Source organism: Rhizobium etli CFN 42 (genome assembly GCF_000092045.1).
GTDB classification, from domain to species: Bacteria; Pseudomonadota; Alphaproteobacteria; order Rhizobiales; family Rhizobiaceae; genus Rhizobium; species Rhizobium etli.
Genome location: NC_007761.1, coordinates 746,216 through 861,558, shown reverse-complemented (window position 1 = coordinate 861,558; position 115,343 = coordinate 746,216). Strand labels below are relative to the sequence as shown.

The window sequence follows — 115,343 nt, the reverse complement described above, 5'->3', positions numbered from 1 at the left end:
CTCGGCGCGGATGCCGGCGGCTCGCAGATCCTGGGTCATCTTCTGATAGCGGCCCATCGCCTCGACGTCGCCATCCATGACGGTCACCAGCACCGGCTCGATCACTTCGCTCGCCCCGAGCTTGCCGAGGTTCTTGAGCGCCGTCATCAGTCTTGAGACGCCGATCGAAAAGCCGGTCGCCGGCACCGGCTGGCCCATGAAGCGCGAGACCAGGCCGTCATAACGGCCGCCGCCGCCGACCGAGCCGAAGACGACCTTCTCGCCCTTCTCGTTGGTGACGTCGAAAAGAAGCTCCGCCTCATAGACCGGGCCGGTATAATATTCGAGGCCGCGCACGACCGACGGATCGATCTTGATGCGGTCGGAACCATAACCGGCACTCGCAACCAGCGCACCAATGAAATTCAGCTCCTCGACGCCTTCGGCGCCTTTCGACGCGCCGGCGACGAGTTCGGCGAGGCGGCCGGCGCTTTCGGCGTAATCCTTGATGCCGACGAAGAACAGAACCTTGTCGATCTGTTCCTGGTTGAGGCCGGCGCCCTTGGTGAAGTCGCCGGATTCATCCTTGCGGCCGGGACCGAGCAGCAGGGCCACGCCTTCCGGGCCGAACTTGTCGAGCTTGTCGATGGCGCGTAGCACGTTGAGCCGCTGGCCCGCCTTGTCGTCGCCACCGAGGCCGATCGCCTCCAGCACGCCGTCCAGGACCTTGCGGTTGTTGACGCGGATGACATAGTCGCCGCGCTTGATGCCGAGGGCTTCAAGCGTATCGGCCATCATCATGCACATTTCGGCGTCGGCCTGAACGCCGGGCGCCCCGACCGTATCGGCATCGAACTGCATGAATTGACGGAAACGGCCGGGGCCCGGCTTCTCGTTGCGGAAGACGTAGCCGGCGCGGTAGGTGCGATAGGGGAGATGGATCTCGTTGAAATTCTCGGCGACATGGCGGGCGAGCGGCGCCGTCAGGTCGTAACGCAGCGACATCCATTGCTCGTCGTCGTCCTGCAGCGAGAAGACGCCCTCGTTCGGCCGGTCGCTGTCGGGCAGGAACTTGCCGAGCGCATCGGTATATTCGAACAGCGGCGTTTCCACGGGATCGAAACCATAATGCTCATAGACTTCCCGGATCTTCGCCGTCATCTCGTTGACGGCACGGATATCGCCGGCAGCCCGGTCGACGAAGCCGCGCGGCAGGCGGGCCTTGAGCTTTTGCGGTTTCTTCTGCTTGTCGTTCATTTCCGGGAATTCCGCTGACTGTGACAGTGGCGGTGTCCTAGCGGATTGGGCGGGGAGCGGCAAGGGTGAAGGGTCTTGATGTCGCTGCCAGAATCGATTGAACGAGGATATCCATCCGAAACCCGGGATATGCATCATGATGGCTGAAGCGCTTCTCTATGCCGCGACATGGCCGCTGACCGGCAAGCCGCATCGAAAGTTCATCCGCTATTCCGTCAATCTCTGGTCGCGGGCCGGGCGTTGCGCTCGCGACTGGGCCGACCATGAAGAGATGAGCCGCAAAGCGATCCGTGCTGCGACGGCCGATCTCAGGCAGAAGCGGACCGCCGTCGTGCTCGGTTCCGGCCTGCTGCGCGACGTGCCGATCGAAGAGCTGGCGCGCGATTTCGACACCGTCGTGCTCATCGACCTCGTTCATCTCGCCTCGGTGCGGCTATCGGCCAAGCGCTATCGGAATATCCGGCTGATCGAGCGCGATCTTTCCGGCTATGACGAGCTCGCGGCCGGCAGAGAGCCGGAACCGCTCGGCTTCCTGCGTACCGTGCCCTATCTCGATTTCGTGGTTTCGGCCAATCTCCTGTCGCAGATCGGCCGCGGCGTGAAACGGCGCTACGAAGCCGAGGCCGCCGGAATGCCTGCCGATACGGTGGAAAGGCTGATCGCGGCGCATCTGGCCGGGCTTTCGGGTCTTGCCTGCCGTCATTGCCTGGTGACCGATATCGCCTATGCCGTCATCGACCGCAACGGCAAGACGCATGAGGAGGCCGACCTGCTGCACGGCGTTTCGCCGCCACCGGCAAAAGCCACCTGGACATGGCCGGTCGCGCCGCTCGGCGAGGAGAGCCGGAATTACCGGATCGAGCATAAGGTCATGGCGGCCGGGTGAGACACCAGACCGCGACTGACAAGAATCGCCGCCGGCCTTCCCATATGAAACGACATGCGCACCTTCAGATGGCCGTCACGCATATGCCTGATGCGGCGGGCACGGCCGAGCGCTTGAAAGACCCCTGCTCTACCGGCAACGCCGCGCATATGCCGCTTTGCAGCGCCGCCGGCCATTGCGGTCGTCGACAGCGCAAAGCCTGTTCTCGCCGATTGCCGACATGAAAGCCTGGCTCAAGGCCCACGGCAAGTAGTCGATCTTACGTGAGAAGGGGAACGCCAGACCTGTCAGGCGTTCCCAGTCGGCTGATAAAGTCGGCAATTGACTAATAGTTTTTGACATTTAAAGTTGCACCCAAGGATAGTTCCCAGCCCGCATCCGCACCATTTTCTGCATATTTCATTCACCGCATATCTCGCCTGTTGCATTCTCGAATCCCAACGGAGGCTGCTCACAATGCGTGTCCATGCGTCTTCTCCTGACAATAAGCTGCAGGTTTTTGCCATCGCCGGAACGAAGGCAATCCTGTTGGCGATGAATATGGATGACAGCCTTCTGCAGGGCTTTCACGGCTTTGCCTTTCGCCGCCGCGTCGCGAATGGGCAGTGGGAATGGCTGACCGGCCTCAAGGTGTTCGTGGACGTGTTTCCGGAGGGCGGTCCCGTCATCAAGAAAGGCAAGGTCGGGCGCTTTCCCACCAACGAACATCCGATCCAGAGCTTTTTGTGGAGCGATTACCGCGCCTCACCAGGGACGAAATATGAATTCGAGATCTCGGCCATGTTCGGCCCGATCGCCAAGCTGGAGGCGTATTACGCGGCCACGCTTGCCATCACCACCGAGCAAGAGGACGACGGCAAGCACGGCATCTGGTTCAATCTCGGCGCCATCGCCAGCCAGGCCTTTGCCGAAAAATTCGGCAACAAGCCGCTGTCGGATGCGGATTACAACGATCCCGATAACGAGGAGGTCGCGTTTCTATCGCGCGGCCTGCTGGAAGCCTGCATCGAATTCATCAGGGAAACGCCTGCAGGCGATGCACTGCGCATCGTCGCCTACGAGTTCACCTTTAAGCGCATATTGCTGGAGCTGAAGGCGGCGTTGGAGCGCGGGGTCGACGTCAGGATCGTCTATCACGCCACCACGGCGAACGAGAAGGCGATTGCTGATGCGAAATTGCCGGAGAACTCGAAAGGCGTGCAGATCCTTTTCAAGCGGACCCGACCTCAGACGCCGCACAACAAGTTCATCGTCAGGCTCAAGAAGGGAAAGACGCCGGTCTCCGTCTGGACCGGTTCCACCAATTTCACGCCCTCGGGTTTTCTCGGGCAGACGAATGTCGGCCACAAGGTCACCGACGGCGACATTGCGAAAATCTATCTGCAGCTCTGGGAGGGGCTGAAGGCCGACCCTGATGATTTCGACGCGACGCAGGCGGCTATGGCATTGACGCCCAATCCGGCAAATGTCGTCGGTACCGGAACGACGCTGGTTTTTTCCCCGCGGCCAAGCCCTAAGATGCTCGACTGGTACGGTCATCGCGCCGCCGATGCGGTCAATGCGGTGATGTTCACGGCAGCCTTCAAGGTAGACGAACGAATCCTCAGCGCGCTCGCCGATACCGACACGTCGATGCGCTTCATTCTTCTCGAACAGCCGCCGAGCGCGGAAGTCCAGGCTGCCAGGAGGGCCAATCCGGCCGACCTCGAACTGTCCTACGGGGCGATCCTTGGAAAGACCAAGATGCTCACGGAGGAGCGAACCGGCCGTGATGCGACGGGCAAGAAGGTGACGAAGATCGTTCCGATCCCGAACTTCAAGATCGAGAAGTGGTTTCTGAAGGAAGAGCTAGAACGCCAGTCCGGCGACGGCTTCGTCTTTTACGTCCACACCAAATTCCTGCTGGTCGATCCCTTCTCCGACGATCCCCTGGTGTGCACCGGATCGGCCAATTTCTCCGGCGCGTCGCTAACCTCAAACGACGAGAATATGCTGCTGATTCGCGGCGACACGCGTGTTGCCGATATTTATCTCACCGAATACGACCGGGTCTTCCGCCACTTCTATTCCCGCGACGTCATCAACGACATCGCAAAGAAGGGCGGCCCGGTGAACGTCGGCAAACTCGATCCCACCGACAAGTGGTGGCAGCCCTATTACGACGCCAAGCTCGCCAAGTCGCACAAGCGCCGCATGTTCTTCGAAGATCCGAAAAAACATTGGATCGAGAGTGCCACCCAGGATGGGAATGTGTTTGCCAAGGAAAAGCCGCTGAAAAAGCCTCAGTAAACTGCGGCTGCCCCTTCATGCGTCTGCCGACACCTTGCAAGCAGCAGGGAGAGGGGCAGCCATTCGCGCGAACCGGGCAGCCGTGGTTACCGCTGGCGAGGTCAGTCCTTCGGCTCGAAATCCGCCGGGCGGCGACCGGCGCCCTGCCGCGCCAGCATCCAGCCCGGATATTCCGGAGCAAGGGCGCTCACCTCGTCGAGCCTCTGCATATCGTCTTCGTCGAGCTTCAGCCTGACGGCGGCGAGATTCTGGTCGAGCTGATCGACCCGCTTGGCGCCGATGATGACCGAGGTGACGAAAGGTTTGGCGAGGATATAGGCGAGCGCGACGGTGGCGACGCTGGCGCCGTGCTTTTCAGCGATCTCGCGCATGACGGCGACGCAGGCCCAGGCCCTGTCCGTGTCGACCGGCGGGAAATCGAAACTGGCGCGGCGGCCCTCGCCATTGCCGGGGGCGCCGGGACCATATTTGCCGGACAAGAGACCGCCGGCGAGCGGCGACCAGACCATCAGGCCGAGCTTTTCCTCCTGCATCATCGGCACGATGTCACGTTCGAGATCACGGCCGGCGATGGAATAATAGGCCTGCACCGTCTCGAACCGGGCAAAGCCGCGGCGCTCGGAGAGACCGAGCGCCTTGGAAATACGCCAGGCCTGCCAGTTGGAAACGCCGATATAACGCACGAGGCCGCGGGAAACGAGATCGTCGAAGGCGCGCAGCGTTTCCTCGATCGGCGTCACCGTATCGGTCGCGTGGATCTGATAGAGGTCGATATGATCGGTCTGCAGGCGCTTGAGACTCGCCTCGACCGAATCCATAATATGGCCGCGCGAGGCGCCGCGGTCGTTCGGCTTGTCGCTCATGACGCCATAGACCTTGGTGGCGATGACGACGTCCTTGCGCGGCACGTCGAGGTTCTTCAGCGCCTGGCCGAGCAGCCTTTCGGATTCGCCGGATGAATAGACGTCAGCCGTATCGATGAAATTGACGCCTGCTGCAAGCGAGCGCTCGACAATCCGGTCGGCGGCATTCTGGTCGACATCGGCGATGGCGCCCCAGATGCTGCCTCCTTTGGCTTCGCCGAAGGTCATCGTGCCCAGGCAGATTTCCGAGACGAAAAGTCCCGTATTTCCGAGTTGATTGTAACGCATGGTCGAAAAAATCCTTTGTGTCTGTCGCAAGAGGGACTTGCGAACGGAAGAACTTCATCTTTTGATTATTGGCCTGCGCGCGACAGGCACAGCCGTGGCTGGCTGCTGGGTGAGGCCAATTCGATGTAGCGCGGCGGCGACGCTTTTCAACGCCAGGCCTTGTCGCATCGGAGGCGGACGCCCTTGTCTCGACACAGGCGGCCGATAGATTGCGGCCATAGTTCAAGAGGTGCGCATGTGACGACGCGAGCACTGACGACGATCGGCTTCGATGCCGACGACACGCTTTGGCAGAACGAACAACATTACCGGCTGACCGAAGCCCATTTTACCGAGCTTCTTGCCGATTTCGCCGAAGGCCCGAAGATTTCCGAGCGGCTGCTGGAAGCGGAGAAACGCAACCTTCGCCATTACGGCTTCGGCATCAAGGGCTTCACGCTGTCGATGATCGAGACGGCGATCGAGATCACCGAGGGCAAGGTGCCGGCCAGTGTCATCGCCAAGATCCTCGATACCGGCCGCGACCTCCTCAGCCATCCGGTCGAGATCATGCCGCATGCGCGCGAGACGCTGGAGGCGCTTGCCGGCAAATATCTGCTTGTCGTGATCACCAAGGGCGATCTCTTCGACCAGGAGCGCAAACTTGCCCAATCCGGGCTCGGCGACTTCTTCGATGCGGTCGAGATCGTCTCCGACAAGACGGCCGTCACCTATCGCCGCATCTTCGCCAAGGTCGGGGACGGGCCGGAGCGAGCGATGATGGTCGGCAATTCGCTGAAATCGGATATCGTGCCGGCGATCGCCGCCGGCAGCTACGGCGTCTTCGTGCCGCACGAACTCACCTGGGTGCTGGAACATGTGGACGAGCCGACGGAGGCGCCGCGTTTCCGCAAGATCGGCCATCTCGGCGAATTGCGCGAGCTGATCGAAGGGCTCGCATAGCGGGCCGTGCCTCACTTCGCCTTGGGGGGCGCCTTCGGAAACAGTGAGGGAGAGTCCGGCTCAGCCGGCGGCTGCTGCGGGGCGGCCGCCAACGGCTCGATCAGGATGCTGAAAGGAGCGCCGAGACCCCGGCGCGGCGAGACTTTGGAGTAGTAGGGACGCAGCAGCCAGGTGGTGTTTTCCTTCACCGTCGTCTGAAAGCTCATGCCGTCCTCATCGGTGCCGAAAAAAGCCTCGTCATCGGGTTTCGACAGGTCGAAGATCGCCAGGAAGGCGAATTTGCTCCTGGTGGAAAAATCGATCTTCACATGCTGACCAGCGCGCACCGGCAGCGTGTAGACATGGCCGTTGCCGAATTTCGTCCATCCCTTGAGTTGCATGGTGACGGCCGGAAACTGCAGCTTCTCCAGCTTCTCGCCGGGATCGAGCTGCGGCGTCTGCGCCATGGCAAAAGCCGGAAAGAACAACAGGGCAAGGGCAGCGATCGATATTTTCACGGAGAGGTCTTTCATGGTCGAACCAGAACAGCGCGCATCGCCTCCACCTCGGGCCGGCAGAAGCAGCCCTCCAGATGATCGTTGACGAGGCCCATCGCCTGCATGAAGGCATAAACTGTGGTCGGGCCGACAAAGGTCCAGCCGCGTTTCTTCAGATCCTTCGAAATGACCACCGATGTCGGTGTCGTAGGATTGGCGACGACGTGGTCGCGATCGACCACGTCCGGCCGCTCGTTGTGGCCGGGTTCGTAACGCCAGAAATAATGCGCGAGCGAGCCGAATTCGTCCCGCAGCGCGATGGCGCGCCTGGCATTGTTGATGGTCGAGACGATCTTGCCGCGATGGCGGATAATGCCGGCATCGGCAAGGCAGCGATCGACATCCGCTTCGCCGAATAGCGCCACCTTCTCAAAATCGAAGCCGGCGAAGGCGGCGCGGAAATTCTCCCGCTTGCGCAGGATGGTCAGCCAGGAAAGGCCGGATTGGAACCCTTCGAGGCAGATCTTCTCGAAGAGGCGGGTGTCGTTGGTGACAGGGCGGCCCCATTCCTCGTCGTGATACTTGAGATAGTCCGGCAGGTTGGCGTGCCAGTGGCAGCGGCTCCTGCCGTCTGCGCCGATGATGATCCCTGTGTCGCTCATATTCCGCTTCGTTCTCCGGTCACGCTTGTCGCTTTACCATTTGCAAACCGTCTTTCCAAACCGGACGGTAACCCTGACGAAAAGTTTATTCGGTCGGTCGGCCTTTCATGAATCGATCTTTACCATTCGCTGGCGGATCAGGTGGCAGCGTCTTTCCCGGGCGGAACATCTCCGCCCAGGCGGACAGTCCCGCCATTGCATTTTCGGCCATTTGTAGAGAGTCCGTCCGATGATGAAACAGCTTGTTCTTGCCGCCGCGCTCTTCGGCGTATGCTCCACCGCCGCCATTGCCGAGGACCGCTACGCCACCCGACCACCCGTCGTCCTCAGCCCCGACCTCACCGCGCCATGGATCAACCAGCTCGGCGGCGGCACGGTCCGCCCCGTTGTCTACCAGCGGCCGGTCGTCCAGCCGCAGCAGCGTGGGCTTTTCCAGCGCCGCGTCATCCGTCATGCGCCGCAGCCGGCACCGCAGACCGTCTCAGCGATCAATCCCGGCATACCGGCGATCCGCCATCCGATCGAACCGCAATACCTGCCGCAGATGGTCGATTACGACACAATGGAAAAGCCCGGCACGATCGTCATCGACACCAACAACCGCTTTCTCTACCTGGTGATGGAAGGCGGCAAGGCGCGGCGCTATGGTGTTGGCGTCGGCAAGCCCGGCTTCGAATGGGCCGGCGCCCACAAGATCACCCGCAAGCAGGAATGGCCGGACTGGACGCCGCCCTCCGAGATGATCAGCCGGGAGGCCGCCAAGGGCCATTATCTGCCGGCGCGCATGGATGGCGGCCCGGAAAATCCGCTCGGCGCGCGCGCCATGTATCTCGGTTCGACGCTCTACCGCATCCATGGCACCAATGCGCCCTGGTCGATCGGCAGCGCCGTTTCTTCCGGCTGCATCCGGCTGCGGAACGAAGACGTCGTCGATCTCTACGACCGCGTCAGCGTCGGAACCCGCGTCATCGTCATGTAACGGCGCATGCAATAGCCAGAGCAATTCCAGCAAAACTGTGCAGCGATTTTGCGTTTGGACCTGTGTAAAAACAAAGAGGTAGGGCATTTCCGTGTTTGGGAGAAATACGGAAATGCTCTATGAAGCCGCAAGAACAGGCGGCTCCACCCGCTAAAATTGCTTTATCCGGCCATACCGATCTTGAATCGGGCAGAAGATCATGTAGCTTCGGGCGGATTTGCTTGAGGGGAACCAATCATGATCAAATTGACGCCGGGACTGGCCGCGGCCGGACTTGTCCTGTCCTTGATATCCACGTCAGCCTTTGCCGCGCCTGCGGGCTCGGCTTCCGACAATGCACGGCAGCCGGCGCAGATCGTGCGCGTGGCGCAGATGCCGAAATATGTGAAGCCGCAGTTCAAGCGCAAGAAAGTGCGCCTGGTGACGACGGAAGTGGCCGGCACCGTCATCATCGATACCAACAACAAGTATCTCTACCTTGTCGAAGGCAACAACCGCGCCACCCGCTACGGTATCGGCGTCGGCCGCGACGGCTTCGGCTGGTCTGGTATCGTCAAGATCGGCCGCAAGGCCGAATGGCCGGCATGGACGCCGCCGGCCGAAATGCGCCGCCGCGAAGCCGCCAAAGGCCACATCATCCCCGCCTACCAGGAAGGCGGCGAGGACAATCCGCTCGGCGCCCGCGCCATGTATCTCTATCAGGGCGGCCGCGACACCATCTTCCGCATCCATGGCACCAACCAGCCCTGGACGATCGGCCTTAACATGTCTTCCGGCTGCATCCGCATGATGAATGAGGACGTGATGCATCTTTATGATCGCGCCCCCGTCGGCACCAAGGTGATCGTCATCGGTCCCGGCAACAAGCAGGGCAAGGTGGCGTTCGAGGACAGGGGCATCGACGTGTTGCGCACGATGTTCGGCGGCTGAGCAACACTTGCGAAAAAACGAAAGGCGCAGTTCGAGGCGCCTTTTCTTTTCCTTAGACTTTACGGCGGAAAGCTGGCACTGGTGCCTAAGAGTCGACATATTTGCAATATCGGGGCTATTCAATGACATATGCGCTGCGTTCTTCCGCCTCCCTGCTTGCGGGCATCGCGCTTTTCACCATCTGTTCAGCAGCCTCCGCCTCGGCGGAAGACCTGGAATTCTCCATCTACGGCGGTTATCAGACCGCACCGCACAGCGGCGTCGACGTCTCGGACGGCACGCATTTCACAGCCGGCTGGGAAGGCAAATCCTTCGGCAGCCCGCCCTATTACGGGGGCCGCGTCACCTGGTGGCTTGAGAATTTCAACAAGCCGAACTGGGGTATCTCGCTCGATTATACCCATGACAAGGTCTATGCCGACGACGACACGCTCGCCAAGGCCGGCTGGTCGCATTTCGAATTCACCGACGGCCTGAACCTGCTCACCGTGAACGGTCTCTATCGCTTCCAGGATCCGACCCGCCGCTGGACGCCCTATCTCGGCGCTGGCATCGGTGTGAACATTCCGCATGTCGAAGTGATTCGCCCCGAGGGCAAGACATGGGCTTATGAATTCGGCGGCGTGACGCTGCAGGCCCAGGCCGGCGTCGACTTCAAGGTGACCGACCGCTGGTCGACCTTCGTCGAATACAAGGGCACTTATTCGCGCGTCGACGTTCCGATCGACAGCGGCGACCGACTGAAGACCAACATCTTCACCAACGCCGTCAATGTCGGCGTCTCGTTCCACTGGTAATGAATTGAATTTCGGCTGCAGCGTTAGAGCGGTCCTGCTTTTGATGAAAGCAGGACCGCTCTAACTTTTTGTCTGGGCGAAACTTTGGACGGAAAACCGCTCACACCTTTCCTGAAATTGCTCTATTTCGAGCCGCAACTGACCTTGCCCTCGGCAGCGTAAGGTTTGCTGCCGCCCTCGATCGTCAGGGAATAGGTGCCGCGGAAATTCGCTGCCGGCTTGCCGCGCACGCCGGCGACCACCACCAGATCCAGCGTTGCCCCTTCGGTATCGTCACCGCCGTCATCGAAGACTTCCAGCAGCAGCTCGCCATCGCGCGACCAGTGATTGCTCAGGTGCTGGGATTCGAACACACGTTTCGCAAAGGTCGGGGCTTGGGCGGGATCCTTGACAATAAGCGCGCCGCGGAAATGGTTGAGCCGGTGACCGGCGTCGCTTGCAAACCCGCTTTCGAGCGTGAAGCGCGCTTGCGCATCATCGGCGGAACAAAATAGACGGCTGTCGGCATGGGCTGCGCCTGCCCCAGCAAGCAGTCCCACAAATACAATCATTCCCAGCCGCATCGCCCAACCTCCCGGTAGCGGCCCGGATCGGCCCGCTGCATTCTCTTCAGCCTAATGGCAAACCTGTTAATTTTTCCGGCATAGCGCCGCCATAGGCCCAATCGAGCAGCTCGACCGTATGCAGGATCGGGATCGCGGTGCCGGTGGCGATCTGGGTGATGCAGCCGATGTTGCCGGTGGCGATGATATCGGCCTTGGTGGCCTCGATGTTTTTGACCTTGCGCGCCTTCAGCGCCGCCGAAATCTCTGGCTGCATGATGTTGTAAGTGCCGGCCGAGCCGCAACAGAGATGGCCTTCGGCCGGATCGCGCACCGTAAAACCCGCCGCATTCAGCAAGGATTTCGGCGCCAGGGTGATGCGCTGGCCGTGCTGCATCGAACAGGCAGAGTGATAGGCGACCGTGATGCCCCTCGGCATATGGGCCGGCAGGTCGAGGGTCGCCAGATATTCGGTGATGTCCTTTGCCAGCGCCGAGACCCTGGCGGCCTTTGCCGCATAGGCGGGGTCGAGCCGCAGCATGTGGCCGTAATCCTTGATCGTCGTGCCGCAGCCCGAAGCGGTGATGATGATCGCGTCGAGGCCCTGGCCTTCGATCTCGCGCGTCCAGACATCGACATTGGCCCGCGCGCTTTCGAGCGCCTGTTCGGCGCGGCCCATGTGATGGACGAGCGAACCGCAGCAGACCTCGCCCTTCGGCGCCACAACCTCGATACCGAGCCGCGTCAAGAGCCGGATCGCCGCCGCGTTGATGCCGGGATCAAGCACCGGCTGGGCGCAGCCGGCAAGGATCGCCACCCGGCCACGCCGATCCGCCTCCGCCCGGTAGGTGCCGGGTTTTGAAAGATCCGAGGCGGCCGGAAGGCGCCGTGGTGCAAGCGCCAGCATGGCGGCGAAGGGTTTGAGCGCCGCCCCGCGCATCAGGCCGGCGAAAGGGCGGCCGAGGCGGGCGAGATGGAGCGCCAGGCGGAACCGGCCGGGATAGGGCAGCACGGCCGCCAGGAGCGCGCGCGTCAGCCGGTTCACCAACGGACGCTTGTAGGTCTTTTCGATATGGGCGCGGGCGTGATCGACCAGATGCATATAGTCGACACCCGAGGGACAGGTGGTGACGCAGGCAAGGCAGGAGAGGCAGCGGTCGATATGAGTGACGACTTCGGCATCAGCGGGCCGACCGTTTTCCAGCATGTCCTTGATCAGATAGATGCGGCCGCGCGGACTGTCGAGCTCGTTGCCGAGCGTCACATAGGTGGGACAGGTGGCGGTGCAGAAGCCGCAGTGGACGCATTTGCGCAGAATTTTTTCCGATTCGGCGACATCAGGGTCGGCGAGCTGGGCGGGGGTGAAGTTGGTTTGCATCTAGCGGGGCCTCCGCTTTGGGAAGATCTCAAGCGCTTCGCCTGGGGCACCCCCCTCTGTCCTGCCGGACATCTCCCCCACAAGGGGGGAGATCGGATAGAATTGATGGCTTCCCCAACCAACGAACGTTCTGTGACTGCTACGCGCCAGGTAGGGAGCGATGGTCCAACCCTTTGGCGATCTCCCCCCTTGTGGGGGAGATGTCCGGCAGGACAGAGGGGGGTGAGCCGCGCGCAAAGCCATCTTACCTCTCACCCCATCTTCCCCGGATTGAATATCCCCGCCGGATCGAACTTCTCCTTCACCCGCCGCGACAGCATCGCCACCGCCTCGGACTCCGGGTGAAAGGCGGCGGTCGCTGCCCTTGCCGCAACGGAGGCGCGGATCAGCGTCGCATGACCACCGCCGAGCCCTTTGACGAAGCGGCGGATCAGTTCGGCCTCCGGCTCCGCCTCCATACGCATCCAGACAAGACCGCCCTGCCAGTCGTAGAAGGCGTCGACACCGGCCTCGAGACGCAGCGCCGCAACCAGCTGATGGCCGGTGCTGGGGGCGACCGAGACGCGCCAGACCGGCCGTCCCGTGCCGTCGGCATAAGGCAGCACATCGCGGATTTCCCGCCAGAGCCTGCGGCTTTCCCTCTCATCCAGCTGCGTGACCGTGGCGAAAGCGGACATTGCCGCCGCAAGCTTTTCGACGCGCACCTCGACAGAGCCAGCCGAGCCCTCGATGCGCAGAACTGTCGCCTCGCCCTCGGGCAATTTGCCGCTGAGGAATTTCCACGTCACCGTCAAAGGCAGATGGGCCGCACCCGAGACTTCGACCGGCAGCGCCATCGCCGTCGCCATGGCGCTGGCCGCTTCGGCATCGTTGAGGCCCGATAGGACCACCGTCCGTTCCGTCTTAGGGCGCGGCGGCACGCGGAAGGTGACTTCGGTCAGAAAACCCAGCGTGCCGTGCGAACCGGCGATCAGCTTGACGAGATCGAGGCCGGTGACATTCTTCATCACCCGACCGCCGGCCTTGATGATCTCGCCGCTGCCGTTGACGAAGCGCACGCCGAGCAAGCTGTCGCGGGCAGCGCCCGCAATCAGGCGGCGCGGGCCAGAGACATTGGCGGCAAAGACGCCGCCGATGGTCGGCTCGCCGGACCTGGCCATAATGGGGCGATGATCCATCGGCTCGAAGGCAAGCATCTGGCCATTTTCGGACAGCGCCGCCTCGACCTCGGCAAGCGGCGTACCCGAACGGGCTGTCATGACCATCTCGCCGGGATTGTAGGCGATGATGCCGGAAAGCCTGATCGATCGCAGCCGGTCTTCGGCGGCGACGGCATTGCCGAAACCCGAGCGCGTATCGCCGCCGCAGATCGCGAGTGGCCGGTTCATCTGCGCATGGGCGCGAACGATCGCCGCCGCCTGTTCCTCGCTCGTCGGCATCAGATCGATCATGCGGCGGGGCGCCCTTCCAGCGGAAAGACCTTCGACGGATTGAGCAGCCAGCCGGGATCAAAGGCGGCGCGCACCGCCATCTGCTGGGCGAGATCGGCCTCTGAATACTGGTGCCGCATCAGGTCACGCTTTTCGATGCCGACACCGTGCTCGCCGGTGAGGCAGCCGCCGGCGTCGACACACAGCTTCAGGATATCGTTGCCGGCGGCCTCGGCGCGGGCAGCATCCTGCGGATCATTGGCGTTGAAGAGGATCAGCGGATGCATGTTGCCGTCGCCGGCGTGGAAGACGTTGGCGACGCGTAGCCCGTAGTGATCGACGATCTCGGCGGTTCTCTTCAGCACGTGCGACAGCTGGCTGAGCGGCACCGTGCCGTCCATGCAGATGTAGTCGGCGATGCGGCCGGTGGCGCCGAAGGCGGATTTGCGGCCCTTCCAGATCAGCGCCGCTTCGGTCGCCGACTGGCATTCGCGCACGGTCTTGACGCCGTGGCGGCGGGCGATCTCGACGACGTCCTTCAGCGTGGCGTCCATCTCCGCTTCCGATCCTTCGACCTCGACGATCAGGAGTGCGCCGACATCGAGGGGGTAGCCGGCATGGGCAAAGGCCTCGCAGATCTCGATCGCCGGCTTGTCCATGAATTCGATCGCAACGGGGATGATGCCGGCGGCGATGACATCGGCGACGCAGGCGCCCGCCTCTTCCGAGCTTTCGAAGCCGAAGAGCACCGGGCGCGCACCTTCGGGCTTGGCGATCAGGCGCACGGTCGCCTCGGTGACGATGCCGAGCTGGCCTTCATGGCCGCAGACGAGACCGAGCAGATCGTAACCCGCCGCATCCAGCGCCTTGCCGCCGAGCTCGATCACCGTGCCGTCGACCAGCACCATTCGGACGCCGAGCAGATTGTTGGTGGTGACGCCATATTTCAGGCAGTGGGCGCCACCGGAATTCATGCCGATATTGCCGCCGATCGTGCAGGCGAGCTGCGAACTCGGATCAGGCGCGTAGAAGAAGCCGTCGGCGGAGACGGATTCCGAAATATTGAGATTGGTGACGCCCGCCTGAACAACGGCGACACGGTTCACCAGGTCGATTTCGAGGATGCTGTTCATCTTCGACAGGCCGAGCACGACCGCATCCTCCTGCGGAATGGCGCCGCCCGAAAGCGAGGTGCCGGCGCCGCGCGGTACGACGGGAATGCCGTAGCGGTGACAATAACGCATGACGGCCGAAACCTCGGCCGTGGTGCGCGGCAGGGCGACGGCGAGCGGCAGGCGGCGATAGGAAACGAAAGCGTCGGTTTCGAAGGGCACCAGCTCGCGCGCCTGATGGATCAGGCATTCCGGCGGCAGGAGATCGGTCAGATCGGCGACGATCGCGGCGCGGCGCGCCAGCACGTCGGCACGGGGGGCAAGAAACGGAATGGCGTCGGACATGGCCTTCTCCCTGGCTCCCGGAAGACGACGGCGGGAACAGGCCTCGAACCCCTTGCCGCCATGCGATCGGCTTAGCACTTTCCCAATAGTGGCGCAAATGCTAAGCACTTATGTCAAAAGGGGAAAAAGACACAAAGTTTATGACCAATCTGGGTGATCTCGAAATCTTTGCCAAGGTCGTCGCAACGGGAAGCATGTCGCTCGCTGGCCGGGCGCTCGGCTTTTCCCCCGCCGTCGTCTCCAAGCGGATCAAGCGGCTGGAGGACCGGCTCGGCACCCGGCTTCTGCAGCGCACGACGCGGCAGATCTCGCTGACAGAAGCCGGACAGGGTTTTTACGACCGCGTTCTCGGCATTCTCGCCGGGTTGGAGGAGGCCGAATTCTACATTTCCGGCCGCTCGGCGCAGATGCACGGCACCCTGAAGATCTCGGCGCCGACCTCGTTCGGCCGCATGCATATCGCGCCGCATCTGACGGCCTTCATGCAGGCCCATCCGGAGCTTGCGATCAACCTTGTGCTGACCGACGAATTCAGCGACATCATCGGCGGCGGCTTCGATCTGGCGATCCGGATCGCCGAACTGACCGATTCCAGCCTCGTCGCCCGGCGGCTGGCGCCGGTGCGCCGGCTGCTCTGTGCCTCGGCGGATTACCTAGCGGCACATGGCGAGCCCCGGGATATCGACGAGCTCAAACATCATCGCTGCCTGCCGGCGCACAATGGCGATACCTGGCGGCTGAACGGACCGGATGGCCCCCTAAGCCTGCGGCCGGACGGCATGCTGATCACCAATTCCAGCGAGGTGATCCGTGAGGCTGTCATATCAGGCCTCGGGATCGCGCTGCGCTCCACCTGGGATATCGGCAATGAGCTTAAGAGCGGCCGCTTGGTGCAGGTGCTTCCCGCCTATGAGGGCTCGCACAATGTCACGCTTTCGGCCGTCTATCCCAGCCGACAGTTCCTGCCGGCCAAGGTGCGGCTGTTCATCGATTATCTCACCGAGCTTTACGGGCCGGTTCCCTATTGGGAGCGCTGATAGCACCTCACGTCAACGCGAAGGACCGAGACGGGCGATTTGCACGTTGGGTCGATGTCGGCCATGCCACCGGCGCCAAGGGGAGGCACGGTTCTACAAATCTGAAATCCCGGTGGACCAAACGGCCCCGCCATTGATTTGAAGCCACGGCGGGATCATATTGTACACCTGTGCAACGCGACGCGTTCGAGACAGGAGGTGACGGTTTTTTCGAGCCTGCCCCAGCTCGATTTCCTTATGAAACACGCAAAAACAAATCGCGTTCGGATCGTGCGGCAAATTTTGGCTTGCGCAAGCTTTCCGTGATACAAGGTATATGAGCGATTCCTAACATCAACGACAAAGGTGAGCCGACAATTGACCCTTCTCGCCCGACTGGCATCCGATGTGCAACTGATGTTCCGGCGCCCACCGCGACAGCAATATGGTGCGCTCTGCTATCGGGTGGGGGACGGTGATAAGCTCGAGGTTCTCCTGATGACGAGCCGCGATACCGGCCGCTGGGTCATTCCCAAGGGCTGGCCGATGAACGGCAAATGTGCGCACGAAGTCGCCGCACAGGAGGCCATGGAAGAAGCCGGCGTCAAGGGTTCAGTCGAAATGGAAACGCTTGGCGCCTACACCTATCCCAAGGTGCTCCGGGATGGGGTGCGTGTATCTTGCAAGGTGCAAGTCTATCCGCTTGAAGTCACCGGCATCGCGAAAAATTTCAAGGAAAAGGGTGAACGCACCATCGAATGGGTTTCGTTCGACGAAGCAGCCGGACGCGTGCGCGAACCGGAGCTGCGCCACCTGTTCCTCGCCTTCAAGCGAAAGCTGACCGACAGGCTTTCGGTCAAAGCGTCGAAACAAATCCCGGCGGAATGAATCCTGCCATCTTGCACTGCTAGAAAGGCAGCGTAGAAGCAGATTCATCCTTGGGAAAAAGAATGCCACCACGCCCTGCCGTCCTCACGAAACGCACGCTCGACAAGGACCTCGACAAGATCACTCATGTCGAGGACGTGGCCAAGCATGTGTTGCGACGACTGGTGGCGCCCGGGCTTGGGCTGATCTTCGTCGGCCTGACCATGCTCTTTGCCGGTGTCTATGTGTTCGACCGCCCAGGAGCCATGCTCGTCGTGGCGGCGGCGGCCCTTGCCGGCTACATGGCGATGAATATCGGCGCCAATGACGTCACCAACAATGTCGGCGCCGCCGTCGGTGCGCGCGCCATGACGATGGGCCAGGCGCTCGTCATCGCCGCGATTTTCGAAGTCCTCGGCGCCACGATCGCCGGCGGCGAGGTCGTCAAGACGATTTCCTCCAACATCGTCGACGCCGTCCAGGTGCCGCAGGTTGCGCTCGGCTGGATCATGATGGCGGCGCTGATGGCGGCGGCCCTCTGGATCAATCTCGCCACCTGGATGAACGCGCCGGTTTCGACCACCCATGCGATCGTGGGTGCAGTGATCGGCGCCGGCATCTCGGCCGTCGGGACGGAGCCGGTGAACTGGCGGGTCATGCTGGAGATCACCTCGAGCTGGATCACTTCGCCGTTGATCGGTGGATTGATTGCCGCCGGCCTGCTTTATCTCGTCAAGACGCTCATCATCTATCGCGACGACAAGATCGCGGCGGCACGACTCTGGGTGCCGGTGCTGGTCGCGGCGATGGCCGGCGCCTTTATGGCCTATATGGTGCTGCAGCTCTCGCCTCCGGGCCGGTTCCCGCCCTTCACCGTCATTCTGATCGGTATCGGGATCGGGCTGGTCAGCTGGCTTGCGGCTCGGCCACTCGTTCTCGCCCAGGCGCAGGGTCTCGAAAACCGCAACAGCTCCCTGCGGGTGTTGTTCCGGCTGCCGCTCATCGGCTCTGCGGCGCTGCTGTCCTTCGCGCATGGCGCTAACGACGTCTCGAACGCGGTCGGGCCGCTTTCGGCGATCGTCCATTCGGCCGGCATCGGCAGCGACGGCGGCGTGGGCCATCCGCCCCTCTGGGTAATGCTGATCGGCGCCCTCGGCATCTCCGTCGGCCTGCTGCTCTTCGGGCCGCGCCTCATCCGTCTGGTCGGCGAGGAGATCACCAAGCTCAACCCGATGCGCGCCTACTGCGTCGCACTGTCGACCGCTTTCACCGTCATCGTCGCCTCCTGGCTCGGCCTGCCGGTCAGCACCACGCATATCGCCGTCGGCGCCGTCTTCGGCGTCGGCTTCTTCCGCGAATGGTACACCCGCCGTTCCAAGCGCCGCATCGCCTATATCAGGCGCAAGGCCGACAGCTGGGAACTGGATGAACCGGAGGAGCCGAACATTCATGAAAGGCGGCGGCGCTATCTCGTGCGTCGCTCGCATTTCATGACGATCATCGCGGCCTGGATCATCACTGTACCGGTTTCGGGAGCGCTTGCGGCGATGATTTATTGGGTTATGTTCGCGCTCTTTGTCTGACACCTCGGGTTTTTGAATGCGCGCCAATTTCCGCATGCAACGGCTTTTCGTCTATGCGCCGCTTTCTGCCGGCGCCGCCGTCGAGGCGAATGCCGATCAGTTCAACTATCTCGCCAACGTGCTCAGAATGGAGGATGGCGCGGAGATCCTGCTCTTCAACGGCCGTGACGGTGAGTGGAAAGCCACCCTCAGCTTCCCCACGCGCAAACGCATCCTGCTGACGGCAATCGAAGCGACACGGCCGCAGCCGGCGCCTTGCGACCTGCATTATCTCTTTGCCCCGCTCAAGGTCGGGCGCCTGGATTACCTCGTGCAGAAGGCGGTGGAGATGGGCGCCGGCCGGCTGCAGCCGGTCATGACCCAGCATGTGCAGGGCAAGATCACCAATCTCGACAAGCTTCGCGCCAATGTCGTCGAGGCGGCCGAGCAGTGTGGCGTTCTCGCCATTCCCGAGGTGGCCGAGCCGGTGAAACTCTCCGACCTGCTCGATCGTTGGCCGAGCGAGCGCCGCATCATCTACTGCGACGAGGGCGATGCCGGGCAAAACCCGCTGCCGGTGCTGGCAGCCATCCAGGAAAGGCATCTCGCTCTGCTCGTCGGACCGGAAGGCGGCTTTTCGGAAGAAGAGCGGGCGCGGCTTCGAAGCCTCGATTTCGTCACCGCCATTCCGCTCGGGCCGCGCATCCTCAGGGCAGATACGGCGGCCGTTGCGGCGCTGGCGGTGGTCCAGGCGGCGATCGGCGACTGGACGTGACTGCGAAAACGGGTTGACGCGGAAATCGCTGCTGTTTTTTTGATGCGTCGTTGAAAGAATTTCACTTGCAACATACGTGGCTTGGGTCCTAATCACCTTCCAATTGCCCGGCCCCCTGGGCGCCTTTCGAATACAGGTACCCCGCATGGCCCGCGACACCACCGACCAGACGCCGCTCTCTTCGGTCCAGGAATTGACCGATTACATCGCCGCGGGCAACAAGCCGCCGGAGCGCTTCCGGATCGGCACCGAACATGAGAAGTTCGCTTTCTTCCGCGCCGACAACAGCCCGGTTCCCTATTTCGGCGATGCCAGCATCTCCGCCCTGCTTACCGGCCTGCAGAAAAAGAGCGGCTGGGAGCCGATCCTGGACGGCGGCAACATCATCGGCCTTGCCGAACAGAACGGCATGGGCGCGATCTCGATCGAACCCGGCGGCCAGTTCGAATTATCAGGCGCGCCGCTGGAGACGATCCACCAGACCTGCCGGGAATCGAATCAGCACCTGGCGACGTTGCGCGAGATCGCCGAACCCATGGGCATCCGTTTCCTCGGGATCGGCGGCAGTCCGAAATGGACCTATGCTGAAACGCCGCAAATGCCGAAATCGCGCTACGAGATCATGACCCGCTATATGCCGAAGGTCGGCACCAAGGGCCTCGACATGATGTACCGCACCTGCACGATCCAGGTGAATCTCGATTTCTCCTCGGAAGCCGACATGCGCAAGAAGATGCGTGTCTCGATGAAGCTGCAATCGCTGGCGACCGCGCTCTTTGCATCCTCGCCCTTCACCGAGGGCAAGCCGAACGGTTTGCTCTCCTGGCGCGGCGATATCTGGCGTGACACTGACAATCGGCGCTCCGGCCTGCTCGACTTCACCTTCCGCGACGATTTCGGCTTCCGCGACTATGCCGAATGGGCGCTCGACGTGCCGATGTATTTCATCGTCCGTGACGGGCGCTATCACGACTGTACGCACGTCACCTTCCGCCAGTTCATGAACGGCGCCTTGAAGGGCGAGGTCGTCGATCCGGCGCCGACGATGGGCGACTGGACGAACCATCTTTCGACGCTCTTCCCCGACGTGCGGCTGAAGCGTTTCCTCGAAATGCGTGGTGCCGATGGCGGCCCCTGGCGGCGCATCTGCGCCTTGCCGGCCTTCTGGGTCGGCCTGCTCTATGAAGATGCAGCCCTCGAGGCAGCCGACGAGCTGACCAAGGATTGGAGCTTTGCCGAGGTCAGCGCCCTGCGCAACGCCGTTCCGGCCGAAGGGTTGCAGGCTGAGTTCCGCGGGCACTCGCTTCTCGAGATGGCCCGCGAGGTGGTCGGCATATCGAAGGCCGGCCTCAAATCGCGCGGCAAGCTCAATGGCGAAGGCCAGGACGAGAGCATCTTCCTTGCGCCGCTCGACGAGGTACTTGCCAAGAAGGCGACGCTCGCCGAGGATCTGCTTTCGCTCTATCACGGCCGCTGGCAGGGTTCCGTCGAACCGGTCTTCGAGGACTATCAGTACTGAGATCGTCCTAAGCGCCTCTGGCAAAAAGCCGTTTGCACATTACCATTTCCGGATATAGTGACGTCAAAACGCGTCACGACTCGGGGAAAGGGACCTCCATGCTGCCACTCTTCGACATGATGATGCAGGCGCAGAACGGTGCGGCGATGGAAGCGGTCGCGCGGCAGTTCAACCTAGCGCAGGAACAGGCGACGAAGGCCATGGCGGCGCTGATGCCGGCCTTTTCCGCCGGCCTGAAGCGCAGCACCGGCAATCCTTACGATTTTGTCGGGCTGATGCAGGCCGTCGCCTCCGGCAACTACGCTCGATATTTCGAGGATATGAGCCGAGCCTTCACGCCGGAGGGCATTTCCGACGGCAACAATATCCTGGCCCAGCTCTTCGGCTCCAAAGAGGTTTCGCGGGCGATTGCAGCCCAGGCCGCCCAGATGACCGGGATCGGACAGGATATCTACAAACAGATGCTGCCGGTGCTGGCCGACACGCTTATGGGCGGGCTCTTTAAGCAGACGACCGGCCAGATGGCCGCGCCGGTCAATCCTTTCGTCAACACCGCAATGGGCGAAACCATCCAGAAATGGTTGGAAAGCACGGGCTTCGCACCGAAGCAAAAGGCTCCGGAAGCCAGCATCTTCGACAATCCGTTCACACAGGCGATGCAGCTGATGTTTTCGGCAGCGAAGCCGGAACCGGCGCCTCAACCCAATCCCTTCCTCGACAATCCCTTCGCCAAGGCTTTCCAGGAGATGATGGCCGGCCTCGGCCAGCAGCCGGCCGCCCAAAAGCCCGCAGCAAAGACGCAGGCCGCGCCGGAGGAAGAGCCAAAGGTCAATGGCGACAGCTATGCCGAAATGCTGAACGCCATGTTCGACAGCGGACTTGAGGTGCAGAAGAGCTACCAGAGGAACCTGGAGGCGATTTTCGAAACCTACCGGCCGAAGCCCTCTCCTGACACCAAGACATAAAAAGACCCGGCGATGGCTGGGAAAGCCGATCACCGGGTCAAGCGGCAGGGCTATTGGCTATCACCCTGCGGGGAAACTCGCGCTCCTACTCGTCGCAGGAGCGGAAGAACTGCAGGCGCCAACGATTACGCGCCGAGCGCGTCAGATGTTCCGACGGGTCCTCGAAAAAAGTCGAGGCCAGGAACGCCGAGGTCAGATCGGCCCTGGTGAGGCCGATGTCCCTCAGCTGCGTGTCGTTCAGATCATGCAGCCCGTTGATCTCCATGCGATTGCGGAACACGCGAAAGAGGGAGGTCAACGGGGCGAGGCCTGCCGCCAGACGCTGGAAAAACGTCGGGGTCAGCTTACCGCAGTCGAGTTCTAGTGTCCGGTCTGTCGTGTGCATCGAACTCTCCTTTCTTTCGGGGCACGCAACAACCCACCCCTGCCGCGAGGTCGTGCGGAAGGGAGCAGGCTGAATTCGGCTCGGACAGGCAGGGGTGTCTGTCCTTCACTTTGCTTGATTTGCATCCCGAAGATGCCAAAGACCTATTGATCAGTCCAACGAATGTTTCTAATGATTATCATCAGCTATCTTTATAGGTGAAACCATGTCCGCGCCTCTTGATCTCGACCAGTTGCAGACTTTCATCGCCATCGTCGATTCCGGCAGCTTCACCAAGGCCGCCGACCGGGTCTACAAGACCCAATCCGCCGTTTCCATGCAGATGCGCCGTCTCGAAGAGCGCATCGGCAAGCAGCTGTTCATCAAGGACGGCCGCGGCAACCGGCTGACGGTCGAGGGTGAAAAACTGCTCAATTACGCCCGGCGCATCATCCGCCTCAACAATGAGGCGATCGCCGCCTTTGACGACAACAGGTTGGAGGGGACGCTGCGCATCGGCACGCCGGACGATTACGCCGATCGCTACATGCCTGAAATCATCGGCCGTTTTGCCAAGACGCATCCGAATGTCGAGCTCTACATCGTCTGCGAACCCTCGGTGGACCTTGCCGAGCGCATGCACAAGGGCGAGCTCGATATCGCCCTTGTCACCCACAATCCGCGCGAGCGCATGTCCGATGTGGTGAGAACCGAGCCGCTCTGCTGGGTCGGCTCGGCCAATCATCCGATCCGCGACGACGCGCCGGTACCGCTAGCCGTTGGCCGCCGCGACTGCCAGTGGCGCCAGCTTGCCTGCTCGGCGCTCGATGCCGTCGGCCGCGAGCACCAGATTCTGTTCACCAGCTGGTCCTGCACCGTCGTCGCTGCGGCCGTGCTTGCAGGCATGGCGGTCTCGGTGATGCCGGAATCGGCGCTGCGCACGGGCATGAAGGTGCTGAGCCAGGCCGACGGTTTCCCGGCGCTGCCGCCGGTGCAGATCGGCATCATGAAGCGGCCGGGCGTCTCGCTGTCGCTGATGAACGCAATCACGGCGCATATCACCGCCTGCCTCGATAACATCACGCCCGCTGTCGTCGACGACGGGCTGGACGCGGATGTCAAATCCGCCCAGGCGCGCCTTTATCCGCGGCTGAAGGCTGCGAATATGGTGCCGAGCTGGTAGGAAAGGCTCTACGCGGCGCTCGACCCGCTCGCGGCAAAAAGAGAGGCGCGGATGACGCGTTTCCACTCGCCGAGCATGCGCCGCGCTATAGTCTCTTCGCTGACGGCGGCAAGCCGGATGACGGCGCCGATCAGGTGGCTGAAAAGGTAAGTGCGCGCGAACATTTCTTCGTCGCAAAGGTCGGGAGCCAACCTGCGTACAGCGTCATCGAAGATATCGGCGACGCGACCGCTATGCTCGATATTCAGCCGAAGCAGATCCTGATCGGTCTCGGTTCCCATCCACACGCCGCGATAAACGGGATCGTCGCGATAGGATTCGTAGTACCAGTCGATGGTGGCGCAGACGAGATCGAGGGCCTGGTCGAGTGACTGCACATCGCGGAACATCGCTGCCGTCTTCGCCTGGATCGCCGAAGCGTGCTGGTCGAACAGGGCTTTGACGATCGCCGCCTTCTCCGGGAAATACTGGTAAACCGAGCCGATCGGCACCTTGGCGGCGACAGCGAGTTCCGTCATCCGCATGGCGCTGACGCCTTTTTGGGCGATTATTTTAGCGGCGGCAGCAAGGATAAGATCCAGCCTCTGGATGCTACGCTCCTGCTTCGGCTTCCTGCGCAAACCGATGCGATCCATGCTTTCCGCGCCCATGTCGTTCCCGTTCTTATTGTTCCGCGGCGGAGCTATCTGCCACCACCGCGTCGAGCGGATATGACATGCAGGCCTTCATCAGCGGTAAATGGAAAAGCTCACATTTTAACGACCGGCAAACGCGTCTGAAAATCGGGAGTTCAGCCATTCCCCCCGGTTGCGCCAGGCGAGAGAACCCTTGAAATAGTTGCGAAATTCTCTTCGAGGGGAAACCGCTGATGTTGCGACTCTTCGTTGCGAGGGAATGGCCGTCCAGAAGTTTTAGAACCTCACAGACAGCGTCGCCTTAACCCGATGCTGCTGTGCGTCTTCCGCGATTTGACCGGAATAGGCGATCCCGAGCCCAGCACCTTCATTCGGGGTGACGTCGAGGACGAAAGCGTTCGCCGCCAGCGGCACGCCCGCAGCCGCAAGGTCTTATCCCATTGCCATCCAGGCGGCGAGCCAGATCCACATGGCGGCGAGCGTGAGATAGCCGGCGGCGAAAAGCGGGCTGCGGTAGCTGAGGTCGTTGCTGGTGACATGGACGGCGGCGTGGGCGTAGCGCAGCGCGACGAAAAGCCAAGCAAGGCCGACGGCTGGAAGGTTGTCGGCCTCGGTCACGTAGAGCAGAACGCAGCAGGCGTAGAAAAGCACGGGCAGTTCGAACTGATTGGCGAGGCTGTTCTTGACGGCGAGGCTTTCGGCCGGCTCATCACGATTTTCGCGATAATCCGATTTCGCTATCTTGCCGGCGCGGACCATCTTTGCGCGCCGCATCCCGAGAAGGGCATAAAGGCCGTAGACCAGCGCTACATGGGCGAGGAGTGGCCAGAAGATTTCATAGCCGGTCATCTATCGCCGATTCCTTTCCGCTTCACATGTCGTTGGCAGCATTAGCGGAAAGGATAAGCGGATGCCAGCGGCTCGCCCTGGCATCCGCAAACCGCTATTGTGTTCACACCTGAGCGCTGCCGCCATCGACGAAGAGTTCGGCACCGGTAACGAAGCTGGAATCATCCGAGGCGAGGAAGAGTGCGGCTGCGGCAACTTCCTCGGCACGACCGACCCTGCCCATTGGCACCTGGGCCGCCAGCGCATTGAGCAAGCCCTGCTGTTGGACCGGGTCCTTACCGGCCAGTTCGACCAGTCCAGTCGTTTCCGTCGGACCAGGACTAAGCGTATTGATCCGAATGCCGCGATCCTTCAAGTCGAGGATCCAGTTGCGCGCAAAGCTGCGCAAGGCGGCTTTGGAGGCAGCGTAAACGCTGAAGGCGGGCGTGCCGGTCGAGCCTGCTGTCGATCCGGTCAAGACGACCGATGATCCCCGTGCAAGCAGTGGCAAGGCCTTCTGCACCGTAAAGAGAACGCCCTTCACATTTCGATCGAACGTGTCGTCATACTGCTCTTCCGTGACTTCGCCGAGCGGCAACATGGAGCCGCCACCTGCATTGACGAAGAGCACGTCGATTCTTCCAGCCTCAGCCTTCACCTTTTCATAGAGGCGATCGAGCTCGGCAAGATTGGCCGAATCCGCCTGAATTCCCACGGCTCCGCCGCCGATCTCAGCGATTGCTGCATCGAGAACATCCTTGCGACGGCCCGTGATAAAAACGCGCGCGCCCTCAGCCACGAAGCGCTTGGCGGCGGCAAGGCCGATGCCGGAAGTGGCGCCCGTGATAACCGCAATCTTCGCATTCAATCGTTGTGTCATTGTCGTCTCCTTTGGTTCGACTGAAGTTGAGATATGGACGGGGGCATCGTTTCGGAATAGAAAGAATTGAAAGCCATTGTTTCAGGAATGAAATGACGAAATTTCCAGATTTCGAGGGACTGGCGATGTTCGCGAAGGTCGCCGAGGAGCGGTCTTTCGTGCGGGCTGCGCAGACGCTCGGCGTGTCGGTGCCGACCGTTTCGCGAGCCGTAAGCCGTCTTGAGCAAAGGCTGGGCGCAAGGCTCTTCAACCGCACCTCTCGGCAGCTCGCTTTGACCGATTTCGGCCTGCGACTGGTCGACAGCGCCGCCCGGATCTATGCTGAGGCAGAGATGGCAGAGGACGCCGCCCGGGAGCTTGCGACCCGCCCGAAGGGGCTCATCAGGCTTGCCGCGCCGATGGACTTCGGTACACGCTGGCTGGCCCCGATCCTGCCTGACTTTTTCGAGCTCTTTCCGGAGATTTCCATCGACCTGCACATGAGCGACGCCGTCGTCGATATCGTGGGAGACGGCTTCGATGCGGCACTCAGAATCGCGGTCCTGCCGGATTCGTCATTGGTCGCGCGCAGGCTGACGCCGGTGGATCGCTTCATTCTCGCTGCACCCGCATACCTCGATCGCTACGGCGTGCCGGAACATCCCCGCGAGCTGGCGGCTCACCATTGCCTCGGATACGCCTACAGGGCGCGACAGGACGTCTGGCGCCTGCGCAACGGTGAAGGCAAGGAGGAGGTCATCGTGCCAAGCGGCTCTCTCAGGGCCACCAACTCGCAAGCGTTGGTGCCTATGGCGCTACGGGGCCTCGGGGTCATCGAACTGCCCGAATTTCTCGCACATGACCATCTCGTCGACGGCCAGCTGACGCCAATCCTTCCCGACTGGACGCTGCCGACCGGCGCACTGTATTTCGTCACACCTTCGGCTCGGAGCCGGCCAGCGAAGGTCGAGGTCCTTTCCGATTTCATGATGGCGAGACTGTCAAATCCGGTTTGGCGGAGGAGGAGCTGATAGCTGCTTCAATCTCGGCCCGGCGACAGCCAACGGGCGATGGCGAGCCTGACAAGGACGATGAACGAGATGGCGAGGCCTAAGAATTTCAGCCGCGTCATCCATGGCAGCAGCTGCGCGGCGAGGCCCGCGGAAGGACTGTCGCTGAAGGCGATCAGGCTCGCGATGTTCTCGCCATAGTCGGCGATACCGTAGACGAAGGGCAGCAGATAGACCGCGCGACCGACGAGCGGGTGCAGCGATCGTCCAAACCAGGCGTCGACAGGCCCGAGCCTGAGGAAGGCGAGGAACAGCAGCGCCGTCAGCAAGGCCGGAAAGATCAGCTCCGGCCCGAAATACATGGCGCTCAGCAGTCTCGCCGCCGTCTCGTTTCCATCAAGCAGCTTCTGCATGTGGAAGACGGCGGATTCGTCGTAGCCGGCAAAATAGGTGTCGAGCACCGCCTGGCCGGTTTCGTGCTTGAAGGGAACGACGAAGCCGAAGGTCGTCCAGGCGAGCACAGCAAGGCAAAGGGCGGCGAGCAGCGTGATGATCCAGAGCGGAATCCCGCTGCCCGCCTTCATGGTCAGAGACCGGCGCCCGGGTAGTTCGGGCTTTCCCGCGTGATCGTCACGTCGTGGGCGTGGCTTTCGCGAAGACCGGCCCCGGAGATGCGCACGAAAGTGGCGCGTTGCTGGAAATCCTTGATATCCTTGCCGCCGACATAACCCATGGCCGCCTTGAGACCGCCGGCGAGCTGGTGGACAACGGCCGAGACCGGCCCCTTATACGGCACCTGGCCTTCGATGCCCTCAGGTACGAGTTTCAGGGTGTCGCGCACTTCCGCCTGGAAATAGCGGTCGGCCGAGCCGCGGGCCATGGCGCCGACGGAGCCCATGCCGCGGTAGGCCTTGAAGGAGCGGCCCTGGTAGAGGTAGACCTCACCCGGGCTTTCGTCGGTGCCGGCCAACAGCGAGCCGATCATGACGGCGGAAGCGCCGGCGGCGATCGCCTTGGCAAGGTCGCCGGAGAATTTGATGCCGCCATCGGCGATGACGGGCACATCCTGATCCTGTGCGGCCTGAACCGCCGACATGATGGCGGCAAGCTGCGGAACGCCGACGCCGGCGACGATGCGCGTCGTGCAGATCGAACCCGGGCCGATACCGACTTTGACGGCGTCGGCGCCGGCATCGATCAATGCTCTGGTGCCGTCATAGGTGGCGACATTGCCGGCCATGATCCGCACCGAGTTGGAGAGCTTCTTGACCCGGGTGACGGCATCGAGGACGCGCTGCGAATGGCCATGGGCGGTATCGACGACCAGGAGGTCGACGCCGGCCTCGATCAACCGTTCGGCGCGCTCGAAGCCGTCATCACCGACGCTGATGGCGGCGGCGGCGCGAAGCCTGCCCTGCGCATCCTTGGAGGCGTTCGGGTTCAGCTGCGACTTCTCGATATCCTTGACGGTGATAAGGCCGACGCAGCGGCCTTCGGTATCGACGACCAGCAGCTTCTCGATGCGATGCGAGTGAAGCAGGCGCTTGGCCTCTTGCTGGTCAACGTTCTCCTTGACGGTGACCAGATTGTCCTTGGTCATCAGCTCGTGGATCTTCTGCTCCGGATCGGAGGCAAAGCGGACGTCGCGGTTGGTCAGGATGCCGACGAGGCGCCCCGACTTCTCGACGACCGGGATGCCGGAGATGCCGTGCGATTTCATCAGGCCGAGTGCTTCGGCAAGCTTTGCCTCCGGTCCGATGGTGACCGGATTGACGACCATGCCGCTTTCGAACTTCTTCACCTGGCGGACTTCTTCGGCCTGCTCGGTGGGGGTCAGGTTGCGGTGGATGACGCCGAGGCCGCCAGCCTGGGCCATGGCGATTGCCAGCCGGCTTTCGGTGACCGTATCCATGGCCGAAGAGAGGATCGGAATGTTGAGATCGAAGTCGCGGGCGATGCGGGTCGCGATATTCGTCTGGCCGGGCATGACCTCGGAATGGCCGGGCTGCAGCAGCACGTCGTCGAAGGTAAGCGCGTCCGCGCCGGTTGCCGTTTCAATGATGCGGGCCATGGCCAATTTCCTTCATATAGAAAATGCAACCTGCCCCGGAAACGAATCGTCCGCCCCGGCGGTGTGCATGAGTTGCTTGGAAGTTGGCGAGGGCTGGTAACACGTCTATGAGAGGAAGGAAATAGGAAAAAGCCCGGCCTGTGCGCCGGGCTCGTCATGGGTGCCATGCACGTAAAGCAATTCCGGGAAATCAGAGCCGCTTTCGATCAAATATCGAACTGATAGGTTTTCGGCACGAAGCGATAGCCGCCATCCTGTCGCTCGACGAAGCCAACCGCCGGGAACGGCATGTGGTAGCCGAGAAATGCGATCTTGTCGGCCGCGATCATATCAAAAACCTTGCGGCGGGTGGCGGCCGCCTGCGCCTTGTCCATGTCGAAACGCACCTCCCAGTCCGGACGCAAGAGCGACAGGATATAGTGGTTGGCCGTATCGCCGGTCACAACGAGGCGTTTGCCGTCGGATTCGACATGGAACACGATGTGACCTGGCGAGTGGCCGGCCGCCAGCATTGCGGTGACGCCGGGCGCGACGCCGGCGCCATCTTTGATGAAGGTGGCCTTTTCGGCAAGCGGCGCCACATTGGCGAGCACCGCCTTGTGCCCGGCCTCGGCCGGCGTGCCCTCGCGCGCAGCGTTCGACCAGAAATCATATTCGGCCGCACCGATGACATAGCGGGCGTTGCGGAAGGCGGGCGCGCCGTCTTCCATCAGCCCGCCGATGTGATCGCCGTGCAGATGGGTCAGAGCCACCAAAGTCACGTCCTCGGGCGAATATCCCGCCACCTTCAGGCCTTCGGCGAGCTTTCCGAGCCCGCGGGCGCGGCCGGCCGCGCCAAAACCGGTGTCGACGAGAATGAGATCGGAGCCGGTGTCGATGAGAACAGGCGCATAGCCGTTCAGGAACTTGTCGGCCGGCAGGAAGTTTGCGGTCAGCAACGCCTGGACGGCTTCGGGATCCTGATTGGTGCCGTAGGTCTCATAAGGTTTTTCGGAGATATTGATCCCGTCCCTGACGACGGTGAACCTATAGGAACCGAGCTTGAACTGATTGATTTCGGGTAAAGGCGTTATATCCATACGTCTGCTTGCTCCAGTGACGGCCGCTTCGGCCTTCTCTTTCAAAATTGCCGGCGCCGCCAGCAGGCCGAGGCTTGCGGCAAAAAGCGTGCGCCGTGTCATTCGCGTCGAAATTGCCATATATCCATCCCCCCCTGACGCGTGCTTTGTCGCTGCGCGGCCGATGACACCCCGCCGGATTTCTTGCCACGGCGGCGTAAACATATGTCAATCTTGATAGCGGAGCTTGTCGGACAAGCCGTCTCACGCAGACGTGAAGCAAACATCGCATCGAAGCGGATTAGAGCATTGGCAGCTCCCTAAACTGGGACTAAACAGCACGGGCCTTCCAGCTTCCATCCGCGCCCATCAAGGCTCCCGCCTATGAACCGCATCGTCCCGCTGATCCTCGCCGTCGCTCTCTTCATGGAACAGATGGATTCCACCGTGATCTCGACGGCGCTGCCGGCGATCGCCGCAGACCTCCATGTCGGGCCGATCACCCTGAAACTGGCGCTGACCTCCTATATGGTGGCGCTTGCGGTATTCATTCCCGTCAGCGGCTGGATGGCCGACAGGTTCGGCGCCAAGAAAATCTTTCGGCTCGCCATATCAGTCTTCGTCATCGGCTCGATCTTCTGCGCCATCTCCTCCAGCCTTGTCGAGTTCGTCTTTGCCCGATTCCTGCAGGGCATGGGCGGTGCGATGATGACGCCGGTCGGCCGTCTCGTGCTGGTGCGCACGACCAAGCGCAGCGATCTGGTCTCGGCCATGGCGCTGCTCACCATCCCGGCCCTGGTCGGCCCGCTCACCGGCCCGCCGCTCGGCGGCTTCATCACCACGTATTTCAGCTGGCACTGGATCTTCCTGATCAACGTGCCTGTCGGCATCATCGGCATCTGGCTGGCGACGATCTTCCTGCCGGAGGTGGAGGCGACAGCCCCGCCGAAGCTCGATTTCACCGGTTTCGTGCTCACCTCCCTTTCGGCCGCGGGGGTCGTCTTCGGCCTGTCGGTGGTCAGCCTGCCGGCCTTGCCGCCGATCATCGGCGTCGCCGCAACGTTGGTCGGACTTGCCTGCGGCGTCCTCTATGTCAGCCACGCGAAGCGCCACCCGGCGCCGATCCTCAACCTGAACCTGTTCAAGAACCCGACATTCCGCGCCTCGACCGTGGGCGGCACGCTGTTTCGCATCTGCGTCGGCGCCATGCCGTTCCTGACGCCGCTGATGCTGCAGCTCGGCTTCGGGCTGACGCCGTTCCAATCCGGCCTGATAACCTTTGCCGGCGCGATCGGCGCGATCACCACCAAATTCATGGCAAAGCGCGTCTTCGCCGCCATCGGCTTCCGCACGACGCTGCTCGGCGCCGCCATGGTGACGACTGCCGTCACCGTCATCACCGGCCTGTTCACGCCGGCAACGCCGCATCTCGTCATCATCGGCGTGCTGCTCATCGGCGGCTTCTCCCGCTCCTTCATGTTCACCGGGGTCAATGCGCTCGCCTTTGCCGATATCGACGATGCGCAGGCGAGCCAGGCGACCTCGATGAGTTCGGTGATGCAGCAGATCAGCCTGGCGCTCGGCGTCGCGGTCGCGGCCGCGATCCTGGAAAGCTCGATCTATATCAGGGGCGAGGCACTTGATGTGGCCGATTTCCACCTTGCCTTCTACATCATCTCAGGATTGACCGTGATTGCGACCATCCCCTTCATCAGGATGGATCGTAACGCCGGCGCGCTGGTTTCCGGCCACCGCTCAAGGCGCCTGGCGGGACCGATCGAGGCCGAGCAACAAGCCGCGAAGTAAGCTTTCTATTCGGGGCTCTCGCAGACGGCGGAGAGCTTGTTGCCGTCGAGATCGCGGACATAGGCGGCATAAAAATGGGCATGGTAGGAGCGCAGACCCGGCCCGCCTTCATCGGCGGCACCTGCCGCGATTGCCGCCGCATGGAAGGCATCGACGGCCGCCCGCGTATCGGCTGAGAACGCGACCATGGCGCCATTGCCCGCAGTCGCCCGGCGGCGATTGAACGGCGTCACCACCCAGAAACGGCAGCGCGTATCGCCCCCGGCCGAATAACCGATCTCCTCCTGCGAATAATGCTGGCGGCGATAGCCGAGCACGGGCAGAACGGCATCGTAAAAATGCCCTGCGCGATCAAGGTCGTTGGTTCCGAGCGTGACGTAAAGAAGCATGGGACCGTCATCATCGGCCGGGAACGGCCCAAGATCAAGCTTCCTCTGCTTGACCTTCCGCCTTGCTTCTTTTGATGCGCTTCAACGGGCGGTTACGCGCCGGTGGTCAGCTATGAACGACGGGCGCAAATCGTGTGCTACCTCGGTCCGCACAAATAAGGGCGACCATATAGGCGAAGATAGGATCCAATGCCTTTTGGTTGAACATGATGCCGAAGCTGCCGGTAATGACGTAGCTGCTGACGAGTAGGAGAGCGATCGCCATGGACAGGTCCTTGCCGGGGCCGGGTTCCTTTTTCCACGCGGCTATCAAGGGCGTCAGGAGCAGCAGCGAAAGCGCTGCGATGCCGACAACGCCGGCGTCGATCCCCGCCGTCAGAAAGCCGTTATGGACATGCGAATAGGGCAGTTGTGGCCTGATGTTTTCGGGTAGCTCCGCCAAGACCGAGGGCATCCTGTTCTGCGGGCCATAACCGGTCAATGGATCCTTGCTGATGGCTGCCAGCGCGCCTTTGTATAAGGCGACGCGTGCGCTGAGTGAGGTAATCTCGTCCTGACTGCGTTCAAGCGATGCCATATTTTCCTGCAGCGCGTGGATGCGATGGATGATTTGGCCGCTGCCCAGCGCGATAAGTCCGGCGAACAGCAAAGAGCCGGTAATGGCGAGACTGCGCAAACTGAGATGGAAGCTGTGTTTGCGGAAATACCAGAGAAGAATGACGAGATGGACGGGAATGGCCAGCCAGGCCGAACGCGTTCCGGAAAGCAGCACGCAGCCGAGGCCGGCGGCATATCCCAAGATCGCAATTCTTTGCTCCACGCTTTTGGGAGATTGAACGTTGAGAAGCGCAACGCCCCCGAAAAGCAGGCCTATGATTCCGAGTAGTGCAGCATTCGACGTCCCAGCCTCTGCTCTCTCCATCAGAAAGATGATCTGCAGCAGGCTCATGAGAAAGGTAACGATCATGCCGATCCCGGCACCGAGGATAAACAGCGGCACAAGGCGGCCATCGGGAGATTGGCGCATTCGTGGCAATATCAGCCAGATCGAAAAGAAGGGCAGGAGCCGGAATATCCAATCTCCCACTTCGGAGTAAGGCGGATTGATGAAGATGCTGGCGATCATCACCAGCGGGTAGATCGTCATGCAAATGGCAACTGCTCGGTCCGACTTCCACAGGTTCAGAGGAAAGCGGCCCGTGACCAGACAGTAGGCGGCCCAGACCACCGACACGTAGAGGATGAAGGAGTTAAAATTTGGGGAAAGACCCGGAAGGATTGCAAAGGCAAAGACCGCAATTCGGTTATTTCGGTCACGCGCACCTCCCGCTCCGGTCCCAGAATCCAGAATCGCTATCTTGAGTTGTGTTAAATAATTCAAATTTGCCGGCCCCTGACCGTGTCGATGCTGCCTAGCTAAGGGTCGTGATCACGGCTGTCAAGTCGGCGGAAATGTATGGCTTTATTCGAAGTGGCATTCCGGCAACGAGCTTTCCTAATCGATACAGTTCTGTTCAATAATGATCGGCGAAGCGATGCAACGATGGGCCCAATGGGCAGAAAAACACGCCTAGGGTGCGGGCTTGAGCCAAGGATCGAGCGATAGGCTCCGCAGCCGAATTGTTCTTCAGCAGTTGCTCCTTGGAACCTATGTCAGCCTATAAAGCAATACCCTGGGTAGGCAGGCCGATGTCCTATCAGACTATGGCTCTGCCTAAAATAGTCCGTAAGGAACGGCCCGAGATCAAGCTTCTTCAGCGTCGCCCTCAGCTTTGCGCCCCTTGAACCCCTTAGCCAGCAGGAACATCTCGACCGATTCGGCCCGCGATGAGTTCGGCTTGACATGGACGACCTGGCGGAAATTCTGCTTCAGCATGGCGAGCAGATCGCGCTCGGTGCCGCCCTGGAAAGTCTTGGTCAGGAAATGCCCGCCTTCCCCCAGCACTTCGATGGCGAAATGGGCCGCCACCTCGCAGAGGTGCATGGTGCGCAGATGGTCGGTGCGGTGGTGGCCGGTGGTGGGTGCCGCCATGTCCGAGATGACGAGATCGGGCGTGCCGCCGACGGCCTCCATCAGCTTTCCCGGTGCACTCGGATCAAGGAAATCGAGCTGCAGGATCCACACACCCGGCAACTGGGCCATTTCGAGGAAGTCGATCGCGGCCACCCGGATATCCTCATCCGTCGAGCCGGTGACTTTGGCGGCGATCTGCGACCAGCTGCCGGGAGCAGCCCCTAGATCGATGATGCGCTTGGCGCCGCGCAGGATATGGTATTTCTCGTCGATCTCCAGCAGCTTGAAGGCGGCACGGGCGCGATAGCCTTCAAGCTGGGCGCGCTGCACATAGGGATCGTTGATGTGGCGCTGCAGCCACTGGCGAGAGGACGCCTTCATCTTCTTGTTCTTGACGCGCTGGCCGAGCTTGCGGCCGGTGCGGTTTCCCGCGATCGGTGCCTTGGTCATGCCTTCCCCTATCTAGCCCGCTGGCCGCGGCGATTGCGATTGCGGCGCCACACACCGTCATCGGCCATCATGTCGGTCAGCAGGCCTTCCCTCAAGCCGCGATCGGCAACGCGCATGCGCGGGCTCGGCCAGCGACGGCGGATCGCCTCGAGGATGGCGCAGCCGGCAAGCACGAGGTCGGCGCGATCGGGCCCGATGCAGGGATTGGCGGCGCGGCTTTCGAAATCCCAGGAGAGCAGTTTTGCCTGCATGGCTGAGACCTCGCCATCGGACAGCCAGATGCCGTCGACCTTGCGCCGGTCGTAACGCGGCAGGTCGAGATGGACGCCCGCAAGCGTCGTCACCGTGCCCGACGTGCCGATCAGGTGGAAGTCGCCGGTCTGGGCGATCTCGATCTCCGGGCAATCGAAACGCCCGAGCATGCCTTCGACCTCGCGCACCATGCCTTCGAAGAGCTCCGGCGTCACGTCGCGTCCGCCGTGGCGCTCCGACAGCGTCACGACGCCGACTGGCAGCGAAGTCCAGTGGGTGATGTGATTGGCCAGCCGGCTGAAGCGATTGTCGCCGATGCGGATGACGGCGATTTCCGACGAACCGCCGCCGATATCGAACAGCACGACGGAGCGTGTCTCCCGTCCGACGAGCGACGAGCAGCCGGAGACGGCAAGCCGCGCTTCCGTTTCGCGATCGATGATTTCGAGCGCAAGACCGGTTTCGGCGACGACCCGGCGGAGAAATTCCTCGCCATTGATCGCCTGACGGCAGGCTTCGGTCGCGATCAGCCGCATGCGCCGGATTTCCCGGTTCCTCAGCTTGGAGGCGCAGATCCTCAAGGCTTCGATCGCCCGGTCCATCGCGTCGTCCGACAGGCGGCCGCTCGCCGCAAGGCCTTCACCGAGACGGACGATACGCGAGAAAGCGTCGACGACGCGGAACTGCCCCGGGCGGGTCGGCTGAGCGATGAGGAGACGGCAATTGTTCGTGCCAAGATCGAGCGCGGCGTAGAGCTCTTCCGGCCACGCGTGCTCGCCGGCCTGGCGATCGCCGTCGCGACCGGGACGAGCATCACCGTCCGGACGGCCCCTGCGGATCGCGCCCGCGCCATTCGGCGTTTCGCGCGGCTCGACACTGCGCGTCGTCTGCTCCACCTGGCTTTCACGCTGCAGCGAAGGCTTTGCCGGCGCCAGCGGCCGGCCCTGCAGGCCGCGCTTGCCGCGATGCTTGCGGCGGTTGCGCCGGCTCGGCGCCGAATCGCCATCGGCCCGGCCGGAGTGACCGGCCGCTGCCGCCTGTTCCATGGCATGGGGGTGAAGTGAACCGTCCTGCGCAGCACCTTGACCGCCACGACGGCGGCGCTTTCGCTTGCGGGCCGGACTCCCGGCTGCATCCTCTATCGGGCGCGCAGACTGTCCGGCATTGCCGGAAAGCTCATGCGAAGCGGGATGAGCCGCGCTGCGGGATTGCCCGCCACGCTTGCCCTTGCGGCGCCTGGACTTCTTGCCGTCCCTGCGCCCTGCCGCCGACGCCCCGTCAAATTGCGGCTTGGCGCCGCCTTCGGGGTCTTCCACGTTCGTTTTCCATCGCGCCGCGCAAGTCCCAAAGGTATGCAGCAGGCGCTCATTCGATTTTTGCGTTGCCGCAAAGATATCAGCGCCCGCCGAAATCGCCAAATTCTTTTTTGGACAAGGGATTTGCGGATAGTTGACCGGGGGCCACACAGCACCGGATTTTTTTCAAAACAGGTATTTGCAATCTTCGGGCTTTTGTTTATAAGCGCCGCACACCAGCCGAACCGCCCGCCGGTTTGCCTGCTGGGGAATAGTTCAATGGTAGAACAGCGGACTCTGACTCCGTCGATCTTGGTTCGAATCCAGGTTCCCCAGCCAAACATTTCCTCAATAAAAAACAATCCCTTCCTGGTGGGCGCGCGTCATCACCCACGTGATTTGATGTTGCATATGGTGCAAGACTTCCTTTATTTCCAACGATTGTCATACGCTCCCGGGCAGTTCCGTGCGACATGCAAGTTACATATTCGCACCTAAACCAACCCGCTACCTAGCCCCCGTTTGCGCCCGCGGAGCCCGACAGCGCGGCTCGCGGGCATAGTAGCGGCGGAAGGAAATGGCGGCGTAGGGCCGCCCTCTTTGGCGAGCTTCTTTTCGATCCCGGCCAACGTTCTCCATACTGGGGGCTGATCTTCGTCTGTGCATACTATCGCTGCCCCGGCACGTGGAAGATGCGCTCGCCGGTATTCATGCTGATATTGCCCTTGACCGTGCACGATTGCCCGGCGGCGCCTGAAGCGCTCCATGAGGCCAGCATCTCGCTAGCAGTCCAGCCGCCGGCCGCACCAAACGCGACCGCGCCGATGACTCAACCCGGCGCCCTGAGCAGCACCGATTTCTTCTGCTGATTGCGATAACGCGGACGCATGCCCCCATCTCCGCCATGTCGCGCGAAGATTATAACCGCGTTAGAGCACCGCGAAAAGATGGAGGATTGGCGCAGAGACTACAATCCTGTTTCATAACACCCATCTTTCTATGTCATTGAAGGGAATAGGTTTTCCTGATCTGGAGGCGATCCCGCGGGGTGGCGAGGGTTCTTCCGGGCATGATTGAGGATCTGACGTGCTTGTGGGGTCGCGAGTTTGGAACGGCTGAAGATCCATGGGCCATCGGGTAGCGGATGAACCCCCTCAATATCGCCCGCCTCGGCCGCCAGACGCAGCGTCTTTGGCGTTATCCCGAGCAACTTCGCCGCACCGCCCAGATTAAGCCACGGCTCGACCCCGTCGATCTGGGGACGGAAGACCGGAATCTTGCGATATGACCTCAGCGCGGTGACCCGCTCCCGTGTCCAGCGATTGCCATTGCCGGTCGTCAGTCCGTTGCGATTGAGGACACCGGCAATCACATCATCATTGGCGATCAAGACGACCTGTCTGACAGCGTCGACAATGTCGTCAGGGGTCGCGTTTCTTTGGCCACGGCGTCGCTTCGGCAGGCGCAGCTCGGTGTGGACGCCTCCAACCCAATGAATGACGAGGACGATCTCAGAGGTTCCATCATCGAGATCGGCGACCACTTCATTGATGAGCGTGCGCACGATGCGCTTCTTCAGCCTTGCATCGGTTGTCGGCGCCGTCCAGACGGTGCGAAGGTTTCCCGCAAGTGCGGTTACCTGTGATGCGGACATGGGGAACGGCTGCGGCGTAACTGTCCGATGTTTGGCAATCCTGGCCTCGATCTCGCCGACGCGTGCGAGTGTCTTATTCCAGCGCGCTTCGAGCTCAGACGTTACAAGTCTGTTCTCCGGATCGGCCGCGTCATATTGCCGGAATGCCCGGTCGGCTCCATAGCGTGCTGCCTCGAGGTCGCGAAGCAGGACATCCTGAACCTGATCGCGTTGGCTGGCCATATTGCGTTCCGCCTCGATGGCGGCGGCAATGGCTCCTGGTTCGACCACGCCGAGCAGCGCCTCCTCGATCGCATCATCGACCCGCAGACCGCCGAAGGCGATGCAACGTGGTTCGCCATTATCGAGTAGACCGCGCCAACAGGAATAGCGTGGGATGTTATGGTTGGCGCCTGTGTAACGAACCGTCAGCTTCCGGCCGCACCTTTTGCAGCGGAAAAGGCCGGCAAGCAGAGCGTCGCCATGCTTCGGCGCTCCATGATGGCGACTGGCCGGTACATTGTCGCTGACCATCTTGCGGATCTCCTCCGCCCGTCCCAACTGATGTAACCTTCGTGCGCATCCGGGATCAGCGCCAGCCATTCATCACGCGCCTTGCGGCGAATTCCAGACCGGTCATCGTATCGGGGCACGGAGCGACTCTTACCATACGCGTAAGCGCCGCCGTAGATCGGGTTCGCAATCATCCGGTGGATGGTGGCATAATTTGGCCTGCGCCAGATGACGTCACCGTTGGCGCACCTGACGGGCAGGTCCAATCCCTGCTCAAGGAACCATAGCAAGGCCTGCCGGGCACTCCCGAGTTCGGTGACCTTGTTGAAGACGAGTGCGATGGCTTCCTGGATGCGTCGGTCGGGATCCTTCTCGATCCTATCACCGGCCTTTACGAAGCCGGCCGGAACAGTGACGACGAGCTCACCGCGGCGAGCCTTCTCATAGCGGGCGGAAAGGGAACGCTGACGCAAGAGATCGAGTTCATATTCGTTGAGGCTGCCCTTCAAACCCAAGAGCAGGCGGTCGTTGCCCTGGCGGGGCGCATAAACTGCTTCCTGATCGACCAGGACGGTATCGACAACGCGGCACATCTCGATGAGTTGCTGCCAATCGCGGCTGTTCCGGGCGAAGCGCGATACCTCACGCGCGGCCACGGCGCCGACCTTGCCAAGGCAGACTTCCGCCACCATCCGATCAAGTCCAGCGCGGGTCACGCCGCCGGCGGCCGAACGACCAAGGTCGTCGTCCACCGTTTCTATATGTGACCATCCAAGCGCTGCCAGACGGTCGCGCATGGCGTATTGGAGGGCGCTGCTCTCTCGATTGTGCAGAACCTGGTGAGCCGAGGACTGCCGAACATAGAGGATGGCCTTCCGCTCCAGATGATGCGGCCCGATCTTCTCATGCATCATGACCGGCCTCCTTCTGTTGGGAGGCATGTCCGCACTTTGCGTGATCGACGAACAGCCGCACGATGAGCACCGTCAACGCGTGGCGGGTCTCCTCCGGCAACTCCGGCCATTGCGGCGTCCCTGCCGTCTTCCCCCGCTGCGGGGCCGAGAACAGATCGAACTGGCATGTCATGGGCTGGCGAGGCATGAACATCTCTCCGACTCGTTTCGTGAGAGACCAATGCTGCGCCCATTACCGAAGATTGCGATGAGGCATCAGCGTCCTTCAGCAATCTTGCCAAAATATGCAGGCTTGCGAGATCGACGTGCGGAATCGGCAGGCTGCGCCAACAACCACTCACTGATCGGTCGAACATCCACGACGGGACCTCAAGAAGTCGACCAGAAGAAGAACCAGAAAGGCTGCAGCGGAAAATATGCGTCCCTTTGGACACAGACTCATGCACGTGAACGAGCCGTCCGGACCAGGGATGCCACGGATACAAAAGCTCGCGAACCTCGGTCCCGTGGGTGTTCTGTCGTCGTGTTGTACAATGAGGAAAGACCTCATGGTGCGATCGGCAACAAGGTGCCGATCTCGTTGGTGAATTCAGGGTGCGCAACCAGCCCGCCTCCCTGAATAAAGCCGGAAAACTCTAGCATCCGGTGGTCCAACGTTTGGGAGCGGTTCAAAAACCGCCGAGGCTCTAGTCGCCGCTGGATGAAAGTTCAGTGGCATGTATGGACGGCCTCCGTGGCAAGGGGCAGTTAGTGTTTCTGGCAGATTGGTCGGGTGCAGGCATGTATACGGCCTTTGATTGCGGCGCGTTCATGCCGCTGGCCCTGATGTAGTCCGCTGATCGGATCCCAGACAGGTCAATGCTTTCAAGCGGCACCCACTGATCGGGTTTGTCCGATCCCGGCTCGACCGTTCGCCATCACGCCATCAGCACCTCACCAATTTCTGCATCCTCTGTGAGCATTCAAAGGGCAGCGGTCGCCTCAAAGCGCCTGCCCGTCGTCATCAACGCCCAGACGATCCGCACCATCTTGTTGGCCAAAGCAACAGCGACGAAGTTGTGCGGCAGAAGTTCGGCGGCCCAACGCGTCGGTGCAACTTTAGCCTTGCCGCTGAAACGAAGCACCGCATGCGCGCCCACAACAAGAAGCCGGCGGAGATAGGGATCGCCTTGTTTGCTGATCCTTCCGAGGCGGTCCTTGCCACCCGATGAGTTCTGCCGCGGCACCAGGCCTATCCATGCCGCCAATTGTCGGCCGGATTTGAAGAACGACGCGTCGGTCACCGTCGCGGCAATTGCGCTGGCAGTGATCGGGCCAATTCCAGGGATCGTCTCAAGGCGGCGGCTCAGTTCGTTCGAGCGATGCCAAGCATGAATTTGGCGATCCAGCTCTCTGACCTTCTCGTGCACCTCCCGCAACTGCCCGATTAGGGGAAGAAGCGCGGACCGCGCAAGCGGCGGGATTAGATCGTGATCATCGTCGTCGACCAACGCGATCAGCATTCCGACGCCGGCAATGCCCTGTCGCGTTACGATGCCGAACTCCGCCAAGTGGCCGCGCAAGGCGTTCACCAGCATTGTCCGCTGCCGGATCAAAAGCTCGCGGACCCGATGCCGCATCAGCACACCCTGTTGCTCCTCGCTTTTCACTGGAACGAAGCGCATCGTCGGCCGCGTCACCGCCTCGCAAATCGCCTCGGCATCCGTCGCGTCATTCTTCTGCCGCTTCACATATGGCTTGACGTAAGACGCCGGCATCAGCCGAACCTCGTGACCCAGCGCCATAAGAACCCGAGCCCAGTGGTGTCCAGTCGCGCATGCCTCGATTCCGATCAGGCATGGCGGCAATGCCTTGAAGAATCCAACGACATCGTCGCGGCGCAGCTTGCGGCGGTTCACCGTCGCGCCGGCACCATTGATCCCGTGAACCTGAAATACATGCTTGGCGATATCCAGACCAATTGTGGTAATCTTCTCCATGGACGGCTCTCCCTTATGTGACTTTCGACAGCCACACTTTGGCACATTGCGATGCCGGGTGCGGAGGCCGTCCACCACATCAGGTCACCGTGCCCCCGCCAGCGCTCGTGCATCGTGTACTCCACCGTCGCGGACTGACATCGATGAAGCCCTACCGCCTCAGCAGCGCTTGACACTTCGCTCTTCGGGCAATTACTCGTGAGTTCGGCTAGTCAAAGGTCTAAAGCATGATTTTCAAGCAGATCGGAAATTATTGGTTAAGCGGAGCAGCTGCGGCAATGATTGCAATTGCCGGCGTAGCGATTGCATTTCCCCGCGAGAAGACAATTGCGTTCGTCGAAAGCCCCAACGGCCCTCGCGAGGTGAAGCTAGAAGCTGGGATATCGAAAGAGGATCTCAATTTCCTTCAATCTTTCCGTCGTCCGATAATTGATTCGGATGTTACTATCCCCGAATTGCGATCGCTCCTACGCGATCAAATGACCAAAGATTTTCAAGGAGAGCGTTCATCAATCGACCAGCGATTCCCGCATCTGACCGATAGCGAAAAGTTCATCCTCTTCCTCGTGCTTCGCGCGAACGGCAGCATGCCTGTCTATAAGACCCGCGCTCTTCCATTGCTCACGTTTCCAGACATGCTTACGGCTATTGACGGAAATTGTTACGACGTTTCGATCCGGCTATCTATCCTGCTTGAAGCGGTAGGCATCCGAAGCGCGATCATCACGATCTTTACTAACGCATTGCCTGGTCATGTCATCGTCAGTGCTTATGATGAAACTGGGCAAACGGCCTACCTCCTGGACGCGAACACAAACGTATTTCGCCACTGGCGCGACGTGGATTCAGACATTCTGACGATACTATCCAGCGCTTCTCCGGATGATCGCAAGCGCTTATTTGAGGTGGGAGAAGACGTCGATCTGCCGATCTATTTTCGCTTTTACGCCCCGCCTTCTGATGTGGCGTTTTCACCCAATCCCATCACAGCAGATTATCTGAACGAGGTGATTCCTGCGTCCAGAAAAAATGCATGGCGGTCTACATTCACCGATCAATTCGCACAGCTGGTCGGATCATGGCGCGGTACTGGGCTGGTTCCGCGCACATTGACTGAGACTGCCAGTTTCTTTGCCCCACAGACCCCAACTGGATTACAAAATTTGTCAGATTTTTCTCCACAACTCGGATTGGATCTTGAGAAAATCCGTACAAAACTTGGAATTGAAGCAACAGGGACCTTTTCGGAAGGAACATTTTCTCTTGGCCCCAATCAATATTGGATAAAGACATCGCCCGCCCATTTATAGACCTGACCTGCCCCAGTAATTGACACGGCCTTCACCGGCTTGCGATTACCCACATCTGGGCGTCGCTGCTATTTCGGTTCCGAGGCGAATATCTGTCAACCGGCTGAGGCCGCGCCAGACGACCGTATTTCCCGGTGGTGGATCTGATGTTCTTGCAAGGTAACCGCCTAAACGAGCGAGTTTGGTGAGATAGAAGACTAGCGATCCCGGCGTCGTCTGCCGGTTGCCTACATTGCTGACCATTTGATCGAGGATTTCAATTTCCTGTTCGGTGAGAGCCGCAGTTGGCGGTGTTTCGGGTGCGGTGCGCGCGAGCATTGTCAACCAGAGCACTCTCCAGCTCATGAGTAAGCGACAAGCAGACCCCATCTGGCGAAGCAGCTTAGCGGTCGGCTATCGGTAGCGGACACGATGAACTGCTGTGAGCTTCTATGTCTGCGCCTAGCTCTGGAACTAGAACTTTTCATATGATCGAGGCTGTTGCGGACCGATTTGAGGGCGCGCCTCGGCAGCTTCGGCGGCGCTGGTCGGACGATTTTAAAGCGCGTGCAGTTGCAGAGGCACTCGAGCCTGGCTCGAGCGTGTCAGCGATCGCACGTCGGCTTGATATCCATCCGTCACAACTGTTTGGCTGGCGTCGCGCCGCCCTGGGCTCTCACAAGGAGAACATAGCGCCGATCGGTCATAAGGCAGTCACGCCATCTGCCGACGGCGCGATAATCGAAGTTCTGATTGGCGATGTCGTCGTGCGCGCTCCCGCCGATGTGGACGAAGCTCATCTGCAGCGTGTCATCCGGGCAGTTCGCTCAGCATGATCCCCGCAGGTGTAAAGGTCTTCCTCGCCAGTCACCCCATCGACTTTCGTAAAGGGCCGGACAGTTTGCTGTCGCTGGTGCGCGACGCCGGCAGTGATCCGTTCAATGGCTCGCTTTATGTCTTCCGGGCGAAGCGGGCGGACCGGGTCAAGATCGTCTGGTGGGATGGATCAGGGGTCTGCCTCTATTCCAAGCGGTTGGAGAAGGCGCAGTTCTGCTGGCCGCGGATCGGCCACAACCGGGTGCAGCTCAATCACGCTCAGCTCATGGCGCTCGTTGACGGCATGGACTGGAAACGGGTGCGCTCAGTGGCGGTGAAGCCGCCGGAGATTGTTGGGTAAAGGGCTGCGGCGAAGTGAATCAACCGCCTGAAAAGGCAGGAAAACCGGAGCAAATTGTGCTCTGGTAGGCCTCATGACGCCGCCCGATCTACAGCTCCCGGATGATGTAGAGACCCTGAAAGCCATGGTCCTCGCCATGGCCGAGAAGGCAGCGCGCACCGATGCTCTCGAGAGCGAGGTCGCAGACCTGAAAGCCAGAAACGCCGATGCCGACGAACGCATCGAGCGACTGACCCAGATCCTGAAAGCCTTCGATCGCGCCCGCTTCGGCCGGCAATCGGAAAAGCTCGGCTCTCCGGGCATCGATGATGAGCAGCAGGCTTTTGTCTTCGAGGAAATCGAGACCGGTATCTCGGCAATCCGAGCCAAGGTAAACAAGGGTGCCGCTGATCCCGATGCGAAACGTGCACCCCGGCCGCGCAAGGGCTTTGCACCTCATCTGGAACGAGTCGAAGTGGTGATCGAGCCGGATGAACTGCACGAACACATCGGCAAACAGAAGGTGCTGATCGGAGAAGACGTCTCGGAGCGACTGGACGTCGTGCCGGCGAAGTTCCGCGTCATCGTCACCCGGCGGCCGAAGTATGCCTTCAAGAACGAAGACGGCGTCATCCAGGCAGCCGCGCCCGCGCACATCATCGAGGGTGGCATTCCAACGGAAGCGCTTCTCGCCCAGATCGCTGTCTCGAAGTATGCAGATGGCCTTCCGCTCTATCGACAGGAGGCAATCTATGCACGCGACAAGGTTGAGCTTGACCGGAAGCTGATGGCCCAATGGATGGGCAAGCTCGGCTACGAGCTCGATATCCTGGCCGACTACATCCTCGCCGAGATCAAGAAGGCTGAGCGCATCTTTGCGGACGAGACGACATTGCCAACGCTCGCGCCCGGATCCGGATCGGCAAAGACAGCCTGGCTATGGGCTTATGCGAGGGATGATAGACCCTTTGGCGGTAGTGGCCCGCCGATGGTCGCCTATCGCTTCGAAGATAGCCGCGCTGGCGATCGCGTCGCCCGGCATCTGAATGGCTATCGCGGTATCCTTCAGGTGGACGGGCATGGTGCCTACAACAAGCTTGCCCGATCTGACGGCGGCAATGACGGCGTGATGCTGGCCGGCTGCTGGTCCCATAGCAGGCGCAAGTTCTACGAACTCCACGCCTCGGACAGCTCCAAGATAGCCAGCGAGACGGTGGAATTGATGGCAAAGCTCTGGGAGGTGGAAGCGGCGGCCCGGGGGCAGAGCCCTGACGCGCGTGTCGCGGCACGTCAGGCGACATCTGCTGCAGTTGTCACTGAGCTCTTCGCCCTGTGGCAAAAGACCCTGCCGCGGATCTCCGGCAAGTCGAAGCTCGCAGAAGCGATCCGCTATGCCACCTCGCGTCGCTCCATCTTCGAACGCTTCCTTACCGACGGCCGCATCGAGCTCGACAGCAACATCGTTGAGCGTGCCATCAGGCCCCAGACGATCACGAGAAAGAACAGTCTCTTCGCCGGCAGCGATGGCGGTGGAAGGACCTGGGCGACTATCGCCACGCTCCTTCAGACGGCGAAGATGAACAACGTGGACCCGCAGGCTTGGCTCACCCAAACACTTGAGCGGATCGCCAACGGCTGGCCGAGCAGCGATCTCGATGCACTCATGCCGTGGAATTACGCGCGCTGAACGGTCTCAGCTTGCCGTTTACGATACGACGGCCGACCCAACTCAATCGTCACATCACTTCAATCGGATGCTTCGTCATAGGACTACTCCTAGTGTTTGCACTAGGACTTCCGATGTTCGTCTCAACCTTGCAAGACGGCCCTCACCGGGCGCTTACGGTGCTCCCGCCCATCGGCAAGCAGAAGCGATACCCTGCATTGGATCTTACCGTCATTCATGCGGTGGAGCCCAACCCTCCGGCCGGCCGCTAGCGCATCGAGTGGAAGTTGCTGACCGACCTTGAGGTGAATAGCTGCGAAGAGGCAGTCGAAAAAATCAGATGGTATGCAATGCATTGGAAGATTGAGGTCTTTCATAAGATCCTCAAGTCCGGTTGCCGGGCTGAAGAAGCAAGACTACGAACGGCCGATCGACTGGCAAACCTCGTCGCCGTGTTCTGCATCATGAGCGTAAACGGCAAGCTGAGACCGTTCAGCGCGCGTAATTCCACGGCATGAGTGCATCGAGATCGCTGCTCGGCCAGCCGTTGGCGATCCGCTCAAGTGTTTGGGTGAGCCAAGCCTGCGGGTCCACGTTGTTCATCTTCGCCGTCTGAAGGAGCGTGGCGATAGTCGCCCAGGTCCTTCCACCGCCATCGCTGCCGGCGAAGAGACTGTTCTTTCTCGTGATCGTCTGGGGCCTGATGGCACGCTCAACGATGTTGCTGTCGAGCTCGATGCGGCCGTCGGTAAGGAAGCGTTCGAAGATGGAGCGACGCGAGGTGGCATAGCGGATCGCTTCTGCGAGCTTCGACTTGCCGGAGATCCGCGGCAGGGTCTTTTGCCACAGGGCGAAGAGCTCAGTGACAACTGCAGCAGATGTCGCCTGACGTGCCGCGACACGCGCGTCAGGGCTCTGCCCCCGGGCCGCCGCTTCCACCTCCCAGAGCTTTGCCATCAATTCCACCGTCTCGCTGGCTATCTTGGAGCTGTCCGAGGCGTGGAGTTCGTAGAACTTGCGCCTGCTATGGGACCAGCAGCCGGCCAGCATCACGCCGTCATTGCCGCCGTCAGATCGGGCAAGCTTGTTGTAGGCACCATGCCCGTCCACCTGAAGGATACCGCGATAGCCATTCAGATGCCGGGCGACGCGATCGCCAGCGCGGCTATCTTCGAAGCGATAGGCGACCATCGGCGGGCCACTACCGCCAAAGGGTCTATCATCCCTCGCATAAGCCCATAGCCAGGCTGTCTTTGCCGATCCGGATCCGGGCGCGAGCGTTGGCAATGTCGTCTCGTCCGCAAAGATGCGCTCAGCCTTCTTGATCTCGGCGAGGATGTAGTCGGCCAGGATATCGAGCTCGTAGCCGAGCTTGCCCATCCATTGGGCCATCAGCTTCCGGTCAAGCTCAACCTTGTCGCGTGCATAGATTGCCTCCTGTCGATAGAGCGGAAGGCCATCTGCATACTTCGAGACAGCGATCTGGGCGAGAAGCGCTTCCGTTGGAATGCCACCCTCGATGATGTGCGCGGGCGCGGCTGCCTGGATGACGCCGTCTTCGTTCTTGAAGGCATACTTCGGCCGCCGGGTGACGATGACGCGGAACTTCGCCGGCACGACGTCCAGTCGCTCCGAGACGTCTTCTCCGATCAGCACCTTCTGTTTGCCGATGTGTTCGTGCAGTTCATCCGGCTCGATCACCACTTCGACTCGTTCCAGATGAGGTGCAAAGCCCTTGCGCGGCCGGGGTGCACGTTTCGCATCGGGATCAGCGGCACCCTTGTTTACCTTGGCTCGGATTGCCGAGATACCGGTCTCGATTTCCTCGAAGACAAAAGCCTGCTGCTCATCATCGATGCCCGGAGAGCCGAGCTTTTCCGATTGCCGGCCGAAGCGGGCGCGATCGAAGGCTTTCAGGATCTGGGTCAGTCGCTCGATGCGTTCGTCGGCATCGGCGTTTCTGGCTTTCAGGTCTGCGACCTCGCTCTCGAGAGCATCGGTGCGCGCTGCCTTCTCGGCCATGGCAAGGACCATGGCTTTCAGGGTCTCTACATCATCCGGGAGCTGTAGATCGGGCGGCGTCATGAGGCCTACCAGAGCACAATTTGCTCCGGTTTTCCTGCCTTTTCAGGCGGTTGATTCACTTCGCCGCAGCCCTTTACCCAACAATCTCCGGCGGCTTCACCGCCACTGAGCGCACCCGTTTCCAGTCCATGCCGTCAACGAGCGCCATGAGCTGAGCGTGATTGAGCTGCACCCGGTTGTGGCCGATCCGCGGCCAGCAGAACTGCGCCTTCTCCAACCGCTTGGAATAGAGGCAGACCCCTGATCCATCCCACCAGACGATCTTGACCCGGTCCGCCCGCTTCGCCCGGAAGACATAAAGCGAGCCATTGAACGGATCACTGCCGGCGTCGCGCACCAGCGACAGCAAACTGTCCGGCCCTTTACGAAAGTCGATGGGGTGACTGGCGAGGAAGACCTTTACACCTGCGGGGATCATGCTGAGCGAACTGCCCGGATGACACGCTGCAGATGAGCTTCGTCCACATCGGCGGGAGCGCGCACGACGACATCGCCAATCAGAACTTCGATTATCGCGCCGTCGGCAGATGGCGTGACTGCCTTATGACCGATCGGCGCTATGTTCTCCTTGTGAGAGCCCAGGGCGGCGCGACGCCAGCCAAACAGTTGTGACGGATGGATATCAAGCCGACGTGCGATCGCTGACACGCTCGAGCCAGGCTCGAGTGCCTCTGCAACTGCACGCGCTTTAAAATCGTCCGACCAGCGCCGCCGAAGCTGCCGAGGCGCGCCCTCAAATCGGTCCGCAACAGCCTCGATCATATGAAAAGTTCTAGTTCCAGAGCTAGGCGCAGACATAGAAGCTCACAGCAGTTCATCGTGTCCGCTACCGATAGCCGACCGCTAAGCTGCTTCGCCAGATGGGGTCTGCTTGTCGCTTACGTCGTATCCGCGTGGACAGCGACATCGATGTCGAGGCGCTGGGCCGCATTCTTGATGTCGTGCTGGAACGGAGATGATCCCGGTTGCAAGTGGTGTGAAGGTCTGGCTGGCGACAGGCCATACGGACATGCGCAAAGGCTTCCCCGGTCTATCGCTGATGGTGCAGGAGACGCTGAAGCGCGATCCGATGTGCGGACACCTGTTCGTATTCCGCGGTCGCGGTGGTGGCCTGATCAAGGTCATCTGGCATGACGGCCAGGGAGCCTGCCTGTTTACGAAGAAGCTTGAACGCGGACGCTTCGTCTGGCCGTCGGCGACAGATGGATCGGTGGTGATCACACCGGCGCAGCTCGGTTATCTGCTGGAAGGTATAGACTGGCGGATGCCGCAAAAAACCTGGCGACCGACGTCGGCAGGATGAGCAAAAGCACTGGAATGGCGGGGTCGAATATGATTCCATCCTACCATGAACGATGCGGCCGAACAGCTTCCTGACGATCTTGCCAGTGCGCTTGCACTGCTGGCGCAAGAGCGTGCCCGGCGTATGAAAGCCGAGGCGGAAGCCGCCAGTGCCAAGGCGCTCGTGTCACATTCAGAAGCGCTGATCGCGCGGTTGAAGCTGGAGACCGAGAAGGTTCGCCGTGAACTTTATGGCAGCCGGTCCGAGCGCACGGCGCGACTTCTCGAGCAGATGGAGCTGCAACTCGAGGAACTCGAAGCCGACGCTGGTGAAGACGAACTGGCGGCGGAGATTGCTGCCAATGCCTCTACAGTCCGGGCGTTCGAGCGAAAGCGTCCATCACGTAAGCCGTTTCCCGAACACCTGCCGCGCGAGCGCGTCGTCATCGCAGCCCCGACGAATTGCCGCTGCTGCGGTTCCGCCAGGCTGTCGAAGCTCGGCGAGGACATCACCGAGACGCTGGAGGTGACCCCGCGCCAGTGGAAAGTCATCCAGACTGTGCGGGAGAAGTTCTCCTGCCGCGAATGCGAGAAGATCAGTCAGCCGCCCGCACCTTTCCACGTGACGCCGCGCGGTTTTGCCGGGCCGAACCTGCTGGCGATGATCCTGTGTTTTGCATCCACATGTGGTGATACAATCTCACCGGCTATGCCTTCTTCGATATTGTTTGCTGGTTTGACGTCATAAACCCCATTGCGATAGCGGCGCTATCCAACAAAGCGAAGGCCGCAACCAAGGGTAAGTTTTTAACGCCGAAAAGCGTCGTCAAGAAGCTCTTCCAGCCGAAACTCGCCTGCACAACTCCTTGGAGGGAATAAACCCAAATCAAAGGCGCGGGAAGATTGCGTTGAGATTCGACGGCTAACCCTACCCTGCGCAGGAGCTCGGCCAGTCGTTCGAAATTATAGAGGTTCAAATGCCGCGGGAAATAATATCCGCCCCATGCGCCGTCCGCAAAGAGCCGCCTATCCCAGCCGTCTGTATTGGGCGTTTCGATTAAAATACGACCATCCTTCGCCAAGCCGCGGACGAGGCGTCGCAAGCTTTCTTCTGGCTCCCAAAGGTGCTCTATAAGCTGGAGCATAATTATGAGGTCAAAAGGCTGTACCGGTAATTCCGCCGCTTCAAGCGGGGCTTCGATCATCGTTATTCCCTGCGTTTCCAGAGCACTACGCGTTTCGGCCGGAAAATGCCAATCCAGACCGAAGAGTTCAAGATCGGGACGCGCTTGACGAAGAGCAATCAAAAGCTCGCCGTTGCCACATCCCACATCGAGCACCCTTCCCCGCAGAGGGAGACGCGCGACAACGCCCTTCAGGCGCTTTCGATTGACGATGGTCTTGATTCGACCGAGAATATTTGCCCGGCCCTGAAATCTGTTGGAGAAGGTACCATAGTTGGCCGGATACATCAGAGACAATTGACTGATGTCGGGCCTCGGATTGAGATAAAAATGGCCGCAGGAACCGCATCGGACATATCTGAAAGTGTCTTCAGTGCCGTGATATATGTAGTCCCGTCCGGTCGCCACGACGGAGAAACTCTCACCGCCACAACCGGAGCATGTCGCTGACGTTGATCTTATCTGGCTTGTCACCCGAGAACTCATTTTTTTCGCGTGCGGCATCTCAGAGAGCCAACGCATCTTGAACCGAATCGGAGAAATCATCGTTCCTGCGATTCCTCGACAACTGGATGAATTTCGCGAAACCGCTACGCTGTAGGCACCCGGGAAAATGCTCATAGAACCCTCTCTCGAAGAGGTGTTTATGAAGTTTTGCAAGATTGTGCTGTGGAATGGCAGGGAAAAGGTGATGTTCGATGTGATAGTTGAAATTTGCCTGGTACATCAGCCATTTCTCAAACCAATTGGGCACCGTCGTTCGGGCAAGCGGTATCATGGTTTGCTCCCGAGCGTCCTTGTAGAGTGGGTAGTCCTCAGGCTGATGCTCCGCAATGGTTCGCACGATATTCAGCGCAATTGCTACGGCTGCGATGGGGTAGCCCCATAGGAGAATGTAGAGATACCAGCGACCTGTGACAATGCAGAGCACAAATAGCAAGCCATTGAACATGATAGTCGCCGTCGGGGCAAACCAGGAAGGCGACAGGGAGCTTCCCGATGCCGCCTTTCGGGCGGAACCACCATATTTGTCCGCCGCCAGCCACACTCCAATACCCCCGCTCAACGCCTTCATCATGACCCAGGCGAGCGCCCGGAACCCCTTGATCGGCTCGCGATAGGGATAACCATCCGCATCCTGCTCCGTGCCCAGATGTGCATGGTGGCTCATGTGACGCAGTCGATATGCGGCGACGGACATTCCGACAGGCGCCGCAAAGAACACATCGCACCAGATATCGTTCTTTCGGCGGTCGGGGTAAAGATGGAAATGCGATGCTTCATGAACCCAAAGCAACATGCCCTGCGTCACCGCGCAATTGATCAGGAATGGCAACCATAGGACCCACCAAGGGCCGAGGAGCGCGATCGTCCAAGAGATGATTATCTGAAGCCAAATCATCGCAGTCGCCACGACAATCGCGCGCGATTGAGGCCGCTTCAATGACTCAAGGAAGCTGTGGTCGACAAGCTTCCTTGCTAGCTTCATGCATTCATTGAACTGCGCATCCATTCAGTGACCAATTCTCACAACTTGAAGAGTTGAACGCATTTGCAAGCGCCAGCCCAACAATCGATATCTGAGCCTGATTAGCACGACCAAACCGGTACAGCGAACATGCTTCGCCGATACCGCCGTCAGGCAACTGTATCTATCATTTTCGGCTCTTGGCGTCGGATTAATACACCTACTGCAATTGAGAATGCAACCAAGTAGAAAGGAATTAGGGCGTTTGCATACCGAGTGTCTCCGACAGGAAACGAAAACGCCGCGCCAAAAGCAACTGCCACCGCAAGGAAAAAAAGCATAGCAACAAATGGCAACCGTACGATCAAAATTAAAAATGCGACCAAACCGGAAGCCAGCCAGACATCCGGCGGTAGGGAACCGAGGCTGACCGGATCGCGAAGATAGGAGGACGGAATTGAGGAGAGATACGGTTGCCAAGCTCTCTTTATTTGCGCCGCCGCTAGACTGTCAAAAGGGAAAGGTGGAAGGTCAGACGTCGGCCCGAAGAAAGAATCGAGATAACGGTGATAATTCTCTCCGGATATCCATCCAAACCAGCGATAATAATAATTCTGATGATCCAACATCGCCGCCATGGTCATTCCTCTAAAGATCTCGCGACGAGAATCGCCAAGGCTATAAACCATTGTAGAGCCAAGGGAAGTGATGCCATAGATCACGCGCCTGATTTGAATTTCAGGTCCATCATTTGTAAGCGCTTTTCCTAATTTCTCCGCACGTTCATTAATCGCCTCGTCACTAAGCCCTGCATTGCGCCAAAAAAGGCCTATATCCAACGCAAGCCGCAGATTGAGTCCGTTGGACAAAATTGCCGACGCAGGCAGCGCGGGGGGAAACTCAATTCCGTCAAATGCCTCACGCACTCCATTTGAAGGATTTGGATTGACCTGCAATCCAGTGATGAAAGAGTTCATGCCGCCTTGCGGAAGAAAAAACTGCCCAGTTTGAATGAAGCGATAAACAGGAAAAGCTGTCGCCGCACCCACTGCAACAAGAAGCAGCAGTGGCGTCCATAGGGATAAAATTAGTTTTCGCCTCAGCAGGGTACAAAATAACATTAACGAAATCGTGACACCCCAGTAGCTTCGGAACTGCGTTATTAGAAAAATTGCCAATAACGAAGTAAAAATATCGAGCTTTCGAACATTATACTCGAACGCGATACGTAAACAGGCCGAGAAAGACAATAAAAAAAGAGAAGATGTTAGAGATTCCGTAAGCAAAGCATTATGAAATGACTGATAAGTCGGGAGAAATACCAATATAGTTATAGGGGCCAAATGAAGCCATGTCGGCCAGTAACGATTAACTGTGCAAAATGTAACCCACAATGCCAGCGCCGCAATTGCGTGTTGACAAATGGCCAAAACAGGCCAGCGCCATGTCTCGTCAAAAATACTCAAGCATAACCATAATAGCGACACACCGGGCTGGAGATGGCTAAACATCCAGCGACCGCCCTCCTGATAGAATTCAGTCATGCCCTGCGGCGATTTCAACGCTTCAGAGAGAGCGACATAAACGCTGCTGTCGATCCAGAATGTCGAACCAAACACTATAATTCCGTAGATATGGATGCCGACAATTAACGCCGCTGAAACACGGCCAAATAGTCGTTGAGACGGTTCCCGTCTATAGAAATGAATTTGCCCATACCCTCCTATTCGTTCGATAATTTCTGGGAACATATTATCTAGAATCCTTTACGGCTCTTACTTTCAGCCATTACGTTCATACCAGCACCTTCCGCTATCATCGTGCGCACTTCGCCAACGTCTTGCGGCAGTTTTCTACCGGATGCCACGTCTCCAATTTCGTAGCCGCCTTCCCAGAGAAGCGTCAACAACTGATCGAAGTTTTCGGGGTTCCCAGCATAAACATACGGAGCCAATTCAAGCATTATGCGCGGCTTGAATTCTTCAAGAGTCGCCTTAGCCCCGAGCAAAACCTCAAGCTCGTTACCGTCAACGTCAAGTTTTACGAAATCGACCTTATCGACTCCGAGCTCTCGAAGGATTTCGTCCAGCGTATTGAGCCGCGCGCCTTGTGTCGACATGAGACGGCCATGATGCTCGCTATGCAGGTCTTCCGCAACTTCAAGCGGCCAACTCGAATAGACTGCTTCCGGCATTGTTTCAGATGCGCTTGCCATAAGCATCATCTGGTGAGCGTCGATTCGTTGGGCGAGAATCGGGTTGAGCGTGATATTCGTCTTCTGTTTCCCAAACGCATGAGCCGTAGGCTCAAAGGAGATCACCTTGCCCGTCCCCCCTACCAGTTCAGCCAAAGGCAAGGTATGAGAACCGACATTGGCGCCGATATCGAGGACTATGTTTCCATCCCTCACCAACTCTTTGTATCTATCGAGCGTTCGAACCTCGAATCCACCCAGCAGGTAGATCGCGAAATCGACACCGTCCTTCAGATCCAGCGACCAATTTATTCCGCGGCGCCTCACCTGCACCGTTGCTGGCAAGCCAAGACAACCGCGGACAAACAAGACTACCCTGGACAGATAGCGAGCGATCAGGATTTTGTTGCTGGTGGATAACATCGTCCTTAGGCCGCCTTTAGCTGATATCGCGGTTGGCGGGCACTTTTCTTGCAACGATGAGGTTGCAATATTGGCCCGCATTATTTGGATCGAGGCCCCCATGATTGAAAGCCGTGCCTGGTGGATCGGCTATGTTATGGAACTCGAAATTCAACTTCTGAAGGAATCTAGTCAGTTCGGACGGATCCACGGACGCCTTCAACAAACCGTAAGGCCAGAATTCCATGAATATTCGAATATCGCGATTTTCGCGTAGAACCCGCTCTGCGCCCTGGAGAACGCTGAGCTCATAACCCTGTACATCGATCTTGATAAAATCGACCCGCTGGCCCGGCGAAAAATAATCGTCCAGCCTTACCAAGGGGACATCGATGCTCGCTCGCCCGTCGCCGCTATCGAATGTTCGATGGTCGACATTCAGTTCGTTCGACACATAAAGCTTAATCGTACCATTACCGGCCCCTACGGCAGCATGCTGCAGCGATACATTCGGCAAGCCGTTTACCGTCGCCTCAAGCTTCTCGAAGTTCGCAGGAGCCGGCTCGAAGGCGTGCACATGGCCTGCCGCGCCCGTCAGAGCGGAAAACATGCGAGTATATATTCCAATATTCGCACCGACATCCACGACGGTCATTGCCGGAGAAATCATGCCGCGCATGAGCTTCCGCTCCCGCCGCTCCGAAATTGCCTTCCACACGGAGTAGAGCGGATAGTAAACGGGATAGCAGTACCGATATAGCCACTCAGCCAGGCGAAGCAAAACCATCTCACGCCTCGCCTCTTGACGTGAGACAGACTGTGAAGAATGAGGCGAACGCCTTGGGCAAGGTACGCCCCACAGCCCTGTCGAATTTGAAGTAAGGCTTGTAAACCCAACCAGGCACAGGGAATTTCCTGGATATCCCGCCAGTCGCCATATAGGCAAGAGACGTGAAATAGCTGATCCGCGTCTTTTCGAGGCAGTAACAATCCGAAAGCTCAGCAAGCCAGTCCGGCCGCTGAAAGAAAATCATATGTGGCATCGCCTGATTTGACGTAGAAAGAGGGCCTTCCACTGTATTTAGAACTGGACGGCGGATGCTGAGATCCACCGGCTCATGATGCAGAAGCTTATACATCGGATAGGACAGCCGAGACAGATAAGGCTCCGTCGCATATACCCTGCCGCCTTTTACAAGCTTACGCGTCGCGCCCCGCAGAAAAGCGAGCGGGTCTTTCAGATGATGCAGAACATTCGTCATGGTAATCACGTCGACGCTATGGTCCGCAATATCGGGAAGCTCCGCGATTTCGTGGCAATCGAAGACAATATCGAGATAGTCTAACTTCAAAACATCGGAGGTGATGACGTTCGGCAAGAAGCGCTTGAGAGGTGAAGTTCCGCTTCCGATCTCCAGGACAGTCTTCGCGGCGATGTCCGGCTCCTGCCGAAACATCTCCCGATAAAGCTCACCGTACCAATGCATCAGGTTCGAATTAGCGTTCAGCCGCTCGCGATTTGCCAGCGTCTGCGCAAGGTCGGCGTCATAGAGGGCGCTCTCGGCTTCCATCGTCAGAGAAACTTTATTCGTCTTGCGGCAAAAACCAGCATGGCCAAAAGAATGGCGCCGTGACGCCAACGCGAAATGTTCGTCTCACCATATAGTCTTTCACGATAGCCGATTGGGACCTCAACGATTTTCAGGCCCATCCGCGCGGCACCGAAGATCAAGTCGAAATCGCCGAAGGGATCGAAATCGCCGAAGTAGGATCTGTTTGCTTGAAGCTTTAGATAGTTGGAGCGGCGGATCACTTTGGTTCCGCACAAAGTATCCTTGTACCTCTGGCCGAGAACGAAAGAGAAAGCCAATGCAAAAAACTTGTTACCCAAAAGGTTGAAGAAGCGCATCGCTTCTTTTTCCATGGGATAGACTAGACGAGTACCGTTGATGAACTCACCTTTCCCATCCTTGATGGCATTGTAGAATTTGGGCAAATCCTCGGGCGGTACGGTCATGTCCGCATCGAGGATCATCAGAACGTCCTTTGTGGCAAGGGAAAAGCCCTTTCTGACGGCATCGCCTTTTCCCTTGCCTTCCTGCTGGGCAATCAGAATGGACCGTTCGCTCCCGTATCGCTGCTGAACCTCTTGGATAGTCTTCCAAGTCGCATCCGTGGAGTTGCCCTCGATGAAGATGAGCTCGTCATCCGGACCCATTTCCGGCAGCCGTTTGACAATATCCTCGATATTTCCCGCCTCGTTTCGCGCGGGAACGACGATCGACACCGACGGCTCCGTCTTCGACGCGGCATAGTCCACCGGCCTCGCAAGCGCGATATTCAGAAGGCAGAGATTTCGAAAGAAGGGGAGAGGGGCAAGGCAACGATTAACAAAGCCGCTTAGAAGCGGGATATAGAAGGGGATGAGAACCTTCTGGTCCAGTCGTATCAACTCGAAATTTTCGAGCGTCAAAAGGTTCTGGACATCTTCGTGGGCAAGCCAATTTGATTCAGGCACCCGCCGGCGCAGACCGAACCTTGATGCGAAAGCGGCGAGCGGCCGCCACATGCTGCTGTAATAGGTAAGCACGAGGCGCGTCTCGGGCGAACACAAGGCACGCGCCTGCGCGAACATGCTTTGTATGTCACGCTCGTAGTGTATCAGGCCGCTGATGATCAGGTATTCAGGCTTGGTTTCAGCAACGTTCTCTATTTTGACGATCCTGTGTTCGTCAAACTCACTCGCAAGCTCTGTCGATGGCATTCCCGTACGAAACGTAACTTTGCCCTGGGGAAATCTACCAACCAAAAGGGGCGTCGTCGGATCAATCTCGACGACGGAATTCTGGCTCAAGACAAAAAGGCCGATATATTTTCTTAAAAGAGAATAAAAATAGTTCTTCATAAGTTACCTCGGCGCCAAGCGGTTCAGGCGCCAATGTCCCAGAATGAGGGCTGCAGGCACGACATACACCACGAAAAAGAGAAAATGAACCGCCGTTGCCAGGAGCAGCCCTTCCGATGACGAACGCCCCAGAAGTACGAAAGCCGAAACAATGGATGCATGAAAAGTACCGACCCCAGAGGGGGCGGCTGGAATCATCAGCCCCAACGCGCCAGCGAATAATACGAACAACGACTCGTCATAACTCAATGCGACACCGACAAATCGGGCGACAAAGATATATGCGAACGCATATACCGAAAGCCACATACCCAGCGTAATAACCGCAGGAAGGATCGCCACGGAAAGAGATAGGCTCCGTGCTGAATTTCGAACGATATAGGCTATGTGACGGTCAAAGAAATTCTGCAGCCGCACAATACGGAAGACGGGTCGTAGCAACGGAACAAGCTGCTCGTCGAAACGGCTTATCAGAATTACCGCCAAAAATAGCGCTAGAATTCCGCCGGGCATAATGATCAAAAGAACATTGCGATAATCAGCATTCAACTCACGGCTCAGCAAGATCAAAGAAAACATGCCGACAGAAACGATGGTCACCAAGTCAACCACTTTTTCGACAAGAAGTCTGCCAAGTGCATCGGCATAGGGAACAGCCGCAACAACACGGCTATAATGCACGCGCAAAAGGTCTCCACCTCTCGCAGGAAGGAACATGTTAGCACCCAGACCGAGCAGGGAGGCCATTAGTGAGGTGCCGTAGCCGATCTTTCCGTCCAACAACAGTTGCCATCGCAGCGCGTAGCCCACGGCGATAGCGAAGACAACAAGTAAAAAACCCAAAAGCGATGCTGCGGATATTCCATTGCGGAAAATGCGGATGGCATCTTCCCAATCCACGGCCCGAAGCAGGAAAGCCAGGAAGACAAGGCTTATCGCCGATGCAATAAACATCTGCAGGCGCTGATGGTTGAGGAGATCACGTATCACGTTCGTCTGATGTTCCTTTTCGAAGCGGGCGCTGCTTTTCAATCGAGAGCGCCTCCTCTCGGCCCGGACCGCTGCCCCTAACATATTACAACAATCAGGAGCAACCCGCGGCTTCTCGCTTTTCACAGGGGCTTGCAGCCTCAGGTCCGGCCCTCTTGCCGTAATGACAGCCAGCGCCCGACTCCTAACCTCTGATCGACTTGTACCAGACGGCATAGGGCTGCGCGATCCACCATTTCAACGGAACCCTGCCGTGATATTTGCGGACGACATCGATCGCCTCGCTATAATGCCGCCGGCGTAGCCTTCGTGTCTTCGTCAGCTCATGTTCACGGTTGACCGCAACGAACTCGTCGACGAAATGCAGCGGCCCAACACGCTTAAAAAGCTTCCACCAAAGGTCATAATCCATGACCATGTGCAGTTTTTCGTTGACGCCGCCAACAGCCTCCCAGGCAGAACGACGGATCAATGTGGCAGGCTGAGAAACGATGCAGCGCATCGCCAGGCGTCGCTCGCTGAAAGGTTCGACCCAGACAGGCGTTCGCTTTCCGCTCTTCTCAACGACATTCCAGGCGCGCCCATAGACAGCCGATGCCTGTGGCCGATCCTCCAGCGCCCGGAGCAGAATTTTCAGCGCACCGGGCAAAAGCCAGTCGTCGCTGTTGAGCCAGCAGACATAAGGCGCACGGCCGGATGCTATGCCTTCATTGATAGAGGCCGCCTGCCCGCCATCCTGATGACTGCGCCACCCGGCGAGCCTGGCTTCCCATGTGCGGATGACCTCGATGGAATTGTCCGACGAACCGCCATCGAGGACAAAAACCTCCACCGGTAATTCCTGCTCGAAGATCGATGCCAGCGCCTTATCGAGAAAGCGGCCCTGATTGAACGAGGGGACGGCGATCGTGACAAGCGGTTCGATCATGTTTCAGGCGGCATGCGACCGGAAGTCGGCGTAAGCTTTCGCAATGCCGTCGGCGAGCGATGTGCGGGCCTGCCAGCCGAGAGCCTTCATGCGGTCGACATTCAGGAGTTTGCGGGGGGTGCCATCGGGTTTGCTGATGTCATAGACGATACCTCCCTCGAAACCGACGATCTCCATGACCGTCTCGGCCAACTGCCGGATCGTCACGTCCTCGCCCGTGCCGATATTGAAAAGTCCCTCGCTGATTTGATTTTCCATCAGGAAGACACAGGCATCCGCCATATCATCGACATAGAGAAACTCGCGCATCGGCTGACCGGAGCCCCAGACGACCAGTTCCTTCTCGCCGCGAATCTTCGCCTCGTGCGCCTTGCGGATCAATGCCGGCAGGACATGACTGTTGTTGAGATCGTAGCTGTCGTTTGGACCATAAAGATTGGTCGGCATTGCGGAGGCATACTGCGTTCCGTATTGCCTATTATAGCTCTCGCAAAGCTTGACGCCGGCGATCTTTGCTATGGCATAGGGCTCGTTGGTCTGTTCGAGTGGCCCGGTAAGCAAATAGTCCTCCCGGATCGGCTGCGGGCAATCCCTAGGATAGATGCAGCTCGAGCCCAGGAAAAGCATGCCCTGCACACCGGCCTGCCAAGCAGCATGGACGATATTGGTCTCGATCATGAGATTTTGATAAAGAAACTCGGCCCGATAGGTGTTGTTCGCATGAATGCCGCCGACCTTGGCCGCCGCCATGAAGATATAATCGGGTTTTTCCTCGGCGAGAAACCGCACCGTCGCGGCCTGATCGACCAGATTGAGATCCGCGTGGGTTCGGGTAATGACGTTCGTATATCCTGCCGAAGCAAGACGGCGCAGGATCGCCGACCCAACCATCCCCCGATGACCTGCGACATAAATCTTCGATGTCTTGTCCATCGTCTTACTCGTGATAGTCATAGGCCGAAAACCCATGACGCTTGACCAGTTCATCTCTTTCGGCCGATTTGAGATCTTCTCTAACCATTTCGGCGACAAGCGCTTCGAAGCTGATCTGGGGCTCCCAGCCAAGCTTGTCTTTCGCTTTGGATGCATCTCCAAGCAGCGTTTCTACCTCGGTCGGCCGGAAATAGCGCGGATCGACGGAAACGATGCATTTGCCGTTGGCATCGAACCCCTTCTCGTCAATCCCGGTACCAACCCAGTTGACCGAAAGACCGATTTCACGAGCCGCTGCATTTACGAAATCGCGAACGCTGTACTGGATGCCGGTCGCGATGACAAAATCCTCCGGCTGCTCTTGCTGTAGCATGAGCCACTGCATCTCCACATAGTCCTTCGCATGCCCCCAGTCACGCTTGGCATCGAGATTGCCGAGATAAAGGCAATCCTGCAGGCCGAGTTTGATGCGGGCGAGTGCGCGCGTGATCTTGCGCGTAACGAATGTCTCGCCGCGCACCGGGCTCTCGTGGTTAAACAGAATGCCGTTGCAGGCGTAAATACCGTATGCTTCACGGTAATTTACGGTGATCCAATAAGCATAAAGCTTGGCGACAGCGTAAGGAGAGCGGGGATAGAACGGTGTCGTTTCCCGTTGAGGCGTTTCCTGAACGAGACCATAAAGCTCCGACGTCGAGGCCTGATAGAAACGAGACTTTTTTTCGAGGCCGAGAATGCGGATCGCCTCAAGAATGCGCAGGGCGCCTAGAGCATCCGAATTTGCCGTATACTCCGGCTCTTCAAACGAAACCGCCACATGCGACTGCGCAGCAAGGTTGTAGATTTCATCCGGCTGAACATTCTGCATGATGCGGATCAGGCTGGACGAGTCGGTCATGTCGCCATAGTGCAGGATGAGACGTCGCCGGTCCTCGTGCGGATCTTGGTACAAGTGATCGATGCGATCGGTGTTGAAGAGGGAAGCACGCCTCTTTATGCCATGGACCTCGTAGCCTTTGCTGAGAAGAAGCTCAGCGAGATACGAGCCATCCTGACCAGTTACACCTGTGATAAGCGCCTTTTTCATATCCTATCCATTCTTCCGCAAGGAGGCTTCAAAAGCTGCGTCAGCCAGCCTATGTTGCGACAGATACGCCCAATGAAGCGCGATACGTCGCACGAAGCTGATATTTCTACCACCATAACGCAATCGAAGACCGTTCATCTCTCCAATTCCGCGAACAAGAAATTCAGCCTGCGATTTCTGCTGCCCGTGCACGCGAAAGGCACCAAATAATCCTGGCAAATGCCGGAAAACCGCACCAGCGTGAATAAAGCGCAGAAGCAATTCCCAATCCATGGCGAAGTGGAAATCCGTATCGAATCGTCCGCCAACCCTCTCCCATATGCGGCGACGCCAGAACATCGTCTCCTGTGGGACATAATCGATAAAAGTCAGGATTTCGGAATCGTGCTCCGGCAATACCCAGCGCCCGACTTCCCTGCCAGCCTCATCGACAATCAGACGATTGCCGTAAATTACATCGACCGAAGGATTATCGCGAAAATAGCGGCCGACGAGACACAGCGTACCCGGTAACAAAAGGTCGTCCGAGTTGAGATATCCCATTATCTCGCCGTCCGCATGGGCAAAGCCCTTGTTTAACGCATCCGTCTGTCCACCGTCGGTCTCGATGCGTATATCAACGTTGCGTGTCGCGTATCTACCCAGGATTTCTCGCGTGCCATCGGTGGATAACCCATCCTGCACGATATATTGCAGCTTGGGGTAGTTCTGCCCGAGAACGCTTTCAAGTGTCTTCTCGACGAAACTCGCTTGGTTGAATGACGGCGTCACCAGCGATATCGCGGGAAGCCGGTCGTTATCGTCCGCATGATTGACAGAAGCTACAGACAGCTGGCGAGGCTGATACTGATGAAATCGACCCAATCGGACGCCAAGGAGGCGCCGCATCGCGATACCAAGGCGTAGCGACGAAAACCGGCGGATCATGACAAACCATGCTCTCGCTGGAACCACGAGACATAAAGAGCTAGCCCTTCCTTCCAGGAAATACGCGGCTGCCAGCCCCAGGCAAGCGCCTGGCGAATATCCGCCTGATAGTCACTCGGATCACCCGGACGAACGGTACCACAGAACTCAGCCGCATTCCTGCGGCTCAACAATGCAAAAAGCTCGGCAACCACATCCCTGACAGTGATGGCAACACCCCCGCCGCCATTCACGACCGGGCATCGAGGAGATGCATGGTCTGCTGCGTGGATCATCAGGTCCGCCGCATCGGAAACATGGAGCCAATCGCGCGTCTCGTTACCCGTCCCGAAAAATTCGTACTCGTTCGCAATAATGCGGCGACAGGCGTCCCATAGCAACTGCTTACGGAAACCTTCGCCATAGATAGAAAAAAGGCGCACGATGGAAGCGTTCAGACCGAAGAGGCGGGCATATTCCCTGATAAGTTCTTCAGCACTTCTCTTGTGAACGCCATATGGAGACGTTGGCCGCAGAGAAGAACCCTCGGACATGGGAAATTTATCCGCAATTCCGTAAACTGCGGCGCTCGATGGATAAACGAGAGCAGCGCTGGGACAATCGACTCTGAGGAATTCCAGGACAGCCACAGTTGGCACAACGGTACGCAGAAAATCGGTATAAGGCTCCGCGACCGACGCGCCAACGGAACCACTCCCCGCACAATGAACGATCAGCGCCGGCCGAACCTCCATGGCCCTCAGTCCATCAAGGCTTACATCCTGTTGATGCCAGGCCGAAAGGCCCCACTGCGACATCTGGTCCCGGCTCCATTCTCCATGGCCGATACCATGCACCGACCAGCCATGCCTGGCCAGCGCCGATGCAACATGGCGGCCGATTGAGCCGTACGCGCCGGTGACCAAAGCAATCTTTTGTCCGGTCAATTTTAACCACTCTCCATCATTGACAGGTCCGTTACACTACTTGTTTGCGGCAGCGCAAGAACCCGACAAGCCTGAAAGCAGCTTTTCCGCAATGACCTGATAGGTTTTGGCTGCGGGGTGGACACCATCGACGGTATAGTGTCCCTGCCACTCGATCCGTTTAATTTCCTGGTTCATATCAAGAAGCCTGACACCCGCCTTTTCTTGCACCACTTCGCGAATGGCATCATTTAGCTGATCGATAAGCGATGGATCGAAATAATCGGCGCCGAGCGGCATGCCGGGTTCAACCGGCAGAATCGTCGATGCGGTCACCGCCGGAATCATGCTCTGCAGCTGTTCTATTAGACGAGCATAGTCCGTCTTCCACCTTTCTACATAGTCGGCCGGCAAATCCTGACCTCGTCGCGCGTCATTGACGCCGATCGCAACAATCACTTCCTTCAATTTCGAGGAGTTCGGACTGCGAGAAATCGCGGTCACGAGAATGGAGACATCCTTTATACCCCCGCCGCCAAGACCTGCATTTATCATCCGGCAACGGCCAAATGGCTCGCCAAGCCATGCCTCGATTATACTGTCGCCGAGAACCAACACGCCGTCTTCGTTAAGCTGCGCCAAATGTGAAAGAATCATAGTGTCGCGAATATTGATGTGCTCTCCCGCCAATACCGGCCCGCAGGAAAGGAGGAGAAATCCGAAAACGGCGCCAGAAATAGCGTAATTTCGCATAAAAACCCGCAATTTACGCATATTCGCGTGTGAATTCAGCAATGGGTTGCTTTTCGATATGGATACGAACCCAGCATTCGAGCAACACCAGCTTGTACAGGAATGGAAGATCGAACTCGCCAAGACCGGTGCGGGACCGGTTCGCATCAACCAACCCCTGCCTCACCAACGCACCATCCGAAACAAGCGGCAGGAAGCGTTTCACAATTCCACTCATCCATTCCCGAACGGGCGGCGTGAACCCTTGTTTCTTCCGCGCCAGAACATCGGCGGGTAAAACATCGCGGAGCGCTTCCACCAGAAGCCACTTGTGAGGCTTGTGCCAGTCTGTCAATCCGTCGTTTCGCATCCCGGTAACGCGGTCCACCAATTCCGAATCCAGCAAAGGCAAGCGTCCTTCCACCGAATGCGCCATCGTCATCCGATCCATCAGCGCCAAACAGTTGGACCGCAACCAGGTGCGGTTCAGCAGATTGGAGACGGCAAGATGAAGCGGCTGCGACAGATCGAGACTTGCGCCATCCAACCATAGATGTTCGGGCAGCCTGTCTCGTTCCCCCGCCGGCATAAGCTTGCGCGACCAGATGTCACCGTTGCGTAAATCGGCATGAACGCCGAAGAAATCGGGCTTCTGGGCGACTTTCTTACCGTTCAGGCGCTTCCACCAGGGCGATTTGATTGGTGTCCCGGCAAGCAGCGCCTCGTTTCGCGTCATGGCGTCGCGCACCCACCCGTAACCCCAGAAGAATTCGTCTCCCCCAAGTCCGGACAACAAGACAGGATAACCCGCCTCGCGAGAGGCTTTGGCAACGGTATAGTAGCCAAAGGCTGCGATATCGCCAATCGGCGTATCCATGGCCGACATCAACTCCGGGAAGGAGTCGATCACTGTGCCGGTATCGAGTTCCACTTCGGTGAAACCTATGCCGAGTTCCTTTGCCAGGGTTGCCGCGAAACCGCGCTCGTCAGTATCGGGTCGCCCCTTGTAACCGATTGTGAAGGCATGCAGTTGACCCGGAAAATGACGTGCGGTTAAAGCCGCCACGAGGCTAGAATCGATCCCCCCCGACAGGGCGACTGCAACAGGCACATCCGCCGTTCCCATCAGGCGGCAGGCATTGTCCAATATATCTTCTGTTACGGCTACGGGGTCGCGCGAATCTTCGTGAACGTTTGACGTATCCCAATATGGTTGCGGCAACGCCTCCAAGTCATCAGGCTTCAACAGCATATAGTGCGCTGCAGGCAGCTGCTCCAGACCCTGCAGGACCGACGCAGGCTCGGGCACATATTGAAACGTCAAAAAGAGATTGAAAGCCTCCGGCGACAGCCTCAACGGTTTCGGCATCACCGTCGTCAGGCTGCGAATTTCACTGGAGAACCACAAATGACCTGCCCCATCCCGGTGGAGGTAGAGCGGCTTTTCGCCCATCCGATCCCGCGCCAGCAGAAGAACATTCTTCTTCGCATCCCAAAGCGCGAAGGCAAACATGCCGCGCAGTTTGGCGAGACATTCAATCCCATATTCTTCGTAGGCATGAATGATGGTCTCGACATCGCTCAACGAACTGAATTGATGCCCTCGTGTCCGGAGGACTTCCCGCAACTCGTTATGATTGTATATTTCACCGTTGCATATAATGACAATGTCGCCGGCCTCGTTGAAGAGCGGCTGTTTACCGCCGGCAAGATCGACGATCGAAAGACGACGCATCGCCAGCATCGCGTGTTCTGCAGAAAATATGCCTTCCGAATCAGGTCCGCGGTGTTCGAGCAACCTGTTCATCTCGCGCACGCTGGAGATTTCAACCTCTGTCAAAGGGGCAAGAGAAATCACTCCACTGATACCGCACATATCTTCCGTTCCTTTCAGATTGTCCGGGAAAAGGCCACCGCCTCCTCCACTATCGCTACAAACTTGCGCGCCGCCTCGATGCGCACGGAATTTCTTCGCTTGACCGCCTCTTGTTCCAGATCCAGCTGAGGCCCCGGCGTCAAGGTTGGCCACAGATCGGAGATCGCACCCGCGAGATCTTCCGCATCCGATGTCTTGAAGAGGCGGGCATGCTCGAGCCCTTCGACCTGTTCCGCATGAACCGCAATATCGGATACGATCATCGGTCGCCCCAATGCCTTAGCATCTTCGATCACAGTGCTCCAACCTTCGAATCGTGAGGGTTGGAGCACTGCTGCCGCCACCCGGAACAATTCGAGCTGATCCTCGCGCGGCACAACCCCCAGAAACCGCACCCTGTCCTGAAGGCCCCATGTTGTAAGAGCCTGAACCAGCGATTCAAAATAGCCGGGATTGCGCCTGTCCGCCTGGAGGCCGGTGCATACAAGAAATATGTCATCAAAGCGGTCGCTCAAAAGCTTCAACGCTCTGAATGCGGTCTCGTGATCCTTATGCTTCCAGAAATGATTGGCAATATAAAGAAACTTCTGCGGCAAATCATAACGCTGCAGAACTTCCCGATGCCTGTCTTGCGACGCCGGCTCCAGGCTACTGCAAAACGACCATACGCGCGGCATCACCGTGGCTTCAGGGTAGAAGCTTCGAAAATCGTTCATAGCCGCGTTGCTGGAGAGCAACAAAAGGCCGGTCGAGCCGGCGATGTCGGCCATGCTTTTCGTTCTGATCCCCAGTTCACGCGCCTCGAAGAGCGCCGGGAAGTAGAGCGGCTGAAAGTCCGGTATCCAGTAGAGATTCCTCCTCCAGCGTTGCGTGACATCGAACACTGGGAAATATACCTCGTCTCCGCGCGCCCGGAAAAAGCGGCCGATCCGCGGCCACCGACGAATGGACGCGCGATGAAGCCGGCGCAATTTGGCAACCGAATTCGAATATGCGGCTGCCGATTGGTTCTGCACGACCGCCGAGTGGGCTAACAGCCGCTTCGCCAGCGCCGTTTTCGACGACGACAGGAAGGCAAGACGAACATCAGGGCGTTGATCCGAAGGAAGCACGGACAAAGCAGCCAGCAGATTGTCGATATAGATCGAACCGCCAAGCCATTGGTCGTCTTCGTGGAATTCAACACAAAGGGTCGACATCGGCTCTGCCCATTTTCCATGCCTGACGTGCTATATCGCAGAATTCCCGAGCGGAGTTCAGCAGCAATCTTTGCACTTCCGCGCGCGCCTTCCGTTCCATCTCAGCGTCTGGGCCAGGTGGAAGTTGCTCCCACCTTTCCGCCAGCAAGCCCGCCAGTTCTTCGTCCGACTGTGGGTCGAAATAAAAGCAGCGGCTCGGCGCCTGCTCCCTGTGAACAGCAAGATCTGAAAGAAAGATCGGCCGGCCTACCGCACGAACATCTTCGACGACGGTACTCCATCCTTCGAATAAGGATGGCTGCACGACGGAAGCAGCATGGCGGAAAACTTCAGTCTGCTCCTCGCGCTCGATCAATCCAAGGAGATGAACCTGGCCCGACAAGCCCGCATCCTTGATGAATTCCGCCAATTCCATAAAATGAGCCTCATTGCGTCGATCCGACTGAGCACCCGTGCAAACGAGTGGGATTGTCAGATTGCGATCCCGTTTGAGACGCGCCAACGCTCGCAGAACGGTGATATGGTTCTTGTGAGCCCAGAACTGATTTGGCAGATAGAGATACTTTTCAGGTAGTTCAAACCGATCGACCGTAGCACGAGACGCCGGCTGCCTGGTATCGAGCCGAGAATGAAACCGCCACACCCGGGCTACGGCAGTGTGACCCGGGTAGAATTTTCGAAAATCGGCGGCCGCCACCTCACTGCTCAACACGACAACACCTGGCTTTGCCGCGATCTCACCGATTGAACGATCACGTGCAGCAATCTCTTCGGCAGAAAAGAGATGCGGGAGATAACGATGTTGAAAATCGGGGATCCAGCGCACGGTGACCGCGCCCGGAACCTCGGAACCAAAACCGGGATAAACCACGTCAACCGAACCTGCGCTTTTCTGCGCCCAACCTAATCGGCGCCGAATTCGCGACACGAGACCCGCGGCATCGGCCTCGAAGATCGCCCGATCTTCATACCCATCAAGGAACCGCTCAATGACGTGAGCCGCGCCCAGCAAGCGCACAGCGGGACGTTCGCTCTCGGGCAATTGGGACAAGCCGATTGCAAGATTCCGCAGATAGAGCATTCCGCCCATCCAGGCTGGATCGTCGATAAGTTCGATGCCAATACGGAACTGGCTGGACGAGCCTCTCATTCGGCCACCCTCGTCTTGCGCGTGGCCAAATACCAAGAAACCGTGCGCCCGATCTTGGTAACGGGATTCCACGCCCTCCTGCGGAGCTGCCCCAATTCCGTGCTTGCAGCTTCGCCGCCAAAATTTATGGTGTTCAACGCATACCATTCATGACAACGAGTGTGACGCAAAATACCTCTTTGCAGAAGCTCGTCGGCAATCAACCCGTGCTCTTCTATGTGTTCACGTTTGAGAGGCCCTGGTGCCATCGCGAGGTAGACCGGCAACCGAATGATGCCCGGAATAAGCTTAGGTTGGCAAACGACGTCCGCTCCATCCCTGCGGATGGCTGCGGCGAACCGAGAAAAGGTTCTTTTCTGGCCCTTGACAACAGCCAATATTCTCCAAGGCAACGTCAGGAGAACGTAGAGGGGGAAAAAGAACCACCTCGCCGGCGTCCTCAAGGTGAAATCGGCGACGACCCGTTTAACCAAACGAAATCGAATACGGTTGCGATATTCATCTGGTGCATGCCGCGCGACGAATCGCCAGTGATCCCCGAAATTACTCATTGAGCGACGCGAAAATACTTCGTGCCAGATTGCTCTAAAACTGGAACTTCCATTTGTCGGTACGATCCCGGTTTCTTCTATATGAGCCAGAATCTGTGTTTCGTAGGTGACCCCTAACCGGAACCCCTGTTCTTTAAGCCGGCAGAAGAATTCATAGTCGGCGAGATAATGCGGCAGCATATCTGCATCAATATTTCCGACGGCGCGTATCATACGCAAAGGTATCAGGCTTCCGCGACCAGGCAGCACATCAACGTCATCGCAGAAACGCTCACCATCATTAATGGAATGCTTTACGGAAAACGTATAGGTCGCCCAATCGATATATTCGCCAGCATCAAGGACACGTGTCGCGTCATGACTGTCGACAATCAATCCCCCAACTGCCGCATCATAGAACTCAGATGTCTCAACCAATTTCTCCACATAGTTGGGCGGAAATTGCGTATCGTTATTCATCATAAGTACATAGTCGTCGATACTGCCGCTGTGACGCAAGACATAGTCGACACCCATGGCTACCGAACCGCTCCACCAAAGCTCGGCGTCCGAGGGGGTGAGGACCGTGACATCGGGAAATTCCGAACGGATGATCTCCTGCGTCCCGTCCGTAGAACCGCCGTCGGCTATGATGATCTGGAGCGGACCATAGGTTTGTTCTTTGAGATATCTGATGCACTCGCGAGTAAAATGAAGACGATTAAAAACTGGAACAACCGCATAGACAGTCGAATTTTGACAATTTCTGCTTCGAACCCCAGCGTCAAATTCGGAAGTCCCCGAAATAAGCCGGCGGTTGCGAACAACGAATGCAGCCTCCTCGACGGATGTTCCTCCGCCTATCGCCTCCAACTCGATACTGAGTACGTCTCCAGAAGGAACCGTGGTTATATCCACCTGTGCCGGCACCCAGTTCTTGCTCCTGACCGGATAGGTTCCGACGGCAGCGCCGTTCAGCACGACCTTGACAGCTTCAACTCGTGAAGAACCATCAAGGGGTAACGACAGATCAAAAGCAACAATGGAATGCTCAGAAGGGCGCCGCATGAACCAGCGCCCACGCCGATATGCGGTGCGGGCATGCTGATACTTTTGCGGTCGCCGCCAGCCGTTCAGCAGCTCAAACTTACTCCCCTGATCTCCTGGAAATGGCAGATCAACGTATTTTCGAGGCATCATCGGCGCAAGCTTACTGACTGCGTTCGACGCGGAACTCATCCACGATACGTATTCCTGTGCAGACAACACTCCGTTTGTCTGTAGCCGCGCGGGTTCCGGCCAAACGTCCTTGAGTCGCACTCTCATTGCGATGGACCCACTGCGCTTCGCAAGCATCGGCCCATCTTTCCTCAGATTCCATTGCTTTAGATGAGTGATCGTGCCGATATCCGGCGCGTCATAGAGAATATGGGTCAAAACCTCAACGTCCAGAATCTCCGACTGTCGCTCAAGCGTTGATATGAAATCAGAAAATCGCGGAATGCCTTCATTCACGCCCAGCAGGACGGCGGGATCCTTATCGAATATCTCGAGCTCCAGATCATCGCCCGTTTCACTTGGCCGGAACGAATCGCAGGTCGTGATTAGAACACCATTCGGCCGCAAAACACGCAACATCTCGAAGATTGCCGCAGGCACATTCCGCATATGATGTAAGGCGGCGTTACAAAATACGGCATCAAAACTTGCATTCTTAAAAGGTAGACAATGGGAGAACCCCCCGACCCAGCGGATATGGGGAAAATTCTTCAGCCCTGATTCGGCAAGAAGCGGAGAAAACTCCAATGCCGTTACATCGCCGCCCAGCAAAGAAAGACGATGGCTGTCGAAACCTAGCCCCGCTCCCACATCAAGGACCTTAAATCCGGCAAGGGATATGTCCCGGGTCAGATGGCTGACCTCGGACCACTCCCCGTACCGATTCAAAAAAACCGATGCTTTCTCCGGCGGGACCTTTTTAAGAAAGGCATCTTTGTCTGTCGCTTGATCATAGGCAAGCAACAAAGCTTCCCATTCTTCTACGACACTTGGCGTTATCCCGAACCTGTCACGATGTCCAACATTGGCGGCGATTTCGATCAACCCAAGAAGATCTTCTTCTTCATAGTCGCCAAAGAAAGGCACGCCGAGCACTTTTTGATAGGTACGAGCGCAGTCGGCACATGCAAATATATTGCATTGACCGTCACCCGCCGGCACAATGTCATTGTTGCAGGCTACGCATCGTATATCGCTCAGATCAAAGGTATACATCAACTCAGCCCCCTGCAGATCGACGCCCGTCATCCCCATCAACAATCACGAGGAGCATTTTTATCCGAAGATACGGAACATTGACGCTCGCTTGATGAGTAGCCTTCTTTCCAACACTTATTTATCGCCATCCAGAGCACTGTGCGTGAACTCAGCGTCAAAATGCATGACAGCGTTCGGCTCGGAATAAAGAAACTGATCTCGAGGACTCAGCACAACCAAATGCGCGCATTTCCACCAGAGGAAGAGATGCGTACCGACATGTTTGCTGACGACCGAAACATTGAACGCATAGGCGCCCGGACGGAAATTCTGGTTAGGAACCTCGATCTTGAAGGTATACTTTCCGGGTTGCAGCAGGGGGATCGGTGATCCCTGCTCATAATTATCCAGCGTCACAATACTTCTATAATGCACAGCATCCAGAACAACACGTAAAATAAAATTTTCGACGGGGCGGATTACAGTGACATCGACCTCTATTATGAAGGGCTGGCGAAATTCCAGTTCCGAAACTTGTCCGTCACCATTGACTGAAAGCACCCGAAAATCGGTGCAGATCACATCTCCCGTTCCAGGTCTCTTTTCAGATTGGCCCAGAGGACCTGCAACGGCTTGCAGTTCTCCGGCCTGCTGTGCATGGGCTTCCGCCTGCGAGAACTGAATGTCCGATCTACGTGCGTTCTTCGAATTCTGATCGTCATAGGCGCGAATGACGTCCTCGATTGGCCCATCGACATGAACTCTTCCCCGATCCAGGAAGAGACCGCGGTCGCACACAGCCCAAATAGCGCCCGGAGCATGTGAAACGAGGATGATGGCAGTCCCATTCCGCTTCAATTGCAGGATATGGTCATAGCACTTCTTCTGGAAATTAAGGTCGCCGACCGCAAGAACTTCATCCATCAGCAGGATATCGGGGCGGCTCATCGCCGCAATGGCAAAACCGAGACGCACGAACATCCCGCTGGAGTAATTCTTGACCGGAAGATCGATGAACTCGCCAAGCTCCGAAAAAGCAATGATCTCGTCCATCAACCCGTCAATCTCTTTGGTTGACAGGCCAAGCAGTGCGCCGTTCACGTAAACATTCTCACGGCCGGTCAGCATCGGAGCAAAGCCTGCGCCCGCCGCGATCAAGGCGCCCACACGGCCCCTTACCTCGACACGCCCCTTATCCGGCGCGTAGACGCCATTCAGTATCCGCAGGAGCGTGGTCTTGCCGCAGCCATTGACACCCATGATCCCGAGCGCTTCGCCGCGATGCAATTCAAAACCGACGTCATTCACGGCCCAGAATTCGCCTTCGCGCAGTACGTCGGTCGTGCTGGATCGGCCGACAAGCTTTCGACCGACGTCCCTCATTCCGTATTTCATGGATTGACGCAGGGTAAGGCCGAACTTCTTGGAAACACCCTCAGCCCGAATGGCCCATTCATCAGCACTCATAGTCGTTCTGCTACTTTGTCTTTAATGAGGTAAAAGGCATGCACACCGAGCCAAAGCACCAGAATTGAAAAAACAGTCGAAAATACATACCCCCAGGCGTCCGGAACGGTGCCGAGTACAAACAGGCTTCGCGGAGTGTCGACGAGATAGGTGAGCGGATTCCAGCGGACGATCCGTTGCAGCGTCAGATTTTGGAAATCAGCGGTATAGACGACCGGAGTGACATACATCACAAGATTGATCAGGGTACTGAACATACCGGTTACATCACGCGCAACCGCACCGATGACCGAAAGCATCAGTCCTATTCCAACACCCAGCATGATGATCGGCAAAACGGCCAGAGGATAAAGTAGAGCCCACGCCGATGGCATACGGCCGAACACGGCCATGAGAAGAGCTAGGACGAAGAGATTGACCAAAAGGTTATAGAAGAGCGACGCCAAGCCCGTAATTGCCAGCCCGATCTTCGGAATGTTGGTCCTCATTACCAGATCGCTATTGCTGATCAAACCATTTGCAACCACCATCAGAGCGTTGACGAAAACACCCCAGATTGTCGTGCCGACGAAAACATAGATCGGATAGGGAAATGCCGTGTCGCCCGGATTAAGGATACCGGTCAATTGCATGAAAACGAAGCTGGCGATACCGAGCAGAGGCACGAGAACGATCCAGAGATAGCCAAGCAGCTTCTGTCGAAAACCGGCGACAAAATCGCGCACGAAAAGATGCCAGAGAATATGGCGCGACCAGTAGAGTTCACGGCTTGCAAGCAGGAGTGACCGAACAGGCCCCAACGCTTCGCCTTGGGCTTCGTACCTACGGATGACCTTGGCTGGCCGGCTATCGAAGCTATTCTGCAGCATCAACGCTTTCCATTGATTTCTGCCTTGATTGCGACGAAGGAATAAAGTCGCCCCGGCGTATTGTCCCGGCCGTTGATGGCGGAAACCAGCATCTTCATCAGCACCCTGCCGAGGACGTGGCCCTGGCTGAACAGCATGTTCGTCAACGGCCTCCCAACAATCTCTGCAACCGGGCGAGTGCAATGAACGAAACATTGCTCAGGCGTCATTGGGAAATAGTTGATTGGCGAATCGAGCGGCGCCATAACTTTGTCGAGATGCAGACCGGCATTTTTTATCGCCGACTTATATTCGCCCAGAAGGAAAGCATTTTCCCCGCCGTAGAATTTATGAAGCGAATGAGCATTCAGAAATGCCTGGAGATCGTCTTTCTTGCTCAGCACGTGCTCGCGAGTCGCCACCATGACACCGCCGGGCTTCAGAACACGGAAAATCTCACGGCAAGTCTGCGGCAGGTCTCGCGCATGATGAAGGACCTGACGGCAATTGACGACATCAAATGTGTTGTCGGCAAAAGGCAATTGCTCGGAAAATTCGCTCACTACATTAAAGTTTAGGCCACTTGCGCGCGCCAATGAGTGAATAGCGCCGGCTCCTACTAGGTCGCTCGGATCCGGCTCCAGAGCAGTCACCTCCCAGCCATCGCGGGCAAGCGCATAACTGCTGATACCGCGCCCTGCGCCAAGATCCAACGCCTTGCCGTCAGGCCGCGGCAACAGCGCCGCAATAGCTTTCCATTCAGCACTCTGCCAAAACCGTAGTGCGGCGCCTTCCAACGGATCGTCAAAATAACACGCACGCACGAGAAATTGTTGATCAGGCTGATTGCGCAACCACCGGACAGCTTCTTCCCAACTCATACTCATCATGATTTCGGCAATTCCTTGATCACCCGCGCGGGATTTCCGGCAACCAGAGTCCACGGGTCAACATCCTTTGTGACGACAGATCCAGCGGCGACGACCGCCCCTTCTCCAATCGTTATTCCTTTCAACACGGTTACATTCATACCGAGCCAAGTCTTATCTCCAATTTTTATCGGAGCCTTCTCGACAACCGCCCAGTCCTTGGATTCGCTCGCCTTTTCAAGGCCTCCCGACAAAAGCCCTTCACGCCACTTACGAACATCCTCGGCACGGTTGCGCCAATCGACGGAATGTGAATCGTGATCGACAATTGTGCAGCCCCAGGAGATAAGGACATTATTTCCAATCTCGATGTGGTCGGCGCAAATGATTTGAGAACCTCCTACATAGCTGTCATTCCCAATGTGCACCGTGCCAACATCACGCTCGAGAACAATCCTGCAAGAGAGAACGGAATCCTTGCCAAAGAATACCCGTCCGTCGGACTTGCCGGATCTGCAGTCAATGACACACCCGGCCAGCAAGGCGCCATTGGCATTTACTGAGTAGCCAACGGTTGAATTTGCATTCGCATGCGCCTTACGCATCTGGCGATAGACAAACCCGGCTAATCGATTGGAGATATTTCTGGCGATATTTTGCATCTATAAACCACTCCAGGCGGGACGTCATGCGTTACGATTGCGCCGGCCGAAATTACGCTGCCCGCTCCTATACGAACTCCTTTCAGAATAGTCACGCCGAAGCTGATCCAAACATCGTCCTCAATAACAATAGGAGCGGAGACGATGCCCGGAAGATCCTCCTTCGCTACCGGATGGCCTTTCTGAATAATGTCCCTGAAATGCTGATGCCGCTCAGTCGCATTTGCCGAATGAGCGGTTCCGTCATGGATATTGACGTCGTGAGCAATCAACACGCGATTACCGATCGTAATCGATTCCATCGACCATATCTCGCTGCGAATGCCCACATAGCACCAGTCCCCGATGGTAACCTGACCACCATGACCATATGTCTGAAGTCTACCCCTTACGAAGGAATGATCTCCTATTGCGATACGCTCCGGACCGCCGGCGAAATTTCCGATTTCAGCCTCTTCGCCGAGTTGTGAGCCGCTGCCAAGTGTGCAGCTCTTCAGCCTTGCCCTGCGTCCATGAACCTCATCTAGCTGCCGGGCGAACCACGAAAAGAACCGACGTTTTACACGGTCACCCAAATGCATGAAGCAGCCTTGACTTGAGTCCCCGTGCAAAAGCTTTGAGCTTGAGCCCCTCACCCGCCTTATGCGTTCGCAGCGCCGTATCCGCCTGCATCGAGCGGAAGAAGTCTTCCAGTTGCGAGAGATGCCTAGCATCGTAGACGACGCCGGAAGGAAACGACACTGCAGATGGAAGCACAGGCGTCACGTAATCCGTCACCTCTCCCTGACCAAGAAAATCATCATCGCCGCAATGGACGCCGGATCCGTCGAAACCGCCATTCCAGACAAGGCTGCGGCGCGGATAAAGAACTAGGCCGCGCCGGCGCGACACAGCGTACCACCACAGGATACCCCAGGAATCATTGCGTCCGGCGATGCGGTCTTCCAGCATTGCTGAAAACATACATGTTCCGTTGAGATCAAATAATTGCCGCCACGCGTTGTCTCGCCTGGCCTCCTCAAGGTCCTCAGGCACCCAGGAAAAATGCTGCCATGCGCGCTTCCAGGTGGCCCAGCCCCATGTCGTCGTGACCGGCAGCATGAAGGCGTCGGCTTCCACGTCGGACGGTGGGCTCAGCGTCAAGCCACCGACTTGCATCACGCTCGTCTCATTCTCGTATCGATCGAGAGAGTCGATCATGAAATGAAGAAAATCAGGGTTGACGACGAGATCGTCCTCAACGACGACAACGCGTCCATATTGATCGCAAAGATCGCTCACGCCCGTGAAGATAGATTTTGCGAGACCAAGATTGCCGGGCCGCTCGACAACGGTTGCGTTCAGCCTTGGCGCCCAGCGGCGCAGAACTTCGCGTGTCGCCTCGACACCTGCCTGAGCGGCTTCCGTTTTGGGACCGTCAGAATAAAAATAAAAGTCGCAATCCTCTATCCGTCTCGCTCTGCACAAGGCGTCAAGCGCGCGCTCAGTATGCTCGGCTCGATTGTAGGTAAAGATGGCAACCGGCGTTCTGCTGCTCATCTATCAAAACCCAATTCTGTTCGCTGCATCAGAATGACCGACAGAGCCATGCATTCCACGATTCGTGCTCCATAGGTCTTCAACATCATGTTGTGCGAGCGACAATACGGTCCAGCGACCGCCGTCCAACATCTGCGGTCGTGCATTTCTGTGTTCGATTAGTTTAGGGGTTGTGCTTTTGCAAGCGAATTATGCCTTTATTCATATCCATTCTGGTCGACTTCCCACCACAAGGACTCGCCGCCGACCACCTGACATGAAAGCAAAAGATAGTGCTCAGCGGGAACCGGCCACGTTCCGATAGAGTTCCGCATAGGATTGCGCCATCCGTTCGGCGGTGAAATTGACCTCATAGCGCTGCCGGGCATTGACCCCATAGGAGATCGCCAACGGATCATCATTCCAGAGCCTTGCCATGGCCTGTGACAAAGCAGTCGTATCATTCGGCGGAATGACCAATCCGGTTTCTCCATCCAGGTTGACGAAGCTGGTCCCCGTACCGATTTCGCATGAAATCATCGGCTTGCCGCGCATGGCGGCCTCGACAAGCGACAGACCGAACGCCTCGGAGCGCAGGTGCGAAGGGAATACCAGACCCAGGCTGAGATCCAGAATCGCAACCTTGTCGGCATCCGGCAAGCCTCCGAGAAAATGAACATTGGATAGGTTCTGCTGGCGAACCGTTCTTTTCAATTCATCCTCAGTCGGTCCATTACCAATTAGAACGACGTCGAAACCCGTTTGCCGGGCCGCTTCCAGCAGGACGTGCACGCCCTTATAATATCGCAACACGCCGATGAAGAGAAAGAACCGCTTCGGAAGCCGGCTGCGCCACCGGGCCTTGGCTTCTTCCGCCACGACAGGATAGTCACCCTCGCTCAATCCGAGTGGAATGACGCTGGTCTTGGAACTGAAAGCTCGTAGGACCTCGCTGGACTGAAGGTAGTTTGGAGAGGTCGCGACGATGCGATCCATGCCTCTTAAAAAACGAGACATAAGCGGCCGGTAGAACTTGAGAAGCGTCTTCTGCTTCACGATGTCGGAATGGTAGGTCACGATGGCCGGCTTGCCGTGGCGGGTCGCAAGGTCGACAATGTCCATCAACGGCCATGGAAAGTGGAAGTGAATGATATCCGCCTCTTTGCTCAGCTTTCGGAAGTGACGGAAAACATCGCGGGAGAAACCGGTCGAGGCGAACTCGAAATCAAGCTTTGCCTTGTAGGCCATATGACCGTCGAACAACATCGTGTTGGTATCAGGAGACGGGCTCAGGGAAAGAACCTCGGAGCAAATACCATGTTTTTGCGTGCCCTTGGCAATGGCGTGGATTGTTCGTTCCACGCCGCCGAAAGTATCCGGCCAATAGGTCTTGAAGAAATGAAGGACTCTCATCCGGGATTCGGTATCCGTTGTTGGCCGCGCTTTTCACGACGCCGTTAGCCGATTACGAGCGCTACGCCAACAGGATACCTATGTCCAGGTGCTTCTGGCGATCAAAACTCACACCGCCACCCTCCCCCGCATCTCATCCGCAATCGCCGTCATCCTGTCCGCCGGCGCATGCCCAATCAACATGAAGGCGTGCGTCGCATTCGACCAGTAGACGACGTTCATGCCCTTGCGGCTTTCGACGTCCGGCGCCTTCGGCCCCGCGTCGGACCTGACGATGCAGAGCGCCATCGGGCCGGTTTCGGGGTCGAGATAGGCGATCTGGGCGAGCGGTTTGCCGTCATATTGCAGCAGCAGAGCGCGCTTGAAATCGATGCCCGGAAGCGCGACGGCTTCGGGGGAGAGCGACAGGCCGAGTTTCTCGTCAAGCGGGCTGAGCTGGGCGGCCTGTTCCTCTCTCGCGGGCACGTGACCGGCGAGCGTTTCCGGGGTGTAGAGGGAAATATACTCGGCGACGACGGCGCGCCATTCGCTGTTTTCGTCCTTTGCCGAAAAGTTCCGTCCGATGCCGATGACGGCGCGGTCGATGGCGATGCCGCCGACGAGCGAAGCAGCGAGCGCGCCGAGCAAGCCCCGGCGGGTCGCGAAGGCGGCCACGGCAGCAGATTTTGCGCTTTCACGTGCCGGGATGGCGGCGAGCATTGCCTCCAGCCTCTCGCGCGGGGCGTCCCGGAGCAGCGGGGCAAAGGCTTGCTCGAACGGCAGGCTGGCGCGCGCCAGGAACTCCAGCCGTTCGGCGACGCTCTTGTCTTCGTTCACCATGGTTTCGATGCGCGCGGCCTCTTCGGCCGTCAGTTCGCCATCGATGAAGGCGGTCAGTTCCTCGTCGGAGGGAATGGTGTGTTTCGTAATCATTGCCGTCCCCCTTCCGTACCGTCGCCGGAGAGCCTGGCGCGGGCAGACGCCAGCCGGCTCATCACGGTCCCGATCGGAATATCCAGTATGCCCGCAACCTCGCGATAGGAAAGCCCTTCGACATAGGCGAGGAATACCGCTGTTCTCTGCGCCTCGGGCAGCGCACTCACCCGTCTCAGCACCTGGCTCGCCATCACATGGGTCTCGGTGTCGTGCGCGCCGTCGAAGATCAGCACCTCGCTGGCATCGACGAAACCCTGGCCTTCACGCACCCGGCGGGAGCGGATTTCGTTGAGCCAGATCGAATGCAGGATCGAAAACAGCCAGCGGTCGAGCCGGGTGCCGGGGACGAACTGATCGGCGCGCTCCAGCGCGCGCAGGCAGGTCGCCTGCGCCAGGTCGTCGGCGACGTCGCGCTGATGCGAGAGAACGAGACCATAACGCCAGAGCCTTGCCAGATTTTCGGTCAGGCCGCTCCTGATATCCGCTTCGCTGGCGATGGCCGCCTCCGACGATCCTGCATTTTTGGAAACCGCCGGGTGAACCGGCGATTCCGTTCTCGCGCGACTATAGGCAGGAAATGAGGTAAGCGCGACCGACATTCTCACATGCCTTTCCGGTTCCATCTTCCCGCCCATGCCGGCAATCAGATCTTCGACGGATTGAGGATGGCCGCGTTCAGATCCTGATACTCCTCGCAGGCTGTGCCGCAGATCGCCTTGATGGTCGTCAGCTGCTCCTTGGCGAGATCGAGCCTGCCCTTGATGACATAGGCTTCGCCGAGATATTCGCGGACCTTGGCGTATTGCGGATCCATCTTCACCGATTGAAGATAATAGGAAATGCCTTCGTCGGTGCGGCCGAGTTTGCGGGTGGCGTAGCCGCGGTAATTCAGCACTTCGGCGCTGTTCTGGTCCTTGACCGTGTCGAGCATGGCAAGCGCCTCCTCATAACGGCCGGCCTTGGCCAGCGAATAGGCATAATCGGTGCGGTTCTCGTCCGAGACGTTGGCGCTCTGCTGCTTGACGCATTTCTTGGTCTTCTGGTCGTAGATCTCGCCCTTCTTGCAGGTCGGCATCGTGCTGTTGTCATTGCCGACCGCAAAGACCGGGCCGGAGAAGAGGGAGGCAGCAAGGCAGCCGCCGAGAAGGATGGAAGCAAAACGGGCTGTCATGATCGTCATGGGAAAACTCCTGGAAAGTGACGTTGCGAGGAGAAAACACCGTTACCCCGGGCTTTATTCACCAGGCTTCCTATTTTCTCCATCACGGCTTCGTGACGCCACCGCGGCCGAATAAATCATCGGGACCGGGTGTTCTCAGTGTTGCGCCGGGAACGACAAGGAGAATTCTGTGACAGATAGCGTAAAACTGGTCAGCCTCGCCGTCGCAGCACCCGAACATGTCATTTTCCAGCAACAGGCGCTCGAAGCCTCCGCCCGGCTGTTTGCCGACCGCTTCGAGGATTTCCGGCATCTTGCCCGCGTCTTCGACAGCGCCGGCATCCAAAAGCGCCATGCTGCGCGGCCGCTTGCCTGGTTCGACGAGCCGCATGGCTGGCAGGACCGGATGGAGGCCTATGCGGAGGTGGCGAGCAAGCTCTTTGTCGAAGCCGCCAGCTCGGCCCTTCATCAGGCGGGGCTCGAGGCCGGCGATGTCGACTGCGTCGTCACGGTCTCCTCCACCGGTTTTACGACGCCGAGCCTCGATGCGCAGATGGCCCGCCGGATGGGTTTCAGGGCCGATATCGAGCGGGTGCCGGTGTTCGGGCTCGGCTGTGCCGCCGGAGTGTCGGGTTTTGCGATCGCCTCGCGGCTGGCGCGAAGCCGGCCGGGCGCCGTCGTGCTCTTCGTCTCGATCGAGCTCTGCACGCTGGCCTTCCGCCTCGACGAGTTGACGCGGCCGAACATCATCGCAACGGCGCTTTTCGGCGACGGCGCCGCCGCCTGTGTGCTGCGATGGGGCGATGGCGGGCTGGCGGAAGTGGAATCGACCGGCGAACATCTCTTCCCCGACACCCTCGATATCATGGGCTGGAAGATCGACGATGGCGGCTTCGGCATCGTTCTGGCGCAAGCCCTGCCGCCCTTTGCCGAACAGGAGCTCGGCCCGGCGGTGACGGCCATTCTGGCGCGCAACGGGCTGACACCCGACGATATCGGCCGCTTCATCTGCCACCCCGGCGGCACGAAAGTGCTGGCCGCGATGGAGAGCGCGCTGTCGCTGACGCCGGGCGCTCTCGATCATGAGCGTGGCGTGCTTGCCGACTACGGCAATATGTCGTCGCCGACCATTCTCTTCGTGCTGCAGCGGGCGATCCGCGCCGGATTGCCGGAGCGCGCCGCGATGATCGCCATGGGGCCGGGTTTCTCGGCGAGCTGCGTGACGCTGAGGAGAATTTCATGATGTGGCCGTCAATCGCGCTGCTCACCTTCGTGACGCTGCAGCGGCTTGGTGAACTCGTCCTTGCCCGGCGCAACACCGCCGCCCTCCTCGCCAGAGGCGCCAGGGAAGTGGCGCCGGAGCACTATCCCGCCATGGTGGCGCTGCATGCCGGCTGGCTCGTCGGGCTCTGGCTGCTGGCGCCGGGCAGGCCGGTCGATCTCTTCTGGTTGGCGGTGTTCATGGGGCTGCAGGCCCTGCGGCTCTGGGTGCTGGCGACCTTGAAAGATCGTTGGACGACGCGCATCATCATCCTGCCCGGCGTACCGCTCGTCAAATCGGGCCCCTATCGCTTCCTCCGGCACCCGAACTACGCGATCGTTGTCGGCGAGATCGCCACCCTTCCGCTGGCCTTCGGACTCCCCCTTTACGCGATCGGCTTTTCGCTTCTTAATGCCTGCATGCTCTCTATTCGCTTGAAGGCCGAAAATGCCGCACTGAAAAGCGCAATGATTTTGAAATGAATGCGATTTTTCGTTTGCGCTGCCGTATCGGTGGGAGCATTTTCACCCCGATAACAAAGCGGAATGCAGGGGAATGACGAAAAACGCGATCGTGCTCGGCGCCGGTATCGTTGGCGTGTCGGCAGCCATCCATCTCCAGCGCCGCGGCCGGCAGGTGACATTGATCGACCGCAAGGATCCGGGCAGCGAAACCTCCTTCGGCAATGCCGGCCTGATCCAGCGCGAAGGTGTCGCGCCGTATGGCTTTCCGCAGCAGCTCAGCCTCTTGCTGCGTTATGCTTTGAATAACCGCATCGATGCGCATTACCATCTCAACACGCTGCCGAGCCAGCTCGCCTTTCTCGCCCGCTACTGGTGGAATTCGAATGCGCGGCGGCATGCGCTAATCACCCGGGCCTATGCGCCGCTGATCCAACATTCGATTGCCGAGCACAAGGATCTGATCGAGGCGTCGGAGGCGCAAGCGCTGATCCGCAGGAATGGCTGGGTGAAAATCTTCCGCACTGAAGCCAAACGTGACGAGGCTCTGGCGGAGGCCGCACTCTGGCAGAATGAATTCGGGGTGGACTATGACAGCCTGACCTCGGCCGATATTGCCCGCATGGAGCCCGACATGACAGGCGATTTTGCCGGCGGCATCCATTGGCGCGATCCCTGGTCGGTGCTCGACCCGCATGCGCTGACCTCAGTCTATCGCGGCTATTTCGAAAGCCTCGGCGGTCGCTTCGTCACAGGCGACGCCGCCTCATTCGGCCCGTTCGGCTCGGGCTGGAAGATCATGACTGCAGAAGGCCCGCTCGAAGCCGACGATGCAGTAATCGCGCTCGGCCCCTGGGCAGCTCTCGCAACGCGCCGGCTCGGTTATTTCTTTCCGCTCGGCGTGAAGCGCGGCTATCACATGCATTATGCCGCCAAGGGCGATGCCGTGCTCAACAGCTGGATGCTCGATGCTGAACGCGGCTATCTCCTGGCGCCGATGCGCCGCGGCATCCGGCTGACGACGGGAGCGGAGTTCGCAACGCTCGACGCGCCGAAGACGCCGGTCCAGCTCGACCGGGCCGAAGCGGTGGCTCGCACGATCTTCCCGCTCGGCGCCAGGCTCGATCCCGAACCGTGGATGGGCGCACGCCCCTGCACGCCCGACATGATGCCTATTATCGGCAAGGCGCCGCGCCATCAGGGCTTGTGGTTTGCCTTCGGCCACGCCCATCACGGGCTGACGCTCGGGCCGGTGACCGGCCGGGTGCTCGCCGAGCTCATCACCGGCGAAAAACCATTCATCGATATTACGGCCTATTCGCCGGAGCGTTTCAACCCGTGACGCCGAGCAAGGCAAGGCCCTTGAGCGCCGCTGCCGCGATGCCATCGATCGTATCATCGATGTCGACGGTGACAACACCCGCCTCGCCTGTCGGCACCTCCAGCGTCGCTAGTTGGCTTTCGAGCAGCGAGACCGGCATGAAATGGCCCTTGCGCTCGCCCATTCGTTTGGTCAGCAGGTCTTTGGAGCCTTCAAGGTAAACGAAGAACAGATTGCCGCCAGCGGCAGCCCGCAGCCTGTCGCGATAGATGCGCTTCAGCGCCGAGCAGGAGACGATGATACCGTCGCCTTGTGCAAGCGAGGCCTTGATGTCTTCGCCGATGCGGTCGAGCCAGGGCATCCGGTCCTCGTCTGTCAGCGGAATGCCCTTCGACATTTTCTCGACATTGGCGGCCGGATGCAGCGCATCGCCTTCGACGAAAGTCAGGTGCAGGGCTTCCGCCAGCCTCTCGCCGACGGAGGACTTGCCGCAGCCGCTGACCCCCATGACGATGATCGCATGGGGCCCGTTCAACCGCTCTTCCGGCATGATCCCTCCGAGGCTTCGACTTCCCGCTCAATCGAGCGGGAAGTGACAGGCATATTTTTGCGCACCTTCTCCACTTAGTTCGGGAGAAACCTGACGGCAATAGTCCTGCGCCTTCCAGCAGCGCGGATTGAAGTGACAGCCGGATGGCGGCTTCAGCGGCGACGGCAGCTCGCCCTGAAGGCGGATGCGGTTCTTGGCGCGCTCCGGATCGGCGATCGGCGTCGCCGACAGCAGGGCGGCGGTATAGGGATGGCGCGGCCGGGCGAAGACCTCGGCCGCCGGACCGGTCTCGACCGGACGGCCGAGATACATCACCATCACCTCGTCGGCGATGTGGTGGACGACGGAGAGGCCGTGCGAGATGAAGAGATAGGCAAGCCCCATCTCCTTCTGCAGATCCATCAACAGGTTCAGCACCTGCGCCTGGATCGACAGGTCGAGGGCCGAAACCGGTTCGTCGAGCACCAGCACTTTCGGCCGCAGCATCAGGGCGCGGGCGATGGCGATGCGCTGGCGCTGGCCGCCGGAGAACATATGGGGATAACGACCATGGTGTTCCGGACGCAGGCCGACGCGGGCCATCATCTCCTCGACCTTGCGGCGTCGGGCGGCGGCATCAAGATCGGTGTTGATCTTCAGCGGCTCTTCCAGAATCGAGCCGACCTTCTGGCGCGGGTTGAGCGAGCCGTAAGGATTCTGAAAGACGATCTGTACCTGGCTGCGCAGGCTGCGGTCGCCGATGCGCGCAGGCTTGCCGTCGATCAGCAATTCCCCGGCCGTCGGGTCCTCGATCATGGTGACCAGACGGGCGAGCGTCGACTTGCCGCAGCCGGATTCGCCGACGACGGCAAGCGTCTTGCCGGAATGGAGGCTGAAGCTGACGCCGTTCAGAGCCTTGACGGTGGCGTCGGCTTTGAAGAGACCGCGATTGACGGTGTAGAAGCGGGCGAGATCCCTGCCCTCGAGAACAGCGCCCGTCATACCAGGTCTCCTGCAGTTTCATTGACCATGACGCCGGGATGCCCGAGCGGCTTGCCGTCCTTCAAAGGATAGTTGCAGAGCGCCAGGCCGAGCTCCGGTCCCTGGCGGACGACGCCGCGATCGCATTCGACGGTGGCGTAGCCGCAGCGCGGCGCGAACAGACAGCCGGTCGGACGGCCATGCTGGCCGGGCACGACGCCCGCGATCGAGGGGAGACGATGGCCGACCTGGGCGCGTTCCGGCAGCGCGGCGAGCAGGGCTGCCGTATAGGGATGATGCGGATCGCGGAACAACGCCTTCACCGGCTGTTCCTCGACCTTCTGGCCGGCATATTGCACCTGCACGCGCTCGGCGGTTTCGGAAACGACACCCATGTCGTGGGTGATCAGCACCAGCGCCATGCCCTGTTCCTTCTGCAGGCGCACCAGCAGATCGAGGATCTGCGCCTGGATTGTCACGTCGAGCGCCGTCGTCGGCTCGTCGGCGATCAGCAGCTTCGGATTGCAGGCGAGCGCCATGGCGATCATGACGCGCTGGCTCATGCCGCCCGACATCTGGTGCGGGAAATTCGACAGCCGGTCTTCCGGCGCCGGAATGCCGACGAGGCTCAGGAGCTCGATCGACCGCTCGCGGCGTTGCTTCCGGTTGAGGCCCATATGGACACGCAAGGTCTCGCCGAGCTGGAATCCGACCGTGAAGCACGGGTTAAGACTCGACATCGGCTCCTGGAAGATCATCGCCATGTCCTTGCCGACGATCTTGCGGCGCTGACGACCGGAAATGCCGCGCAAGTCCTGGCCGTCGAACTGCATGCGGTCGGCGGTGATCTTCGCCGTCCAGGGCAAAAGCCCCATCAGGGCGAGCATGGCGACCGATTTTCCCGAGCCGGATTCACCGACGACCGAGAGGATTTCGCCCTTGTCGCAGCTAAGCGAGACGCCATCGACGGCGCGGAAAAGACCTGATGAGGTCTGGAATTCGACGGTCAGATTTTCGATTTCGAGGAGCGGCATCACGACCTCTTCAGCTTGGGGTCAAGCGCATCGCGCAGGCCGTCGCCCATCAGGTTGATGGCGAGAACGGTGATGAGGATGGCAAGACCCGGGAATGTTACGACCCACCAGGCGCGCGAGATGAATTCGCGGGATTCGGCGAGCATCGTGCCCCATTCGGGTGTCGGCGGCTGCGCGCCCATGCCGAGAAAGCCGAGGGCTGCAGCATCGAGGATCGCCGCCGAGAAGGCGAGCGTCGCCTGGACGATCAGCGGCCCAAGACAGTTCGGCAGGATCGTCTTGAACATCAGGCGCAGCGTGCCGGCACCGGCGACACGCGAGGCGATCACATATTCCTTCTCACGTTCCGAAATGACCGAGGCGCGCGTCAGGCGGACGAAATGCGGCTGGTTGACCAGCGAAATCGCAATCATCGCGTTGGTCAGGCCGGGCCCGAGCACGGCCACCAGTACGAGAGCGAGCAGCAGCGACGGGAAGGCCAGGATGATATCCATCAGGCGCATGATCGCCGTATCGATCCTGCCGCGGAAATATCCGGCGACGAGGCCGATCAAAACGCCGCAGACGACCGAAAGCGTGACGACGACGACGCCGATGAATAGCGAGAAGCGCGCGCCGTAGATCAGGCGCGAGAGGATATCGCGGCCGACGGCATCGGTTCCGAGCGGGAATGAGGCGCTGCCACCCTCCATCCACGCCGGCACGGCGAGCAGCGCCTGGCGGTTCTGCTCGTTCGGTGCATGCGGCGCAAAGACCGGCGCGAAGACGGCAACGACCAGAATGAGGATGAAGACCACGAGGCCGATGACGGCGCCCTTGTTGCGGGAGAAGTAATGCCAGAATTCCGCAAGAGCGGATGGCTGGCCGGTTTTGACGGTGACCGTGCTCATGGACCGCTCCTAGTGACGAATGCGCGGATTGATGAAGCCGTAGAGGACATCAACAATCAGATTGACGAGCATGATGACGCCGGCGATCAGCAGAAGACCGCCCTGGACCACGGCGTAATCGCGCTTGAACACCGAATCGACCATCCATTTGCCGATGCCCGGCCAGGAGAAAATCGTCTCGGTGAGGATGGCGCCGGCAAGAAGAACGCCGATCTGCAGGCCGATGGTGGTGATGACCGGGATCATCGCATTGCGCAGTGCATGCACGCCGACGACGCGCAGCGGCTTCAGCCCTTTCGAGCGCGCGGTGCGGACATAATCCTCGCCCAGAACCTCGAGCATCGCCGAGCGCGTCTGACGGGCGATGACGGCAAGCGGGATGGTCGCCAGCACGATGGTCGGCAGGATGAGATAGCTGACGGCGGAGGCAAAAGCCCCCTTCTGCCCGGACAGCAGGCTGTCGATCAGCATGAAGCCGGTGACCGGCTTGAAGAAATACATCAGCGAAATGCGGCCGGAAACCGGTGTCCAGCCAAGATAGCCGGAGAAGAAGATGATCAGCAGCAGGCCCCACCAGAAAATCGGCATGGAATAACCGATTAGGGCGACGCCCATCACACTTTGATCGAACCACGTGCCTCGCTTGACGGCAGCAAAGATGCCGGCGGGCACGCCAAGACAGACGGCGAGGATGATGGCGCAGAAGGAAAGCTCGAGCGTCGCCGGAAACAGCGTCAGAAATTCGCCGAGGACCGGCCGCTTGGTGACGATCGAGGTGCCGAGATCGCCCTGCAGCACTTTTCCGAGATAATCGAAATATTGCGCATACATCGGCCGATCAAAGCCGAGATCGTGCATGATCTGGGCGTGCCGCTCCGGCGCCATGACACGCTCACCAGAGAGCAGCATGACGGGATCGCCGGGAAGCAGGCGGATGAACGAGAAGGCAATCAGGGAAACGCCGAGGAATGTCGGGATCAGCACCGCGAGGCGGCCGATGAAAAAACGCAACATGGCAGATGTCCAATAGTTTCCGGCGGTCAGGGGGTTCCTGACCGCCGGCTGCGCCCAGCTCTGCCGGGCATTCTTACATTATTCTTGTTATTCGGATACGTCGACGCCGTCGAAACGGTGAATGCCGAGCGGGTCCATCTTGAAGCCCGAGACCTTCTTGCTCATCGGAACGAAGACGAGCGAGTGGTCGAGGGTCGCCCAGGGGGCTTCCTTCTTGAAGATGAGCTGCGCCTGCTCATAGGCCTTGGTGCGCTCGCCGACGTCGGCCGTCAGCTTGGCCTTGGTCATCAGGTCGTCATATTCCTTGTTGCACCACTGGGCGCGGTTGTTGCCGCCGACGGCATCGCAGCCGAGCAGCGTATCCATGAAGTTGTCAGGGTCGCCGTTGTCGCCGGTCCAGCCGAGGATGACGGCGCCGTCGCGCTTCACGTCGGAGGAGAGCTTCAGATATTCGGCCCATTCATGGGTGACGATCTCGACCTTGACGCCGATCTTGGCGAAATCGGCCTGGATCAGTTCGGCGGCGCGGCGCGCGTTCAGCATGTAGGGACGCGACACCGGCATCGCCCAGACCTTCATGCTGAGATCCTTGACGCCGGCATCGGCAAGCGCCTTCTTGGCGGCCTCAGGATCATACTTGTCGTCCTGAACGGCGTCGTTATAGGACCACATGGTCGGCGGGATCGGGTTCTTGGCAACGGCGGCCGCACCCTGGAAGACGGCGTCGATGACAGCCTGCTTGTTGATTGCCATGTTCAGCGCACGGCGGACTTCCGGCTTGTCGAACGGGGCCATCTGGGTGTTGTAGGCGAGGAAACCGACATTGAGGCCGGCCTGTTCCTGAACGGTCAGATTTCCATCCTTCTTCAGTTCCGGAACGTCGGCGGCATTCGGATAGGGGATCAGGTGGCATTCGCCGGCCTTCAGCTTCTGAGCGCGGACGGCGGCGTCGGAGGTGATAGCGAAAACCAGATCGTCGATCTTTTCCTTGCCCTTGAAATAGCTTTCGTTCGCCTTGTAGCGGATGACGGCATCCGGCTGATAAGCGACGAAGGTGAAGGGGCCGGTGCCGAGCGGCTGCTGGTTGAGCTGCGCCATCTTGCCGTCGGCGGCAAGCTTGTCGGCATATTCCTTGGAGACGATCGAAGCGAAATCCATGGCGAGGTCGGCCAGGAACGGCGCTTCAGGATGGTTGAGCGTGAACTTGACGGTGAGGTCATCGACCTTTTCGACCGACTTGATCAGCTCCGGAAAGCCCATGCCGGCAGCGTATTCGTAGGAACCGCCCTCGACATACTTGTTCCAGGGATTGTCGGCCTTCAGCTGGCGCTCGAAGGAGAACACGACGTCGTCGGCGTTGAAATCGCGCGTCGGCGTGAAGAAGTCGGTGGTCTGGAACTTGACGCCGGGATGAAGCTTGAAGGTGTATTCCGTGCCGTCGGCCGAAACGCTCCAGCTGTCGGCGAGCCCGGGTTCGATCTCGGTGCCGCCATGCTTGAATTCGACGAGGCGGCTGTAGACCGTGCGCGACGAGGCGTCGAAGGTCGTGCCCGACGTATAGAGGCTCGGGTCGAAGCCTTCCGGCGAACCCTCGGAGCAATAAACAAGGGTCTTGGACCAGGCCGACGTCGCCATGACCGAAATCAGGGCCGTCGCTGCCAGCATGACAGAGATCTTTTTCATAATATTTGTTTCCCGGTTGTTCTTTTTTAATGTCTGGAGACCGCAGATTAGCATCCCGATCGACGGTCGATGGAACGACATTTATCTACTGAAAGCAACGGGCTACGGAGAAAATTTTTCCAGTTGGACAATTTTAGAAATTTTCAGTCAAAAATCAGCCTCAATTAGAAAGATTCGGATAAAAACCAGCGGAATTTCGTCGCATTTTCGACATTTGCGCCCCTCAGCTGCGCATAATGACCATTTCCCGCATCCGCGAGCGGGCGAAAGCGACGCAACAAAAACCGCGGCTGCCCGGGCAACCGCGGTTTTACAAGTCTGTTCTTCCGTGAATTAGGCGGCCGGGGCGACGATCGCGGGCTTGCGATAGGCCTGCTCACCGGTCAGTCCAAGAAGGAAATTGATCTGCGGCCGTGCCTTGACGAGGTCGTCGATCGTATATTCCGACAGCACGGCGAAGAAGGCATTGAGCGCCTTGCGCAGCGCCGAATTCAAGCCGCAGCTGTCGACCAGCGGGCATTCGACCATGCCGTCATCCTCGAAGCATTCGGCCATGGCGAAACTGTCTTCCGTGACCCGCACCACATCGAAGAGGGTGATGTCGGCCGCCGGCTTGCCCAAGCGTACGCCGCCGTTGCGGCCGCGAACGGTCTCGACCAGACCTGCCTTGTTCAGCGGCTGAAGGATCTTGAAAAGAAAGAGCTCGGAAACGCCGTAAGCCTTGGCGATCTCCGGGATGCGGCTCAGCTGCCCTTCATTGGCAGCACAATACATCAACATGCGAACCGCATAGTTGGTCTGCTTCGTCAACCGCATGCCGATCTCCTGACTCGTGCCTGTTCAGACCTATATAGGCGGTTTGGCAGTTTTGAACAATTCCAAAATATGAAATTCGCATTCAGCTTATGAGGCCATTTGCCGCGACGTCAATTCTGCACCGAAACCCTCTGGGTCGTCATCGATGATGCCTGCCTTCGCTCGTGCTGGCCAGATCGGTGGAGAGCGTGCTGAGGAGCGATCGCGACGTTCAGCCCCGTGAGATTGACTCGAAACAGAGGGTCGAAAGCACCTGGCAAACCGGGCAATTTGTCGGCGGCTTATTCCAACCGAGCAGGGACCTGAATGGATTAGGGTGCGGGTGGACGCTCTCCAGCAGATGCGTGGCAAAGCCATGTCGCAGCCTGCGACGACATCCTTTTGTCGATCCGCTGGCAATCTCGCCGAACGGAAGGGGATTGGCGCGAGATAGCAACGGGGACGGAGCGGCCGCGAGTGAGGACCGCCACGGCTTCCGGCGAACCAGGCGTCGCAAAGCCTAGATTTCTCCGGTGAATCTAGACCTAAGTAGAAGTCTTGAAGCTCGCCGGTTTGCCAGGCTTCCTTGGAAGGCCGGCAAGAAAGGCGACCCTTCGGATTTGTGACGAGGCAGCAACGGTCTTTTTGCGACAAATATCGTATCGTGGCTGCGGGGCGAATTTGTCTATTTCCCGCCACAAAGAGAGCGCAGCGCTATTGGCAGGCGAGACGACGGCAGACGTAGGGTGCGTGTAAAGAGTAGCATGGGTCGATTTTTTTCCGGCAACAGCAGGTCATGCGGCGCGATTGGCGACAGTCGTTCGATTGCGGCCGTTTCGCTTTTTGGACAAGGCTGTTCCGGCCGCAGATCCCGCCTTGCAACGCGGTTGTCGATCCCTCCAATGCCGGTTTTGTCGACCCGTGCGCCCGAGCAGCGCGGCTTTGGCGGAGAAGACGATACTGGTTTCGTCACATTTGCTGTTTACGAAAGCGATAAAGGCGGGAAGGCGGATGCCGCGCCTGCCAAAGGAATGCCAGGCAGATTGCAGTCAGGCCATGCCGGGAGCCGGGTGGTTCTAGATGACATGCTGAAAATTCGGCCTTTCGGAAAAGGCCAATGGGCTGGATGCGACGCGGGCAAAGGGGCCATGGAGCCCACCGCGGGATCGCTCGCCTCGAATGAATACATCCACCGTCTGCCCGGCGCCGGCGCCGGCTGCGTGCGATGAACGAAAGAAATCGGTTGAAATGGTAACGTCCGAGTTCAAATTGTTCAAATTCATGCTGATGGGCATGGGGATAGCGCTGGCAATGTCCGGCCCGGTTCGCGCTTTCGACATCAAGAGCGACGTCAGTAAGGAATCCGGTCCTTTCGACCTCTTCAAGTTCGGCTTCAAGGCCTATAAGAACGGACAGAAGGAGGAGGCGGTCGAAGCTTACAAGTACGCCGCCGAAAAGGGCCATACCGGTTCGCGCTGGGCGCTCGCCAATATGTATGCCGACGGCGACGGCGTCGCCCAGGATGATTTCGAAGCCTTCAAGATCTACAGCGAGATTGCCCAGCAGGGTGTCGAACCCGGTTCGGAAGACACCGGCTTCTTCGTCAACGCGCTTCTGTCGCTCGCCAATTACTACAAACACGGCATATCAGGCAGCCCGGTCAAGATTGATCTCACCCAGGCACGCCAGCTTTATTTCCAGGTGGCCTCAACCTTTGGCGTTCCCGAAGCGCAGTTCCAGTTGGCGCAGATGATGCTGGCCGGCGAGGGCGGCAATGCCAGCCCGCAGCAGGCGAAGAAATGGTTGAACCAGGCGCGCAAGAGTGGCCATCCCGGCGCCATGGCGGTTTTCGGAAATATTCTCTTTGACGAAGGTCAGACGGCCCGCGGTCTCGCGCTGATGACTGCCGCTCTCGACCGCTGCAAGCCCAAGGACTGCAGCTGGATGGAAGCGCTTCAGGAGCAGGCCTTCTCGGTTTCCAACGAGGCCGACCGGCGCACGGCGGTCTCGCTCTCGCACGCCATCGCAAGCGGCTCCGACGACTGAAGCCGTCATGAGCGCCCTGTCGCGCGCTTGCAATGACGCGTTACGGGTTGCGAAGGTCAGGCCGCAAAATCGAAATAGGCGATGACAGGTACGTGGTCGGACGGCTTTTCCCAGGCCCGTACATGTTTTTCGATCGCCGCCGACGTCATCCGGTCGGCAGCCTCCGGTGAGAGCAGCAGGTGGTCGATGCGGATGCCGTTGTTCTTCGGCCATGCACCTGCCTGATAGTCCCAGAAGGAATAGAGCCGCGTCGCATCCGTCGTCGCGCGTACCGCATCGGTCAGGCCGAGATTTTCGAGCCTGCGGAATGCCTGCCGCGTCTGCGGCATTTTCCCTGAGTTTCGTCCAGCAGTTGCTTGGTTGCCCGGCGGCGAAGTTGGTGGCCTGATGTCTTTAGGTCATGGCGAGTTTGGGAGCTTTCGTGAATGCCATAGCTGGCGACACCCGCTGTGGCACAGCTGGCACTAGGCCGACAATGCCGACCTCGATGCTGAAGCGGGAGCGTCGGATCAAGCGGAGGACGACCGTCGTTAGGAGCAACTGATCGAGCACCATTAACGGACCGCGGCTCGGTCGCAGGGTCCCAATGAACACAACCCCCTGAACCATGCCAGGGGGTTGTCAGAGGCTTATCAGGCCAAAAGACCACCAAATTGCAGAATGATGTCGCTCATCACTTCATCGTCGGCATGACGAATTCGGCGCCGCTCTTGATGCCGGAGGGCCAGCGGGCGGTGACGGTCTTGGTCTTGGTCCAGAACTTGATCGAGTCCGTGCCGTGCTGATTGAGATCGCCGAAGCTCGAGGCCTTCCAGCCGCCAAACGAGTGGTAGGCGAGCGGAACCGGGATCGGAACGTTGATGCCGATCATGCCGATATTGACGCGCGAGGCGAAATCGCGGGCGGCATCGCCGTCACGCGTGTAGATCGCGACGCCGTTGCCGTATTCGTGCTTCATCGGCAGCGACAGCGCTTCCTCATAGTTCTTGGCGCGGACGACGGAGAGGACAGGTCCGAAGATTTCGGTCTTGTAGATGTCCATCTCGGGCGTCACGTGATCGAACAGGCAGCCGCCGACGAAATAGCCGTCTTCATAGCCCTGGAGCTTGAAATCGCGGCCGTCGACCACGAGCTTGGCGCCTTCCTCGACGCCGCGGTCGATCAGGCCGCGCACCCGCGTGTAGGCGTCCTTGGTGACCAGCGGGCCCATATCGGCCTTGTCGTCGGTATAGGGGCCGATGCGAAGCGATTCGATCTTCGGCGCCAGCATCTCGACCAGGCGGTTGGCGGTTTCTTTGCCGACCGGAACGGCAACCGAGATCGCCATGCAGCGCTCGCCGGCCGAACCGTAACCTGCGCCCATCAGCGCGTTTACGGCCTGATCCATGTCGGCGTCCGGCATGATGATCATGTGGTTCTTGGCGCCGCCGAAGCACTGGGCGCGCTTGCCGTTCATTGCCGCCGTGCCGTAGACGTAGCGGGCGATCGGCGTCGAGCCGACGAAGGAGACGGCGCCGATATCGGGATCGGTGAGGATCGCGTCGACGGCACCCTTGTCCCCGTTGACGACGTTGAGGATGCCGGCCGGCAGTCCGGCCTCGATCATCAGTTCGGCAAGACGGATCGGCAGGGACGGATCGCGCTCTGAGGGCTTCAAGATGAAGGCGTTGCCGCAGGCGATCGCCGGCGCGAACATCCACATCGGGATCATGCCCGGGAAGTTGAAGGGGGTGATGCCGGCGCCGATGCCGACCGGCTGACGGATCGAATACATGTCGATCGCCGGGCCCGCGCCCTCAGTGAACTCACCCTTGGCGAGATGCGGAATGCCGCAGACGAATTCGCAGACTTCGAGGCCGCGGATGACGTCGCCCTTGGCATCCTCGATCGTCTTGCCGTGCTCCTTGGAGAGCATTTCGGCGAGCTCATCCATGTGCTTGTTTAGGAGTTCGACGAACTTGAAGAAGACGCGGGCGCGGCGCTGCGGGTTGGTGGCAGCCCATTTCGGCTGCGCGGCCTTGGCGTTTTCGACGGCGGCGCGCAGTTCCTCGACGCTTGCGAGCGCGACGGTCGCCTGCACTTCGCCGGTTGCCGGATTGTAAACATTGCTGACGCGGCCGCTGGTGCCGGCGACTTCCTTGCCGCCGATGAAATGACCGATCTCACGCATGGGTGCTCCTCCTGTTTTTGGGATGGCCTACAATCGCACTTCAATTTGCACAAATCAATGCGCTGATATAAGGAACCGTTGTGCACATATTGTAGCCCAATGACACTTATTGCTGCCTCCAAACTTGGTACGGCGCAAGGACAAGTCAAACCCCAGGGAAGGTCGGACCGATGAGCCGGAAACCTGTTGTCAGAATGGCGGAGCTGGAGATTGATCCGGAGACGCTCGAAGCGTATCGCGCCCTGCTCACGGAAGAAATCGAGGCGTCGGTTGCGCTGGAAGACGGCGTTCTCTCACTCAACGCGTTTCCATCCGGGGCAATCCAAACCAAATCCGCATCCTCGAGGTCTACGCCGACCAGGAAGCCTACGAGGCCCATCTGCAGACACCGCATTTCCTCAAATATAAGCGTGAGACGGCCGGCATGGTGACGTCGTTGACGCTGATGGACGTCGATCCGATTGCGATGCGTGCCAAGCCATGAACTGGGACGATGTCCGCATTTTCCTCGCCGTTGCCCGCACCGGGCAGATTCTTGCCGCTTCGAAGCGGCTGGGGCTCAACCATGCCACGCTTTCACGGCGGCTGACATCGCTCGAAGAGGCACTGAAGACGCGGCTTTTCATCCGCCGCACGAATGGCTGCGAGCTGACGGCCGAAGGCGAGGTCTTTCTGCACGCCGCCGAGCGCATGGAAACCGAAATGTTGGCAGTGCAGGCCAATCTCGGCCACACCGACACGGCAATCGCCGGCACGGTGCGTGTCGGCGCGCCCGACGGGTTCGGCGTCTCTTTTCTCGCGCCGCGGATGGGCAGGTTGATCGAGCGTCATCCGGAATTGAAGATCCAGCTCGTGCCGGTCCCGCGCTCCTTCTCGCTGTCGCAGCGCGAGGCCGACATCGCCATCACGCTGGAACGTCCCGAACAAGGCCGGCTGGTTTCCTCCAAGCTGACGGATTACACGCTCGGTCTCTATGCCTCGCGCGATTATCTCGCCGCCCACGGCAGGCCCGGCGATGTCGAGGCGCTGAAGGCCCATCCGCGCATCGGCTATGTCGAGGATCTGCTCTTCACCGCCTCGCTGAATTTCTCCGGCGAGGTGATGCGCAGCTGGGACGCCGGCTTCGAAATCTCGACGGCGATCGGCCAGACGGAGGCGGTGCGATCCGGCGCCGGCATCGGCATTCTGCATGATTATATCGCCCGGCAGTATCCGGAGCTCCAGCGCATCCTGCCTGAGATCTCGATCCGCCGCGCCTATTGGACGACCTATCACGAAACGGCGCGCGACCTCGTGCGCGTCAGGAGCGTCGTCGACTTCCTGCAGGAACTCGTCAGCGCCGAGCGGCAGATCTTTCTTTAAACGCCGCTAACATGCCTTGCCGGCTCGTCGTTCTCATCGGGATTGGGAACCGGCGCCTCGTCGGGCAATCTGTCCGGCTCAGGCTCCTTGATCGGCGGCACCGGCTTCCAGCCTGGCGCCGGCATCGGCGGCTGATCGGGAATGGGTTCGTTGGGCACGGACATGACCGCCTCCCTTTTCATGATCCTGGATTAAACTGACGTTGGGGCGGGCTTATTTGTCCGACTTCAGCATCTCCGCGCGCACGGGCATGCTGTCGATGATGGCGAAGAGCTCGCCATTGGTGATCGGCTCGCTGACCTTGAGTTTGACGGTTCCGTCCTTGCCGAGCAGGAAGGCGGCGAATTCCCCGATCTCCGACGCTTCGAGATCGCGGCGGATCGCTTCGCCGTCAAGACCGTTCGCCGCACCGAAGAGCGGCCGGACAGTTGCGCCTGAGATCTTAAGCACCACCAGATCACGCTCGTCGAGGGCTGAACGGTCGGCCAAAAGCTGATTTTCCTGGCTGGCGGCGCGGGCATTATCCCTGTCGGCAAACACGACGAAAACGCGGTTCTTCCACTGGAAGGCCGCCAGGCTTTCGACCGGCGCATAGGCGCTGTTCGTCTCGTCAATCTTGGTCGCGCCGTAGAGAAGGGTCTTCGACATGCATATTCTCCCGTTAACCTGGAGAACGGGTCGGGAGCCCGAACGGTTCCATTAAATGAAAAAGGCGAGGATCGACTTTTGCTCCGGGAAAAAGGTACCGTTGAATGGGATCTAGCTGCCTCGGTTGCGCGGAAAACGGCGACCAGAGTTTCCACTTCCTTGGCTATTTGTTAAAAACCTCCCAATTTTATATCACGGTTGACGGCGCGTTTGCGCCGTTCCGCCATAATCTGCTCGCTGTTTTCCTGGCGGACGCTCTGTTGCACGACCTTCAATTTCTCCTGCATCGCCGCAAAGGCCGGGCGCTGCGCAAGCGGCACGCGATTGATGAAATCCTTGTCACCTCGGATGACGGCATCTCGCCCAAAGCGCTCGTCGAGCGCCCGGCTGACGTCGGCGAACTCCTGACGGATGTTTGCATCGAGAGGAGTGGCCGAGATGTTAGGCTTGCGACCATTCCCCCGCGCATGTGCCATCCGTTGCACGAGCGCCTCCTCCGCCGCTTTCGACAGACCTGGAATTGCAACCGCCATGCGCTGCCGCTCTGCTGTAATGACCTTGCGTTCTGCATCGAGCAAATTGGCATAGGTGGCACCGAGCGCGCGCAGGCGGGTCGCCCCCTCCGGCACGGCCCGCATCGCCTCTTTCCGCTCCCGGCCGGACGCCAGCATCCGGTCCATCAGGCGATCCGAACCGCGCAACGTGCCGTAGGCGGCCGGATCGTTGGTCATCGCGGCGGCAATGCGATCAGCAACAAAACCTTTCTGGAGCAGTTCCTCGAACTTGTCGATGGCGCCTGCCGGATCGCGCCAGATGGTTGTTGCGGCGTTGGCCAATGCGGCACTCTGTTGGCGATAGAGAGGGTTAGAGAGCGCCCGCAATCGTGCCTCCTCGTCGACCGGCGTCTTAAACTCGGTGACGGCGGCAAGCATGGGCACATCCTCTTTCCCTGGCTCCTTGCCCGGAACGGCGCTGGCAGCCGCGACGATCTTCGACCGATCCTGGCGCTCGGCGAGATGCTGCTCGTCGCCAAAACGCTTCACGGCCTCGAACAGTTTGATCAGCGTCTCACCCTGGCCCGGTATCAGATCTTCCGGCATGAGCCCGGCAATGTTACGCTCGGCAACCGCATCCGCCTTCGCGGTGAAGGCGCTCCAGCCAAAGCGTGCGGTCAATGCGTCGCTGACCGCCCTGATTTCCTGGACGACCGAACGGTCCTCGGCGGCGAGCGCAAAGGCCGTCTTATAGGCGTCGTCCCCGCCTTGGCTGCGTACCGCCTCGATTTCCATAAGCCGCGCAATCGCATGTCTGGAGAGCGCCGGGACGGACAACGCCATATGCCCCCGACGTCTCTCCTCGCGTTCGTGGAATCGTTCAACATTCCTACGGAACTCGGTCGCATGGGCTCGTGCGAGCGGCCGCAGGTCCTCCAGAGCCGAGATTGCGGCGCTACGCTCGTTGCGGGCGGCCCGCCCGTCGATGATGAGATCGGAGCCGCGCAGCCGGCCAAGCCGCTCGGGTTCTGCGGCAAGATCCTCGGCGAGCTTGCGCGGTTCGGCACTGGCTTCTGACGCCAGCGCGTTAAGGGCGACAAGTGCTGCATGCGGATTGCGATAGATCTTCTCCAGCAGCGGTCGAAGGATCGCTTCCCGCTCCGCCCAGGTCGGGGACGAAAGCTGCAGCAGCCGCGCATCCTCCTCGACGCTCGTGACGAAGGAAGTGGTCGGCGGGATCAGATAGCGTGCTTCGCCAGCGCTTGCACCCGAGACGACGTGGGATTCTGTTCGGCCATCGCTGTAGACGACCCGCCGTTCCCGCTCGATCGCGAAGCCAAGCGCCACGCTCGCCCTGTCCCAGAGTTTTTCCGCCTGCTCCTTCTTTACAGCAATCCACGCAAAGCGCCGGGAAAGGCTTTCCTCCATCTCGACTGCGGCCAACGAAAGCTGATCGATCCCGCGGCGCCGGGCGAAGTCGTCGGCATATGCGCGATAACCAGCCCCGCTTTCAAAATCGAGCGTCGTCGTCTTGGCGCCGGAGCGCGACAGGCGCTCGACAAGCTGCTTGAACAGCTCCGGCCGATGGCTCTCGCGCTCAATCCGCTCCCGACGAGCCTCGGCGGTCTCGACCTGTTGCGCCGTCCAGACGTTGCGATCGACTTCCCTCTCCTCGTAACGCTTGTGACCTGTCTCCTCGTCAACGACGGGAACGCTCGCCTTGACCCGTTCCACGCCGTCCTTGCGCAAGATAACGGTATCGCCTTCCAGGATACCGGCCTCCTCGAGTGCCTTCGGCAGGCTCACGCCCCAAAGCCGATGGACGGTTCCGTCATCCGTCTTGACATCGGCATAGGGGCTGTCGTCGGCATCCTCGTCATCGGGCCGGAACTTTGCCTCTCCGGTTTCCACAAGCTCGCCGGTAACGCCGGCAGCATGATCGACGCTGGGCTTGCGGCCCCAGTCAGGTTTTGGCTCAAAATCTTGGCTCGCCGCATAAAGATCGACGCGATCGCGATGCCGGGTCATTGACACATAAGTCAGATGCTCGTCCATCATGCCGGTCGCAAGCACAAAGGTGCGGTCGACGGTGGCGCCCTGCGATTTGTGGATCGTCACGGCATAGCCGTGATCGACATTGCGATAGCTGTTTTCGCTGAAGACGACCTTGTCACCATTATCGAGAAAGACTGACAGAAGCGGATCACCGCGCTTGTCACCGGTGGAAACGACGGTGCCGAGCATGCCGTTCTTGACATATTGCGGACCCGGCTGCCTGGCCCGCGGCTCAAGGAAACGGGCATTCTCCAGGAAGATGATACGATCGCCAGCGGCAAATTCCCGCGCCCCGCGAGCAGTCTGGAAGGTGCGGCCGTCGCTCAGCGCATTGTCGCCAGCCATGACTTCGCGCAGCACGTCGTTCAAGGCGCGGACATCGTCATTGGTGTGGGCAAGCACGAGCAGTTCGTCACCGCGCAGGCGGCCATCCCTGCCCTCGGAAACGGACCGACCGATTGCCTGCTTGCGCGCCTCGGCCCAATCAACAACGATGCGATCGACGATCTCGCCGCGTGTTTCCGCCTCGACCAGATGGTCATGCCGGGCATAGACGTCCAGCCCTTTCTCGATCTCGCCGCGGGCAAACAGCCGCGAGGCATCGCGCGCCCACGCCTCGCGTTGGCGGCGCACACCGGCAAGCTCGGCAAAGCCGATGCGTTCAGTGATCGCCCGGAAGGCGGCACCGGCCTGGATCGGCTGCAACTGCATTGCATCACCGACCAGGACGACCTTTACCGCAGCCTCCTCGGCAATCTTCAGCACACGTGCCATCTGCTGCGATGACACCATGCCGGCCTCGTCGATAACAAGCACATCGCCGCGATGGAGCGTGTCGCGCCCGTTGGCCCAGGCCAATTCCCAGGACGCAAGCGTGCGCGACTTGATGCCCGAACTGTCTTCCAGCCCTTCCGCCGCCTTGCCGGCAAGGGCGGCACCCATCACCCTCCTGCCCTCGCCCTCCCAGGCAAGACCCGCCGCCGCCAACAGCGTCGATTTGCCGGCGCCGGCAAGGCCGACGACGGCGGCTATGCCACTGTCGCCGGTGACATGACGGACAGCATCGACCTGCTCCGCATCGAGCCGAAACGGAGTTTTAGGGTCGGCGCTCTCGACGCGTTCGATCGCGGATGCGACGTGCCGTGGCGAGACGCCAAAGCCGTCCCGCTTCAGTAGGACCTGTGCGGACTGGGCCATGTCGTATTCGATGCGCAGCATGTCCCGCGTCGTGAACACGGTCGGTTCCGATACCTTGCCGGTCTCCGCATCAACCTCCTGCGGCTTCAGCATGACCAGCTGGTCGGACGCCATCAGCCGGGCACGGATGTTAGCAAAATCGGTGGAATCATCGACAGTGCGGTGCAGCGCCTTGGCGATATCCTTCTCGTCGAAGGTGGAGCGTTCGTTGCCAAGTTGCTTCAAGAGAAGCTCAGGCTCGGCCAGCAGCCGGTCGGCTATCTCCTGGCGCCGGGCAAGATCGGCGGGAGTGAAGTAAAGCTCCTTGCCCTTGCCGGCGAGGGCTGCCTTCACTGACCCGAGATGTCTCTGGGCGATGCCGCCGAGGTTCTGTTCGGCATAGGAGCGCCCATCGAGCCGGATCTCGTGACCGGCCAGCGCCAGATGCCGGTTGGCTGTTTCCGCCCAGGCGATCTTCCAGGCCTTCATCGTTTCCCTGTCGCCGGCCCAGACCCTATTGACAATCCTCCCGTTCGGACTGTCGGGCGTGACGACACGCAAGGGCTTCCCGTCTTCGCCCATGATCGTCACCCGCTTCCGGCCAAACCCCTCCTCCGCGAGTGGCCTCAGCGTCGTCATTACATGGGCGTGGGGATTGCCATCCTTGTCGTGATAGACCCAATCAACCACCATGCCCCTAGCTGTGAGATTGTCCCGAACAAATTCGCGAACCAGTGTAATATTCTCCGCCCGGGTCAGTTCCTCTGGCAGGGCGATGATCAACTCGCGGGCAAGCTGTGCGTTTCCCAGCGTCTCGAAGGCCTCCACAGCATTCCAAAGCGCTTCGCTAGCACTAGCAACGGAAAGGCCGTCGATCGCCTCATGGAGCCAATCCGGAACACAGTCTGGCAAGGCAAGCTCCTCATGGAGCCAATCCGGAACACAGTCTGGCAAGGCAAGCTCCTCATGCACCAGATCGGAAGCACCACCGCGATAGTTGAAGGAGGCGCCGACCTGTTCATCCATCATCCGGGTGCGATGACGATAAGCAGCAGCCGAAATGATGCTGCGCCCCGCGCCCCTGCTGATCACTTGCGCTCTTACGAACATGATCGCCATCAGACGTCTCCAATCCTGTCAAGTACGTCGGACCAGCGAGCTACATCGCACCGACTGGACCAAGAGGCCGCAGGCGCTATTAGGAACGTGTTTCCAACCATTTTATCGCCGCGTCGTTCTCAGGTACGACAGCTTAGATGATTTAACTAGCGAATTCAAGATAGTTAAATGGGCTGGACCTTTCCGCGGCTTGACAGGCTGCGCCTGGGTTGAGCCGTCAGCTTTGTGCATTCGTTGAAAATCGAGATCGGAGATGCAGGGAAAATTGAGGTTGGAGGCCCGCGCCAAAATTCTCGTGGACGGTGCAGAATCTTTCGCCTATCGATTGTGTATGAAGTCGTCCGTCGATCATATGCCGCTTCGCAAGCAGCGAGAGATTGGCCGTGTTTTGGAAATCCTCCACGAGGAATTTGAAGACGCGGTGAAGGACGGTACGGCGGACTTCAAGAAGCGCGGCAGGATCTTGAAGATCATCCTGTTTGGCTCGTACGCCAAGGGCGGATGGGTGGATGAACCTTTCACGATGAAGGGGTATCGCTCTGATTTCGATCTGCTGATCATCGTCAACAATCGCAAACTCTGCGAGTTCGCCGACTACTGGTACAAGGCCGCTGACCGGCTGATCCACGACAAGTCGATCGAAACGCCGGTAAGCTTCATTGTCCATTCCAGGCGCGAGGTGAACACTTACCTGAAAGAGGGCCAGTATTTCTTCTCTGATATCCGCAAGGAAGGTATCGTCGTCTATGAACTCGACGAGGAGCCGCTTGCGGAACCGAAGCCGCTCTCGCCGGCAGATCGATTGCGAGTGGCGAAAGAACATTTTTCAAATCGCATGAAACTACTGCAACAGTTTGCCCAAGGCGCCGCTTTTCACATCTCGAGGGGCAACTTCGATGTCGCTGCATTCGATTTGCACCAGACGGTGGAGCAAGCGTACGCCTGCACACTTCTCACGCTCACCAATTACGGCCCTCCATCTCACAACATCAAGTTCCTTCGCTCGCTCGCCGAGGAGCAGGATAGACGGTTAGCAGGGGCCTTTCCTCGCGAGCAGCAACGCGAGCGTGCCTGGTTCAATAGCTTGAACGAGGCTTATGTGAAGGCACGCTACTCAAAACATTTCGAGATGAGCGAGGAGGCTCTTGGGTGGCTTGGAGAGCAAACGGCCTTGTTGGTTGAATTAGTCAAGACGGTGTGCTCGGAGCATCTGGAGATGCTGCAGCGGAGCAACCAGTGACGTACCTGGAAGTTGAGCTCTCACTGCCCTGAAATGACCACGCCGGCCGCGAACATCGCAGCACAGACGTGCTCGAAGTTAGTCTTGGAAGGGTCGCAGTAGGTTGGTCTGCCAGAGGGGCCCGATTCCGCAACGGCCATCAAGAACCCCGGCTATGGTCATATCAGGAAACTGCGTTGTTCAGTGCGCTGCTGGTGCTTACGAGCGCAAACTGAGGGGTTCAGCTCAGGCAAGTCGGGCCGCGCGGTTCTAAGAACAATCAAGCAAACAAGAAGTCCCCCGACTGCAGGCTTGAAAGAGCAACGTTCCTCAACGTTATGGTGTTGTCGGAATCGGCTATGATAATTGTATCGTTGCCGGACTGCTCGGTTGCTGCAAAAAGCGCTTCCCAATCGGCGAAGATGCCGTGATCGATCGAGATCGCGTCATGTGCGGAGCCGGTTGCCACGAAGTTTGTGATCGTGTCATGACCCCAGTTCGCCGAATAAACGAAGACGTCGGCTGCCGCTCCACCAATGAGGATATCGTTGCCGGCGCCACCCGTCAGCATATTGGAACCACTGCCACCGACGATAACGTTGTTTAGCGTATTGCCTGTTCCGGCAAACGCCGCCGTTCCGATAAAGGTGAGGTTTTCGACATTGGTCCCCAATGTGTAGGCGGCCAGGTTCGTGCGAACCGTGTCGGTCCCCGCGTCGGCGGCTTCTGTGACCATGTCGCCGGCATTATCGACGATATAGGTGTCGTGGCCCGCACCACCGATCAAGGTGTCCGCACCTGCCCCGCCATTCAGCACATCGTTGCCGGCGCCGCCGGTGATCGTGTTGGCGAGCGCATTGCCGGCGCCGCTGAAGCTGGCGGTTCCCGTATAGGTCAGGTTCTCGACATTGTTGCCGAGCGTATAGCTTGAAAGCGCCGTGCGAACCGTGTCGGTCCCCGCATCGGCCGCCTCGGTGACGAGGTCGCCGGCATTGTCGACGATATAGGTGTCGTCGCCCGTCCCGCCGATCAAGCGATCGGCCCCGGCTCCGCCATTCAGCGTGTCGTTGCCGTCGCCGCCGGCAAGCGTATCGGCGGCAGCGCCACCGGTGATCGTGTTGTCGAGGCTATTGCCTATCCCGACAAAGGCTGCCGTGCCGGTATAGGTGAGGTTCTCGACATTGGCCGCCAATGTGTGGGCGGCCAATGTCGTCTGCACCGTGTCGGTCCCCTCATCGGCGGCCTCGGTGACGATGTCGCCGGCATTGTCGACGATATAGATGTCGTTGCCAACCCCACCGATCAAACGATCGGCCCCGGCCCCACCATTCAGCGTGTCGTTGCCGACACCGCCGGACAGCGTATCGCTGGCAGTGCCACCGGTGATCATGTTGGCGAGATCATTGCCTGTTCCGGCAAAGGCTGCCGTGCCGAAGTAGGTGAGGTTCTCGACATTGGCCCCCAGAGTGTAGGCGGCCAATGTCGTCCAAATCGTGTCGATCCCTGCATCGGCCGCTTCGCTGACAAGGTCGCCGGCATTGTCGACGACATAGGCGTCGCCACCCGCCCCACCGATCAAGCTGTCGGCGCCAATTCCACCATTCAGCACATCATTGCCGGCACCGCCGGTGATCGTGTTGGCAAGCGCATTGCCGGTGCCGGTGAAGTTGGCGGATCCCGTGTAGGTCAGGTTCTCGACATTGACCAATGCGGCGATCGAGTAGGCTGCAAGCGCCGTGCGGATTTCGTCGGTGCCGGCGCCGACCGCCTCGGTGATCACGTCGCTCGCACTGTCGACAATATAGATGTCGTTGCCGGCGCCACCGTTCAGCGTGTCGTTGCCGGCGCCGCCGTCAAGCGTGTCGTTGCCGACACCGCCGATGATCGTGTTGGCGAGCGCATTGCCGGTGCCGGCGAAGCTGGCGGATCCCGTATAGAGCAGGTTCTCGACATTGTTGCCGAGCGTATAGCTTGAAAGCGCCGTCTTGATCCAATCGGTTCCTTCATTCAGCCCTTCGGTGACCACGTCGCCAGCGTCATCGACAATATAGGTGTCGTTGCCGGCTGCGCCGATCAGCATGTCTGCGCCGGCCTTGCCGTCCAGCGTGTCGGCACCTGCCCCGCCCTTGATCGTGTTGGCGAGGCTGTTGCCGGTCCCGGTAAAGGCTACCGTGCCGCTATAGGTGAGGTTCTCGAGATCGCTGCCAAGCGTATAGCTTGCCAGCGTCGTGCGAACCGTGTCGGTTCCCTCGTCGGCCGCTTCGGTGACCATGTCGCCGGCATGGTCGACGATGTAAGTGTCGTCGCCCAAACCGCCGATCAGGCTGTCGGCACCGGCCCCGCCATCAAGCGTGTCATTGCCGGCGTCGCCGGAAAGCGTATCGGTGGCAGCCCCACCCGTGATCGTGTTGGCGAGATTGTTACCGGTACCAGCGAAAGTTCCTGTACCGGCAAAGCTCAGATTCTCGACATTGCCGGCAAGCGTATAGCTCGCCAGGTTCGTGCGAACCGTGTCGGTCCCCGCGTCGGCGGCTTCTGTGACCATGTCGCCGGCATTATCGACGATATAGGTGTCGTGGCCCGCACCACCGATCAAGGTGTCCGCACCTGCCCCGCCATTCAGCACATCGTTGCCGGCGCCGCCGGTGATCGTGTTGGCGAGCGCATTGCCGGCGCCGCTGAAGCTGGCGGTTCCCGTATAGGTCAGGTTCTCGACATTGTTGCCGAGCGTATAGCTTGAAAGCGCCGTGCGAACCGTGTCGGTCCCCGCATCGGCCGCCTCGGTGACGAGGTCGCCGGCATTGTCGACGATATAGGTGTCGTCGCCCGTCCCGCCGATCAAGCGATCGGCCCCGGCTCCGCCATTCAGCGTGTCGTTGCCGTCGCCGCCGGCAAGCGTATCGGCGGCAGCGCCACCGGTGATCGTGTTGTCGAGGCTATTGCCTATCCCGACAAAGGCTGCCGTGCCGGTATAGGTGAGGTTCTCGACATTGGCCGCCAATGTGTGGGCGGCCAATGTCGTCTGCACCGTGTCGGTCCCCTCATCGGCGGCCTCGGTGACGATGTCGCCGGCATTGTCGACGATATAGATGTCGTTGCCAACCCCACCGATCAAACGATCGGCCCCGGCCCCACCATTCAGCGTGTCGTTGCCGACACCGCCGGACAGCGTATCGCTGGCAGTGCCACCGGTGATCATGTTGGCGAGATCATTGCCTGTTCCGGCAAAGGCTGCCGTGCCGAAGTAGGTGAGGTTCTCGACATTGGCCCCCAGAGTGTAGGCGGCCAATGTCGTCCAAATCGTGTCGATCCCTGCATCGGCCGCTTCGCTGACAAGGTCGCCGGCATTGTCGACGACATAGGCGTCGCCACCCGCCCCACCGATCAAGCTGTCGGCGCCAATTCCACCATTCAGCACATCATTGCCGGCACCGCCGGTGATCGTGTTGGCAAGCGCATTGCCGGTGCCGGTGAAGTTGGCGGATCCCGTGTAGGTCAGGTTCTCGACATTGACCAATGCGGCGATCGAGTAGGCTGCAAGCGCCGTGCGGATTTCGTCGGTGCCGGCGCCGACCGCCTCGGTGATCACGTCGCTCGCACTGTCGACAATATAGATGTCGTTGCCGGCGCCACCGTTCAGCGTGTCGTTGCCGGCGCCGCCGTCAAGCGTGTCGTTGCCGACACCGCCGATGATCGTGTTGGCGAGCGCATTGCCGGTGCCGGCGAAGCTGGCGGATCCCGTATAGAGCAGGTTCTCGACATTGTTGCCGAGCGTATAGCTTGAAAGCGCCGTCTTGATCCAATCGGTTCCTTCATTCAGCCCTTCGGTGACCACGTCGCCAGCGTCATCGACAATATAGGTGTCGTTGCCGGCTGCGCCGATCAGCATGTCTGCGCCGGCCTTGCCGTCCAGCGTGTCGGCACCTGCCCCGCCCTTGATCGTGTTGGCGAGGCTGTTGCCGGTCCCGGTAAAGGCTACCGTGCCGCTATAGGTGAGGTTCTCGAGATCGCTGCCAAGCGTATAGCTTGCCAGCGTCGTGCGAACCGTGTCGGTTCCCTCGTCGGCCGCTTCGGTGACCATGTCGCCGGCATGGTCGACGATGTAAGTGTCGTCGCCCAAACCGCCGATCAGGCTGTCGGCACCGGCCCCGCCATTCAGCATATCGTTGCCGGCGCCGCCGGTGATCGTGTTGGCAAGCGCATTGCCGGTGCCGGTGAAGTTGGCGGATCCCGTGTAGGTCAGGTTCTCGACATTGACCAGTGCGGCGATCGAGTAGGCTGCAAGCGCCGTGCGGATTTCGTCGGTGCCGGCGCCGACCGCCTCGTTGATCACGTCGCTCGCACTGTCGACAATATAGATGTCGTTACCGGCGCCACCGTTCAGCGTGTCGTTGCCGGCGCCGCCGTCAAGCGTGTCGTTGCCGGCACCGCCGGTGATCGTGTTGGCAAGTCTGTTTCCGGTACCAGCAAAATCGCCGGAGCCGATAAAGGTTAGATTTTCAACATTGTTGGTCAAACCATAGGAAGAAAGCGTCGTCTTGGTCAGATCGGCTCCTTCATTCGGCCTTTCAGTGACGACGTCGGCAACGTCATCGACAATATAGGTGTCGTCGCCCACACCGCCGATCAGTATGTCTGCTCCGGCCTTTCCGTCCAAGATGTCCGCACCTGCTGCGCCCTTGATCGTGTTGGCGAGGTTATTGCCGGTCCCGACAACGGCTGCCATGCCGGTATAGGTGAGGTTCTCGACATTGCTACCGAGCACATAGCTTGACAGGGTGGTCCGAACCGTGTCGATCCCTGCGTCGGCGGCTTCGGTGACGAGGTCGCCGGCATTGTCGACGATGTAAGTGTCGTTACCGGCGCCACCGAACAAGCTGTCCGCGCCTGCTCCGCCATCCAGCGTGTCATTGCCGGCGCCGCCGGAGAGCGTATCGCTGGCAGCGCCACCCGTGATCGTGTTGTCGAGATTGTTGCCCGTGCCCGCAAACGCCCCAATCCAGCTGTAGATGAGGTTCTCGACATTGGCTGACAATGTGTAGGCCCACATTGTCGTCTGAACCGTATCGATCCCCTCGTCGACGTTTTCGATGATAGTGTCGCCGTTATCCCCAACGACATAAGTATCGTTGCCAGTCCCACCGATGAGCGTGTCAGTTCCCAAGCCACCGATCAGAGTATCGTTGCCTACCCCACCAGAGAGCGTGTCGTTGCCTGTCCCACCCTTGATTATATTGTCGAGGCTGTTGCCGGTGCCGGTAGAATTGCCGCCGCCTGAGAAGGATAGGTTCTCGATATTGGCGATCCCCGCCAGCGAATAAGTGTTAAGATCGGTCCAGATCGTGTCAACGCCGCCGCCGGCGGCCTCGATCACAACATCGTTGAGACTATCGACAGTATATTGATCGTCGCCCGCACCACCGATCAGCGTGTCGGCACCGGCCTTCCCATCCAGCCGATCAGACCCCGTCCCGCCGGTGATCACATTGTCCGCCGCATTGCCACCACCGGCGAACGTACCGGTGCCGATATAGGTCAGGTTTTCGACGTTGGCGCCGAGTGTATAACTCCAAACCGTCGTCCGGACCGTGTCCGTCCCCTCATTGGCATTCTCAATGACAGCATCATTGCCGTTGTCGGCGATGTAGACGTCGTCACCTGCCCCGCCCGACATCTTGTCGTTTCCGGAACCGCCGTCGAGCGTGTCATTGCCGGAGTCGCCAGTAAGGGTATCGTTTCCGGCATTGCCCCAGAGTGTATTGTCCGCCTCGTTGCCGACAATGGTATCGTTGGCGGAGCCGGCCCAAACGTTCTCAATCAACGACGCGACATTGTCGTGATAAAGAAGGGCGTTGAAAATGTTGCCGCGGGCATAGCCATCATCCGGACCGCCGCCCAGATAGGCCAACTGACCCTGGGAAAGACCGAATACCCCCCTGCATGCAAGTCGATCTTGAGGGCGGTGGTATAAGCGCTCAGATCATAGGTGTCGGTGCCACCGCCGTCCCAGATTGTTGCGAAAACCCTGTTGGCAGCGGGCGTGATGGCTGCCACCCCATTGACATAGGTGATGCCCTGGTTCGGATTCCACCTATAGACGGTATCGCCACTGTTGGTGGTGTAATCCGCACCATACATTTCCTGCAGGGCGGCGATGTCGAGCATCATGAAGGTTTGTGGCGCGCCATTTTGCTCATACTTGGCCCCACTCTCATCGTCTCCGATAAATGTGTGGTAGGTCATGATCGTGTATTCGAGCGAGTCGTAGGCGCTTGGAACGACCGTTCCCCCTTCGTGAGCATGTTTTAGTCCGAGCGCGTGACCCAGCTCGTGCGCCAAGGTTTGGCCCGCATAGTTGCCGAACCTCGGGAAGCGATAATCAGCTTCGGTGCCAGCATATCCCGTCCCGAACCAGATATCGCCACCCCGCCCGTCTGTGGCTGGGAAATAGGCCCCTGCCGTATCCAGCAAGGGATCCGACGTTTGAGCGAACCGCACCGTTGCGGTATTCGCGCTTCCGGCCTCAAAGTTAGCGTTCGTGAACCCCTCGACGGAGAAGCCGTCATTTGCCGCACTCCCGTAGGATTGCTCCATAAAGTACAAGGCGAGAGACTGCTGCTGCGACGAAATAGGAGAGAATGAATAGTATTTTTCGTAGTATAATTCGGCGCCATCGGCATACGATGACGAGGTCGTGGGAAACGCATAGGTTATCGTTCCGTCCCAGGCAGTGCCGCTGAAGAGCCCGTCTACCTTCTGATCCCTAGTCACGTCTACGGTCTTCGTCGGAGTAATAAGGTCCGTCATAAAATCCCCGTTTGCCTATTCCATTCGGCCGCGCCTAATGCCAGTTTCCCTCTGCTCCATAAAGAGGGAAACTTCAACTAAAAGCTTCATTTATTTTCAGGAATGTTTTGATCTTAGCAACTAGCGCTAATGAAACGCTTCCTCCGCAACCTCTTTCAAGGACATATTCCAGGATCCTGCGCTCTAACCGTCCGAACTTCCGCAATTGCTGGCATGACGGCACTTAAATTGACGTTACATTCATGTGCTGAAATTTAGTAAGTCTCGGGTTCGGCGATATCGGCTCCGCATGTTTCGAGGCTGCGAACGCTCTCCCCGCCTCTCTTGCGGCGAGGTAAGGTTCGCTGGTCGCATCTTCCGCAACATGCTGGCGTGGAGGGATTCTTTCGGATCGAGTGGCGGATCGTCGCAATTGCGGACCTTGGTGCTGCTGTGTGCTGCACATGTAGCCCATATGGCACTATCGCACCATATGAGCGGTTGTGCCGTTCCAAATGTTCGATTTGATGTGGCAAATAAGCGGCAGCTCGCGGTCGGGGTGTTGACTCTTGAGGGCGCCGCGCATTCAGCTCCAAAGCTTGCGATTTGCAGAATACCTCAGCATCTGCAGCCACAATTTCGTTCGAAATAATGCTGGCCAAAACGACTTGCTCGAAAGCGACTTGACGTGGGGAGATGGTACGGTTGGGGGGTCTCGAACCTCCGACCTCAGGTGCCACAAACCTGCGCTCTAACCAACTGAGCTACAACCGCATAAACCGCGCCGGGCGCGATGGGGGTCACATACGAGGACTTGAGGATGAATTCAAGTCCCATTCCTCACCAATATACAAAAAGGCTGGACGCGAGGTCCAGCCTTTTGTTTCCGATCGGCATCGACCGATCAGGCGACCTTGAAGGACGCCATGGCCTTTTCGGCGGCTTCCTTGGAGGGCTTTGCGAGCTTTTCGGCAACCTGCTTGGTGGTTTCCTGCATCGACTTCGCCTGATCGACGGCAAGCTCGGCCTGCTTGCGCAGGAACGAGGTCTGCAGCTCGATGAATTCGGCGACGGACTTGACGCCGAGCAGTGCTTCCATGTGCGAGAGCGAGGTTTCGGCGTTGACGCGAAGGACGTCGATCGCCTTCAGGCCGATCTCGACGGTGCCGGCCTGCGCCGTCTGGACGGTGGCCTCGAGCGTCTTGCCGGCTTCTTCGCCAGCGGTCTTCAGCTTGGCATAGGCGTCTTTCGACTGCTGGGCGCCCTTTTCAGCGAATTCGCGGAAGGATTCAGCCAGCTTGGACGGGTCGAAAGAAGCGATTGAAAAAACGTCATCGGTCTTTATGGTAGCCATGGGTCGCATTCCTTTGGGCTAAGGCAGTTGCTGCCTGGGATCATCGAATGACGTCTATATAGAGCATTCCATTGTGCATTGCAACATAAATTGTGCGGCGCACAAGTCGTTAACCCTTTCGGCTGAAAGCACCCCGCTGTTCTGGACCGGCATGCGACCTGCAGTTATTAATAAGCCGTTAATTTAGAAGGCCGACAGCGACAAGGTTCGATCATGCCCGCAGTCCAATATCCGTTCATCGATATCGCCGTGCATGCGCGGGTGCGGGAACGCTTTTCGCGCGGCGAAGCCATGGTGCTGTTTTCAGCCGATCTTGCCCGCCTGCTCTGGGCAAACGGCGCAGGTGCGGAGCTTTTCAGCCAATCAGCGGTCTACGACCTGCTCGATCAGGGCGTCGATCGCACCGATATCACCTTTCGGCAGCTGGAAACGGCGGCGCGTCAGCTCGCCGATGTCGGAGACAACAGAAGCTTTATGATCCGCGTCGCCAAGGGCTTTCAGCGCGTGCAGGTGCAGGCGGCGGCCGAACTGATCCGGCTTTCATCGGGCGAGAACGCCATTCTGTTTTCCGTGCCGGTGTCGGCAAGGCCGCTGACGGCGGGCGCTGCGGCGGCCCAGATGCTGCAGGGCCTTGATGATCCCGATACGCATATGGCTGTCATCGGCGGCAATGGCGAGGTCATCGCGGCCTCGCCGGGCTTTGCCTCGCTCGCCATCTCCGGCGAGACCGCAAAGGCCTTGATCAATCTTGCCGGCGCGCATCCCGACCGCCTGGTAAAGCGCCCGGTCGCTACCGGCAGGGGCTATCTTCCGGCCGCGGTCGGCAGGCTCAACGACGAGCCGGCGCTCAATCTGCTCTTTGCCGTGGAAACCGCGATCGGTCATCTCGATCCGATCGATGCGCCCGTGCTCGACGAAGTCGATGCGCCGCAGGTGGCTGACGCTCCCGCGAGGGAAGAAGGCATGTCGCGGTCCGAACTTCCTGCGGAAGAGGCGGCTGCGGCGACCGGCTTCGGCGAGATCGTCGATGCGGTCTCGGGGATCGAAGAGGTCGAGGAAACGCTGGAGGAGATCGCCGACGACCGGGAACATCCGGCAGAGGCGGCTCTCACATCCGCAGAGGCGGCGGTTGCCGACGAGCATACGGCCGCAGACGAAGCCCCGGAGAACGACGACGGCGCGGCCGAGCGCCGCATGGATGAGGCCGACGAGCCCGCGGTGCCCTCCGATGAGGCCGCGAGCCATTCCGCCGACGAGACGGCGGAAGCGACCGGGATGGCGGAGACACCCGCCGAGACCGGCCAAATGCCGTTCGATGAGGCGCCGGACGCCGTGCGCGAAGAGCCGGCTGTCGCAGCAACTGCAGCTTCCGACGCGCCCACTGCCCCGTCGCTTGCGCCCGAGCCCGGTTTCGTCTTCAGGCCGAACAGCCGCGCCACCCGCTTCGTCTGGAAGATCGATGCAGAAGGCCGGTTCAACGAGGTCAGCCACGAATTTGCTGAGGCCGTCGGTCCGCATGCATCCGCCATCATCGGCTCCGCCTTCAGCGATATCGCCGCTCTCTTCAATCTCGACCCCGACGGCAAGATTTCCGAGGCCCTCGCGCGCCGCGACACGTGGTCGGGCAAGACGATCCTCTGGCCAGTCGAAGGCACCAGCCTCGTCGTTCCGGTCGATCTCGCCGCACTGCCAACCTATACCCGCAACCGCGACTTCGACGGCTTCCGCGGCTTCGGCGTCGTCAGGCTTTCCGATGCGCAGGAGGATCCGCTGGCGCTCGGCCTGACGCTCCGCCCGAACGGCATCGGCCATGATGCGGCAGGTCTCGGCCCGGCGGCCGACGCTGTCAGCGAACCGGCACACGAAATTGAAGCCGCGCCCGAAGCGGCCCCAGCGGAAACGATCGCGGCGGATGCGATCGAGGACCACCCGCAGATCGAAGAGACGCCTTTCGAAGCGACCGGAGAAGAGGCCGGCTTCGAGCCGCCCGCGCGGGAGAGCGCCGCCGAAGAGATGCAGGAGAGCGCCGGTGAAGCGCCGGCGGCCGATGCCGCAGACGAGCCCCCGGCGCTTCGCATCGTGGACACGCCCAGTCGCCGATCCACCGACAAGGTCGTGCAGCTTCACAGCACGGGCGCCGCATTGACGGCCGCCGAACAGGCGAACTTCCGCGAAATCGCCAGGCGCCTGGAAGCCTTCGGCGCCCGCCGGGAAGAGCCCGACGCCCCGCCGACGGGCACTACCGCCACGGAAGCGGCGCCCTTCGAAGAAAGAGCGGCGCCCGAAGCCATCACCGGCGAAACGCCCGCCGCCGATACGGCCGACGCAGCTTCGGTCGAGGAGACGGCGCCGCAGGAGGCAATCTTCGAGAACGCGGTCGACCCGCTGCGCGAAGACGCCGCTGAAGAAACCGGCGCCATCGCCGAGGACGAGGCGACGGAAGGGCTCGAGGAGACGGTCAGCCAGATCGAGGTTCTCACAAGTTTCATCCCGCCGCGCGTGAAGATGATTGACGGGCTTTCGGCCGGGACGGTCGACCAATTGCCCGTCGCGGTGCTTATCCATGTCGGCGATGCGCTGATCCATGCCAATCCCGAATTCATGCGGCTGACGGGTTACCACTCGCTCGACGCGTTGCGTGAGGTCGGCGGTATCGAAGCCCTGCTGCAGCGCCGCGAACTTGAGGAAAAGGCAGCCGGCTCCGGCACCATGATGCTCGTCAAGGCCGACGACACGCTGACACCGGTGACTGCGCGGCTGCAATCGGTGCGGTGGGAAGATGCCAATGCTCTGATGCTGGCGCTGATGCCGGTGGAAGGCAAGGAGGATGGCCGCGGCGACAGCAACCGGTCCGAAGCGCGTCCGGAGCGGATGGTCGAGAAGGTCGCCAAGCTTCAGGTCGAAGTGGAGGAATTGCGCTCGATCCTGGAAACGGCGACCGACGGCGTCGTCGTCATCGGCACCGAGGGCGATATCCGTTCGATGAACCGGTCGGCGAGCGCGCTGTTCAATTACGACGAGCAGGAGACTCGCGGCAAGCCCTTCGTCATGCTGTTTGCCCATGAGAGCCAGAAAGCCGTCCTCGACTATCTGAACGGCCTTGCCGGCCACGGCGTGGCAAGCGTGCTGAACGACGGACGCGAAGTGATCGGCCGCGAGGCCGGCGGCGGCTTCGTGCCGCTGTTCATGACGATGGGCCGGCTCACCTCCTCGAACGGCTATTGTGCCGTCATCCGCGATATCACCCAGTGGAAACGCACCGAGGACGAGTTGCGCAACGCCAAGGGCGCGGCCGAAACCGCCAACGCCCACAAGACCGATTTCCTCGCGCGCGTCAGCCACGAAATCCGCACGCCGCTCAACGCCATCATCGGCTTTTCCGACATGATGGCCGGCGAACGCTTCGGTCCGATCGGCCATCCCCGTTATATCGAATATGCCAACGATATCGGCCGCTCCGGCCGGCACGTCCTCGATATCGTCAACGATCTCCTCGACATTTCGAAGATCGAGGCGGGCGAGATGGATCTTGACTTCGCCGCCGTCGGCCTCAACGAGGCGGTCTCGGAGGCCGTCGCCCTCGTTCAGCCGCAGGCAAACGGTCAGCGCGTCATCATCCGCACGGCGCTGTCGCATTCGGTGCCCGAGGTCGTGGCGGATCTGCGCTCGATCAAGCAGATCGCGCTCAACATCCTGTCGAACGCCATCCGCTTTACCCCGTCTGGCGGACAGATCGTCGTTTCCACCTCCTACGAGGCGAATGGCAGCGTGGTGTTGAGGGTTCGCGATACCGGCATCGGCATGACGCGCGCCGAACTCGACCATGCGATGAAGCCGTTCCGCCAGGTCTCCTCGACCCAGTCACGCCATCGCGGCGACGGCACCGGGCTCGGCCTGCCGCTGACCAAGGCCATGGTGGATGCCAACCGGGCGATATTCTCGATCAACTCGGCGCCGAACGAAGGCACGCTCGTCGAGATCACCTTCCCGTCGCAACGCGTGCTGGCTGGCTGATCTCTATCGACGGGGCGGAACCGCCTGAACGCTGCGCGGGCAAGCAAAAAAGAGGCAGCCCGGAGGCTGCCTTCAAATGGGTGCTGTTCAACAAGAGCTCAGTCGATCAACGTCATGTTTCGTAAGCCCGGAGGCTTCAGGCCGCCTCGTTCATGTGCGGCCCCCAAGTTGTTTCACCTTTGACAAAGGTTTCTTAACGAAAAGTTTCCTTCACGAGGGATTGCTGAATGGTGAAAGCTCGTAGTTTACGATTCCTTATCAGTCCCTCAGTTCGCTCAAATTGGCGAAGAGGCGCAGCGCTTCGGGGTTGGCGAGCGCCTCCAGGTTTTTGACCGGCCTGCCGTGAACGACCTCGCGCACTGCAAGCTCGACGATCTTGCCGGATTTGGTGCGGGGAATATCGGCAACTGCGATGATCTTTGCCGGCACGTGCCGCGGCGAGGCGCCGGTGCGAATGCGCGTCTTGATCGCCTTGATGAGATCCTCGGTCAGCGCCACGCCAGGGGCAAGGCGGACGAAGAGGATAACACGCACGTCGTCATCCCATTCCTGGCCGACACACAGTGCCTCGGCCACCTCCTCCATCTGTTCCACCTGGTTGTAGATCTCGGCCGTGCCGATGCGCACACCGCCGGGGTTGAGCGTCGCATCCGAGCGGCCATGGATGACGAGGCCGCCATGCTCCGTCCATTCGGCAAAATCGCCGTGGCACCAGACATTGTCGAACCGGTCGAAATAGGCGGCGCGATATTTTGCGCCATCGGGATCGTTCCAGAACATGACAGGCATGGAGGGGAAGGCCTTGGTGCAGACGAGTTCGCCCTTCTCGCGGCGCACCGGCTTGCCATTATCATCCCAGACGTCGACCGCAAGACCGAGACCAGGACCCTGGATCTCGCCGCGCCAGACCGGCTGCAGCGGATTGCCGAGCACGAAACAGGAAACGATATCGGTGCCGCCGGAGATCGAGGCGAGTTGCACGTCCTCCTTGATGCCTTCATAAACGAAGGTGAAACCCTCGGGCGAGAGCGGCGAGCCGGTGGAGGTCATCAGCCGGAGACCGGAGAGATCGTGACTTTTGCGCGGTGTCAGCCCGCTCTTGCGCACCGCATCGATATATTTTGCCGAGGTGCCGAAAATCGCGAATTTTTCCGCCTCGGCATAGTCGAACAACACATTGCCGTCAGGTGCAAAGGGCGAGCCGTCGAACAGGCAGAGCGTCGCGCCGCTGGCCAGCCCGCTGACCAGCCAGTTCCACATCATCCAGCCGCAGGTAGTGAAGTAGAAGAGCTTCTCGCCCGCCTGAAGACCGCAATGCAGCCGGTGCTCCTTGAGATGCTGCAGCAATGTGCCGCCGGCCGAATGCACAATGCATTTCGGCACACCGGTCGTGCCTGATGAAAAGAGGATGTAGAGCGGATGGCCGAACGCAAGCCTCGTGAACGCGATCTCTTTCGCCTCGTAGGGCGCAATGAAGGCTTCGAGCGTCGAAGCCCCGGGCGTCTTTTTCGCCACCGCCTCGGCATCGCCGGCGTAGTGGACGACGATCGTGGGGACACCGAGGGTTTTCGCCACAGCGGCAACCTTGGGACCGACATCCTGCAGCTTGCCGGAATACCAATAGGCATCGCAGGCGATGAAGAGCCTCGGGCCGATCTGGCCGAAGCGGTCGAGCACACCCTGTTCGCCGAAATCGGGAGAGCAGGATGACCAGATGGCGCCGATCGAGGCGGCGGCAAGCATGGCGGCCACGGTCTCCGGCATGTTCGGCATCATGGCGGCGATGCGGTCGCCCTTGCCGATGCCGATTGCCGCGAAGGCCTGC

At 59.5% G+C, this 115,343-nt stretch carries 96 protein-coding genes, 2 tRNA genes and 5 pseudogenes (2 of these 103 running past the window's edge); 31 read left to right on the top strand and 72 right to left on the bottom strand.

The genetic code is table 11. The features are described 5' to 3' along the window. Nucleotides 1-1,236: the 5' portion of a histidine--tRNA ligase gene (gene hisS / locus RHE_RS04135; RefSeq protein WP_042117966.1), read on the bottom strand. 288 nt of this gene lie to the left of the window's left edge; 1,236 of the gene's 1,524 nt are visible here — the first part of the coding sequence; it begins with the start codon at nucleotides 1,234-1,236; its stop codon lies off the left edge, out of view. A 136-nt stretch (nucleotides 1,237-1,372) separates the two neighbouring features. Between hisS and RHE_RS04130 the strand changes: the two genes are divergently transcribed. Further along, the gene (locus RHE_RS04130) at nucleotides 1,373-2,122 is read left to right on the top strand and encodes a hypothetical protein (protein WP_011424170.1); all 750 of its coding nucleotides are present in this window, start codon (nucleotides 1,373-1,375) and stop codon (nucleotides 2,120-2,122) included. 456 nt (nucleotides 2,123-2,578) lie between these two features. Further along, on the top strand, nucleotides 2,579-4,411 hold the full coding sequence (locus tag RHE_RS04125) for a phospholipase D-like domain-containing protein (protein ID WP_011424169.1): 1,833 nt from the start codon (nucleotides 2,579-2,581) through the stop codon (nucleotides 4,409-4,411). Between the two features lie 101 nt (nucleotides 4,412-4,512). Here the strand turns inward: RHE_RS04125 and RHE_RS04120 are convergent, their stop codons facing one another. After that, the gene (locus tag RHE_RS04120) at nucleotides 4,513-5,562 is read right to left on the bottom strand and encodes an aldo/keto reductase (RefSeq protein WP_011424168.1); all 1,050 of its coding nucleotides are present in this window, start codon (nucleotides 5,560-5,562) and stop codon (nucleotides 4,513-4,515) included. Between the two features lie 237 nt (nucleotides 5,563-5,799). Here RHE_RS04120 and RHE_RS04115 point away from each other — a divergent pair, with 237 nt between their 5' ends. After that, a complete protein-coding gene (locus tag RHE_RS04115) occupies nucleotides 5,800-6,504 on the top strand; it encodes an HAD family hydrolase (RefSeq protein WP_011424167.1) in 705 nt (234 codons plus the stop codon). 11 nt (nucleotides 6,505-6,515) lie between these two features. Here RHE_RS04115 and RHE_RS04110 read toward each other — a convergent pair whose 3' ends face one another. Next, nucleotides 6,516-7,016, bottom strand: coding sequence for a hypothetical protein (locus RHE_RS04110; RefSeq protein WP_011424166.1), 501 nt, complete (start codon nucleotides 7,014-7,016; stop codon nucleotides 6,516-6,518). Then, nucleotides 7,013-7,642, bottom strand: coding sequence for a DNA-3-methyladenine glycosylase I (locus tag RHE_RS04105; RefSeq protein WP_011424165.1), 630 nt, complete (start codon nucleotides 7,640-7,642; stop codon nucleotides 7,013-7,015). The genes RHE_RS04110 and RHE_RS04105 overlap by 4 nt, the downstream gene beginning before the upstream one ends. Before the next feature lie 229 nt (nucleotides 7,643-7,871). Between RHE_RS04105 and RHE_RS04100 the strand changes: the two genes are divergently transcribed. The 3 genes from RHE_RS04100 (at nucleotide 7,872) to RHE_RS04090 (ending at nucleotide 10,348) form a co-directional block, all read left to right on the top strand. After that, a complete protein-coding gene (locus RHE_RS04100) occupies nucleotides 7,872-8,621 on the top strand; it encodes a L,D-transpeptidase (RefSeq protein WP_011424164.1) in 750 nt (249 codons plus the stop codon). A gap of 237 nt (nucleotides 8,622-8,858) precedes the next feature. Beyond that, a complete protein-coding gene (locus tag RHE_RS04095) occupies nucleotides 8,859-9,551 on the top strand; it encodes a L,D-transpeptidase (RefSeq protein ID WP_011424163.1) in 693 nt (230 codons plus the stop codon). 122 nt (nucleotides 9,552-9,673) lie between these two features. Next, nucleotides 9,674-10,348, top strand: coding sequence for an outer membrane protein (locus tag RHE_RS04090; protein ID WP_011424162.1), 675 nt, complete (start codon nucleotides 9,674-9,676; stop codon nucleotides 10,346-10,348). Between the two features lie 122 nt (nucleotides 10,349-10,470). On the opposite strand, the gene RHE_RS04085 is transcribed toward RHE_RS04090, so the two are convergent. The 4 genes from RHE_RS04085 to RHE_RS04070 form a co-directional block, all read right to left on the bottom strand. Further along, nucleotides 10,471-10,911 carry a hypothetical protein gene (locus RHE_RS04085; RefSeq protein ID WP_011424161.1) on the bottom strand — a complete coding sequence of 147 codons (441 nt, stop codon included), beginning with the start codon at nucleotides 10,909-10,911 and terminating at the stop codon, nucleotides 10,471-10,473. A gap of 46 nt (nucleotides 10,912-10,957) precedes the next feature. After that, nucleotides 10,958-12,268, bottom strand: coding sequence for a glycolate oxidase subunit GlcF (gene glcF, locus RHE_RS04080; protein WP_011424160.1), 1,311 nt, complete (start codon nucleotides 12,266-12,268; stop codon nucleotides 10,958-10,960). Between the two features lie 251 nt (nucleotides 12,269-12,519). Further along, on the bottom strand, nucleotides 12,520-13,719 hold the full coding sequence (gene glcE / locus RHE_RS04075) for a glycolate oxidase subunit GlcE (RefSeq protein ID WP_011424159.1): 1,200 nt from the start codon (nucleotides 13,717-13,719) through the stop codon (nucleotides 12,520-12,522). Then, the gene (locus RHE_RS04070; RefSeq protein WP_011424158.1) at nucleotides 13,716-15,155 is read right to left on the bottom strand and encodes an FAD-linked oxidase C-terminal domain-containing protein; all 1,440 of its coding nucleotides are present in this window, start codon (nucleotides 15,153-15,155) and stop codon (nucleotides 13,716-13,718) included. Before RHE_RS04070 ends, glcE begins: the two co-directional genes overlap by 4 nt. A gap of 140 nt (nucleotides 15,156-15,295) precedes the next feature. Here RHE_RS04070 and RHE_RS04065 point away from each other — a divergent pair, with 140 nt between their 5' ends. The 6 genes from RHE_RS04065 to RHE_RS04040 all read left to right on the top strand — a co-directional run bounded on the left by RHE_RS04065 (nucleotide 15,296) and on the right by RHE_RS04040 (nucleotide 21,859). Beyond that, nucleotides 15,296-16,192: a LysR family transcriptional regulator gene (locus tag RHE_RS04065; RefSeq protein WP_011424157.1), complete on the top strand. Its 897-nt coding sequence runs from the start codon at nucleotides 15,296-15,298 to the stop codon at nucleotides 16,190-16,192. 357 nt (nucleotides 16,193-16,549) lie between these two features. Continuing rightward, complete coding sequence (locus RHE_RS04060) at nucleotides 16,550-17,059, top strand: NUDIX hydrolase (protein WP_011424156.1); 510 nt, start codon at nucleotides 16,550-16,552, stop codon at nucleotides 17,057-17,059. Nucleotides 17,060-17,121: 62 nt separating this feature from the next. Next, nucleotides 17,122-18,621, top strand: a complete 1,500-nt coding sequence (locus RHE_RS04055; protein WP_011424155.1) for an inorganic phosphate transporter — start codon at nucleotides 17,122-17,124, stop codon at nucleotides 18,619-18,621. A gap of 16 nt (nucleotides 18,622-18,637) precedes the next feature. Continuing rightward, complete coding sequence (locus RHE_RS04050; RefSeq protein WP_011424154.1) at nucleotides 18,638-19,375, top strand: 16S rRNA (uracil(1498)-N(3))-methyltransferase; 738 nt, start codon at nucleotides 18,638-18,640, stop codon at nucleotides 19,373-19,375. 145 nt (nucleotides 19,376-19,520) lie between these two features. After that, nucleotides 19,521-20,894, top strand: coding sequence for a glutamate--cysteine ligase (locus RHE_RS04045; RefSeq protein WP_011424153.1), 1,374 nt, complete (start codon nucleotides 19,521-19,523; stop codon nucleotides 20,892-20,894). Nucleotides 20,895-20,992: 98 nt separating this feature from the next. Next, the gene (locus RHE_RS04040) at nucleotides 20,993-21,859 is read left to right on the top strand and encodes a DUF937 domain-containing protein (protein ID WP_011424152.1); all 867 of its coding nucleotides are present in this window, start codon (nucleotides 20,993-20,995) and stop codon (nucleotides 21,857-21,859) included. Nucleotides 21,860-21,944: 85 nt separating this feature from the next. Here RHE_RS04040 and RHE_RS04035 read toward each other — a convergent pair whose 3' ends face one another. Next, nucleotides 21,945-22,244: a DUF1127 domain-containing protein gene (locus tag RHE_RS04035; protein WP_011424151.1), complete on the bottom strand. Its 300-nt coding sequence runs from the start codon at nucleotides 22,242-22,244 to the stop codon at nucleotides 21,945-21,947. Nucleotides 22,245-22,449: 205 nt separating this feature from the next. Between RHE_RS04035 and RHE_RS04030 the strand changes: the two genes are divergently transcribed. Next, a complete protein-coding gene (locus tag RHE_RS04030; RefSeq protein WP_011424150.1) occupies nucleotides 22,450-23,406 on the top strand; it encodes a LysR substrate-binding domain-containing protein in 957 nt (318 codons plus the stop codon). Between the two features lie 8 nt (nucleotides 23,407-23,414). On the opposite strand, the gene RHE_RS04025 is transcribed toward RHE_RS04030, so the two are convergent. The 3 genes from RHE_RS04025 to RHE_RS04015 form a co-directional block, all read right to left on the bottom strand. Further along, a complete protein-coding gene (locus RHE_RS04025) occupies nucleotides 23,415-24,056 on the bottom strand; it encodes a TetR family transcriptional regulator (RefSeq protein WP_011424149.1) in 642 nt (213 codons plus the stop codon). A gap of 417 nt (nucleotides 24,057-24,473) precedes the next feature. Beyond that, on the bottom strand, nucleotides 24,474-24,890 hold the full coding sequence (locus tag RHE_RS04020) for an MAPEG family protein (RefSeq protein WP_011424148.1): 417 nt from the start codon (nucleotides 24,888-24,890) through the stop codon (nucleotides 24,474-24,476). A gap of 103 nt (nucleotides 24,891-24,993) precedes the next feature. Continuing rightward, on the bottom strand, nucleotides 24,994-25,749 hold the full coding sequence (locus RHE_RS04015) for an SDR family oxidoreductase (RefSeq protein ID WP_011424147.1): 756 nt from the start codon (nucleotides 25,747-25,749) through the stop codon (nucleotides 24,994-24,996). A 92-nt stretch (nucleotides 25,750-25,841) separates the two neighbouring features. Between RHE_RS04015 and RHE_RS04010 the strand changes: the two genes are divergently transcribed. Next, entirely contained in the window at nucleotides 25,842-26,759 is a 918-nt protein-coding gene (locus RHE_RS04010; protein WP_042117962.1) for a LysR family transcriptional regulator, read from the top strand. 8 nt (nucleotides 26,760-26,767) lie between these two features. Here RHE_RS04010 and RHE_RS04005 read toward each other — a convergent pair whose 3' ends face one another. From RHE_RS04005 to RHE_RS03995, 3 genes are all read right to left on the bottom strand, one after another. After that, nucleotides 26,768-27,322 (bottom strand): hypothetical protein, encoded by a 555-nt coding sequence (locus RHE_RS04005; RefSeq protein WP_011424145.1) that lies wholly within the window; start codon nucleotides 27,320-27,322, stop codon nucleotides 26,768-26,770. A 2-nt stretch (nucleotides 27,323-27,324) separates the two neighbouring features. Then, nucleotides 27,325-28,809 carry an IMP dehydrogenase gene (gene guaB / locus RHE_RS04000; RefSeq protein ID WP_011424144.1) on the bottom strand — a complete coding sequence of 495 codons (1,485 nt, stop codon included), beginning with the start codon at nucleotides 28,807-28,809 and terminating at the stop codon, nucleotides 27,325-27,327. A 206-nt stretch (nucleotides 28,810-29,015) separates the two neighbouring features. Then, the gene (locus RHE_RS03995) at nucleotides 29,016-30,008 is read right to left on the bottom strand and encodes an MBL fold metallo-hydrolase (RefSeq protein WP_011424143.1); all 993 of its coding nucleotides are present in this window, start codon (nucleotides 30,006-30,008) and stop codon (nucleotides 29,016-29,018) included. 243 nt (nucleotides 30,009-30,251) lie between these two features. On the opposite strand from RHE_RS03995, the gene RHE_RS03990 reads away from it, so the two are divergent. Then, on the top strand, nucleotides 30,252-31,673 hold the full coding sequence (locus RHE_RS03990) for a DHA2 family efflux MFS transporter permease subunit (protein ID WP_011424142.1): 1,422 nt from the start codon (nucleotides 30,252-30,254) through the stop codon (nucleotides 31,671-31,673). Nucleotides 31,674-31,678: 5 nt separating this feature from the next. Here RHE_RS03990 and RHE_RS03985 read toward each other — a convergent pair whose 3' ends face one another. From RHE_RS03985 to RHE_RS03970, 4 genes are all read right to left on the bottom strand, one after another. Then, entirely contained in the window at nucleotides 31,679-32,062 is a 384-nt protein-coding gene (locus tag RHE_RS03985; protein ID WP_011424141.1) for a VOC family protein, read from the bottom strand. A 106-nt stretch (nucleotides 32,063-32,168) separates the two neighbouring features. Continuing rightward, nucleotides 32,169-33,443: an O-antigen ligase family protein gene (locus RHE_RS03980; RefSeq protein WP_042117959.1), complete on the bottom strand. Its 1,275-nt coding sequence runs from the start codon at nucleotides 33,441-33,443 to the stop codon at nucleotides 32,169-32,171. A gap of 363 nt (nucleotides 33,444-33,806) precedes the next feature. Continuing rightward, the gene (locus RHE_RS03975) at nucleotides 33,807-34,526 is read right to left on the bottom strand and encodes an RlmE family RNA methyltransferase (RefSeq protein ID WP_011424139.1); all 720 of its coding nucleotides are present in this window, start codon (nucleotides 34,524-34,526) and stop codon (nucleotides 33,807-33,809) included. An 8-nt stretch (nucleotides 34,527-34,534) separates the two neighbouring features. After that, nucleotides 34,535-36,094, bottom strand: a complete 1,560-nt coding sequence (locus RHE_RS03970) for a Ppx/GppA phosphatase family protein (RefSeq protein ID WP_042119172.1) — start codon at nucleotides 36,092-36,094, stop codon at nucleotides 34,535-34,537. A 244-nt stretch (nucleotides 36,095-36,338) separates the two neighbouring features. Between RHE_RS03970 and RHE_RS03965 the strand changes: the two genes are divergently transcribed. After that, nucleotides 36,339-36,412, top strand: a tRNA-Gln gene (locus RHE_RS03965). A 331-nt stretch (nucleotides 36,413-36,743) separates the two neighbouring features. On the opposite strand, the pseudogene RHE_RS34185 reads toward RHE_RS03965, so the two are convergent. The 5 genes and pseudogenes from RHE_RS34185 to RHE_RS03950 all read right to left on the bottom strand — a co-directional run. Beyond that, nucleotides 36,744-36,899 (bottom strand): annotated as a pseudogene (locus tag RHE_RS34185) (succinoglycan biosynthesis protein exoi); the annotation flags it as partial. A 171-nt stretch (nucleotides 36,900-37,070) separates the two neighbouring features. Continuing rightward, nucleotides 37,071-38,240, bottom strand: coding sequence for a zinc ribbon domain-containing protein (locus RHE_RS34180; protein ID WP_011424137.1), 1,170 nt, complete (start codon nucleotides 38,238-38,240; stop codon nucleotides 37,071-37,073). Continuing rightward, nucleotides 38,135-39,133: a recombinase family protein gene (locus RHE_RS34175; RefSeq protein ID WP_244425760.1), complete on the bottom strand. Its 999-nt coding sequence runs from the start codon at nucleotides 39,131-39,133 to the stop codon at nucleotides 38,135-38,137. The genes RHE_RS34180 and RHE_RS34175 overlap by 106 nt, the downstream gene beginning before the upstream one ends. Then, nucleotides 39,123-39,320: a hypothetical protein gene (locus RHE_RS34050; protein ID WP_042119170.1), complete on the bottom strand. Its 198-nt coding sequence runs from the start codon at nucleotides 39,318-39,320 to the stop codon at nucleotides 39,123-39,125. The genes RHE_RS34175 and RHE_RS34050 overlap by 11 nt, the downstream gene beginning before the upstream one ends. Nucleotides 39,321-40,095: 775 nt before the next feature. After that, nucleotides 40,096-41,112, bottom strand: a complete 1,017-nt coding sequence (locus tag RHE_RS03950) for an IS110-like element ISRel7 family transposase (RefSeq protein WP_011424135.1) — start codon at nucleotides 41,110-41,112, stop codon at nucleotides 40,096-40,098. A gap of 227 nt (nucleotides 41,113-41,339) precedes the next feature. Here RHE_RS03950 and RHE_RS03945 point away from each other — a divergent pair, with 227 nt between their 5' ends. Then, nucleotides 41,340-42,422 carry a hypothetical protein gene (locus RHE_RS03945; protein ID WP_244425759.1) on the top strand — a complete coding sequence of 361 codons (1,083 nt, stop codon included), beginning with the start codon at nucleotides 41,340-41,342 and terminating at the stop codon, nucleotides 42,420-42,422. Between the two features lie 45 nt (nucleotides 42,423-42,467). Here RHE_RS03945 and RHE_RS31410 read toward each other — a convergent pair whose 3' ends face one another. Further along, nucleotides 42,468-42,746 carry a hypothetical protein gene (locus tag RHE_RS31410; RefSeq protein WP_187331715.1) on the bottom strand — a complete coding sequence of 93 codons (279 nt, stop codon included), beginning with the start codon at nucleotides 42,744-42,746 and terminating at the stop codon, nucleotides 42,468-42,470. Nucleotides 42,747-42,889: 143 nt separating this feature from the next. Between RHE_RS31410 and RHE_RS31405 the strand changes: the two genes are divergently transcribed. The 3 genes from RHE_RS31405 (at nucleotide 42,890) to RHE_RS03935 (ending at nucleotide 45,244) form a co-directional block, all read left to right on the top strand. After that, nucleotides 42,890-43,237, top strand: a complete 348-nt coding sequence (locus tag RHE_RS31405) for a transposase (RefSeq protein ID WP_092755364.1) — start codon at nucleotides 42,890-42,892, stop codon at nucleotides 43,235-43,237. Next, nucleotides 43,234-43,578 (top strand): IS66 family insertion sequence element accessory protein TnpB, encoded by a 345-nt coding sequence (tnpB, locus tag RHE_RS03940; protein WP_011053349.1) that lies wholly within the window; start codon nucleotides 43,234-43,236, stop codon nucleotides 43,576-43,578. The genes RHE_RS31405 and tnpB (RHE_RS03940) overlap by 4 nt, the downstream gene beginning before the upstream one ends. Before the next feature lie 73 nt (nucleotides 43,579-43,651). Beyond that, entirely contained in the window at nucleotides 43,652-45,244 is a 1,593-nt protein-coding gene (locus RHE_RS03935) for an IS66-like element ISRel15 family transposase (RefSeq protein WP_011053350.1), read from the top strand. Nucleotides 45,245-45,715: 471 nt separating this feature from the next. On the opposite strand, the gene RHE_RS03925 is transcribed toward RHE_RS03935, so the two are convergent. The 3 genes from RHE_RS03925 to RHE_RS31395 all read right to left on the bottom strand — a co-directional run bounded on the left by RHE_RS03925 (nucleotide 45,716) and on the right by RHE_RS31395 (nucleotide 48,070). Next, nucleotides 45,716-47,308 carry an IS66-like element ISRel15 family transposase gene (locus RHE_RS03925; RefSeq protein ID WP_011053350.1) on the bottom strand — a complete coding sequence of 531 codons (1,593 nt, stop codon included), beginning with the start codon at nucleotides 47,306-47,308 and terminating at the stop codon, nucleotides 45,716-45,718. A gap of 73 nt (nucleotides 47,309-47,381) precedes the next feature. Beyond that, on the bottom strand, nucleotides 47,382-47,726 hold the full coding sequence (tnpB, locus tag RHE_RS03920) for an IS66 family insertion sequence element accessory protein TnpB (protein ID WP_011053349.1): 345 nt from the start codon (nucleotides 47,724-47,726) through the stop codon (nucleotides 47,382-47,384). Then, entirely contained in the window at nucleotides 47,723-48,070 is a 348-nt protein-coding gene (locus RHE_RS31395) for a transposase (RefSeq protein WP_092755364.1), read from the bottom strand. The genes tnpB (RHE_RS03920) and RHE_RS31395 overlap by 4 nt, the downstream gene beginning before the upstream one ends. 193 nt (nucleotides 48,071-48,263) lie before the next feature. Between RHE_RS31395 and tnpB (RHE_RS03915) the strand changes: the two genes are divergently transcribed. Continuing rightward, complete coding sequence (gene tnpB, locus RHE_RS03915; protein WP_011424133.1) at nucleotides 48,264-48,611, top strand: IS66 family insertion sequence element accessory protein TnpB; 348 nt, start codon at nucleotides 48,264-48,266, stop codon at nucleotides 48,609-48,611. A 45-nt stretch (nucleotides 48,612-48,656) separates the two neighbouring features. After that, nucleotides 48,657-49,259, top strand: a pseudogene (locus tag RHE_RS03910) (IS66 family transposase); the annotation flags it as partial. A 37-nt stretch (nucleotides 49,260-49,296) separates the two neighbouring features. Here RHE_RS03910 and RHE_RS03905 read toward each other — a convergent pair. The 28 genes from RHE_RS03905 to RHE_RS03770 all read right to left on the bottom strand — a co-directional run bounded on the left by RHE_RS03905 (nucleotide 49,297) and on the right by RHE_RS03770 (nucleotide 79,127). Continuing rightward, nucleotides 49,297-50,181, bottom strand: a complete 885-nt coding sequence (locus RHE_RS03905; RefSeq protein WP_244425758.1) for a class I SAM-dependent methyltransferase — start codon at nucleotides 50,179-50,181, stop codon at nucleotides 49,297-49,299. Between the two features lie 97 nt (nucleotides 50,182-50,278). Then, complete coding sequence (locus tag RHE_RS03900) at nucleotides 50,279-51,286, bottom strand: fatty acid desaturase family protein (protein ID WP_042117951.1); 1,008 nt, start codon at nucleotides 51,284-51,286, stop codon at nucleotides 50,279-50,281. A 125-nt stretch (nucleotides 51,287-51,411) separates the two neighbouring features. Beyond that, complete coding sequence (locus RHE_RS33390; protein ID WP_011424129.1) at nucleotides 51,412-52,992, bottom strand: hypothetical protein; 1,581 nt, start codon at nucleotides 52,990-52,992, stop codon at nucleotides 51,412-51,414. A 5-nt stretch (nucleotides 52,993-52,997) separates the two neighbouring features. Continuing rightward, nucleotides 52,998-53,858 (bottom strand): FkbM family methyltransferase, encoded by an 861-nt coding sequence (locus tag RHE_RS03890; RefSeq protein ID WP_011424128.1) that lies wholly within the window; start codon nucleotides 53,856-53,858, stop codon nucleotides 52,998-53,000. Nucleotides 53,859-53,874: 16 nt separating this feature from the next. Continuing rightward, nucleotides 53,875-54,516 carry an FkbM family methyltransferase gene (locus RHE_RS03885; protein ID WP_244425757.1) on the bottom strand — a complete coding sequence of 214 codons (642 nt, stop codon included), beginning with the start codon at nucleotides 54,514-54,516 and terminating at the stop codon, nucleotides 53,875-53,877. Between the two features lie 109 nt (nucleotides 54,517-54,625). Further along, nucleotides 54,626-55,408, bottom strand: a complete 783-nt coding sequence (locus RHE_RS03880) for a class I SAM-dependent methyltransferase (protein WP_011424126.1) — start codon at nucleotides 55,406-55,408, stop codon at nucleotides 54,626-54,628. 2 nt (nucleotides 55,409-55,410) lie between these two features. Continuing rightward, nucleotides 55,411-56,742, bottom strand: a complete 1,332-nt coding sequence (locus RHE_RS03875) for a glycosyltransferase family 2 protein (protein ID WP_011424125.1) — start codon at nucleotides 56,740-56,742, stop codon at nucleotides 55,411-55,413. A 3-nt stretch (nucleotides 56,743-56,745) separates the two neighbouring features. Continuing rightward, complete coding sequence (locus RHE_RS03870; protein WP_244425756.1) at nucleotides 56,746-57,774, bottom strand: lysylphosphatidylglycerol synthase transmembrane domain-containing protein; 1,029 nt, start codon at nucleotides 57,772-57,774, stop codon at nucleotides 56,746-56,748. Between the two features lie 142 nt (nucleotides 57,775-57,916). Beyond that, nucleotides 57,917-58,660, bottom strand: a complete 744-nt coding sequence (locus RHE_RS03865) for a glycosyltransferase family 2 protein (RefSeq protein WP_011424123.1) — start codon at nucleotides 58,658-58,660, stop codon at nucleotides 57,917-57,919. A gap of 3 nt (nucleotides 58,661-58,663) precedes the next feature. After that, nucleotides 58,664-59,593 (bottom strand): GDP-L-fucose synthase, encoded by a 930-nt coding sequence (fcl, locus tag RHE_RS03860; protein WP_011424122.1) that lies wholly within the window; start codon nucleotides 59,591-59,593, stop codon nucleotides 58,664-58,666. A 4-nt stretch (nucleotides 59,594-59,597) separates the two neighbouring features. Further along, the gene (gmd, locus tag RHE_RS03855) at nucleotides 59,598-60,680 is read right to left on the bottom strand and encodes a GDP-mannose 4,6-dehydratase (protein WP_011424121.1); all 1,083 of its coding nucleotides are present in this window, start codon (nucleotides 60,678-60,680) and stop codon (nucleotides 59,598-59,600) included. 3 nt (nucleotides 60,681-60,683) lie between these two features. Continuing rightward, nucleotides 60,684-61,607: a glycosyltransferase family 2 protein gene (locus RHE_RS03850; RefSeq protein ID WP_042117945.1), complete on the bottom strand. Its 924-nt coding sequence runs from the start codon at nucleotides 61,605-61,607 to the stop codon at nucleotides 60,684-60,686. Then, nucleotides 61,604-62,533, bottom strand: coding sequence for an NAD-dependent epimerase/dehydratase family protein (locus tag RHE_RS03845; RefSeq protein WP_042117942.1), 930 nt, complete (start codon nucleotides 62,531-62,533; stop codon nucleotides 61,604-61,606). Before RHE_RS03845 ends, RHE_RS03850 begins: the two co-directional genes overlap by 4 nt. A gap of 36 nt (nucleotides 62,534-62,569) precedes the next feature. After that, nucleotides 62,570-63,307: an SGNH/GDSL hydrolase family protein gene (locus RHE_RS03840; RefSeq protein ID WP_166486888.1), complete on the bottom strand. Its 738-nt coding sequence runs from the start codon at nucleotides 63,305-63,307 to the stop codon at nucleotides 62,570-62,572. Further along, nucleotides 63,279-65,120 (bottom strand): asparagine synthase (glutamine-hydrolyzing), encoded by a 1,842-nt coding sequence (asnB, locus tag RHE_RS03835; RefSeq protein ID WP_011424117.1) that lies wholly within the window; start codon nucleotides 65,118-65,120, stop codon nucleotides 63,279-63,281. The genes RHE_RS03840 and asnB overlap by 29 nt, the downstream gene beginning before the upstream one ends. A 14-nt stretch (nucleotides 65,121-65,134) precedes the next feature. Beyond that, nucleotides 65,135-66,319 (bottom strand): glycosyltransferase family 4 protein, encoded by a 1,185-nt coding sequence (locus tag RHE_RS03830; protein WP_011424116.1) that lies wholly within the window; start codon nucleotides 66,317-66,319, stop codon nucleotides 65,135-65,137. Continuing rightward, the gene (locus RHE_RS03825; RefSeq protein WP_011424115.1) at nucleotides 66,300-67,469 is read right to left on the bottom strand and encodes a glycosyltransferase; all 1,170 of its coding nucleotides are present in this window, start codon (nucleotides 67,467-67,469) and stop codon (nucleotides 66,300-66,302) included. The genes RHE_RS03830 and RHE_RS03825 overlap by 20 nt, the downstream gene beginning before the upstream one ends. Then, nucleotides 67,466-70,273 carry a glycosyltransferase gene (locus RHE_RS03820; RefSeq protein ID WP_011424114.1) on the bottom strand — a complete coding sequence of 936 codons (2,808 nt, stop codon included), beginning with the start codon at nucleotides 70,271-70,273 and terminating at the stop codon, nucleotides 67,466-67,468. Before RHE_RS03820 ends, RHE_RS03825 begins: the two co-directional genes overlap by 4 nt. Nucleotides 70,274-70,390: 117 nt before the next feature. Then, on the bottom strand, nucleotides 70,391-71,722 hold the full coding sequence (locus RHE_RS03815; RefSeq protein ID WP_011424113.1) for an ABC transporter ATP-binding protein: 1,332 nt from the start codon (nucleotides 71,720-71,722) through the stop codon (nucleotides 70,391-70,393). Continuing rightward, a complete protein-coding gene (locus RHE_RS03810; RefSeq protein WP_011424112.1) occupies nucleotides 71,719-72,591 on the bottom strand; it encodes an ABC transporter permease in 873 nt (290 codons plus the stop codon). Before RHE_RS03810 ends, RHE_RS03815 begins: the two co-directional genes overlap by 4 nt. After that, nucleotides 72,591-73,460 (bottom strand): class I SAM-dependent methyltransferase, encoded by an 870-nt coding sequence (locus tag RHE_RS03805; RefSeq protein ID WP_042117939.1) that lies wholly within the window; start codon nucleotides 73,458-73,460, stop codon nucleotides 72,591-72,593. Before RHE_RS03805 ends, RHE_RS03810 begins: the two co-directional genes overlap by 1 nt. After that, nucleotides 73,457-74,101, bottom strand: coding sequence for an acyltransferase (locus RHE_RS03800; RefSeq protein WP_011424110.1), 645 nt, complete (start codon nucleotides 74,099-74,101; stop codon nucleotides 73,457-73,459). The genes RHE_RS03805 and RHE_RS03800 overlap by 4 nt, the downstream gene beginning before the upstream one ends. Continuing rightward, nucleotides 74,065-74,682 (bottom strand): acyltransferase, encoded by a 618-nt coding sequence (locus RHE_RS31390; protein WP_073990362.1) that lies wholly within the window; start codon nucleotides 74,680-74,682, stop codon nucleotides 74,065-74,067. The genes RHE_RS03800 and RHE_RS31390 overlap by 37 nt, the downstream gene beginning before the upstream one ends. Further along, complete coding sequence (locus RHE_RS03790) at nucleotides 74,669-75,640, bottom strand: glycosyltransferase (RefSeq protein WP_011424108.1); 972 nt, start codon at nucleotides 75,638-75,640, stop codon at nucleotides 74,669-74,671. The genes RHE_RS31390 and RHE_RS03790 overlap by 14 nt, the downstream gene beginning before the upstream one ends. A 276-nt stretch (nucleotides 75,641-75,916) precedes the next feature. Beyond that, nucleotides 75,917-77,032, bottom strand: coding sequence for a glycosyltransferase family 4 protein (locus RHE_RS03785; RefSeq protein ID WP_011424107.1), 1,116 nt, complete (start codon nucleotides 77,030-77,032; stop codon nucleotides 75,917-75,919). Nucleotides 77,033-77,140: 108 nt separating this feature from the next. Then, nucleotides 77,141-77,944, bottom strand: a complete 804-nt coding sequence (locus RHE_RS03780) for an anti-sigma factor family protein (protein WP_011424106.1) — start codon at nucleotides 77,942-77,944, stop codon at nucleotides 77,141-77,143. After that, the gene (locus RHE_RS03775) at nucleotides 77,941-78,546 is read right to left on the bottom strand and encodes an RNA polymerase sigma factor (protein ID WP_042117931.1); all 606 of its coding nucleotides are present in this window, start codon (nucleotides 78,544-78,546) and stop codon (nucleotides 77,941-77,943) included. The genes RHE_RS03780 and RHE_RS03775 overlap by 4 nt, the downstream gene beginning before the upstream one ends. A 44-nt stretch (nucleotides 78,547-78,590) precedes the next feature. Beyond that, entirely contained in the window at nucleotides 78,591-79,127 is a 537-nt protein-coding gene (locus RHE_RS03770; protein WP_011424104.1) for a tetratricopeptide repeat protein, read from the bottom strand. 169 nt (nucleotides 79,128-79,296) lie between these two features. Here RHE_RS03770 and RHE_RS03765 point away from each other — a divergent pair, with 169 nt between their 5' ends. From RHE_RS03765 to RHE_RS03755, 3 genes are all read left to right on the top strand, one after another. After that, the gene (locus RHE_RS03765; RefSeq protein WP_011424103.1) at nucleotides 79,297-80,349 is read left to right on the top strand and encodes a type III polyketide synthase; all 1,053 of its coding nucleotides are present in this window, start codon (nucleotides 79,297-79,299) and stop codon (nucleotides 80,347-80,349) included. Beyond that, nucleotides 80,346-80,849: an isoprenylcysteine carboxyl methyltransferase family protein gene (locus tag RHE_RS03760; RefSeq protein WP_042117928.1), complete on the top strand. Its 504-nt coding sequence runs from the start codon at nucleotides 80,346-80,348 to the stop codon at nucleotides 80,847-80,849. The genes RHE_RS03765 and RHE_RS03760 overlap by 4 nt, the downstream gene beginning before the upstream one ends. A gap of 73 nt (nucleotides 80,850-80,922) precedes the next feature. Then, nucleotides 80,923-82,170, top strand: coding sequence for an NAD(P)/FAD-dependent oxidoreductase (locus tag RHE_RS03755; protein WP_011424101.1), 1,248 nt, complete (start codon nucleotides 80,923-80,925; stop codon nucleotides 82,168-82,170). Here RHE_RS03755 and RHE_RS03750 read toward each other — a convergent pair. The 7 genes from RHE_RS03750 to rirA form a co-directional block, all read right to left on the bottom strand. Continuing rightward, nucleotides 82,160-82,699, bottom strand: a complete 540-nt coding sequence (locus RHE_RS03750) for a gluconokinase (protein ID WP_011424100.1) — start codon at nucleotides 82,697-82,699, stop codon at nucleotides 82,160-82,162. The two genes, RHE_RS03755 and RHE_RS03750, sit on opposite strands and share 11 nt — an antisense overlap. A 27-nt stretch (nucleotides 82,700-82,726) precedes the next feature. Further along, nucleotides 82,727-83,680, bottom strand: coding sequence for a peptide ABC transporter ATP-binding protein (locus RHE_RS03745; protein WP_011424099.1), 954 nt, complete (start codon nucleotides 83,678-83,680; stop codon nucleotides 82,727-82,729). After that, on the bottom strand, nucleotides 83,677-84,693 hold the full coding sequence (locus RHE_RS03740; RefSeq protein WP_011424098.1) for an ABC transporter ATP-binding protein: 1,017 nt from the start codon (nucleotides 84,691-84,693) through the stop codon (nucleotides 83,677-83,679). The genes RHE_RS03745 and RHE_RS03740 overlap by 4 nt, the downstream gene beginning before the upstream one ends. Then, nucleotides 84,693-85,583 (bottom strand): ABC transporter permease subunit, encoded by an 891-nt coding sequence (locus tag RHE_RS03735; RefSeq protein ID WP_004676183.1) that lies wholly within the window; start codon nucleotides 85,581-85,583, stop codon nucleotides 84,693-84,695. The genes RHE_RS03740 and RHE_RS03735 overlap by 1 nt, the downstream gene beginning before the upstream one ends. A gap of 9 nt (nucleotides 85,584-85,592) precedes the next feature. Further along, nucleotides 85,593-86,597 carry an ABC transporter permease subunit gene (locus RHE_RS03730; protein WP_004676182.1) on the bottom strand — a complete coding sequence of 335 codons (1,005 nt, stop codon included), beginning with the start codon at nucleotides 86,595-86,597 and terminating at the stop codon, nucleotides 85,593-85,595. 87 nt (nucleotides 86,598-86,684) lie between these two features. Further along, complete coding sequence (locus tag RHE_RS03725) at nucleotides 86,685-88,280, bottom strand: ABC transporter substrate-binding protein (protein WP_004676181.1); 1,596 nt, start codon at nucleotides 88,278-88,280, stop codon at nucleotides 86,685-86,687. A gap of 333 nt (nucleotides 88,281-88,613) precedes the next feature. Then, nucleotides 88,614-89,096, bottom strand: coding sequence for an iron-responsive transcriptional regulator RirA (rirA, locus tag RHE_RS03720; RefSeq protein ID WP_011424096.1), 483 nt, complete (start codon nucleotides 89,094-89,096; stop codon nucleotides 88,614-88,616). A gap of 881 nt (nucleotides 89,097-89,977) precedes the next feature. Between rirA and RHE_RS03715 the strand changes: the two genes are divergently transcribed. Both RHE_RS03715 and exoR read left to right on the top strand, forming a co-directional pair. Further along, nucleotides 89,978-90,304, top strand: coding sequence for a hypothetical protein (locus tag RHE_RS03715; RefSeq protein ID WP_244425755.1), 327 nt, complete (start codon nucleotides 89,978-89,980; stop codon nucleotides 90,302-90,304). Nucleotides 90,305-90,323: 19 nt separating this feature from the next. Continuing rightward, nucleotides 90,324-91,121 (top strand): exopolysaccharide production regulator ExoR, encoded by a 798-nt coding sequence (gene exoR, locus RHE_RS03710; protein ID WP_011424094.1) that lies wholly within the window; start codon nucleotides 90,324-90,326, stop codon nucleotides 91,119-91,121. Nucleotides 91,122-91,177: 56 nt separating this feature from the next. Here exoR and RHE_RS03705 read toward each other — a convergent pair. Both RHE_RS03705 and RHE_RS03695 read right to left on the bottom strand, forming a co-directional pair. Then, a pseudogene (locus RHE_RS03705) lies at nucleotides 91,178-91,450 on the bottom strand (endonuclease/exonuclease/phosphatase family protein); the annotation flags it as partial. A 344-nt stretch (nucleotides 91,451-91,794) separates the two neighbouring features. After that, complete coding sequence (locus RHE_RS03695) at nucleotides 91,795-93,291, bottom strand: CoA-acylating methylmalonate-semialdehyde dehydrogenase (RefSeq protein ID WP_011424092.1); 1,497 nt, start codon at nucleotides 93,289-93,291, stop codon at nucleotides 91,795-91,797. Nucleotides 93,292-93,461: 170 nt separating this feature from the next. Here RHE_RS03695 and RHE_RS31385 point away from each other — a divergent pair. Together RHE_RS31385 and RHE_RS03685 are read left to right on the top strand one after the other, a co-directional pair. Then, nucleotides 93,462-93,775: pseudogene (locus tag RHE_RS31385) on the top strand (putative quinol monooxygenase). Continuing rightward, entirely contained in the window at nucleotides 93,772-94,653 is an 882-nt protein-coding gene (locus tag RHE_RS03685; protein ID WP_011424091.1) for a LysR family transcriptional regulator, read from the top strand. Before RHE_RS31385 ends, RHE_RS03685 begins: the two are co-directional and overlap by 4 nt. Here RHE_RS03685 and RHE_RS33180 read toward each other — a convergent pair. The 3 genes from RHE_RS33180 to traA all read right to left on the bottom strand — a co-directional run bounded on the left by RHE_RS33180 (nucleotide 94,650) and on the right by traA (nucleotide 100,145). Further along, nucleotides 94,650-94,817 carry a hypothetical protein gene (locus tag RHE_RS33180; RefSeq protein ID WP_011424090.1) on the bottom strand — a complete coding sequence of 56 codons (168 nt, stop codon included), beginning with the start codon at nucleotides 94,815-94,817 and terminating at the stop codon, nucleotides 94,650-94,652. The two genes, RHE_RS03685 and RHE_RS33180, sit on opposite strands and share 4 nt — an antisense overlap. A 49-nt stretch (nucleotides 94,818-94,866) precedes the next feature. After that, on the bottom strand, nucleotides 94,867-95,301 hold the full coding sequence (locus RHE_RS03680) for a DUF4174 domain-containing protein (RefSeq protein WP_011424089.1): 435 nt from the start codon (nucleotides 95,299-95,301) through the stop codon (nucleotides 94,867-94,869). Nucleotides 95,302-95,471: 170 nt separating this feature from the next. After that, entirely contained in the window at nucleotides 95,472-100,145 is a 4,674-nt protein-coding gene (gene traA / locus RHE_RS03675; protein WP_011424088.1) for a Ti-type conjugative transfer relaxase TraA, read from the bottom strand. A 253-nt stretch (nucleotides 100,146-100,398) separates the two neighbouring features. Here traA and RHE_RS03670 point away from each other — a divergent pair, with 253 nt between their 5' ends. Beyond that, complete coding sequence (locus RHE_RS03670) at nucleotides 100,399-101,385, top strand: nucleotidyltransferase and HEPN domain-containing protein (RefSeq protein WP_011424087.1); 987 nt, start codon at nucleotides 100,399-100,401, stop codon at nucleotides 101,383-101,385. 259 nt (nucleotides 101,386-101,644) lie between these two features. Here RHE_RS03670 and RHE_RS31185 read toward each other — a convergent pair. The 3 genes and pseudogenes from RHE_RS31185 to RHE_RS03650 all read right to left on the bottom strand — a co-directional run bounded on the left by RHE_RS31185 (nucleotide 101,645) and on the right by RHE_RS03650 (nucleotide 109,504). Next, nucleotides 101,645-108,171: pseudogene (locus RHE_RS31185) on the bottom strand (M10 family metallopeptidase C-terminal domain-containing protein). 676 nt (nucleotides 108,172-108,847) lie between these two features. Then, a tRNA-His gene (locus RHE_RS03655) sits at nucleotides 108,848-108,924 on the bottom strand. Nucleotides 108,925-109,054: 130 nt separating this feature from the next. Further along, nucleotides 109,055-109,504: a phasin gene (locus RHE_RS03650; protein WP_011424084.1), complete on the bottom strand. Its 450-nt coding sequence runs from the start codon at nucleotides 109,502-109,504 to the stop codon at nucleotides 109,055-109,057. Nucleotides 109,505-109,717: 213 nt separating this feature from the next. Here RHE_RS03650 and RHE_RS03645 point away from each other — a divergent pair, with 213 nt between their 5' ends. Further along, a complete protein-coding gene (locus RHE_RS03645) occupies nucleotides 109,718-113,518 on the top strand; it encodes a sensor histidine kinase (RefSeq protein ID WP_011424083.1) in 3,801 nt (1,266 codons plus the stop codon). 258 nt (nucleotides 113,519-113,776) lie between these two features. On the opposite strand, the gene RHE_RS03640 is transcribed toward RHE_RS03645, so the two are convergent. Next, nucleotides 113,777-115,343, bottom strand: the 3' portion of a protein-coding gene (locus RHE_RS03640; protein WP_011424082.1) for an acetoacetate--CoA ligase. Its footprint extends 386 nt past the window's final position; only the last 1,567 of its 1,953 coding nucleotides appear in the window; the start codon falls outside the window, past its right edge — the gene reads right to left on this strand; its stop codon occupies nucleotides 113,777-113,779.

What these genes read in the sequence shown, in the direction of transcription:
- RHE_RS34180 (WP_011424137.1), bottom strand. Translation starts at nt 38,240, where the DNA reads ATGGTCAGCGACAATGTACCGGCCAGTCGCCATCATGGAGCGCCGAAG.
- RHE_RS03680 (WP_011424089.1), bottom strand. Translation starts at nt 95,301, where the DNA reads ATGTCGAAGACCCTTCTCTACGGCGCGACCAAGATTGACGAGACGAAC.
- traA (WP_011424088.1), bottom strand. Translation starts at nt 100,145, where the DNA reads ATGGCGATCATGTTCGTAAGAGCGCAAGTGATCAGCAGGGGCGCGGGG.
- RHE_RS04090 (WP_011424162.1), top strand. Translation starts at nt 9,674, where the DNA reads ATGACATATGCGCTGCGTTCTTCCGCCTCCCTGCTTGCGGGCATCGCG.
- RHE_RS04130 (WP_011424170.1), top strand. Translation starts at nt 1,373, where the DNA reads ATGATGGCTGAAGCGCTTCTCTATGCCGCGACATGGCCGCTGACCGGC.
- RHE_RS03715 (WP_244425755.1), top strand. Translation starts at nt 89,978, where the DNA reads ATGCCGGTTTTGTCGACCCGTGCGCCCGAGCAGCGCGGCTTTGGCGGA.
- RHE_RS03785 (WP_011424107.1), bottom strand. Translation starts at nt 77,032, where the DNA reads ATGAGAGTCCTTCATTTCTTCAAGACCTATTGGCCGGATACTTTCGGC.
- RHE_RS03745 (WP_011424099.1), bottom strand. Translation starts at nt 83,680, where the DNA reads ATGACGGGCGCTGTTCTCGAGGGCAGGGATCTCGCCCGCTTCTACACC.
- RHE_RS04100 (WP_011424164.1), top strand. Translation starts at nt 7,872, where the DNA reads ATGATGAAACAGCTTGTTCTTGCCGCCGCGCTCTTCGGCGTATGCTCC.
- tnpB (WP_011053349.1), bottom strand. Translation starts at nt 47,726, where the DNA reads ATGATCCCCGCAGGTGTAAAGGTCTTCCTCGCCAGTCACCCCATCGAC.
- RHE_RS03935 (WP_011053350.1), top strand. Translation starts at nt 43,652, where the DNA reads ATGACGCCGCCCGATCTACAGCTCCCGGATGATGTAGAGACCCTGAAA.
- RHE_RS03760 (WP_042117928.1), top strand. Translation starts at nt 80,346, where the DNA reads ATGATGTGGCCGTCAATCGCGCTGCTCACCTTCGTGACGCTGCAGCGG.
- RHE_RS03865 (WP_011424123.1), bottom strand. Translation starts at nt 58,660, where the DNA reads ATGATCGAACCGCTTGTCACGATCGCCGTCCCCTCGTTCAATCAGGGC.
- RHE_RS33180 (WP_011424090.1), bottom strand. Translation starts at nt 94,817, where the DNA reads ATGTCCGTGCCCAACGAACCCATTCCCGATCAGCCGCCGATGCCGGCG.
- RHE_RS03780 (WP_011424106.1), bottom strand. Translation starts at nt 77,944, where the DNA reads ATGATTACGAAACACACCATTCCCTCCGACGAGGAACTGACCGCCTTC.
- RHE_RS03880 (WP_011424126.1), bottom strand. Translation starts at nt 55,408, where the DNA reads ATGGAAGCCGAGAGCGCCCTCTATGACGCCGACCTTGCGCAGACGCTG.
- RHE_RS04065 (WP_011424157.1), top strand. Translation starts at nt 15,296, where the DNA reads ATGACCAATCTGGGTGATCTCGAAATCTTTGCCAAGGTCGTCGCAACG.
- RHE_RS04020 (WP_011424148.1), bottom strand. Translation starts at nt 24,890, where the DNA reads ATGACCGGCTATGAAATCTTCTGGCCACTCCTCGCCCATGTAGCGCTG.
- RHE_RS03830 (WP_011424116.1), bottom strand. Translation starts at nt 66,319, where the DNA reads ATGTCGACCCTTTGTGTTGAATTCCACGAAGACGACCAATGGCTTGGC.
- RHE_RS04105 (WP_011424165.1), bottom strand. Translation starts at nt 7,642, where the DNA reads ATGAGCGACACAGGGATCATCATCGGCGCAGACGGCAGGAGCCGCTGC.
- fcl (WP_011424122.1), bottom strand. Translation starts at nt 59,593, where the DNA reads ATGGACAAGACATCGAAGATTTATGTCGCAGGTCATCGGGGGATGGTT.
- RHE_RS03775 (WP_042117931.1), bottom strand. Translation starts at nt 78,546, where the DNA reads ATGTCGGTCGCGCTTACCTCATTTCCTGCCTATAGTCGCGCGAGAACG.
- glcE (WP_011424159.1), bottom strand. Translation starts at nt 13,719, where the DNA reads ATGATCGATCTGATGCCGACGAGCGAGGAACAGGCGGCGGCGATCGTT.
- RHE_RS31405 (WP_092755364.1), top strand. Translation starts at nt 42,890, where the DNA reads ATGATCGAGGCTGTTGCGGACCGATTTGAGGGCGCGCCTCGGCAGCTT.
- RHE_RS03975 (WP_011424139.1), bottom strand. Translation starts at nt 34,526, where the DNA reads ATGACCAAGGCACCGATCGCGGGAAACCGCACCGGCCGCAAGCTCGGC.
- RHE_RS03990 (WP_011424142.1), top strand. Translation starts at nt 30,252, where the DNA reads ATGAACCGCATCGTCCCGCTGATCCTCGCCGTCGCTCTCTTCATGGAA.
- RHE_RS03750 (WP_011424100.1), bottom strand. Translation starts at nt 82,699, where the DNA reads ATGCCGGAAGAGCGGTTGAACGGGCCCCATGCGATCATCGTCATGGGG.
- RHE_RS03850 (WP_042117945.1), bottom strand. Translation starts at nt 61,607, where the DNA reads ATGATCCGCCGGTTTTCGTCGCTACGCCTTGGTATCGCGATGCGGCGC.
- RHE_RS04050 (WP_011424154.1), top strand. Translation starts at nt 18,638, where the DNA reads ATGCGCGCCAATTTCCGCATGCAACGGCTTTTCGTCTATGCGCCGCTT.
- RHE_RS04085 (WP_011424161.1), bottom strand. Translation starts at nt 10,911, where the DNA reads ATGCGGCTGGGAATGATTGTATTTGTGGGACTGCTTGCTGGGGCAGGC.
- RHE_RS03925 (WP_011053350.1), bottom strand. Translation starts at nt 47,308, where the DNA reads ATGACGCCGCCCGATCTACAGCTCCCGGATGATGTAGAGACCCTGAAA.
- RHE_RS04045 (WP_011424153.1), top strand. Translation starts at nt 19,521, where the DNA reads ATGGCCCGCGACACCACCGACCAGACGCCGCTCTCTTCGGTCCAGGAA.
- RHE_RS03815 (WP_011424113.1), bottom strand. Translation starts at nt 71,722, where the DNA reads ATGAGTGCTGATGAATGGGCCATTCGGGCTGAGGGTGTTTCCAAGAAG.
- RHE_RS04095 (WP_011424163.1), top strand. Translation starts at nt 8,859, where the DNA reads ATGATCAAATTGACGCCGGGACTGGCCGCGGCCGGACTTGTCCTGTCC.
- RHE_RS03735 (WP_004676183.1), bottom strand. Translation starts at nt 85,583, where the DNA reads ATGAGCACGGTCACCGTCAAAACCGGCCAGCCATCCGCTCTTGCGGAA.
- RHE_RS31395 (WP_092755364.1), bottom strand. Translation starts at nt 48,070, where the DNA reads ATGATCGAGGCTGTTGCGGACCGATTTGAGGGCGCGCCTCGGCAGCTT.
- RHE_RS34175 (WP_244425760.1), bottom strand. Translation starts at nt 39,133, where the DNA reads ATGATGCATGAGAAGATCGGGCCGCATCATCTGGAGCGGAAGGCCATC.
- gmd (WP_011424121.1), bottom strand. Translation starts at nt 60,680, where the DNA reads ATGAAAAAGGCGCTTATCACAGGTGTAACTGGTCAGGATGGCTCGTAT.
- RHE_RS03800 (WP_011424110.1), bottom strand. Translation starts at nt 74,101, where the DNA reads ATGCAAAATATCGCCAGAAATATCTCCAATCGATTAGCCGGGTTTGTC.
- RHE_RS04025 (WP_011424149.1), bottom strand. Translation starts at nt 24,056, where the DNA reads ATGGGCGCGGAAAGCATGGATCGCATCGGTTTGCGCAGGAAGCCGAAG.
- RHE_RS03730 (WP_004676182.1), bottom strand. Translation starts at nt 86,597, where the DNA reads ATGTTGCGTTTTTTCATCGGCCGCCTCGCGGTGCTGATCCCGACATTC.
- RHE_RS03670 (WP_011424087.1), top strand. Translation starts at nt 100,399, where the DNA reads ATGCAGGGAAAATTGAGGTTGGAGGCCCGCGCCAAAATTCTCGTGGAC.
- RHE_RS03645 (WP_011424083.1), top strand. Translation starts at nt 109,718, where the DNA reads ATGCCCGCAGTCCAATATCCGTTCATCGATATCGCCGTGCATGCGCGG.
- RHE_RS03885 (WP_244425757.1), bottom strand. Translation starts at nt 54,516, where the DNA reads ATGCGCGGCATGATTTCTCCGGCAATGACCGTCGTGGATGTCGGTGCG.
- RHE_RS03945 (WP_244425759.1), top strand. Translation starts at nt 41,340, where the DNA reads ATGATTTTCAAGCAGATCGGAAATTATTGGTTAAGCGGAGCAGCTGCG.
- exoR (WP_011424094.1), top strand. Translation starts at nt 90,324, where the DNA reads ATGGTAACGTCCGAGTTCAAATTGTTCAAATTCATGCTGATGGGCATG.
- RHE_RS03790 (WP_011424108.1), bottom strand. Translation starts at nt 75,640, where the DNA reads ATGAGCAGCAGAACGCCGGTTGCCATCTTTACCTACAATCGAGCCGAG.
- RHE_RS03740 (WP_011424098.1), bottom strand. Translation starts at nt 84,693, where the DNA reads ATGCCGCTCCTCGAAATCGAAAATCTGACCGTCGAATTCCAGACCTCA.
- RHE_RS03825 (WP_011424115.1), bottom strand. Translation starts at nt 67,469, where the DNA reads ATGAGAGGCTCGTCCAGCCAGTTCCGTATTGGCATCGAACTTATCGAC.
- glcF (WP_011424160.1), bottom strand. Translation starts at nt 12,268, where the DNA reads ATGCAAACCAACTTCACCCCCGCCCAGCTCGCCGACCCTGATGTCGCC.
- RHE_RS04110 (WP_011424166.1), bottom strand. Translation starts at nt 7,016, where the DNA reads ATGAAAGACCTCTCCGTGAAAATATCGATCGCTGCCCTTGCCCTGTTG.
- RHE_RS03650 (WP_011424084.1), bottom strand. Translation starts at nt 109,504, where the DNA reads ATGGCTACCATAAAGACCGATGACGTTTTTTCAATCGCTTCTTTCGAC.
- RHE_RS03995 (WP_011424143.1), bottom strand. Translation starts at nt 30,008, where the DNA reads ATGGCAATTTCGACGCGAATGACACGGCGCACGCTTTTTGCCGCAAGC.
- RHE_RS04010 (WP_042117962.1), top strand. Translation starts at nt 25,842, where the DNA reads ATGACGAAATTTCCAGATTTCGAGGGACTGGCGATGTTCGCGAAGGTC.
- RHE_RS04055 (WP_011424155.1), top strand. Translation starts at nt 17,122, where the DNA reads ATGCCACCACGCCCTGCCGTCCTCACGAAACGCACGCTCGACAAGGAC.
- RHE_RS34050 (WP_042119170.1), bottom strand. Translation starts at nt 39,320, where the DNA reads ATGCCTCGCCAGCCCATGACATGCCAGTTCGATCTGTTCTCGGCCCCG.
- RHE_RS04040 (WP_011424152.1), top strand. Translation starts at nt 20,993, where the DNA reads ATGCTGCCACTCTTCGACATGATGATGCAGGCGCAGAACGGTGCGGCG.
- RHE_RS03725 (WP_004676181.1), bottom strand. Translation starts at nt 88,280, where the DNA reads ATGAAAAAGATCTCTGTCATGCTGGCAGCGACGGCCCTGATTTCGGTC.
- RHE_RS03900 (WP_042117951.1), bottom strand. Translation starts at nt 51,286, where the DNA reads ATGGATGCGCAGTTCAATGAATGCATGAAGCTAGCAAGGAAGCTTGTC.
- RHE_RS03890 (WP_011424128.1), bottom strand. Translation starts at nt 53,858, where the DNA reads ATGTTATCCACCAGCAACAAAATCCTGATCGCTCGCTATCTGTCCAGG.
- RHE_RS04070 (WP_011424158.1), bottom strand. Translation starts at nt 15,155, where the DNA reads ATGTCCGACGCCATTCCGTTTCTTGCCCCCCGTGCCGACGTGCTGGCG.
- guaB (WP_011424144.1), bottom strand. Translation starts at nt 28,809, where the DNA reads ATGGCCCGCATCATTGAAACGGCAACCGGCGCGGACGCGCTTACCTTC.
- RHE_RS03695 (WP_011424092.1), bottom strand. Translation starts at nt 93,291, where the DNA reads ATGCGTGAGATCGGTCATTTCATCGGCGGCAAGGAAGTCGCCGGCACC.
- RHE_RS04030 (WP_011424150.1), top strand. Translation starts at nt 22,450, where the DNA reads ATGTCCGCGCCTCTTGATCTCGACCAGTTGCAGACTTTCATCGCCATC.
- RHE_RS03805 (WP_042117939.1), bottom strand. Translation starts at nt 73,460, where the DNA reads ATGATGAGTATGAGTTGGGAAGAAGCTGTCCGGTGGTTGCGCAATCAG.
- RHE_RS04120 (WP_011424168.1), bottom strand. Translation starts at nt 5,562, where the DNA reads ATGCGTTACAATCAACTCGGAAATACGGGACTTTTCGTCTCGGAAATC.
- RHE_RS03685 (WP_011424091.1), top strand. Translation starts at nt 93,772, where the DNA reads ATGAACTGGGACGATGTCCGCATTTTCCTCGCCGTTGCCCGCACCGGG.
- RHE_RS33390 (WP_011424129.1), bottom strand. Translation starts at nt 52,992, where the DNA reads ATGTTCCCAGAAATTATCGAACGAATAGGAGGGTATGGGCAAATTCAT.
- rirA (WP_011424096.1), bottom strand. Translation starts at nt 89,096, where the DNA reads ATGCGGTTGACGAAGCAGACCAACTATGCGGTTCGCATGTTGATGTAT.
- RHE_RS03810 (WP_011424112.1), bottom strand. Translation starts at nt 72,591, where the DNA reads ATGCTGCAGAATAGCTTCGATAGCCGGCCAGCCAAGGTCATCCGTAGG.
- RHE_RS03875 (WP_011424125.1), bottom strand. Translation starts at nt 56,742, where the DNA reads ATGAAGAACTATTTTTATTCTCTTTTAAGAAAATATATCGGCCTTTTT.
- RHE_RS04005 (WP_011424145.1), bottom strand. Translation starts at nt 27,322, where the DNA reads ATGAAGGCGGGCAGCGGGATTCCGCTCTGGATCATCACGCTGCTCGCC.
- tnpB (WP_011053349.1), top strand. Translation starts at nt 43,234, where the DNA reads ATGATCCCCGCAGGTGTAAAGGTCTTCCTCGCCAGTCACCCCATCGAC.
- RHE_RS03950 (WP_011424135.1), bottom strand. Translation starts at nt 41,112, where the DNA reads ATGGAGAAGATTACCACAATTGGTCTGGATATCGCCAAGCATGTATTT.
- asnB (WP_011424117.1), bottom strand. Translation starts at nt 65,120, where the DNA reads ATGTGCGGTATCAGTGGAGTGATTTCTCTTGCCCCTTTGACAGAGGTT.
- tnpB (WP_011424133.1), top strand. Translation starts at nt 48,264, where the DNA reads ATGATCCCGGTTGCAAGTGGTGTGAAGGTCTGGCTGGCGACAGGCCAT.
- RHE_RS04125 (WP_011424169.1), top strand. Translation starts at nt 2,579, where the DNA reads ATGCGTGTCCATGCGTCTTCTCCTGACAATAAGCTGCAGGTTTTTGCC.
- RHE_RS03985 (WP_011424141.1), bottom strand. Translation starts at nt 32,062, where the DNA reads ATGCTTCTTTACGTCACGCTCGGAACCAACGACCTTGATCGCGCAGGG.
- RHE_RS03755 (WP_011424101.1), top strand. Translation starts at nt 80,923, where the DNA reads ATGACGAAAAACGCGATCGTGCTCGGCGCCGGTATCGTTGGCGTGTCG.
- RHE_RS03770 (WP_011424104.1), bottom strand. Translation starts at nt 79,127, where the DNA reads ATGACGATCATGACAGCCCGTTTTGCTTCCATCCTTCTCGGCGGCTGC.
- RHE_RS04015 (WP_011424147.1), bottom strand. Translation starts at nt 25,749, where the DNA reads ATGACACAACGATTGAATGCGAAGATTGCGGTTATCACGGGCGCCACT.
- RHE_RS04035 (WP_011424151.1), bottom strand. Translation starts at nt 22,244, where the DNA reads ATGCACACGACAGACCGGACACTAGAACTCGACTGCGGTAAGCTGACC.
- RHE_RS03820 (WP_011424114.1), bottom strand. Translation starts at nt 70,273, where the DNA reads ATGTATACCTTTGATCTGAGCGATATACGATGCGTAGCCTGCAACAAT.
- RHE_RS31390 (WP_073990362.1), bottom strand. Translation starts at nt 74,682, where the DNA reads ATGCATTTGGGTGACCGTGTAAAACGTCGGTTCTTTTCGTGGTTCGCC.